Raw genomic sequence first — 115343 nt, forward strand, 5'->3', positions numbered from 1 at the left:
TCATCGTTTACGGCGTGGACTACCAGGGTATCTAATCCTGTTTGCTCCCCACGCTTTCGAGCCTCAACGTCAGTCATCGTCCAGTAAGCCGCCTTCGCCACTGGTGTTCCTCCTAATATCTACGCATTTCACCGCTACACTAGGAATTCCACTTACCTCTCCGACACTCTAGCTGCACAGTTTCCAAAGCAGTCCACAGGTTGAGCCCATGCCTTTCACTTCAGACTTGCACAGCCGTCTACGCTCCCTTTACACCCAGTAAATCCGGATAACGCTTGCCCCCTACGTATTACCGCGGCTGCTGGCACGTAGTTAGCCGGGGCTTCTTAGTCAGGTACCGTCATTTTCTTCCCTGCTGATAGAAGTTTACATACCGAAATACTTCATCCTTCACGCGGCGTCGCTGCATCAGGCTTTCGCCCATTGTGCAATATTCCCCACTGCTGCCTCCCGTAGGAGTCTGGGCCGTGTCTCAGTCCCAATGTGGCCGGTCACCCTCTCAGGTCGGCTACTGATCGTCGGCTTGGTGGGCCGTTACCTCACCAACTACCTAATCAGACGCGGGTCCATCTCATACCACCGGAGTTTTTACCACTGTACCATGCAGTACTGTGGTCTTATGCGGTATTAGCAGCCATTTCTAACTGTTATCCCCCTGTATGAGGCAGGTTACCCACGCGTTACTCACCCGTCCGCCGCTCAGTCACAAAAGTCTTCATCCGAAGAATCAAACTTAAGTGCTTCGCTCGACTTGCATGTGTTAAGCACGCCGCCAGCGTTCATCCTGAGCCAGGATCAAACTCTCGTTTAAAAATCTTAATTCCGATTTGACTCGGATTCAAAATCAAAGTTCGTTCCAGGTCAAGAAAACTACTAGCTTTCTTATCCCTTTTACTGTTTTAAGGTTGACATTGTCATTCAATGTCCGTTCTGAATTTTCTCTTAAAGAATCTTCAGGGTTGTTGTCTATTATTTAATTATCAAGGTTCTTTTTTGTTGTCATCTCAGCGACAGCTTATTTATATTATCACATTCACAATCGCTTGTCAACAACTTTTTTATTTTTCTTTTTCGCTGTCCGCTTCGATCATCTCTGTCGTTCGAAACAGCTTATCTAGAATATCATTTCTATCGACATTTGTCAACAGGAAATTTCATTTATTTTTTTTTGCGTTCCCATGAGCTCTTAAGCACTTTCCAGTCTTGTCTCACGCGACAGCTTGTATAATATATCATGCCTGTCCAGAATTGTCAATATTGTTTTTATTATTTATTTTATTTACACAATTTACACAATTTTAGTTACCACATTTCGCTTTACTTGTTCATATTTGCAGTTTGAATTACATTTCCCCCAAATTAATACCCAAAATTGCAATTAAAGTATCTTATTTTGCGAGAAGAGTTTCCATTAAACGCAGTTTGACACGTAGCATTTCACTAAAATACTACGTGTCAAAGCTTTAAAATTTCACCGCTAATTGCATAATCGGATTATAATCATATATCATTTTTATTATATCATTGTTCTGAATCAGCTCATAGGCTTCTTTTCCAATGCTTGTCATATAGAGCATTGTGATAATAATAAATGCCACCCATACAATGATAAGTGCACATCCAAGTCCAACAACTCCGCCTGCAAGCCGGTTAATGAATCCCAGCACAGGTAATTCTGCCACAATATCAAGTGCAAATACAATTGCACGCAATATAATGGTCACAATAAAAAATGTTCCCAGGAATGCAATAATATGAATAATTAGTTTTGACAGGAATTCTCCTACATACTGTGCAAATGTCTGTACTCCCAGTTGAGAATAAATTTCACTGTTATTATTGGTAGACAACTGTGTCTTAAATACTGCTGGAAGATCTGCTTTTTCTATAGCTGCTACCTGAAGATCTCTTGGAATATCCGCCCCCTCAATTGCATTTTTGACTTCTTCGCTGACTTCGTCATTATTTACACCGTCTAAAATACTGCTGGAAATTCCATACTGTGCCAATTGCTCTCCTGTAATCTTTCCATTTACAATATCATCTACCGACACACCGTAAGATTGCAATTCTTCTTCACTAATCCCTGCTGCCTTCAATGCTTTTCGTACACTTTCTGCTGAAATTCCCGTTGAACCACTGTCATCACTGCCTCCGGCCAACTGGGAAGCTGCCGCTTTTGCCATCGTGTTCGTCACCTGACTTTTAATCATGTCATCAATCGGCGTATGCTTTTCTATTGCCGATGAAACATAAGGTGATGCTGCAACTACAATGACAATTGTTAAAATCGTAGTCGCAAGTGACACAGCGATACGAATCGCTCCCCGGTAGATTCCAATCAAAAATCCCAGTAGAAATACTCCTGCTACTGCTATCGTTAACCAATTCCACTCCATACCTTCTCCTTATTTTACAAGACGGACATTCTCCATGCCGTTTGCATTTATCACAATGTATTTATTAACTCCCATAGTTGGAAAAATTTCACGAATATTCGTTTCTATCTCTCCTTCAAATTTCTGTATTCCGCTTTTCAGGAAAATACTGCAGTTATTTCCATCATACATAATCACCTGGCCGCCGCTTAATTTTACATTTCCATAATCCCCGGTAAAATCTTTTGACAATGTCTGCTTTCCCGACGTATTGTAAAGCCGGAGTTCATAACCGCCTTTTCCTTCATTTTTCAAGACCAGACCAATATATTTGTTATCATGAAATACGCTTTTTATCTCTTTGTCTATCTTAATCTGACTAGTCTCTTTCGGAACACTTTCGCCTTGATATATTGTCAGCATATTATCTCCGACTACTGCTGAAATCTTCTGGTTCATAAAAAATCCTTCTGCCATCAGTGTTCCTTTATATTCTTCCTGTGTAACCTGATGATCCGTCTCCTGTTCCCCTGCACTGCCAAAATTATAGTAAACTACCCTTGATGTCACACTGCCGTCCTGCGTATACAAATATGTGACCTGCATCACTTCTGCATCTGATGAAATAGCAACATCCATCGGGTATCCTGTTCCGGTCAGCGATGTCTTATGCTCCACTAGGATATTTCCTGCAGTATCATAACAGACGATTTTGGGTGATGAACTGTCTTTCAACACCGCACACACAATTCCCTGACTGGATACTGTCGCTTTTTCTATCGGAAGCGTTGTATGAATCTCGCCCTTTACACCGTCTTTTTGAAAAATGACAACGTCATTACCGCCTTTGTCAAAAATAATTGCACAATCATCTCCTGCTACAACAGTCGGAGTCTTAATCTGATAAGCCTGGTTCCATTTCTCTTCCCCCTGCTGACTCAAATATGCCATTCCATCTCTACTGTAACGAAGCACACCTTCTGAAAATTCCTTGTAATTGCTGTCCGTACTTCCTGCCTCCGGATAAGTGTTCGCCACCCGCACATTCGTATACGTCTGTAAATGTATAAATAAATAGATTCCTACAGAAGCTGCCATAATCAATATGACTACTGTCAGAATTCTTATTCTGATTTTCTTTTTATGCGCCTTCACCTGTTCCTCCAGTTGCGCCATCTGTGTTTCTTCATCTTCTGTATTGTCCATGATCCGCCTGACCAGTTTGTCCACATCTTCCGAGTCCCGCACCACCCGCAGATCTTTATTCTTTCGATTCAATATTCAGATTCCCTTCATATTTATTATTTCTCCCTATTGTACCACACTCCGAGCTATGGTAACAATAGCTTTTGCCCGATGAAAATCAGGTTCCCGTCTGACAGCCCGTTCATTTTACAAATTGCCTCTACATGGCCGGTATCCCCATATGTCTTCTTACTGATGCTTGCCAATGTATCTCCTTTTTTCACCGTATAATAGTCCGACTGACTGAGTTGTTCCTGTACGGTCGACACTTCCGGAACCGTTCCTTCTGATTTTGCATCGTTTGATTTTTTTGTATCACTGGAAGCTTTTACGGAACCGCTGGCTGCAACCGTCTCACTATTCTGATTTCCCTTTGTTTCCTCTTGATTTTGCCCTTCAGACTGCGCATTAATTTGATTTTCATTTTCTCCATTCACACGCTGGTCGTTCACCTGATCATTATCATCCACCTTTGCCTCTGTTCCTTTCGCACTTGCGAGCTGCTCAAGTGACTGCTGTACAGATTCCATGCGTTCAAAATTATTCATCATTGAGACACCTATTGCCAGTACCACCACCACAAGAAGCGCACTGGTCGCATATAATAATTTTGAACTCTGACTCTGCTCCTTAATCTCCATTCTCTGCCTCACCGCACTACGAAAATCCTTTGTAGCTCGATCCTCAACCATTTCACTGGGTGTCACGCCATTCTGCCTGCGTGTGTTAATCATGTAATTCTGCATTTGTGGATTTTTTTCATAATAAATGTAATGACCGCCGATCTGCATCAGCTCATTATATTTATAAGCAAAATACATCTCGTCACTTGACGAAGCATCTTTCCATATAAAAATCGTATTTTCCTGATCATACATTTTCCGGTGCAGCTCCTGCGCTCCCCGATTCATGCTCATTGGATGTCCTGTCTCCAAAAGACACCAGCCAATTAATTTCTGATCTTTGAAATACTCTTTTTGTTCCTTCTCTATTTTTTCCCAAATTTCTTCGGAAATCTTTAAATTTGTTCCTTCAACTTCTACATCTTCTGCCCGGATCGCTCCTGATATATACACAACCACCTTGTCCTCACATTTTGTGATCTCCCCGGTCAATGCCGCTGCTACAGGTTTCTCCATTGCTTTTTCCTGCAATTGCCCAAGAAATGTGTCTACATAATCCTCCACATAAATCTTTGGCTCATCACAGACATTTCCAATCTGTCTTACATTTTTCGGAAGCTGCCGTTCCATATACTCTCACCTCATTAAACATATTTGCCTCTATGGCGGTGTTAATGATAACACAGAAAATATGCATAATTTATCAATCGGTGAGACCTGTCCCGGAAACTTTACGGCATCACGCCCCTACTTTCGACGTCCTGTCTCCAGAAGACTGCAATACTTGTCAGTAAGGGTCGTAACCCAGCCTTCTCTCGTTCTCGGAAATGTCCGAAATGTCACCGGCCACATGTGTGTCCGGATAATATCTACTTCAATCTGATTTAATGGGAAATATTTCTTCGCATTTCGGTATGCTTTTTCCGGATGCTTCAGACCATGAAACCGCTCCCCCGTCTGGGCAGCATGCGTGTGCCAGTCATAAAGGAACAAATCATGGATCATACCTGCCCGCGCCGCAGATCTCGCATCCAGATGAAACATTTTACAGAGACAGTAATTGCAATAAGCCACCCTGAGACAATGTTTATAGCAGTTTGTTTTCCCATGCTGCGGATATTTTTTCATTTCCAGCACGACCGGATGCTCCGCCAGGTCCTGTATTGTCTTGTAAAATTCTCGTTTAGCGGCGTATTTATTTTTTGACATAACCGATAACTCCCCACTTTGAATTGCAAAAAGGCATGTCTCACCAAAGACATGCCCCTCATATTCATAGTTCTATATAAGCTCCACTGATCTTACTCGCCAAATACAGCTTTGTAATCAGCCTGGAATTTTGCGATTCCCTGATCTGTTAATGGATGATGTGTCATCTGCTCGATTACCTTGTAAGGTACTGTAGCAATATCTGCTCCGGCAAGCGCACACTCTGTAACGTGCATTGGGTTACGTACACTTGCTGCGATGATTTCTGTCTCAATACCTGCAACCGCGAACATCTCTGCGATCTCTGCAATAAGATCTGTTCCTCTTGTAGAGATATCATCCAGACGTCCTAAGAATGGTGATACATATGTAGCACCTGCTCTTGCAGCAAGAAGTGCCTGATTAGCAGAAAATACAAGTGTAACATTGGTCTTGATTCCCTCAGCTGTAAGAACTTTAACTGCCTTAAGTCCCTCTACTGTCATCGGAATCTTAACTACCATGTTCGGATGAATCTTTGCGATTGCTCTTCCTTCCTCGATCATTCCCTCAGCATCAACAGTTGTAGCTTTAACCTCACCGCTGATTGGTCCATCAACGATAGATGCAATCTCTGCAATAACTTCTTCAAATACTCTTCCCTCTTTTGCGATCAGGGATGGATTTGTTGTTACTCCGCAGATAACTCCCATGTCGTTTGCCTTTTTGATGTCCTCTACCTTAGCTGTGTCGATGAAAAATTTCATTTTTTCTGTTCCTCCTTTAATCTATGAACTCATTGTTCATTCTTACTGCCCACCTAAGCAAATTATAGACCAGTTGCCTGCATATATCAAGATATATTTTGTCAAGCAGTAAAACTGCACAAATCAATTGGGGACAGGTGTGAGAGGAGAAAAAAGGCGGAAATACGCGGTAGTTGAAAAAATTGGGGACGGGGTTTTTTTAGAAACAATGTCATTAAGTTAAGGATAAAATTGTAATTATTGAGGCTTTGACACTTCTTTTTTATGGATTGTCAAGGCTTCTTGTTTTTCAAGGATACTACAAGTAAGCAGCGAAAAATCCCTGCTTTCTCATGGTTCCTATTTTCATTTTTACAATCTTATGCTATCCTACTATTGAATGCTATTGCTGACTTTTTAACCGTATCTCGTGGAAAAGTCCGGTTATCCCTTATGGGGACAAGATAGTTCAGCAACATTTTTTCAACCTCTGGTGCTGCTAAAGTCTGGGAGCACCAGAATTCTCTACAAATACACATTGCCATTTTTATATTCAATTTATATTCATATTTCCAGTATTCCTGCTGTTTTACCGCAATTCCACCAACTATAGTTTTACAAAAATTGAACATAATTAGCTTTCCATACAATTCTTGTATGATTAATTCTGAGTTCTTAGAATGAACAGATGCAGCGCCAAGCGCATATTTTAACTGGTCAAATGCAGTTTCAATTCCCCAGCGCATATGATATAACCGTTTTAAATCATCTGCCGAAAATTTCTCTTTAGAAAGATTTGTAAACAGTACTTCAGTTGTGGTTTCAGAGAGTTTTATTTTTACAATTCTAAGATTTAATCGATATTCCTCACAATCGTCTGTGAAAAAATCAAATGTTGCATCACTGCGAATTCGTTTATATTTTCGTGGGTTTGTTTTTACTTTTTTGCTATGTTTTTTACAGATATAAAGTTCTTTTTCGATATCGTATTCTTCTGTATCAGGAAGATTCAGACCAGAACAGATACCTGTACCTGATTCTCTTCCCCGAACCACGTATTTATCCCCTTTTTGTTCTATATGGGCGAAAGTATTATAACTTTCGTATCCCCGATCAGCCATAAAAATAGCAGGAAACGCAGAAGACCGGCGGTCTACCATTTGAGCCAGGGCTTTATGCTCATTACATTCACAGATTGGCTGAAAAACGACATCTTCAAAAATACCACTCTGAAGATGGTACATAGCATTTAAATGTATCACATTTCTTCCCTTTGAGATATTGGGTATCTTACGCCAGCATAGTGGTTCTTTTAGATTTTCCGGGACAGAAAACTGGGAACCATCTATTGCCAGAAGTTGGTAACCCTGGAAAAGCGCACCTTTTTTACAAGTCTCTGTAAACGAATGGAACAAGGCCGGCATTGCAGAATCTGAAAGTTTTTGCCGAGCCTGAATCATAGCGGAACTATGCGGAATACCCGAATAGTCTGTTGAAAAGAAGAGTGGTTTCTTTGAAAAGTGACGGAATAATTCCTGATCCATACATTGTCCTTGCAGAGGGAGAAGGAATCGAATCACCTCTTCAAATGGAAGTTTACGATTCCTAGAAAAGTCTTTTCCCGGACGCTTTACGTGTGATGAAAAATCTCTGCATAATATTTTTATAGCAGACTCCAGTTTTTGCTTTACAATAAAAGAAATATTTGCCATTTGAACCTCCTAAAAAAGAATATATTCAAATGGCTTCGCCACACTTTTGTGAAGTTTTGTCAAGCTTTTAGGCAAAAAAAGTAGTGCAAAAAGTAAAAAACTACTTTTCACACTACTAAAATCCTTAACTTAATGACATTGTTTTTAGAAAAACCCCGTCCCAAATTTTCTTTTTTAGCACTTTTCACAATTGTGTGCGTCCTTCTAATGCACGCAATAATGTTACTTCATCAATATACTCCAGATCTCCGCCTACCGGCACGCCGCTGGCAATGCGGCTGACTTTGACTCCGGTGGGTTTTATCAGCTTGCTGATATACATCGCGGTCGTCTCGCCTTCCAGGCTTGAATTTGTCGCAATGATGACTTCTTCTACATCGCCTTCCAGGCGCCGGATCAGTTCTTTCAGCTTGATGTCTCCCGGACCGATGCCAAGCATCGGGGAGATTGCGCCGTGAAGTACATGGTAGACGCCGTTGTATTTTCCTGTCTTTTCGTAAGCTGCCAGGTCTCTTGTATTCTCTACAACCATAATTGTCTTATGATCGCGATTTAAATTACTACAGATTGGGCAGAGTTCCTGATCCGTCAGGGTGCAGCATTCTTTGCAGTAACGTACATTTTCTCTTGCCTCGACCATAGTGTCTGCCAGACGTTTCACCTCTTCTTTCGGCATATGTATCAGATGAAATGCCAGTCTGGATGCTGACTTTGCACCAATGCCCGGCAATCTGGACAGCTCGTCAATCAATTTGCTGATCTGGTTACTATAGTAATCCATTCATGCCTCCTGTGAATTTGGACATACTTGCTGCAGATGCTTCATCTACTTTGTCAAGTGCCTCGTTCACTGCTGCCACAAGAAGATCTTCTAACATTTCTACATCATCTGGATCTACAACTTCTTCATCCAGTTTTACTTTTACAAGTTTTTTGGATCCTGATACTGTGACTTCTACAGCTCCGCCACCAGCAGTTGCTGTAAATTCTTTTGTCTCCATTTCTTTTGCCTGCTCTTCCATCTGACGCTGCATCTTTTGAGCCTGCTTCATTAAGTTTGCCATGTTCCCCGGCATTCCGCCTCCTGGAAATCCACCTCTTTTTGCCATAATTAATCATCCTCCACTACAATATCCATATTGATTAGTTTTTCTATATCTACAAAACTGTCCTCAAATCTCCGTCCTTCTTCTACCTGACGGACATCGATGTCCAGTTTTTTTCCGATTTTACTCTCGATCAGATTTCTGATTTCTTCTTTATGTTCTTCTGTTCCTACTACCCCGGCTCCTACTGCATCCGGCAATACGATCAGAAGTCTGTTTCCTTCTCCTGCACTTAGTCTTGCCTGCTTCAGATAATTCCGCAGCATTGGCGATGCATCCGATGTGAGTTTACGGAAATCTTTTGCCACTTGTTTTACATCTTCATTCAGAGCTTCCGGAAGTTCCGGCTTTTTCTTCGGTTCCTGTTCTGCTCCTTCCGGTCCATTTACATAGACAATACGTTCTCTCGCCGCATTTTCCATAAAATCACCGTTTTCCAGCTTTTCCTCTATTGCCCGCAGGCGGTCAAGCAATGTATCTGGATTTGTCTCCATTGCCGGACGACACAATTTAATCAGTGCTACCTCCAGCATGACCCTCTTCTGGGTTGAATATTTTAACTGACTGGTCAAATCTGAAAATACGCGAATATACCGGATCAATGCATCATCCTCAATCATCTGAGCCTCTTCTTTCAGCCGTGCCAGATTCTCACTGGATACATCTAACACATCTTCCATATCATCAGAGCTTCTGACAAGCAGAAGGTTTCTGAGATACCACGTAAAATCTGCTGAGAGCTGCGACAGTTCTCTTCCCTGCATGACCAGCTCATCTACAATCTCAACGACACTGTGTACATCTCTGTCCAAAATCTTACGAAGCAGCCGGCTGAATACTTCCGTGTCCACCGCCCCCAGTACTTCCAGCACATGGTCGTATGTCAGCTTCTGTCCGATGTAAAATGCAGCACACTGATCCAAGAGACTTAATGCATCACGCATGGAACCGTCTCCCATACGTGCAATATATCGGACTGCCTTTTCTTCTACATCCCATCCTTCTTTATTAATCAATTCCTGCAATCTTGCTGAAATAGTCTCGATGGAAATGCGTTTAAAATCATATCTCTGACACCGGCTTAAAATCGTGACTGGAATCTTATGCGCCTCTGTAGTCGCCAGTATAAATATGACATACTCCGGCGGCTCTTCCAGCGTCTTCAAAAGTGCATTAAAGGCCCCGATAGACAGCATATGCACCTCATCAATGATATACACTTTATAACGTCCTTCTGTTGGACGGTAGGCGACCTCTTCCCGGATTTCACGAATGTTATCGACACCATTGTTGGAAGCCGCATCGATTTCAATCACATTCATGGAATTGCCCGCGGCAATCGCCTTACAAACTGCACACTCTCCACACGGGCTTCCGTCTACTGGGTGTTCACAGTTAACTGCTTTTGCAAATATCTTGGCAACCGTTGTTTTTCCGGTTCCCCTTGTTCCACAGAACAGGTATGCGTGTCCGATACGATCTGCTTCAATCTGATTCTTAAGCGTCCGCACAATTGCATCCTGTCCCTTTACATCTTCAAATTCATTTGGCCGGAATTTCCGGTATAAAGCCATATATGACATGGTTATTATTCATCTCCAAAACTAATTCCGGTGATCTTTGCCTGTCTAATGATCTCAGACTTCGGATCAACATATTTTAACTTTCCTGCTACTTCACTAAGCGGAACACGAACAATCTTATCATTCTTTACGGACATCATACAACCATAATTTTCATCTAAGATCGCGCGGGCAGCTTCTGCGCCGAGTCTTGTTGACAATACACGGTCAAATGGACACGGGGATCCACCTCTTTGTGTGTGTCCGGGAATTGCGATACGCACTTCCTGCTGAGTTCTCTTCTGAACTTTTTCTGCCATCTCATAAGCTACAGAAGGATATTTCTTCTTTGCCTGTTTGTCCTTTAATTCTTTCTTGGAAAGCTTCGCGTCTTCCTTGGAAATAGCTCCTTCTGCCACTGCGATAATGGTAAACTTTTTACCTGATTTGGCACGCTTGTCTATTGCCTCTGCAATCACATCCATGTCATAAGGAATCTCCGGAAGCAGAATAATGTCGGCACCGCCTGCAATTCCTGCGTGCAGCGTTACCCAGCCGACTTTATGTCCCATGATCTCAATAATAAATACACGGTTGTGGGAAGTTGCTGTTGTATGGATACGATCGATCGTATCTGTTGCGACTTCAACCGCACTGTGGAATCCAAATGTCATATCTGTTCCCCACAGATCGTTGTCGATCGTCTTCGGAAGCGTCACAACATTTAAGCCTTCCTCACGCAGAAGGTTTGCTGTCTTATGAGTTCCATTTCCACCAAGAATCACAAGACAATCCAGACTTAACTTGTGATAAGTGTGCTTCATAGCTTCTACTTTGTCCAGCCCATTTTCATCCGGTACACGCATTAGTTTGAACGGCTGTCTTGAAGTTCCAAGGATTGTTCCTCCGACTGTTAAAATTCCTGAGAAATCTTCAGCTTTAAGCATTCTGAAGTTCGAGTAGATCAAACCTTTATATCCCTCTTCAAATCCATAAATCTCCACGTCTTTACGTGCCTGAAACAGTCCTTTCACCACGCCGCGCATTGCTGCATTCAGTGCCTGACAGTCTCCACCACTTGTCAACATTCCAATTCTAAGCATCTGTTTTTCCTCCTGCATCTCGTGTCATTATCTTAAAGTCATCTAATAATTCCTGTCTATGGAATCATATCTGCTCACAGCAGCAGTTGCTGTAACCAGTATCAAACAGCTTTGCTATCTATTATTTCGTCAGTACTTCTACACTCTTTTCTTTTACAAGTACCATGTACTCTACCTGGGCTGACAATCCGTCATCATCTGTATATACGGTCCAGCCGTTATCCTCATCTACATAGAACTCCGGTGTTCCCTCGTTGATCATCGGCTCGATTGTGAACATCATACCAGGAACAAGCACCATTTCACTGCCTTTTGGTGTTACATAACTTACAAATGGCTCTTCGTGGAATTCAAGACCAATTCCATGTCCTCCAATTTCCTCTACAACAGAATATCCATTTTTCTTTGCATGCGTGTTGATCGCGTATGCAATATCTCCCAGATGCCCCCATGGCTTTGCTGCCTTTAGGCCACGCTCTACACACTCCTGTGTTACACGCACGATCCGTTCTGCTCTTTCGGACACATTTCCAATCTTGAACATACGAGAAGCATCTGAATAATATCCATTTAAAATGGTTGATACGTCTACATTGATAATATCCCCTTCTACAAGGATTTCATTCTCACTTGGAATTCCGTGGCATACAACATTATTGATCGATGTACACACACTCTTTGGAAATCCTTCATATCCAAGCGGTGCCGGAATTCCTCCGTGTTCTGTCGTGAAATCATATACAAGCTTATCGATCTGCGCTGTGCTCATACCAGCTTTGATATGTGCAGCCACATGATCCAGTACTGCTGTGTTGAGGTCAGCGCTCTTTCTGATTTCGGCAATCTGCTCCGGTGTCTTAAGAAGTGACCGGTCCGGAACAATCTGTCCTTTTTCTGCAAGCGCCCAAAGTTTTACGTCTAACCTATCCATAATTAACGTCCATCTCCTTCAAAACAAGTGCGGAGTACGCACCCATGTTTACAACTATCTCTCCATCTTCTACTATATACTCTTCGTACTCAGTTGTGTAGCCCTCATGATAAGAATACATCAGCCTTCTCATACGTCCACGCATCGGGATTTCTGCCTGCCATACAGGAACCGTTACTTCCTCCAGAGCATCACTGTTATTAATGATTACAACAATCCGCTGGTTCTGATCTGTTCTTGCATAAGCCAATACATTTTCCCGCCACTCAAGCATCTGAACAGAACCTTCCCTGAACACCGGGTATCGCTTGTGGATCCGGATCATTTCTCTGTGAAATGCGATCAGCTCCTGATCCTCATGCCCCCACGGATACGTACGTCGGTTGTCTGGATCCGTGAATCCGCACACGCCGGCCTCGTCGCCATAATAAACAGTTGGTGCGCCCGGCCACGTCATCTGCATAACGACCGCCTCACGCATAACTGCCACATTGACATTTTCATTGGCTGCTTCTGCCCCCAGTTCCTGCACACGGCCGACTCTGTGATTCGTTCTCGTCAGGAATCTGGAATGGTCATGATTCGACAATTCATTCATGGAAACCTGCAGGGACGGCGTCATCATATTGCTCATGTGATGACATATCGCATTTACAAATGCGTCGGCGTTGCCTCTTAAGTCTTCTCTTGCCTCGTCACTGTGCTTCTCCATCCCAGTCAAAAACCAGGTGACCGGCTCCATAAATGCGTCGTAGTTCATGATGGTATCCCACTCATCACCTTCCAGCCACTCGCTTGGATCTCCGTAATGCTCCGCCAGAATCAGTGCTTCCGGATTTGCTTCTTTTACAACTTTACGGAACTTTTTCCAGAATTCGTGATTGTACTCGTTACTTCTTCCAAGATCCGCTGCCACATCCAAGCGCCAGCCATCCGCATTGTACGGCGGTGACACCCATTTCTTCGCAATCTCAAAAATATAAGCTTCCAGTTTCGGTGAATCTTCGTAGTTCAGCTTCGGCAGTGTATCATGTCCCCACCATCCGTCATATGAACCATTGTATGGCCAGCGTTCCCGCTCTTCCTGAAAGAACCGGAAATAGCTGCGATACGGGCTGTCTGCGCTGACATATGCTCCCGGTGCATACCCTTCCTGTTTCTCGTAAATGCGTTCTCTGTCCAGCCATTTATTGAAGGATCCACAGTGATTGAACACTCCATCCAGAATCACCTTCATGCCGCGCCGATGCACCTCTTCCACAAACTGAACAAAAAATTCATTGCTGGCTTCCAGATTCTTTTTGTCCGTCACTCGTTTTTGATATTTCGTGGCATTGGCATTTTCATGATCGCCCTCTGCCAGTATATTTCCGCCGTCTTCAACAATCACTCCATAATGAGGATCAATGTAATCATAATCCTGAATGTCATATTTGTGATTGGAAGGAGATACAAAAATTGGATTAAAGTATAACACTTCTACTCCAAGATCCTGTAAATAGTCCAGTTTATCCCAGACTCCTTTTAAATCTCCACCATAGAATTCCCGCACATCCATGGTTGCCGGATAGCGGTTCCAGTCTGTAACTTTTCTACTGTAGTCTCCGATATAGTAATATTCCCGGTCTTCCACATCATTGTCAGGGGCACCGTTGCAGAAACGATCTGTAAATATCTGATACATGACTGCGCCTTTCGCCCACTTCGGTGTACGAAAGCCCGGACAGACTACATAATCATAGTCTGACACCACTCGCTCTGACACTCCGCACCGGTTATAATAGCATACTTCACTGCCGCTTCGGATCTCAAAATAATACCGGAACGGCTCCTCGCCCAGCTGTCTTTTTATCTCATAATAGTCAAATACTTCGCCCGTCTGTGCCTTCTCCATCTCATACCGGATTTTCTCGTGAACAAGGCAGACATGTTCTGCATCGTCCTTAGCGGTACGGAACCGGAACACAACTTCTTCGTTGCGCTCCGGTTCGGACGGATTCACATACTGCGAAGTACCGTCGCAAAATAATGCTTTCTTATTCATCTATGCTTCATCTCCAAACAACGCTTCAAACTCTTCTCTGGAAATCTTTTCTTTTTCCAAAAGCAGTTCTGCACATGCATGAAGTACATGATCGTACTCATGAATAATGCTCTTCGCCTTTGCATAGCACTCATCTATGATCCGTTTTACTTCCTGATCGATCACACCGGCAACATTCTCACCGTAACCCCTGGAAGCATGGGCAAGATCTCTTCCGATGAAAACTTCATCGCTGTCATCGTCGTAATTGATCAGTCCGACTTTCTCAGACATACCGAACTTCGTTACCATGGATTTCGCAATACCAGTCGCCTGTTTAATATCCTGAGAAGCTCCTGTCGTAATATCATCAAAAATGATTTCTTCCGCAACACGGCCGCCAAGTGCCACTGTGATATCCTGCAGCATCTTGCCTTTTGTATTGAACATTTCGTCCTGCTCCGGAAGCGGCATCGTATATCCGCCGGCACTTCCGGTCGGAATGATAGATACACTGTACACCGGTCCCACGTCCGGAAGGACATGGAACAAAATTGCATGACCTGCCTCGTGGAAAGCTGTGATTCTTCTTTCTTTTTCAGAAATAACACGGCTCTTTTTCTCTGCTCCGATTCCGACTTTGATAAATGCTTTCTGGATGTCTTCCTGCTTTAAGAAGAGGCGTCCTGCTTTTGCTGCCAGAATTGCCGCTTCATTTAATAAGTTTTCAAGATCTGCTCCTGCAAATCCTGCAGTTGTCTGCGCGATCTGTTTCAGATCGATCTCCTCACTGAGCGGTTTTCCCTTTGCGTGAACTTTTAAAATTTCTTCTCTTCCCTGTACATCCGGTCTTCCGACTACGACTTTACGGTCAAAACGTCCCGGACGAAGGATTGCAGGATCCAGAATGTCGACACGGTTCGTTGCTGCCATGACAATGATCCCTTCATTGACACCGAATCCGTCCATCTCAACAAGTAACTGGTTCAATGTCTGCTCACGCTCATCATGACCGCCGCCCATACCGGTTCCTCTTCGTCTTGCGACTGCATCAATCTCATCGATAAAAATGATGCACGGTGCATTTTTCTTAGCCTCTTCGAATAAGTCACGGACTCTGGAAGCTCCGACTCCGACAAACATTTCCACAAAATCAGATCCGGAAATAGTAAAGAACGGAACTCCTGCCTCTCCGGCTACTGCCTTGGCCAGCAGTGTCTTTCCGGTTCCCGGAGGTCCCACAAGGAGAACTCCTTTCGGGATACGCGCTCCAACCTGGATATATTTCTTAGGTTCTTTCAGGAAATCAACAATCTCCTCCAGCTCCTCTTTCTCTTCTTTCAGTCCTGCAACATGATCAAATGTAACCTTCTTGTCGCTGTCTGTGCTTAACTTTGCACGGCTCTTTCCAAAGCTCATGGCTTTGCTTCCGGCATTTCCTCCCTGACGGTTCATCATCATAAAAATGAACATCACACCTGCAAGTGTAAGAAGCACCGGCAGAATTGTTGTTGAAAATAATGTGTCCTGCGGAACATCTGCCATATCATAGTCCAGCTTATTCTCTTTCAGATAATCCTGCACTTCATTAATATCTGAAACATACAGATACCGCACCTGCTTACCGTCTTTATCTTCCTTCTTCAGTTTGATTTCCACATGTCCGGTCGGCACATTTTTATTCTGAATCACAGAAATGCTGTCTACATTGTCTCCTGTAACCAGTGTCTGAAACTCACTCCAGGTAAGTCTGTCACTCTGGTTCTCGAACATGTTCGTAAACCAGAGCACTGCAAACAGGAATACAACAAGAACTAAAAGACCGGCTCCGCTGATTCCTTTATTTTTTCTAGTGTCCAAGCTTTTTGCTCCCTTCTACTCCACACCTTCTACAACTCCGATGTATGGAAGATTTCTATATTTCTGGGCATAATCCAGACCGTAGCCCACAACAAATTCATCTGGAATGTTAAATCCGACATAATCAACCTTCACGTCTTTGACACGTCTTTCCGGTTTATCTAATAATGTACAAAGTCTCAGGCTCTTTGGTCCACGTTTTTTAAGAATTTCAATCAGATAAGAAAGTGTTCTTCCTGAATCAATGATATCTTCTACGATCAGAACATCTTTTCCTTCCAGTGTCTCATCAAGGTCTTTTGCAATCTTAACTACACCGCTTGAAGCTGTTCCGTCACCATAACTGCTAACACTCATAAAGTCCATGGACACCGGCACGGTAATTCTCTTTGCCAGTTCGCACATAAAGAATACGCCACCTTTTAATACACAGATGAGATGCACTTCTTTTCCTTCATAATCTTTACTGATCTGCTCTCCAAGATCACGGATCCTCTTATCAACTTCTTCTTCCTCAACTAATACTCTTACTGTCTCTGCCATAATTTTCTCCTTTGCAAAAGTGAATTTCTAAAATCTTTTTTGTAGATTCTGTAATCTGATAACGCTGGCTCTGTCTGTGACCGACCACCCACATAATATCGTGCCCATCTGCCACCAGCCAGACTTTCTCTCGCTCTTCCTGCGAAATTTTCTCATTAATAAAATACTTTTTCAGCCTTTGCGTTCCTCCATTTTTGTTAATTGCAAGGACATCTCCGGCCTGTCTGTGTCTGATTTCCACAGTGTTATTAATTATATCATAATCGAACCATTTCGTGTAGGTTTTTTCGGGAAATGCTTTCATTCCAGGCGGTCTTTCGAAAATGCGGAACTGAAACAAAGCCTCTGGATTTTCTATATTTTCATCATTTAAATGGTTTGGATCAATCATTTTTGTAGAAATGACTGGTTTCTTTTCAAACTTCACTCCTCCATAAATGCGGCTCGCCGTCACAGCATAAGGCAAATCTATTTTCCGTCCCACCTGCCGGTTCAAAAGCTCCTCTACCGCCTGTACATGTACTGCACTGATATCCTTCTCGTGCCCCGCAGCTTCACAGATGATCCGGTGGATCACATAACTTTTTAACGGTACCGGGACTTTGTCATATTCATTTTTATTCAGAATCAGACTAATAGCTCCTGTAGCAAGATTTGTTTCTTTCCGACATGATTGTGGCTCTATCTGCAACACTTTTTTCTTATACTCCTCAATCTGCATATCCACATAACTCCAAAGTTCACGCACGCTCTGAGCTGTTCTGGAAATGTGCCAGACTGCCTGTTCATTTATTTCCTCCAGTTGTGGAATAACCTGATTACGAAGCTTATTTCTTGCATAAACATTTTCTGCATTCGTCTCGTCTGTACAATAAGATATTCCCACTTTTTCTAGATATGATTCAATCTCATTTCTTCCTATATTAAGAAGTGGACGAATCCAAAATCCGGACACCGGCGCAATCCCGCCAAGTCCCCGGACATCTGTTCCCCGGCACAAATGAAATAACACAGTCTCGGCCTCATCATTTCTGTGGTGTGCCAGCGCAATTTTCCCAAAACCTTGTGCGCTCTCTTGTCTGCCATTGGCACACTCAGCATGGCGGGACTGGATATCACCATATTGAGCATTGTCACATGGAACATCACTATACTGGTTTCTTACTTCCAGAAATGCCTCTCTCCTGGCCTTTCTGCCCGCTTCCTCTTCAGACATATTCCAGCATTTTGCAAGTTCTCTTATATTCTTATGATAAACAACAAGCGGAACATTCCACGCATCACAAATTTTCCGCACATAACGCTCGTCTGCGTCAGCACTATCTCCGCGAAGGCCATGATGTACATGCACCGCCGTAATTTCCAACGTTCCATCTCCGCTTTTTTGTCGTTCATCCCGAAGCTTTGTAAGCACAAAAAGCAGGCATACGGAATCTGCACCTCCCGATACGCCTACAATTACTCTGTCCTTTTTCTCCAGCATATGCTGTTCTTCTACATAAGCTTTTACTTTCTGATACATCTGCTTTATCCTGTTAGGACGACTCTCTAATCATCTGCCCAAACATTTCCTCGCTTATTTGTTATTCAAGAATGGCTTTGATTTCTGATATCAATATATAAAATTTGCCCGCAAATTGCAAGTTTTCCATATATTTTCTCTATTTCACTATTTACATATAGACCATATTCCTTTTTTATTCTTAGAGGCAAATACTTCAACTACAATGATATTCTAAAGCTTCCAGATTCCTGTCACAAGAATTGTCATATCATCAAGAGGCGCTGCGCCTGCATATTCCATGACCCGGTTCAAAATGTGATGTGCCATTTCTCCCGGATTCTGGGACTCCACCTGACAAATGAATTCTTCCATGAGGCTGTCCTGTTTCCCCGTCGGCAAGGTGTCCAATACACCGTCTGTCACCATAACAAGAAAGTCGCCATCTTCAAGTTGTCGCCGCTCCGGTTCTATATCAAGCCTTGCCAGCGCACCAATCGGAAGGGAAATAGAATGCACTTCCTCCACCTCATCTTTTCGTTTTATATATGTAGTGGCTGCTCCTGCTTTTACTATCTCACAGCTTGCATCGTACAGATCAATAATCGCCACATCAATCGTGGAAAACATTACTTCTTCCCGACCGGTCACGAGGGCTGTATTCATAATCTGAACTGCCGTTTTTACCGGGAATCCAGCGTTTAAAAGCTCTTCTAACATTTCCACTACCATCGTACTCTCCCGAAATGCGCGCTCACCTGAACCCATACCGTCTGACAGTGCCACACCTTTTCTTCCTCCCGGCAAGTCCGAGGTCAAAAATGTATCTCCGGAAATTTTCTCGCTGCCTTTTCCTATTTTGGCCACACCCTGGATCGTGTGAAATCTTGCTCCTTCCACGCAGGCAACTGTGCAGTACTCGTCCCCGATAATTGGGCGTTCTCCCCTCCCGGGAACCATGATCCGGCCTGCCATTTTCCCAACTTCTGACGCCAGTTCTTTCATAGCGACAATATGCCCCTTGGACGCCTTTAACGTCAAATGTATCTCATATTTTCCCTGGGCGGTCATATAAAAAACCGAGGACAAAATCTTGATTCCGGACTTTTTTAACTGATTTCGGATTTTCTTTTTCAAATGCTCATCTTCAAATATCCCGGCATCCAGTTCGTGAGTCGTATAGCACAAAGTCTTCGCCAGGTCATTTAACTGCGCAGCAAAGCCCTCCCGGTTCTGTACCATTTTATTATTCCATATCAACTTCTGTCTCACATTTTCATAATTTTCCAGTGTCTCCCGCAAAAATCTCGGTGCCAAAAGGCACTGCTTCATAAGCCTGCGTTTTAATTCCACATTTAGCTCGGCACCGTAGTCCTGAACCGCACACAGAATTTCCCGCATCATATGATACGTTTGCTGCCGTCTCTCCCCCAGACATTTTTCTCGATTTTCACACTCCCGACACACCTTCTGAGTCACACGCTCAAAAATGTCGTCATTTTCCTCATTTGTAAATGTAGCGCGATAATCCTCCAGCTTTGAAAATGTATCTGACAGCTTCTTTAAAGATCCTGCAAACTTGTCTACTTGAATCACATACGGATTCGTGAAAATCTGTGCTCCCCGCTCTTTCAATTCCTGCATAAAAATCTCCCCTTACTAATTCTTCTATCTCAGCTTTCGTATTCCCGCTCCGCTTTTTTCAAGAATGCCTCGGCATTCTTGTTGCGAGGTGCGCGTCATGCAATTGTATGACATACTTCTACTGCGCACCTCTGCAAGTCTACACTCCGTTTCGGTCGGCGCAAAACCATTGTCCACCGGACAATGTGCGCCCTGCCGGTGGCTTTTTTATATAATAGGAAATGCAATTTCTATTATGATTAGGATGTCAAAAGGTCACTGACCTTTGATATATATTTGTACCTTGAAAACTTAACACGATATATGAAATGAAATCATATTGATATCTGGTAAATTCAAGAATGCCTCGGCATTCTTGCTGCGAGGTGCTCATCATGCAATTGCATGACATACTTCTACTGCGCACCTCTGCAAGTCCACACTCCGTTTCGGTCGGCGCAAAACCATTGTCCACCGGACAATGTGCGCCCTGCCGGTGGCTATATCAGCTGGGGGATTGACTCCCACCACTGATACCAGCTTGTTTCTCACCACCTATAGAGGTGGGAGTCATCTCCCAGCTAATATATACGCTGATAATCAGTTTATGAAAAACTATCTGGAACAACAGAATACTTTTGATGAAGGAGCTTTTATTGTTGCAGATGGTGCTTATAGCGGTGAAGAAAATTCGCAGATAGCAACATTGGATTTTCAAAAGCTATTGGATTATATCAATAGCTTGAATAATTGCGCTCCAAAAATAGAAACGGCATAAAACAACCAAGAAAGTCATCTACAATATCGTTAGTCCACAAGTCTAAGGCAAAACTCAAACGCAATTCGTGTTAAATTTTCAAGGTACAAATAAAATCATATATTAATTAACGTGTCTTTTGACACCCTAATCCTATTATACAAAAAAGCTTCGGGCTTTCGCCCAAAGCTTTTTCATTCGTTACTTTGCTTTTAATATGATCTCATTTTCATTCACCAGACCAAGCTTTTCCTTCGCAATCTCTTCCACATACTCGTCAGTTCCAACGTATGCTTCCATATCGTCTATCTCCTGTGATCTGGCTTTCTCTTCATCTATCTGTTTCTTAAGCTCCGTCTCCTGAGCCAAATAACTTTTCTCCTTCGCCCGAAGAGAAATTCCACCGACCACTACAAGTGCTGTCATCAAAAGAATTACACCTGTAATTACAAGCACACTCAACTTGTGTTGATTCGTCCGCCTCCTGGACCTTCTCTTACGGCTATTACGCCTCGTATCTTTCATATTAATACTCACCCTTGTCTTCGGTTCCCACACCGATTTATACCTTTTTATAATAATAACTTTTTCCCTGAAATTTATCAAGTTTTACGGGTGTAGATTTTTTTACACATTTTTTTAACTTTCTGCAAAAGCCATGACATCAAGCACGCTCCAACTACAACACCTAGTATATAATACCAGCGCACACTACCACTACTAGTGTGGTAAATTTGCACAAACAGATACATTTCCACAAAAATCCAGTAAAACAAGTCCTCTATTCCGACTGCGAGAAACGAATGTTTCACAATATCCCGGAAGCATTCCAGGCATCTGTATGTTCCTCTTAAAAATAATCCAGATGAAAATGCAGTCAGAAAAATTAATAATTCTTTTTCAATCCCAATCATTGACTTTCCTGCAACTTTCCGCACACATTAACGAAACAAACGTGCAAATAAATTCTCTCCCTGTTTTTGTTCTGCATGCACATCCGAATAAGCAATACTGTCAATATTTCCGGACAAATCCACTTCTCCTTTTTCCAGACTCAGCCGGTTTACATGAAGGTCCGTCCCCTTCACCATCAACATTCCCTGCTCCGTTTCCAGTAGAACTTCATTCAAATCAAAAGATAATACATCCTTCACACCCGTCACCAGACTTGCGGTCCGGTTATTCAAAACCAGTTTATGCCCCCGCATAGCTGGTTTTGATACATTTCTCTCATCCATGCACATCACAACCTTTCTTAGTAATCATATGAAAGGTATCCTGCATTTATTACAGATATTTGAACAAGTCTTTCGCCTCTTCCTTCTTCGTCGTCTCCTGAATATCCAGGACTTCGACTTTCACAGTTCTTGTACCAAACTGAATTTCAATAATATCTCCAACTTTAACCTTGACCGAAGCCTTCGCAACACTACCATTGACCAGCACTCGCCCAGCATCACAAGCTTCATTCGCAACCGTTCTGCGCTTGATTAAACGCGACACCTTCAAAAATTTATCTAATCTCATAATATTTCTCCATTTTCTTCCAATTGGGGACGGGGTTTTTTCAAAAAAACCCCGTCCCCAATTAAATTGTACGCTTCTTACACACAATTTCCATATACCAAAAAGAACGAGGAGCCAACAACTCCCCGCCCGTACACTTATCTAGAACTAATCCATTACTCGTTAACAGCGTCTTTTAATGCTTTACCAGCTTTGAACTTAGGTGCTTTGCAAGCTTCAATCTTCATTGTCTCCCCTGTAGACGGATTTCTTCCCTCTCTTGCAGCTCTCTCGCTTGTCTCGAATGTTCCGAATCCAACTAACTGAATCTTATGACCTTTCTTAAGTTCTTCTGTAACTACATCAACAAAAGCTTTTAAAGCTTTTTCAGAATCTTTCTTAGAAATCTCTGCTTTGTCAGCAATAGCTGCTACTAATTCTGTTTTGTTCATGGATAATTTCCTCCTCCTGTTTATCTAGGCACCCTGCCTCTAGATATTGTTATACCTGTTTTCCCTATATTTGTCAAGGATATTTACCCTTTTTACCGCGTATTTATAGGCTTTTTAGGCATTTTTAAGATTTAAATCCGGGCATCAAAAAAGTGATTTAAAAAATGTTCTTTTTCCTTCATTTGTCTAACTGCCATCTGCATTTTTTCAACATTTTTTATTGATATCCATGCTTTATTTGAATGATAATATGAATTTGCAACTTTAAAAAATTTTTCTGGATACATCAATCTATTTTTCAAATATTCCAATTCATTTTTCCCCAACGGTATAATTGCTGAATATGCATTGAGTATTCCATCGCTGATCCATTCTTTGAACCCTTGTTTTTCCATTGCCTTTCTTAAGAAATAATACAAATCCTCTACTTGAACATTCTTTTTAAAATGATCAAAATTCACCGTGTAAACATTTAACTTTCTATGCCCATAATTATCTTTTTCAGAAGTCGCATCAAACAAAATATTGTGGTAATTGTATTCACCATGTACCATATATCCTGCATCAATGCTTTGTTGATAAAGCTGTTTATATCCCGAAGCTTTCAGGCTTTTAACCGCTGCGTCTGCCCATGCTTCCATCTGATCAAAATACTCCAGGAACAAATATTCAAACTCCCCTTTCGGAGAAACATTTCTGATGTATGCCCGCACTTTACGTAATTCTCGATTATGTCTTATATACCCCTCCTCCAAATTCTCCGCTTCCGACACATTTTCCATTATTTTTTTTCTCATCAACAAATGTATCTTCGCCAAATTACCTGCTGCCTCAAAAAGTTCTGCCGCTCTTCTTACATCGCATTCCCGCCCCGGCGGCATTCGTCTAAGCATGTAAATACTTCCATCAAACCCCTTTGTCACATAATCTCCTTCCCGGTTTTTCACTGGCATATCTATAGTTTGATAACCATAATCCATAAAATACTCATACAATTCGATAAGCGCAGGAAGCCTCTTTTCAGATACCCCTACCTCTCTCATTAAAAACACACCCTTATCTGTGCTGCATAAAATAGCACCCCTGGTCTTCCGGGTGCTATTTACGGCAATTTCATATTGTTCTAATATATTATCCCGTTCATAATCTTGCATATTCAGCCCCCTGCACTCTACTACATATTCTCTCTATCCTATGAAAACAATTGCGAAAATATGCAAATGGGGACGGAGTTTTTTCAAAAAAACCCCGTCCCCATTTGAACTTCAACCTGTCCCTTTTTAAATTGTAGCTTTTTTCAGTAAAATTTCTTTCTGATTCAATTCTGGATCTTCTATAACCATTTCCAGTAATCGATTCAATATTTCACCAATTTCTTTTCCTGGCTTAATTCCAATAGCTATCAAATCGCTACCACTTACAGCCAGTTCTTTCAATGAAACACATTGCTTCGCCTCTTTAATTTTTGCATACAGTATTTCTATATCATCTAGATTTTTTAGTTTTCGTTCCCGCAAATATGTACTCTGTGCTAACACATCCGCACGTCTCACTTCCATATAATATTCGAAAATGTCTTCGCCAATCTTATTCATGGCTCTCCTTACATTTTTCGCTTCTGCCGGCATACGATAATCATGATAAAGCACCAGCCTTGCAACAGTTCGAATTGTCTCATTATCAAATTTTAATCTTTTTAAAATTTCTTTGGCAATATGCTCACTACCAATTGCATGTTTTTTAAAATGTGCCTGTCCCGTCTCATCCATAGTCTTGTACTCAGGTTTCCCCATGTCATGAAGCAACATTGTAATACGTAATATTCTATCCGGACGCACCCTCATTAATGCATGTAATGTATGCTCCCCTACATTGTACATATGGTGTGGCGTCTCCTGTTCCGTCTTCATAAGAAGATCAAATTCCGGCAAAAACTGCTTTGTAATTCCAAGTTCATAAGCTGTCCGTAACATATCCGGTCTATCAGAAACTAATGTTTTTACCAATTCCACCTGAATTCGCTCTGCACTAATTTTCCGAAGCGTTGGAGCCAGCTCTTTCATAGCCATTCTCGCCTCGTCATCAATTTCAAATCCAAGCTGTGCCGCAAACCGTATTCCTCTTAATATACGCAAAGCATCTTCCGAAAATCTTGCCGTTGCATCTCCCACACAGCGAATAACTCCTTTTTTCAAATCTTCCATTCCGCCAAAAATATCTACAAGTCCATCTGCATCATTATATGCCATCGCATTGATTGTAAAATCTCGCCGGAGAAGATCCTCTTTTAACGACCTAGTAAATGTAACCTCCTTCGGATGTCTGTTATCTTCATATTTTCCATCAATTCGATAGGTCGTCACCTCGTATCCTTCATGATCGAGCAAAACTGTAATTGTTCCATGCTCAATCCCTGTATCAAATGTCTTATCAAACAATGTTTTTGTTTCCTGAGGCATCGCAGAAGTTGTAATATCCCAATCTTGAGGAATTCGTCCCAATACGGAATCCCGTACACATCCTCCGACCGCATAAGCCTCATAACCATGTGTCTGAAGCGTCTCTATAATCTTTTTCACATTCTCAGGTAATACAATCTTCCGGTTTTCCATTCTCATATGCCTCCTTATTAATCTGTATTATTATAACACACTTTCAATTGGGGACGTGTTTTTTTCAAAAAAACTCCGTCCCCAATTGAATCTTATCCTGTCCCATTTTGAATTGTGTAAAGTTCACCTTCAATTTGTTTTCTAATCCTCTTTACATAACTTTTCGAGACTCCTAGCTTTTCTTTTACTGCATTTTCGAATTGCACTCTACTTTCTACGAACTGTAAAATCTCCAATCCTTGAAGTTGTCTTTGTTCTTGCATGTTCCAAAGTATTTCCCACGCCAATTCTACATACTGCCTATACTCTTCCTCTTCTGTATCTAAAAACACATTTTCATCCTTTTCCTGATGAAATGTTCCAATTGATGTCCCATCTTTAAATTTTTCCTCATATAACTTTAATGCTTTTTCACATAATACTTCTCTATTCTTTCTTTTCCCAGTATATTCCCTCATGCTGCTATGTTCATATTGCATTATGTTACTACATATTTTTGCTTTTACTGGATTCATATGAATATAACGCAAGCAGCTCCAAAAATACCTTTCATCTTCTATACACTGCGTATTATATCGATTTTCAAATACATAACCAGTACGATCATGCTTATAATTATAATATTTCGCATATCTTCCCAACACTTTTGCCATAAATATTGGCATAATTTCTTTCTCAGCTTTTGCTAAAAGGTGAAAATGATTTGACATAACACAATATGCATAGATCTCAATATTACAATCTTTTAAATTGTCTTTAAGCAAATTCAAAAACCTGGTTTTTTCGCGTTTTTCACCGAAAATATTTTCCCGATCCAAACCTCTGGATACAATATGATAAAAACCCGTTGCACTTTCACGCCTTGCTCTTCTCGGCATAGGCATCCTCCTCCCTATCTACTTTTCTTCCATAAATGTTGGCAATTCTCGGCGACACGCCAAATACTGATAATAATGTAGAAATATCATGAATAACAAGAATTGCGTTGTAGAATTAAATTAACACATTTGTTTCTATAATGCAAGAAATTTACGAACACAATACCATAAAATTCAATTGGGGACGGAGGTTTTTTAAAAAAACTCCGTCCCCAATTGAATTGTGTTTCTTTCTAGTAAGATTTTCCCCAATATGCCATATGTTTTGCTGGTTTTCCGCAATAAATACATTTATCAGAGATCATCGGTTCATCTTCGATCAAACATCTTGTAGCAGCTCCGCCTGTCTCATATTTCACTTCGCCTTCACATACTGGATCTCCACACCAACATGCTTTTACGAATCCGCGGTTTGCTGCGAATTTTTCTTTCATCTCGTCCATCGTTACTGCTGTATCGATGTGTGCTTTCAGGAACTCTTCTGCCTTATTGTACATATCCTGCTGGATTGTTTCAAGAATCTCACGAAGTTTTGTTGTTATTTCATCTAAGGACACAACAATCTTCTCGCGGGTATCTCGACGTACTACTACAACCTGATTATTTTCAATGTCTTTTGGTCCGATTTCAATACGTGTTGGGATTCCGAGAATCTCCTGCTCTGAGAATTTCCATCCCGGACTCTTCTCTGAATCATCAATCTTCACTCTGTATCCGGCTTTTTTCAGCTCATCAAGCAATTCATTTGCTTTTTCCAGTACTCCTTCTTTGTGCTGAGCAATTGGAATTACGCGACACTCAACTGGTGCAAGGTGCGGTGGGATAACAAGTCCGTCATCGTCACCGTGAACCATGATAAGCGCTCCGATACTTCTTGTGGACAATCCCCATGATGTCTCGTAAACATTCTTAAGCTGATTGTCTTTGTCGATATACTGAATTCCAAATGCCTCCGGAAATCCGCTTCCAAAGAAATGGCTTGTTGCGGACTGCAGTGCTTTTCCGTCGTGCATCAGTGCTTCTACTGTATAAGTATCCTGAGCTCCTGCAAATTTCTCATGCTCTGCTTTTCTACCTGCTACAAATGGTACAGCCATTGTCTCTTTGTAGAAGTCTTTGTAAATCTGCCACATCTGGATTGTTCTTTGTTCAGCCTCTTCATATGTTGCATGAATCGTGTGGCCTTCCTGCCATAAGAATTCTCTGGAACGAAGGAATGGTCTCGTTGTCTTCTCCCAGCGAAGTACGGAGCACCACTGATTCCATACTTTTGGTAAATCTCTGTAAGACTGTACTGTTCTTGCCCATAAGTCACAGAACAATGTCTCAGATGTAGGTCTTACGCAAAATCTCTCCTGGAGTCTCTCCATTCCACCGTGTGTTACCCATGCTACTTCTGGTGCAAATCCTTCGATATGATCTGCTTCTTTCTCAAGAAGTGCTTCTGGAATCAGGCATGGAAGATATACATTTTCTACACCTGTCTCTTTAAATCTTCTGTCAAGGTCAGCTTTTATAAGCTCCCAGATTGCAAATCCATTTGGAAGGTAGTTCAAGCATCCTTTTACGCTTGAATAATCACATAACTGTGCTTCTCGCACAACGTCTGTATACCACTGTGCGAAATCTTCATCACGTGATGTGATATTTTTTACTAATTTCTTATCCTTTGCCATCACAATTCTCCTTTTTCTTGTTCTTTTATTTCTGTAAAATTCTGTTCATTTCCATTTCAAAAATGTACTTTTACAGGAAATGTTTTATTTCCGAGGAGTTACTTTTTCTGCCGGGAACTTTTCATATAATTTAATAAAAATGTAATTATCTATTATATAAAAAACCGCCGACTCTTCATCTCCCCATATCAGGGACCGAAAGCTCCGGCGGTACCACCCTAAATTAACTGTAGCTATGTTGCAAATATCAGACAGCACAGTTCTCTCCATTCTCCATTAACGCTGGTCAGACGCTGCATTTTCATGCAGAGGCTCCAGGACCGGTTCCATGCAGTTCATAGCAGACACCTCACACCATATAATGTCCTCTCTGAGCCAGCTTACATGTACTAATTCCATTCATCGCCAAAAAGTATATCAATTTGCTCATAATTTTAATCTATCCCATGCACTTTGTCAAGATGTATACTACATAATCCTGCGCGTTGTAATCCTGCGCGTTAATAAATGCCATAAAAAAGAGAGAAGATTTTGAATGAACAACTTCTCTCTTTTTTCTCGGTTGAATTACCGTTTGTGATTGTGATTCAATCACCCTTTACGTTGGTGATTTATTATATCATGTTTTCGGAATTTTTTGATATTTTGCAACAAATTGTTGCTTTTTTATTCATATAAATGTTCTCTATAAACAATTTATATTCCCATTTTGGCAGCTTCAACTTGATTATTTCGACAGCTTCAACTTGCTTGTTTCGGTAGCTGCGTCTTATCTGTCTCTATAATCACATCTGTCTCTCTAATCACATCTGTCTCTATAATCACACCTGTCTCTATAATCACATCTGTCTCTCTAATCACGTCCATCTCTCACCAAGTGACACTCTGTTTATTTCCGATTTATTTCCGTTCAGCCGTGAGTTCCTTGATCTCACGATTCACCCTGTCTCTTAACTGAATCAGATACATATCGGATTTTGGATAGCGCTTGAATGTCAATGGCTCTGGCAGATTCCCTTCAATCAGCTCCATAACATGCTCTCTACTTGTCAAAGATTCCAGTAATTTCAGTGCTCGCAGATCTGTCATAGCTTCGTCATGTACCATCATACGAAGCGACTCTTCTGGCTGTCCATTTTCACCTGGATATACAAGGAATGGATCTCCTGACGGAAATGCTCCGGCCGCATCTGTCACTTCATATGGATTAATGTGTTCAATGGAATACTGGCTGTTATAAAAATTATAGCCCCAATGTAATACTCCAATAATTTCATATTTATACAGCTGCACACCGTAAATACGATTTCTCGCAGACGGCATGGACATAAAACGGTTACTTACTTCATAAAACTGTCCTGTACAATAATAAGTCCACATATCCGTCAGACCATTTGCCAAAAATTCCTCAATTTCATTATTTCCCGGAACCGGCTTGTCAATTAGACCGTGACGGTAAAATTCATAACTGGATAATGCATCAAATGTGTGAAATCCGTCCAGCATATTTCCAAGAGATTCTTTTGCAGCCTTATAAGACTCCAAATGTTCTTCTCTTGGCTCATCTGAAATGTGAAAATAAGTCACATCTGCAATTTCCCATTTTCTTAGCTTTGCTGTCAACTGTGGGAGAAAACTCTCAAGGAATTTTGTATATTCCCCGACCGCCGGTGTATGCCAGCCAAAAATCTTCTCTTTCTTTCCATTTACAGTTGCAACAACCTTCGGTGCATATTTTGCTCCCCATTGCGAGAACAAATGTGACATTTCAAAATACTCGATTCCACATTTCTTACAGAGATCGATCCAGCGCTTCAGCTTCTCAAATCCAAATACGTACTCTCCATCTTTTACTTCTACGTCAATCAACTGACAAGTCGTTCTCTCAAGTCCAATTGCAGTATCAAGCGGCGAAGTGAATAACGGGGTCAGCATCATATTACAATCACGTTTTACATATTCCTGGAAGTAATTTTCCAGAAGCTTCCAGTGTTCCTCTGAAAACACTTCTACATGATAATAATCCGCCAGGCAATCTGCATGCATCCATTCTGTGTGCATAATATCCAGTTTCGGAAGTTCCGTTCCGATAACTGTCACTTTCTGTTTTGCACTACATACAACTTCACCTTCTTTGATAAGCTGAAGCTCTATCTCATACTCTCCCGCCGGAATCTCATTTGTAATATCCACATCCACCCAAAGGCTGCGCCACTGGTGTGAATAGACAATCACTTTTCCGTCCTTTAAATCTTTAAGAAGATCCGGATACAATCCAGAAGTCGTCTTCAGATAATTATCATCTACAATTCCATTTGTCGCACGTCCGACCGGAACCATCTCCACCGTCCTCACATGAACATGCTCTGCAAGCTCAGAAACTACGCGCACATCTAATCGCTCACGCATTACAAAATCACCGGTATATGCCACCTGAAATGATACCGTCTCTCCCCACAGACCACTTAACATCTGACATTCCATACGGTATACCGGAGTCTCATCTGGGAATACCTTTTCCAGAGAACTCAGTGGTTTCATTTCATATTTAATTACTTTCTGGTCAAAAATACTCATATTTTATTTTCCCCTCTATCCTTTGATTCCACTCAACGTCATTCCTTCTTTGAATTTACTCTGCATAAATACATAGAAAATAAATGGTGGCAGGAAATTGATAACTGCACATGCCATAGTTAGACCTACATCTGTATTATACAATGTCTTCATCATACCAAGTGCCAATGGCAACGTCTTCATTTCCTGTTTTGAACAAGACACCATCGGCCATAAAAAGTTGTTCCATGCTCCGACAAATGTAAAAATAGACAGGGCTATAATAGATGATTTCACCATCGGCAATACCACTTTAAAGAAAATACGCAAACGTCCACAGCCATCTATTTTAGCCGCATTGATCAGGTCATCCGGAATATCCAGAATGGCCTGCCGCATAATAAATACGCCAAATGCTGTTGGCAATGGCAGGATCAGCGCTTTAAAAGTGTTTAACCAACCCAGATTCTTAATAATCAAAAATAACGGAATAATAATAACCTCTGACGGAACGACCATTGTCATGATTAAAAAGATGAACAACTTATCATTTCCTTTAAAATCCATCTTTGCAAATGCATACCCTGCCAGTGAACATACTGTTACCGTAAGAATTACACCGACAACTGCAACAAACACGCTGTTAAATACGTAATTTGGAAAATTAGCCAGGGAAAAAATTTTCTGATACTGCATCAGTGTCAGCTTTTCCAATGAAAAATCAAAATCATAAGCATTCGTTGTTGATTTAAAAGACATCATTACCATATAAACAAATGGAATCACACTGATAAATATAATAATCAACATAAATATATATATGAAGATCTTATTAATTACTTTTTTCATCCTATATTTCCCCCTTTCTATATCTCTGATGCTTCACGCTTCATCATTCCACGCTGCAACATTGCTATAACCAGAATTACAACAAATAATATATTGGAAACTGCCATTGCATATCCCGCGGAGCTGGAACCTGCAAAGCACAATGAATATGCATAAATCACCAATGTTGTAGATGCATTATTCGGTCCGCCACCCGTCATTGTGTAAATCAAATCAAAGCACTGTAATGATGAGGTAATTGATAAGAACACTGCTAATATAATCGTCGGTTTCAACATTGGCAATGTTATCCGAAAAAATCTTGTCACTGTTCCCGCACCGTCTACTTTTGCAGCTTCATAAAATGACTCTGAAATCCCAAGTAACCCTGAAGAATAAATAACTACATAATACCCTAACATTTTCCAAATGGCCACTGCTGCAACAACCGCCAGTGCTGTCTTAGCATTTCCAAGCAACATAGATGCCTTGATCCCAAACAAGCCAAAAAATGTTTCTACTGCCGGAATTTTTCCGTTCAGCAATTCTCTCCAGATAACACCTGTTGCCGCATTGGAACAAAGTACCGGAATGAAAATAACACTATTTGCAATCTTGCCAATTAACATATGGCGATGACTAACCAAAAATACAGAAACTATGAGGGATAAAATCATTTGTAACGGCACGATCATAACCATTAATTTTAATGTGTTAAAAAGTGCTTTCATAAACTTTGTATCTGTTACCAGCCTCTCATAGTTCTTCAATCCATAAAATGTTGGCGGTGTCATGATATTATATCTTGTAAAACTAAGTACAATTGATATGATGACTGACACAATAACAAAGCCGATCAGGATTACTGTAATCGGCGTAATATAACCATATGGTGCCAGATTTGCTATTTTCTTTTTATTCATAATCGTCCTTTCATCTTATTGCGCAATCATCAATAGTGCAAAAAGATGCCTGCAAAACTTGCAGGCATCGACTATTATGCATTTATCTTTTATTTATTTGCCCAATATTCATCTAACAGTCCGTTTGCATAATCTTCAGCCTCTTTCAGACCTTCATCAACGCTTGTCTCTCCGCTCATAATTCCCTGGAAATCAGCTGCAAGCTGGTTCAGGATCTGTGTTCCACAAGGACCAGCCTGAATTCCATGCCATTTGTCTTTATCCTCTGTATAGATTTTCTCCATCTTCTCATCACCTACATATGGCTCACTATCTGTAAGTGCAGCTCCCGGGCATTTTGCATGATATGCTGTCATGAACTCAGAACCTGTTACATATTTGATGAAGTCCATAGCAAGGTCTTTATCCTCACATGCAGACATCAGTGTCAGACAATCTGTTGCTCCAAATGTTCCAAAGTCTTTGTTCTTCAGTGAAGTTACAAAATTCCAGTTCAGATCCGGATATGTTTCTGCAAATGTTGTTCCATCTGTCTGTGAAGAACGTGTAATTCCGAATGCTGCTTTTCCGGCACCGAATACATTTGAAAATGCATCAGACCATGACAGTGACATAAAGTCCTCATTCATGTAAGATGTAAGTCCTTTTAACCATGTAACTGCTTCTTTTCCAGCCTCGTCAGCAAAGCTTACAGATTTCAGGTCGTCATTATAAACCTGTCCACCGTTCTGCCATAATGCGCTATAGTAGTATGCATTCAGAATCTGCATTGCTCCGATATCACTTGTATTCATTCCACAAGCAAAACCATACTGGTCAACTTTTCCATCTCCGTCAGTATCTTTTGTAGCTTCCTGACAGATTCTTGCAAAGTCATCCCATGTCTCAGGTGCTTTCTCTCCAAGTGCATTTAAAATATCTTCATTGTAGTATAACACGAATGGAACTCCCGTTACTAATGGCCAGCCATACTGTCCATCCATCATATTACCATTAGAAAGATATTTGTACTCTTTCTTATCTTCATCTGTAACGTAAGAAGACATATCCTCTACTGCACCTGCATCGATGTATGTTGGGAACATCTCGTTGTACATATATCCAACGTCCGGACCTTCTCCTGAATTCAGAGCTGTTGTATAAGTCTCTTCGTACTTGTCCCATGGGATAACTGTAAGATTTACTTTACAATCATTTTCTTTCTCCCAGTCTTTTAAAAGATCTCCCCAGTTCTTCTCTGTAGCATCATCAAGTGGTGGTACCCATACTTCTAATGTCTTCTCGCCAGATTTGCTGTCAGATTTTTTGCTGTCGCTCTTGCTTCCACAGCCTGTAAACATAGATACAGCCATAGCAGCAACTAACAGCACACTTACAATTTTCTTTTTCATTTTCGTGCTTCTCCTCCATTAATCGTACTTATATTTTTATAAATCATCACTTATAGATTATACATATTATTTTCACTTGCCTCAAATAGAATTTTTAAATAAATGTTTTCTATTTATTTAAAAATTAAATAAATGATTTTTTTACAGATTTTTTCGCAAATAACTTGGTTGTTTATCAAAAAACACTTGCATTTTCTATATGTTTTCTGAAATCTTTTCATTATCAATCAACAAGTCTTTATCTTTTATTTATGATTATTCCCCTGCCAATTCCAACTTTTTTACCGGCCAGAAGATATTGCTTCAATCCTCGCTGAAGACTATTTTCTTCCAGATATGCATCTTTGTTCTCTCGAATTTCCCCAAATACTCTTTCTTCTGCCTGTGGGAAATCATAATGTACCTCTACAATATGATACATTTTCTGAAAACGAATAATATTACTTGTCTCTGGTAATATCTCTCTCAGTTCCGGACTTAAAAGCCATGAATCGCAAATAAATATCACATCTTCGTTACTAAAAAATTTCTTAGCTGATTCAAAAGATTTTTGACATTCACAGTAATCCAGTTTTTCTCCAGCCGGTATATGAACATTCAACACTTTTTCTCCACTCGGCAAATGGTATTTCTGTGCCAACTTCTGATCCAAAATAAGTGGTTCAAACTGAAGTCTTCCCAGACGGAACAACTCCATTCGAATAGACTTTGCAACCCATTCCACTTCTTCCAGTCCATATACTTTGTATTTCCGATAACATTCTTTACACCAAATCGTGATATCAGAAAACGTATCATGAAATATCTCTTCGCTGATATCTTTCTCCTTATACTTTTCATGGACTTCACATGTCAGCTTCAGATAGAACCATAAAACCCATTGAAAATGTTTTTGAGTTTCTCGCCATTTATTTAAAAATATTTCAAAATCATTTTCAAATAAATGTTTCCATTCATAAAACTCCTTCTCAGACAAACTGTACTTTCCTATATTTTCCCGCACTTCCTCTGGTATTTCTATTCGCAGCATCACTTCCTGTATCGTCATAATTATCCTTTTACAGAACCTCCTACCATGCCAGAAATTAAATACTTTCTGAAAATAATTGCTGTTACTGCAGGTGGTATCAACGATACAATACCTGCTGTTGCAATTAATCCATATTCTACACTGTCTTTTGTCACAAATTCAGATACAACAATCGCCATAGGTTTTGTATCCATAGATGAAGCTAATATAAGCGGAATCTGAAACTGGCTCCATGTATTCAGGAACATAATCAGTGACACTGACAAAATAATCGGATATGACAATGGCAATATAATTTTAAAAAATGCTTTTCCTCGACTGCAGCCATCAATGTGTGCCGCCTCTTCCAGCTCTTTTGGAATTGTCGAAAAATAATTTATAATCATCCACGTTGCCATCGGCAGATACGAACTTACATAAACCATACTCAGCCAAAATGTATTATCCAGCATATGCCCTGCCGAAAACATTTTATACAGAGGAATAATAGTTGCCATTACCGGAATGACCATCGTAATAAGTAAGGCATTTTTGATAATTTTCCTTCCCGGAAACTCCATTCTGCTTAATGTATATGCACTCACCAAAGCAATTGGCATACCGATACAGATCGTCACAATCACTGCTCGAAGAGAATTTTTTAAACCTGTAAAGTATGCAACACTTCTTCGTCCGCCAGAAAACAAATTCTGAAAATTACTCCATGTAATATGACTCGGTAATAAACTAACTACATTTGAGAACATTTCTGCTTTCGGTGTAATCGCCATAACAAAAGTCCAAACAAATGGTCCTAATGTGAAAACTAAAAAAAATATCGTTGCAACAATATATCCTGCTTTCTTCACATACTTCATTAATAATCCACCTCCTTGTTCAAATTCCGGAGATAGAATATTCCTAAAAGTAATGCAAAAAATAAGACAATATACGTCATTGCGCTACCTTTTCCAAAATTCAAAAATGAAAATGTAGTCAAATAACTCTCCATTAATATATTTTTCCCCAAATCTCCATATCCTGAAAGTGCTACAATTTCATCAAAAACATTTATTGCAGTTACTGATGTTGAAGTAATTCCCAATGCCAAAAATGGTTTCATAAGTGGCATTGTAATATGCCAGAATACCTTCCTTGGCGTTCCTCCATCCATTTTCGCCGCTTCATAAATAGCATCCGGAATTGACTGGCGTCCAGCCAGGCATACCAATGCCATAAACGGCACACTACGCCATACAACTACAATCGAAACAACCAGTAATAACAGCCAGCGCGAACCAAGAAATTGAACCGGTTTACTTACCAGCCCCAGACCAATCAGTATTTTATTTAAAAATCCATATCCTGAAAAAAATACAAATTTCCATAAAATACCATTTACAAATGGTGGTAATGCCCATGGCAGAATTGCTATTGCAAGTAACATTCCGGCACATTTACATTCCAAATTCAAATATACTGAAACTAAATATCCAATTATCGTTGTAAAAACAATTACAAACACTAAAATAAATAAAGTATTTTGCATACTATATTTAAATGAATCCGACTGTAAAATATCTATATAATTTTTAAATCCGATATAATGAATATTTCCCGGCTCCGTAAGTTTCCATCTTTTCAAACTATACGCAAAAGTTGTAATAATGGGATAAAATACTAATACACCCATGATCAAAATCATGGGTGCAAGTAAAAGATATGGTAAAATCTTTTTTTTCATATGTGTATTTCCTATATTTTATTGTTCTTTAAGCAGTTGATCTAATGCTGAAGACATCTCTTCATAGGCTTTCTCCGGTGTCAATTCTCCAAGCGCCATCTTATTAATTGCGTTATACATTGCACTGCTCATTTCTGCGTAATAAGCTGGTACTCCATTCGGGAATGGAGATGAAATTAACTCAGATGCTTCTAACATGGCTCCTGCATTTGCAATTGTTCCATCATCAACCAGTTCTTTTAATACTGAACTACGTGTTGGAAGGCTTCCAAGTGTTTCATTTAATTCTTTCTGCATATCAGCAGATGTATACCATTCAACAAATTTTTGAGCAGCTTCTTTATTCTCAGATGTAGAAGTAACACCAAGTGCCTCTGGAAGAGCCATTGTTTTTTTCGCTGTTCCGTCTTTACCTGGAGCAAGAATCGGTTCAACCTGTCCTACTACCGCTGAATCATCCGGATTTTGTGTCTTAGATACAAACATTGTTGGTCCTACAAGAAAACTTGCTGTACCACTGCAAATTCTCATATAAGCCTCCATACCAGAAGCTGTCTTGTCCTCTGGGGCAACCAAATCAGCATCTAAAACTTCCTGATAATAATTTAATGCATCCATAATGGCATCTTTATTAAATGTTCCATCATCATTCCATACAACTCCGTCCATTTGGAATGCTGTCCACATTAATCCTGTTGCAGCTTTCTCTTCTGCATTCATAGACATTGCAAGCGGATAATCAACACCAGATGCTTTTAATGCTTTTGCATCTTCCAAAACTTCTGCATATGTTTTTGGTGCTTCATTTATTCCGGCTTTAGCAAACTGGTCTTTGTTATAATATGCGATACGATAATCATTGGAATATGGAAGTGCTAAAATCTCATCGTCTACTGTAAATGTATCTAATGTAAGAAAATCTTCCTTATCTGCATCTGAAATCTTCAGTGGCTCTAACCAGCCAGCTGCCTTGAATTCTCCTACCCAGGACCAGTCCACTTCTACTACATCAGCAACATTTTTATTTCCTGTTGCAGCTGTAGCCAGTTTTTCACGGATATCATCCCAGCCCACTTCAGATACTTCAACCTCAATTCCAGTCTCTTTTGTGAATTCATCCAGTTGATCATCAGATGGAATCGCCCAATCAGGCGCCATAAATGTAATGGATTCTCCTTTATCAGACTTTGTGTCACTGCTTCCGGAATCATTCTTTGATCCACAGCCAACAGCCATCGATGCAACCATAGCTGCAACCAATAACATGCTTACAATTTTCTTTTTCATTTTGTGTTTTCCTCCCGTTTTCTCTTGAAAATATTTCATAACTACATATACAGAATAGCATATCTCTCGTCTTTACATCAAATTGCTATTTTCGATATATAATCACTTTATATTCACTTTATCTATAATCATTTGTTTGAATTTTTATTAATATGAGTATATAGTGCCTATTGCAAAAACGGATAATTTTATCCCTTATATTCCCCGCATGCTCTTGCTGCATCCATGAACCAGTCTATCTTCTGTGGATCTGTTGTCTCTGGAATATCACATCCCGTTGCAAGTGTGTATCCCTTCTTTGCCTTACTTCCAATTTCTACACATCGTTTCACATCCGCAAAAATTTCTTCTTTCCTTCCTTTCATGACAATGCTCACTGGATCTACGTTTCCCGCAATCGGTACTTCACTGCCAATCTCGTCTGCCGCCTGCTTAATATCTATAATATTATCAAGGCTTAATTCATTTAACTGATATTGTCCAAGATATTTCCAAATACTCCTTGTGTCTCCACACATATGAAGAGATACTTTATGTCCTGTCTTTTCATATGCATAATCGGTCAGCTCTTTTGTATATGGAAAAACGAATTTTTCATACATTTTCGGTCCAATCAATGCTGGATTTGCGACCGGATCTGCCATGGCAATTCCAAGTCCATATTGAGCTGCCATATCAATACAGCTTTTTTGACTATCTGTTACAATTCTCATCAGCCGATGAACTTCCTCTCCATATTTCCGGCAATCTCTAAGCAATTTTTCCACCCCTCGAAGCGAAGAAGTAATTGTAAATGGTCCGCCAATGCTTGCCTCAATCGGTACAATTCCCTGCGCCTCTTCGCTCAATATTTTCGCTTCTTCTATAAATACTGCAATTCGAGGATCTCGCTTTGCCTCGACCGGCTCCATCTCATCAAGCTTTTTATAATCAGATATCATTGGGGCATCGGCATATGGAACTCCATTTTCCGGATAGATAAATTTTCCTCCCAGCGCTTCCACGATTCCTCTTGTATTCGGTCCAATCACAATTCGGTCATAGCCGTAACGATTAAATACAATTCTCTCTGCCTGTGCCATTTTTTTTACATCGAACCAAAAATCACGAACACTGATTCCACTCAGATAGCACTTAAACTCGCTGGTAAATGGCATCGCCATCACTCGGTCTGCCATCTCACCATTTTGAATTGCCTTCTTTCGTTCAATTGGTGTCATCAGATCTTTCGCATTCTTTTCAATTTTCATACCTTTTCTCCGTCCGCTTTTATATTTTCTTAATCATGGACATAGTATAGCATATTTTTACAATAAATCTACTCTTCTTTCTGTCTCCCCGCACTTTATACCACACCTTGCGCTAACACTAGTATTTAAATACTCTATATATTTTGTGTATCATTATATATTTCAATATCATTTTCATCCACTTTCCTTGTCCCTGCCTCCATTCGGTCGTATAATAAAAATATCAATAAAAAGAGAGGTAAGCCTTATGCACAAAGATGATCAAATGACCCCTAAAGAACGGGCATTTGCCCTGTTTGCAGGAAAACCAGTAGACCGTATGCCGATCAAGTTATTTTCACCATATATTGGAATGAACTTCGGGGCATCTTATCAAGATGCTTTCGTAGAGGCAAAATCACGCGCTCACTGGCTTATCGAAAGCTACAAACGTTTCGGGCAAGATGGCTTAAGTGTCAACTACCGTATTGACGGAATCCCGGTTGCTTTCGGTGCAGAATCTACATACGATCCACTCGGAATTCCTATGATTAAGGAAAATATTTTAAAAGATTTTTCTGAGATTGATCAATTAGACCTGGAAAAAATTCGCTTTGAAAATGACCCGAACGCCCAGACTGCATTTGAGGCTGTCCAAATTATTCAAGACGCATTAAACGATGAGATTTTCACAGGAGTCGGTCTAATGGGACCATTTACAACTGCTGCCAACCTTGCCGGTGTTGAAATAATCCTAAAATCTATGCGAAAAGATAAAGAAGGACTTCATAAACTTCTGGACTTCGCTGCGGACATTACGATTGAAGTTGGACGTAAATTCGTGGAGAATCAGATTGGGATCGGACTTGCTGAGCCAACAGCTTCCCTTCTGTCACCAAAACAGTTCCGTGAATTTGTCATTCCTTATTATGTAAAAGTTATGGACAAATGGAAAGAATGGGGCAGCCGCGGCTCTGGTTTCCACATTTGCGGAGATACAACAAAACTTCTGGAGACCTTCCCTGAGATGGGTATCCGTGGAGTCAGTATCGATAGTGCCGTAGATATTGCTGTTGCCAAAGATCTTGTTGGCGATAAACTTTCCATCATGGGAAATGTCTCACCAATTGAAATTCTGCGAGGCACTCCGGAATCTATCGAACAGGCTGTCATCGACTGCTTCCGCAAATGCTGGGACAACCCACGTGGATTCACGATTGCTCCTGGATGTGATATTCCGGTTCAGACATCACTGGAAAACATTGATGCTTATATGAGTGCAGCAAGAAAATGTGCAAAATACCCAGTACAGCCATCGAATTGGGAATAAAAATTACCGTGTGAACTTCTATGTTTTTCCTGTTCACACGGTATCTTTATTTTTAGCACTCATACTCGAAAACTTTTTAAATAAAACATTATTTATAGCAATTATCTACCATTTTATTTATGTTCTTGACAACCTTGCGTTTTTATTTCAATATAAGCATAGGTCAGGACTCTATCCGAATCTTGACCTATGCTTATATTTTTTGATCTAAGAACTATTTTTTATGAAATTACAAAGGAATATGACATGATAAATAACATCAACATTTTATACGAAGATACACAGATTCTGGTCTGTGTCAAACCGGCCGGAGTTGCAACCCAAAGCAAACGCATCGGCTCCCCTGACATGGTGAGCCTTTTAAAAAATCATATCAGCATGACTTCTGGTAAATCCGGTGAGCCGTACCTTGCCGTCATTCACAGACTGGATCAGCCGGTAAGTGGAATTCTCGTCTTCGCCAAGACGCCTGCTGCCGCAAAGGATCTGAACCGGCAGCTTACAACTTCCGGCTTCGGTAAGCATTACTATGCATTAGTTGCGGGAACACCAGAACCAACATCTGCTGATTTAGAAAACTTCCTTGTAAAAGATGCCAGAACAAATACTTCCAGAATCTGTCAGAAAGGTACTGCAGATGCCAAATTAGCAAAGCTTCATTATGATTTAGTTGATACTACATTTTTTGCTGATATTGCTTCCTCAATTCCTGTCGCGACCAGCCAGCTAAAAATCAAGTTAGATACTGGACGCCATCATCAAATTCGTGTGCAGCTTTCCGGTATGGGCTGCCCGATCATCGGTGACACGAAGTATAACCCCGACTCACCGAAGCTGACCGCGAGGCGCACACCACTGTGTCTTTGTGCATATCAGTTGGAGTTCAGGCACCCTGTCACAAAGAAAGCAATGACATTTTCACTTGATCATTATGTATAATATATCAGACTATATCAGATGTGAGATAGCTGCCACCTCTGATATAGTTTTATTTTTTCCAAGTATGTGGAGACTATATTAGAAATATTTTTATTTTTCTATTGCGTTTTATTACAGCACTATGTTACACTACGTCTACATCAAATTTCGGGCAAGATATTTTCATTATGTTTCAATGCCCACAGAAATCCTTAGCCAAGATTTCATTTCTGAATTTCATTTGCTTTTTCAGCAAAGATTACTCAGATTTTTGATGAAGTTACTCGTTCACCGCAGCTTTCAGTGATTCCCGGCACTAATACAGCTACACTTTCACCGGACAAATGATACGGTACTTCTGAATTTAATTACATTTTCTCATCATATAATCTTTATACATTGTTTTTTTATACTCAAAATGTTAAAATGTATTCAGATAGTTTCCATATCAGATTCGTCCAGAGAGGAGACCTATGGAAACAAACAACACACCAACTTCAAATGGGGTACAGAATTCCATCGTGTCTTTTTGAGTGATGTCTTCGGAGATTACATACCAAGTTTTCATTACCTGGTCGTTCCGCTAAACAAATATTCCAAACAGGATCTAGTTCTTCTTCATAAACTGAATATACCTGATGAAGAAGTTTATGAGGTTACAGACCAAATCACAAGGAGGAAATTCAGTATGATGTTTGATAATTTTCAGGCTTACGATGTTCAAGAGACGAGGCGAGTCAGTCGCGAAGAAGGACGGCTTGAGGGACGAATCGAAGGCGAACGTGCCGGTCGAATCGAAGGCGAACGTACCGGTCGAATCGAAGGCGAACAACTTCATTTAATCAAACTGGTTATCAAAAAGATAGAAAAACAATGCTCTGCTGCTCAGATTTCTGAAATTCTCGAAGAACCACTGGATATCATTCAGCAGATCTATGACATTGCCCTCTGTCAGGCACCTGATTACAATGCTGATAAGATTTTAAAAGAACTGAACTCGAAAACTGTTTCGTGATTTAAATCAAATCTACGCGGATTTTCGCACAAGAATATTTTTAAATAGCTGAAACAAAGAAGCGGGATATGCCTCCAATTACATATCCCGCTTCTTCGTTTCATTTTCTTTTTTCAATTTTCCTTAAGCTTCTGTTCGTATGTCCTCTATTCACACAAACTAGATAACGGCTTCCTCAGGTGCCTCTTCTAATACTTTTTCGTAATTCTCGAGGATGATGCTTTGAATCTTTTCGCGAGTTCCGGAATTGATTGGATGAGCAATATCTCTGTATTCTCCATCTACTGCCTTTTTACTTGGCATAGCAATAAAAAGTCCTTTTTCCCCTTCAATAACTTTAATATCATGTACAACGAATTCTTCATCCATCGTGATTGATACTACTGCTTTCAATTTTCCTTCCTTCGCTACTTTTCTTACTCTTACATCTGTTATCTGCATGTTATTGCCCCTTTCTATCTAGGCGCACTGATCTTACAGTGCGTACCTCTCGTTCTTTTCGACAACCACTTTTATCCCGTTTGTTCCAACGTGACGTGTGTTGGCTCTGATTGTATCACGGCTTTCCACGATGCAGTTTTCAATGTAAGTATTATCCCCAAGATACACATCATTTAAAATAATTGAATTTTTGATCACACAGTTATTTCCCACAAATACCTGCTTAAATATTACGGAATTCTCCACAGTTCCGTTGATAATGCTTCCGCTTCCTACCAGACTGTTCTTGACAGACGCGCCTGGGTTATATTTTGCAGGAGGCAGGTCGCTGACTTTTGAATAAATTTCCGGATCTTGCTTGAAGAAATAATTTCTTACTTCCGGCTTCAAGAAGTCCATATTAGTCTTATAATAAGCATCTACAGTTGCAATATTGCTCCAGTAATGATCAATCTTGTAACCATAGATCTTCTTCAGATTCTTATAACGGATCAGAACATCATTGACGAAGTCAAACCTTTCTTCTTCCGCTGCATGCTCAATCAGATCAATCAGTAATCTTCTTCTGATCACATAGATTCCTGTTGAAATCATGTTTGATTTTGTCACCATCGGTTTCTCTTCAAACTCTGTTATACGCATATCGTCATCCATTCGGATTGTTCCGAATCGGCTCACATCATCTGATGGATCCATCTCTTTGCATACTACCGTAACGTCAGCCTTTTTGTCAATATGATACTGAAGAACTTTACTGTAATCCATCTTATATACCGCATCTCCGGATGCTATAACAACATACGGTTCATGACTCTTTTTCAGGAAATCCATATTCTGGTAAATGGCATCGGCCGTTCCGCGATACCAGTATCCATTATCATTTGTAATGGTCGGTGTAAATACGTACAGTCCACCCTGCTTTCTTCCGAAATTCCACCATTTTGAAGAATTCAAATGTTCATTTAAGGAACGGGCATTATATTGCGTCAACACCGCAACTTTCTGAATATGAGAATTCGTCATATTACTAAGTGCAAAATCAATGGATCGATAGCTTCCTGCAATTGGCATTGCTGCTACTGCTCTTTTGTGAGTCAGCTCTTTCATCCTGTTATTGTTACCGCCTGCTAAAATAATTCCTACTGCTCTCATGCTATCTCACCCGCCTTTATTAATGTTTCTCCACTTCCAAGTACTCCGTCCGGATAATCTTCTTTGTTCGTAATTCCACTGATTGCGGTGTTCTTACCAATCTGTACGTGATCCGGGATTACAGAATTCTCTCCGATCGTTACAAGTCCAAATGAGTAGACTGCCGGTTTTAATTTATTTGGTTCTTCACTGCCGATTCCAAGGATCGCGCCTTCGCCAATCTTCGTATTCTCAGCTATGATAGATTTATCGATCACACAGCCTTTTCCAATCATACAATCGCTCATGATGATTGAATCTCTCACTACCGCACCTTCTTCAATTGTGACTCCGGCACTGATAACACAATTATGTACCTCTCCATAAATCTCGCAGCCATTGCCGATAATGCTTCGGTCTATCACAGCATTCTCTGCAATGTACTGAGGCGGAAGTATAGCATTGTTAGTGTAAATCTTCCAAAATTCTTCATAAAGGTTAAATTCCGGTATAATATCGATCAGCTCCATATTAGCCTGCCAGTAAGATCCCAGTGTTCCAACATCTTTCCAGTATCCATTGTATTCATAAGCAAACAGGCGCTCACCCTTCTCATGACAATACGGAATGATATGCTTTCCAAAGTCACATCCAGGCTCGTCCTTCAATGCTACAAGAGCTTCTTTTAATGCTTTCCAGCTAAATATGTAGATTCCCATTGATGCCAGATTACTCTTCGGCTGTGGCGGTTTCTCTTGAAATTCTGTAATCTTACCGCTATCATCGGTGATTACAATTCCAAAACGGCTTGCCTCTTCTATCGGAACCGGCATAGCCGCGATTGTAACATCTGCATTGTTCTCCTTATGATAATCAAGCATCACCTGGTAATCCATCTTATAAATGTGATCTCCAGATAAAATTAATACATAATCTGGATGGAACGATTCCATGTATTCCAGATTCTGATAAATGGCATTCGCTGTACCTGTATACCACTCACTGCTTGTACTCTTCTCATATGGCGGAAGAATCGAAACACCACCGATGCTTCGATCCAAATCCCATGGGATACCTATCCCGATATGTGAATTCAAACGTAATGGCTGATACTGTGTCAATACACCTACAGTATCAATTCCTGAATTAATACAGTTACTTAGCGGAAAATCAATGATTCTGTATTTTCCACCAAATGCAACAGCTGGTTTCGCAACTTTTGATGTCAGAACACCAAGTCTGCTGCCTTGTCCTCCTGCCAGGAGCATTGCTATCATTTCCTTTTTCCTCATGTCTTCACCCCTTCTCAGTAGTCTGTGATAAATATTATACCATATATGTTCCATTTCGTGAACATATTTTACAAAACATTTGAATAATTTCTCCGCTTTTTATGAAAATATTACAAAAAATTGCGGGTTGGATTTTTTCTCATATATGTATATAATAATAAGTTAGAAAGAATTATTATTTGGATTGTGAAAGTGTGCCGCACAGAGCAATCCAACGATACTACAAACGGGATTTTTCCCAACACAATTTGCCTATATTATTATATATATGAGGAAGGAATCTTAATTATGTATAAAATTAATTTTGACCAGCCAGTACACGTACATTTTATCGGAATCGGCGGTATCAGCATGAGCGGACTTGCCGAGGTACTTTTAGAAGAGAACTTTACTGTTTCCGGATCTGACAACAAAGAATCTGCTCTGACAGATCATCTTGAAAAAGCCGGCGCACAGATTTTCTATGGACAGAAAGCTTCTAATATTATAGATGGTATCGATGTAGTTGTATATACGGCTGCAATTCATAAAGACAATGAAGAATATCAGGCTGCAGTTCAAAAAGGACTCCCGATGCTGACACGTGCTGAACTTCTCGGACAGCTTATGACAAACTACGATATTCCAATCGCAGTTTCCGGAACTCACGGAAAAACAACAACAACTTCTATGATTTCACACATTCTTTTGGCCGGAGAGATGGATCCGACTATTTCTGTTGGCGGAATCTTAAAAGCAATCGGTGGAAATATCCGTGTCGGTAATTCCGAGATTTTTGTTACGGAAGCATGCGAATATACAAACAGTTTCCTTAGCTTCTTTCCTAAGATCAGTGTGATTCTGAATATTGACGAAGATCATCTGGACTTCTTCAAGGATCTGGAGGATATCCGCAACTCTTTCCACAGATTTGCAAAGCTGCTTCCAAAAGACGGAACACTTGTTATCAATGGTGACATTGATCGTCTGGATGAGATTACAGGAGATCTTGACTGCAAACTCGTAACTTACGGAACGAATCCTTCCGCAACTTATCATGCTGCAAATGTAACTCATGACGAACTCGGCGAAGCATCCTTTGACCTGGTAAAGAATGGTGAATTTGTAGATCGTATTTCCTTATCTGTAAGTGGAGACCATAATGTATCCAACGCACTTGCCGCACTTGCTGTTGCAGATCTTCTGGATGTAAATGTCTCCGTTGCCAAAAAGGGACTGAAAGAATTTCACGGTACAGACCGTCGTTTTGAATACAAAGGCGAGACTAATGGTGTGACGATCATTGATGACTATGCACATCATCCGACAGAGATTGCTGCAACACTGACTGCTGCGACCCATTATCCGCATCGTGAGATCTGGTGCATTTTCCAGCCTCATACTTATACACGTACAAAAGCTCTCTTCCCGGAATTCGTTGAGGCACTTTCACATACAGATCATGTGATCATGGCTGATATTTATGCAGCAAGAGAAACGGATACTCTCGGAGTGTCTTCTAAGCAGATTGCAGATGAATTGAAGGCAAAAGGATGCGATGCATACTACTTCCCAAGCTTTGAAGAGATAGAAAATTTCTGTCTGACACATTGTCAAAAAGGGGATGTGTTGATAACTATGGGAGCCGGAGACGTTGTAAACATTGGGGAAACGCTTCTTGGAAGATAGTTATCCACATTTTCCACAGATTTTTATCCACAAAAAACCCGATTTTTGCGTCAAAAATTTCTTTTTTAATGGTACTTCCGATGCTATAATAGCTGTGCAATGAAGCGAATGATACTTGAGGAGGACCTGAAAAGGCATGAGAAAATTAACACTTACAAACCACGTGCAGAGTGATACAACTGTACTGGAGAACGAATTTATCGATCATTATATGGCAGAGGCGAACGGGGAATACGTGAAGGTATACCTTATTCTTTTGCGCCATCTGAATGAGCCTTCAGGAACTCTGACAATTTCAAAGATTGCAGATTTATTAGATATTACAGAAAAAGATGTGATCCGTGCATTGAACTACTGGAAAAAGAAAGGGTTACTGGATTATGACATGCCTGTAGACGGAGAGACTCCGGCGATTCCGGCACAGCCGCGTATGACAGAAGAACCATCTGCACCGGAACCGGCTGCTCCTTCTATTCAGCCGGCACCGACAACTACAGATGTATCCAGTATTGAGCAGTACCGCTCTCGTAAAGAGTTCAAAGAACTTCTTTTTGTTGCAGAGCAGTACCTTGGCAAGACGCTGTCCCATTCTGACGTAGAATCTATTACATATTTTTACGAGACTTTACATATGTCTGCAGATCTTATCGAATACCTGATCGAGTACTGTGTAGAGAACGGTCATACAAGCATGCACTATATTCAGAAGGTTGCTCTTTCCTGGTGTGAACGCCACATTAAGACGGTTTCTGAAGCAAAAGCAAGCTCTATGGCATACAATAAGAACTGCTATTCTATTCTCGGAGCTTTCGGCATTAAAGGACGCGCTCCTGCACCGTCTGAGATGGAATACATCAAGCGCTGGACTTCCGAATATGGGTTCTCTCTGGATCTGATCCTGAACGCATGCGCCAGAACTATGAATGCAATTCATCAGCCAAGCTTTGACTATACTGAATCTATTCTGAAAAAATGGCTGGAGCAAAGTGTTAAGAACATTCAGGATATCGAAACCCTGGATGCCGGATTTATCCGCGAAAAAGAAGCCCGTGAAAAAGAACGCCGTGAAAAAGAACTTCAAAGAAAAAGTGCCGCTAAAATCACACCGGCACCAACAAAGTTCAACAACTTCGAGAATCGTTCTTATGATATGAGCGATCTTGAGCGCAAGCTGTTACAGCAATAAACTATATAATAAGGAGCATTTTCGTCCATGGCATTATCAAATTCCCAGTACGATCAATTGATGCGCGATTATGAGCAATTACAACTGGATAACGAGCATGAACTTCGTCTTCGTTTTGATGAAGTTTATGCGAAGATTCCAAAGCTTCGCACAATTGATGACACGATTTCTTCTCTGAGTGTTGAAAAAGCAAAGCGACTGCTGGAAGGAGACGAAGATGCTCTTTCTTCATTTCATGAAAAGCTCCTGACATTAACTGGCGAAAAGCAGAAGCTTCTTACGTCTCACGGATTTCCATCTGATTATCTTGAAAAGCATTATCACTGTCCAGACTGTCAGGATACCGGATATATTGGAACACACAAGTGCCACTGTATGAAAAAGGCAATTATCGAGCTTCTATATAACGACTCGAACTTGAAAGGAATTTTAGAGCAGGAAAATTTTCACACATTTTCTCTGGACTACTATTCCAAAAGCCATATTGATCCGCTGACCGGAAGATCGGCAAGAGACGCCATTGAAACCGCACTTCGTGTCTGTCATCATTTTATTGATACATTTTCCAGTGAATTTCATAATATTCTTTTATATGGAGATACTGGTGTTGGAAAGACATTTCTCACTCACTGTATTGCAAAGGAATTAATGGATCACTCTTATTCAGTTATTTATTTTTCTGCAGCAGGGCTTTTTGATTTTCTTGCTAAGAATACTTTTGGTAAAAGAGATGAGATCGATGAAGATGCGCTCTCCCATATTTGCAGCTGTGACTTGCTAATTATTGATGATCTTGGCACAGAGCTCGCGAATAGCTTTACGGTTTCACAATTATTTGTTATACTTAATGAGCGAATCTTACGAAAGGAAGCGACAATCATATCTACGAACCTGTCGCTCGAAGATATAAAAGCAATTTATTCTGAACGAATTTTTTCACGTATCAGCAGCAGCTATTCTATGCTCCGTCTGACCGGTGACGATATCAGAATTCAAAAAAAATTATTAAACCTAGGAGGTACAAAAGATGTTACGCCGTAACGAACGTAATCTTGACAACATCCCTGCAGGAACACTTGGAATCATCGCAATTGATGGCTGCCAGGCGATGGGAAAGGAAGTCGATCATTTCATCACTACATGGCGCCATGAAGATGGACACAAATTCATGGATGATGTAGTATTCAGTGGATATCAGAGAGATTCTTATCTCGTAAATGCTCATGTACCACGTTTTGGTTCCGGGGAAGCCAAAGGTGTGATTGATGAGTCTGTCCGTGGTATGGATCTTTACATTTTGGTCGATGTCTGCAACTACAGCCTGACATATTCTATGAGTGGAAACACAAATCATATGTCACCAGATGATCATTATCAGAACTTAAAGAGAATTATCGCTGCTGTCGGTGGTAAAGCAAAACGTATCAACGTTATCATGCCATTCCTCTATGAAAGCCGTCAACATAAGAGAAGCTCTCGTGAGTCTCTGGACTGCGCACTCGCACTTCAGGAGCTGACACACATGGGCGTTGATAATATTATTACATTTGATGCACACGACCCTCGTGTACAGAACGCAATCCCGCTTTCCGGATTCGAGACAGTGCGTCCAACTTATCAGTTTGTAAAAGGATTATTAGATCGCTACGATGACTTGATCATCGACAGTGACCACATGATGGCGATCAGCCCAGATGAGGGTGCTACAGAGCGTGCTGTATATCTGGCAAACGTTCTAAACCTGGATATGGGTATGTTCTATAAGAGACGTGATTACACACGTGTGGTAAATGGACGCAACCCAATCGTTGCTCATGAGTTCCTTGGTTCTTCTGTAGAAGGAAAAGATGTTATTATTCTGGATGACATGATTTCTTCCGGAGACAGCATCCTGGATGTTGCAAAACAGTTAAAGAGCCGCAATGCAAAACGTATTTTTGCCGCTGCTACATTTGGACTCTTTACAAATGGACTGGATAAGTTCGATGAAGCCTATGAAAGTGGTCTGATTGATGGAGTCTTAACAACGAATCTGATTTACCAGACACCGGAACTTCTTTCCAGACCTTATTATATCAACTGTGATATGAGTAAATATGTTGCTCTTATGATTGATACTCTGAACCACGACGGATCTATCAGTGATATTCTGGATCCTAGTGAGAGAATTCAGGTATGCGTTGAGGAATACAAGAAAGCTCACGGTCAGTTATAACAGCTGCGTCTGATATAAAAAGCAGATAAATGAATGTAGTTACATTCATTCATCTGCTTTTTGTCTACTGTAATTTTATATAATTACAATTTTTAACTCCCATTTCGGAAAGTATCTTCATCTCTCTTTTCTGACAGGTGAACAATAATACCTGTTTTCCACTTTTCGCAAGCCATTCCAGCACACTTTCCAGCCGTTCCTCGTCATAACTTACAAATGTATCATCCAGAATCACCGGAAGTTCTTCTTCTAACAGTACTTCTGATGCTGCCATTCGAAGTGCAAAATATACTTGCTCTGCTGTCCCCTGGCTGACTCTTGCAATATCTACCTTGCGCCCTTCACTCAGTAAGCTGATATTTAATCCTTCTTCTACATTTAATCGGGTATATTTCCCTTCTGTAATAAATTCCATAATCTCTGAAACCCGGTCATTTAATTTTCCTCGAAGCTTCTTCTGCATCTCTCCAGAAAGTTCCTGAATTTTATCAATCGCAAGCTGTCTTGCCTCCGCCTGGGCATTCAGAATTCTCTCCTCATCACTAATCCCGTCTAACTCTTCCAGGTCTTCCTTTAGATTGGAATAACGTACCCGCTTATCCCCAAGCTCCAACGCATTTCTCTCCAGTTCCCATTTCAGACGGTCTGTAGGAATCTTCTCCTCTTGAGGTGTAATCTCCTCCAAAATTTTTTCCGGCTCTGTCTTCTCAACTTTTTTACTGATCTTCATCCGGTTCCACACATAGATGCTGGAAAGCAATACTAAAATAATTGCGACCAGATAATTCCACGGACGTTTCAAAAGCCACGCACACAGAACCACTGCCAGTACCGCTACCAATATTTCCAATGGATGTACTCTCCATTTAGATGGCCGTATCTCATCTATCATGTGTTTGGGTTCTTCTTCATCCTGCTTAAGCAACAGCCTGGATTCTCGCTCCCGCACTTTTCTAAACTCAATCTCTTCTTCCAAATGTGCCTGTTCTTCTTCCAGTTTATGAATATCACGCCACACATAAGACATTTCCTGAGAAATGTGTTCTCTTTTATCCTGGCGTTTTTCCATTTGCTTTTGCATCTCATGCAAACTTTCTTTTTTCTGCTCTTTCAAATAATCTATAGCTGCCGCCAGATCAAGTTCCCCATCTCCGGTCGCATAATAATTAGATGCATAATTTTTCAATTCCTCGGAGAGCGTCATTCCAGGCTTTACCCTCATCTGTGCCATAGCCATCGTATCATCATAAATTTGTGGACTCAAATCACCCATGAGCATCTGAAGATCTCCATCTTTCACAGACAATTCTTCTGCATCTTCCAGACAGACAAGCGTCTCATTTTTCCCATACCGGTCAAAATTTCTGGACAGAAGAAATTCCTTATCTCCTGATTCAAATTTCATTTCCCCACAATAATAATTCGGATTTTCCCACGGTTCATATCTGGAAAATGCATCCTGCGCCGCAGCTCTTCCACGCCCTCGTTCCAACCCAAAAAGCATAGCTCTGATAAACGTATAAAGGGTAGACTTTCCAGACTCATTTTCTCCATATATCACATTCATTCCATCTGAGAAATGAATTTCTTTATTTGTAAACTTTCCAAAGTTCTTAAGTCTCAACTCTTTGATTTTCATATTAGCCTCTTCTTGTCTCCATCAATGCCCGCACTCCCTCACAAAGCACCTGATGTTCCAGACTATTCTCAGGATACTGTTCCAGCTCTGCCACAAATGCCCCAAGAATATTTCCCTTATTTGCTTCTTTCAACTTATCGAACTGATACGCCGGTCGTGTCTGATCTGTAATCTCGATCACATTTCCATATGGATCCAGCGTGTCCACGTTGTAGGAAATTTCCGGGTCACGCATTCCGTCCAGAATAATCTTGTAAATATTTTCCTTTCCTTTTTCATCTATAACTTTCGCAACTGTCTCTTTTAGTTCATGCTCTGTCATAGACGGATTTACTTCGATCGTCTGATGTATGTAAGATCTCATTGCAAATGGTACGAATCTTATCCTGCATCCCTTGGTCGTGATCTCTCCGTAAATGTATCCGTGCGCTCCAGTATCGTTTTTATCGATTGGCTCCAACGCTCCAGCGTAAGCAATTTTATCCGGACAGATAATCTGCGGTTTATGGATGTGCCCCATTGCAATATAATCATAACCAAGCCCCAGCAGATTTTCTTTCTTTATCGGAATATGGCTGTCATCTCCTCCGTGCGCAAGCAAAATCTCATATGGCTGTCGCCGCTGTGCAAATGCATCACAATAGCATTCCTCTGTAATCTGTTTCGTATCATAGCTCATGCCATAGATTGCCAGACTGTATGCTGGAAATTCCACGCATTGAATCTCCCTGTCCAGAATCATATGCACATTTTTTGACCACTGAAACGTCCGATAATAAGAATCTCTCTTCAGATAATCATGGTTTCCTGCAATGATAACCACCTCAGTCATGGTCAGTTTTGAAAAAAGATAATCCAGTTCTTTTAGTTCCCGTCTGAGCGGCTGCCTGTGAAACAAGTCGCCTGCAATCAGAAGCATTTCCACATGCTTACTTTCACAGACTTCGAGTACTCGTTCAAGACTGGTCCATATCTCCTTTTCCCGCTTTTCCTTTCGGGAGCTTCCAATGTACGGGTCTGCCCCCAAATGTATGTCTGCGATGTGTATGAATCTCATTTTTACTTCCCTCTTCATTTTCTTCCAGTTCATTTTCCGACGGCAGTGTCACAATAAATTGCGTATGTAAATCGTCACTTTTCGCCATGATCTGTCCATCATGTAGTTCCACAATCTCTTTTGCAATCGCAAGACCAAGTCCTGCTCCTCCGGTTCCGGTCGACCTGGAATTATCTACCCGGTAAAATTTTTCAAAAATCGTCTGCAGCATATCTCCCGGAATCCGGTCTCCGCTGTTTGTAAATGTAATCTCGATTTTATTATTTTTCATTCTGGCCTGAATCTCAATTTTGGTATTCTCATAACAATATGCAATGGCATTTCTCAAAATATTATCAAAGACACGGGCAAGCTTGTCCGGATCGCCGTAAACTTCCAGATTCTCTTCCACATCCACATCACAAGTAAGCTTTTTTTCCTGAAGTACGCCATAAAGTTCGTCTGCAATCTGCTCCAGCATCATGGTCAAGTTGATCTTCACCGACTCCAGCTCGATATTCTGCAAATTGTACCTTGTAATGTCAAAAAACTCATTAATTAATTCACCGAGACGATTGGATTTCTCCAGAGCAATATGAATATATTTCTTTCGCTCCTCCTCCGGCATCTTTGGATATCCGTCCAACATACTTAAGTAAGCCACAATAGAAGTCAATGGTGTCTTTAAATCATGCGCCAGAAACAACACCAGATCATTTTTTCGTTTCTCGCCTTCCACTGACTCCAGCTCCTGCCGTTTCAGGGTAGCTTTAATCTCATTTAATCGAATCTCAATCGGTTTCAATTCTGTGATCAGGTGAATCGGTTCCGTAGATTCCGACAGAATATTTTCAATTCCCTCTCCCACCTGGTCCAGATACTTTGTCATTTTCGAAAGTGCCACATAGAAAAAAAGAGCAAACAAAAGCAAAAAGCCTACAACCATGAAAAATGTCTTGTTATCTCCTATCAATTTCCAATACAGGCTCCGTGCAGTCGGTTCACTCACTTGCAGTTTCGTCATTATTTTTACAAAATTCCTGGCGAAACTGTCATTATAAATTCCATCGATCACATAATTCAGCAAAAATCCACCCACCAGAACTGTCAGTGCCGTAACAAGCACCGTCTGCAAGAGAATACTGAATTTTAATTTACGATAATTATTCTTCAACCTTATATCCAACTCCCCATACAGTCTTAATGAAATCAGATTTTCCGGTAGGTCCATTCATTTTTTCCCGCAGATGCCGGATATGAACCATGACCGTATTGTTGCTGTTCTTATAGCATTCTTCCTTCCAAACCTTGTGGAATAACTCCTCAGAACTAATAACCTTGCCTCGGTTCTCACAGAGCAGCCACAGAATATCAAACTCAATCGGTGTCAGTGTCAGCGGCACTTCATTGTAAGTACACTCATGAGACTGCCGGTTCAGGAACAGACCGCCAAAATCAATCACATCCCCCTCGTCCTTCGTACCCTCATTGTACTGCGTATAGCGTCGAATCTGTGCTTTCACCCTGGCAACCAGCTCCAATGGATTGAAAGGCTTTGGAATATAATCATCAGCACCAAGTGTCAGACCCGTGATCTTATCCATATACTCCGTCTTCGCTGTCAACATGATCACAGGAAATGTATATTTCTCACGAATCTGCTTCAAAATCTGGAATCCGTCCACATCCGGAAGCATGATATCCAGAATCGCAAGATCAATCTTCGTACTGGCAATACAATCAAGCGCTTCCTGACCCGTATAAAATTTCAGCACATTATACTGATCATTCTTCAAGTATAACTCGATAACATCAGCAATCTCTTTCTCATCATCCACTACTAAAATATTCATACAATTCTCCTCTTTTTCAATTGGGGACGGGGTTTTTTCAAAAAAACCCCGTCCCCAATTGAACTTTAACCTGTCCCTTTCTGATTGTGTCAAACATTTTCTACAATTTCAGGGGCTATTTTTCTGTTATAACTCGCAGTTATTTACTGTTCTTGGGAATGGTACTACGTCACGGATATTGCCCATTCCTGTCAGATACATGATGCATCTCTCGAATCCAAGTCCGAATCCGGCATGTCTTGTGGATCCGTATTTTCTAAGGTCCATGTAGAATCCGTAATCTTCTGTCTTCATTCCGAGTTCTTCCATGCGTGTTGCAAGCTTCTCGTAATCGTCTTCTCTCTGGCTTCCTCCGATGATCTCACCAATTCCTGGTACGAGGCAATCGACTGCTGCCACGGTCTTTCCATCTGGGTTCTGTTTCATGTAGAATGCTTTGATATCTTTCGGATAATCTGTTACAAATACTGGGCGTTTGTATACTTCCTCTGTCAGATAGCGCTCGTGCTCTGTCTGAAGATCGATTCCCCATGATACTTTGAACTCGAATTTATCGTTGTGCTTCTTTAGAATCTCAATTGCATCTGTGTATGTGATTCGTGCAAATTCAGATGTTGCAACGTTGGTCAGTCGATCGATCAGCCCTTTGTCTACAAATGAATTGAAGAAATTCATCTCTTCCGGTGCGTTTTCCATCACATAATTGATGACATATTTTAACATGTCTTCTGCAAGGTCCATGTCGTCCTCCAGATCTGCAAATGCCATCTCAGGCTCTAACATCCAGAACTCTGCCGCATGTCTTGTTGTGTTGGAGTTCTCTGCGCGGAATGTAGGTCCAAATGTATAAACATTTCCAAATGCCTGTGCGTATGTCTCTGCATTTAACTGTCCGCTTACGGTAAGGCTTGTCTCTTTTCCGAAGAAATCCTGTGTATAATCTACTGCACCATCTTCTGTCTTCGGTACATTTTCCATGTCCATCGTTGTTACGCGGAACATCTCTCCGGCTCCTTCACAATCACTTCCTGTAATGATCGGTGTATGTACATACACGAATCCTCTCTCCTGGAAAAATTTGTGAAGTGCGTATGCCGTCAGGGAACGAACACGGAATACTGCCTGGAATGTGTTTGTTCTCGGTCTTAAATGTGCAATAGTACGAAGGTACTCAAAGCTGTGACGCTTCTTCTGAAGCGGATAATCCGGCGCGGAAGCACCTTCTACTGTTACAGTCTTCGCCTGAATCTCAAATGGCTGTTTTGCCTGTGGTGTTGCAACCAGTGTACCTGTTACAACAACAGCTGCTCCTACATTGAGTTTTGAAATCTCCTCAAAGTTCTCCATATCATCATGATATACGACCTGAAGTGGTGTAAAAAATGTTCCATCATTGATGACAATAAAGCCAAATGCTTTGGAGTCTCGGATACTTCTTACCCATCCCCCAACGGTAATTTCTTTATCCAGGTATGCTTCCTGGTTCTTGTATAATTCGCGAATTTCAATTAAATTCATACCAAATACTCCTTCTACTGTCTTAAAAATACTGTCTTCTGACGCCATGCATAGGAAATGCACCTTCCTATTATACAAAGAAATGTGTCAGATGCCATATATCGTTTATTATAGCACAGAAGTTGTGATTACCCAACCCCTGACTCGTGCGATTATTTACAATTCACCGATTATCTCACAGATTATTTACAATATCTTATTTACAATATTTACGATACTTACGATTATTTACAATTTATGACTGATTTATGTCTCAATTAGTTATTCACTCCATGATGCGCTACGAAGCTATCACGATCCAGTGCTTTAAATGTATATCCCAGTGACTGATAATGTTCTATAATCTGTGGCAATGCCTCTACGGTCGTCTGTTTTCCATGGGAATCATGACAAAGTAAAATGATGTTGTTAGAATCAAAGCTCGTTGCCTGCGCCACCAGTTCTTCGGTCGTTCTCACAGACCCATCGCCGGAACTTCCGTTCCAGTCATAATACTGATATCCACGGTTTTGTACTTCCTGCACAAGCGTGGACATGATTCCTGCTGTATATTTCTTTGATACAGTATTTGATGATCCACCCGGGAAACGGATAAAACATGGTACATAGCCAATCTCTTCCTGTACCATCTGCCCAATCTGATCCAGATCCTGAAAATACGCATCAACCGATGCATAAACCTTAGCATAATCATGTGAATATGTATGCATTCCAATTGTATGTCCCTTGTCATACGCAGCCTTTATCATATCTTTGTATTCCGGCATCTCACCTGTCACAAAAAATGTTGCCTTTGCATTATATTTATCCAGAATATCTAGAACTGCCTGTGTATTATCTGATGGTCCGTCATCCAATGTCAGATACACGATTTTCTCATCGGACTGTTCTGTCGTTCCGACTGAAACTCCCGGTTGCACTGCAAAATTACTACGGTCAGGAACTGACGCGTCTCTATCACCAGTCTCTTCTTCCGTACCCTCCGTCTCTTCTTCTATCTCATTTTCTTTCTGCGCAGTTTGGGGTGTCTGCTCTGTCTTTTTCGCCTTCTGATTATGAATCTTCGCAGCCTCTTTTACACTTTTATCTCTCTGAATAAAAATTGCCACTGCTGACATGATCAGCAGTACAAGAATAATCATTTCTATTGCTACTATTTTATTTCTTTTACCACCCTTGTTTTTCTTTCCGTTATCATTTTTTCCGGTCTTTTCTTCTCTATCTGACATATATCCTCCTATTTTATTTCACAAATCTATTGTTTCAAACCTTTTTGACTCTAATATCATTATATGCGACATAGCCACTTCTATCAAGACTGACCATTTGTATCCCCCGAAAATTATACGTTCAAGAACGCCTTCGGAATTGACATCCTACGAAAAATGTATAAAATTGACTTCAGAACCAACTAGTTCTGTTATCTGTAAAAAATATTGGGATAAAAGCTCCCCCACTATAAAAATACGACAGGAGGCATCTTATGACATCAACCGCAACATACCCTACTATCTCCAACTGGCTTGACAACCACAGAGATGAACTTATTCAGAAATCGTGCTATATCTTCGAACATCCGGAAACAGCTTACAAAGAAAAACTCTCTTCAAAATGTCTTGCAGATTACCTGGAAACACAGGGATTTCAAATAGAATGGAATACTGCTGGAATCGAGACTGCATTTACTGCGGCCTGGACCAATTCTGACATCGATATTACTAAAATCCAGCCAGCCGGGAAAAACGTTTCATCTTCTAACGAAGTTCCAATCATTGGTTTTCTCGCTGAATATGATGCTCTTCCGGAAATCGGACACGCATGCGGACACAATCTTCTTGGAACAGCAGTCTGCGCAGCTGCCTGTGCATTGAAAGCAGATTATGAATCCTCTGGTGAACCGATTGTAATTCGTGTTTACGGCTGCCCGGCGGAAGAGATCATGTCCGGAAAAATTATTATGGACGAACAGAATGTGTTCGATGACCTGTCCATCGCAGTGACCTGGCATCCATTCGACCGCAACCGTGTCAGCAATGACATCTGGCAGGCGCAGGACATTAAAAACTATACATTTCACGGAGTCAGCGCACATGCCTCCCGCTCACCGGAAAGCGGTCGCAGCGCCTTAGATGCTGCCGAGCTTATGAATATTGGCGTGAATTATCTCCGCGAACATGTAACAGATGACGTCCGCATGCATTATGCTTACATGGATAATGGTATTCCGGCAAATGTTGTACCTGACTTTGCAAAGACGAATTATTTTATCCGCTCTACCAAAAGAAGCCGCACGGAAGATGCAAGCAAACGCGTGGATGCATGTGCAAAAGGTGCAGCTATGATGACCGGAACAACTGTCGATATCGAATTAGTTGGAAGCTGCATGGAAATGAAAGTCAACCGTCCGCTAGTGGAAGTTTACTATGAAGCTATGACTCATATACCAACACCTGAATATACAGATGCAGAACTGGATTTTGCAAAAGACATTTCAGAAAAGGCCGGACTTATGAACAATGGAAAATATTTTGCAGGACTTTATCCGCTGGAGGACACGCCAGTTCCACTTTCCATTGGAACCGATGCCTCCCAGGTCAGCCATACCGTTCCCCTCATCACCATCAGCGCTGCTACTATGTGCCACGGCACCGCACTTCACCACTGGGCAGCCAGAGAACAGGCCGGCATGAGTATTGGGCATAAAGGTATGCTTTATGCAGCCAGATGTATGGCAGAAGGTACAAAATTGTTACTTTCTAAACCAGAATATTTACAGGCTGTGTGGGATTATCATAATGTTCCTCAAGACTAAATATGCACTTTCTGATGAGTATCTGACATTATAGAAATTATACTCAGGCAAAAGTGTAAAGAAATTGCAAAAAAATTCATATTTGTGTAAAAAAATTCATTGTAACCCTCCTCGAATAGTGCTAAAATGAAAACTGTTTTTTAGCACTTATGATTGAGGAGGATTTTAATTTACAATGGAAAAGAAAAAACGCTTTAAAATGCCACATGCGTATGTCATTATTTTCATAATGACAGTCATCACTGCAATTTTGGCTAACATTATTCCAGCCGGTACATTTGACCGTGTCGAAGACGCTTCCGGTAACTCTGTTGTTGTCGCAGACAGTTTTCATCATGTCGATAAAATCGGCTGCAGCATTTTTGATATGTTCAAATCTTTCCAGATTGGATTTGAAGACAGTGCACAGATTATTTTCTTTATCATCTTTGCATATGCATTTGTATATGTACTTTTAAAAAATGGTACATTTGACGCACTGGTTGGTTCTGTACTTCGTAAAGTTGGTAACCGTATCGAACTGATCATTCCGGTATGTATGATTTTATTCGGACTTCTCGGTTCCACCATGGGAATGTTTGAAGAGACTTACGGACTGATTCCTGTGTTTATCTCCATCGCCATGGCACTCGGATACGATGCCATCGTCGGCGGCAGTGTCATTTACCTCGGTGTCGCAGTCGGATTTGCCGCTGCAACCATCAACCCATTTACTATTGGTATCGCCCAGGAAGTTGCAGGCGTGAAGATGTTCTCCGGTCTTGGTTACCGTATTCTTTGCTTTGTCGTATTCATGGGCATCAGTATCTGGTATGTATGGCGCTATGCACGTAGAATCCAAAAGGATCCGACAAAATCTTACCTTTACGGAGAAAAGATTGAGACGCTCGAATGTGCTTCCCGTGAGGAAATGATGGAGATCAAGATGACAACCACTCACAAACTGAGCTGTCTGTTATTCGTATTTACAATTGGTATGCTTCTTTACGGAACGATCAAACTTGGCTGGTACATCGACGAAATTGCAACCCTGTTCATTATTATGACAATTGTATCCGGACTTGTATCCAGATTTACACCAAGTGAGATTGCAGATATTTTTATCGAAGCAAGTAAGGAAATGATGTATGGTGCACTTCTTGTTGGTATCAGCCGAAGCATCGCTGTTATCATGGAAAATGCACAGATCATTGATACCGTTGTATACTGGCTCGCTACCATGCTCCAGCATTTCCGCGGTATGGCAAGTGCAATGGGTATGTTATTTGCTCAGAACATTATCAACTTCTTTATCCCAAGTGGTGCCGGACAGGCTCTGATCACAATGCCAATCCTTGCCCCAGTCGGAGAAATGGTTGGTGTCAGCCGTCAGGTCAGCGTCCTGGCTTACCAGTTTGGTGATGGATTCTCTAACATTTTCTGGCCAACAAGCGTATTTATGATGTGCGGAATCATGAGACTGCCAATTAACAAATGGTATAGATTCGTAACACCACTGTTCCTGATCATTTTCGCTGCTTCAATCGTATTACTCGGAGCTGCGGTAGTGATAGGATATTAGTTACCGTTAATAGCATAGAGTGAAATAATCTTTCCCAGGCACGCTCTCGCTACCTTCCGCTGGCAGCGGTACATAAGGCGCTAAAGAACACCGCCTAAGTACCGGCCGCGTCAGAGTACCCGTTTCAAGATTATTTCACTCTTTTATATTGCGGTAAACCGGAAGTATGAGTGTGAGTATGGCTGTGCAAAGCTTTCTTTTTAGGGCTTTTGTAAGTCTTGATAGAGAAATGTGAAGCTGATATAAAATATTTTTTAAGGAGACTGTATAATGAATAAAGAAGAACTTTATCTTGCAGAGGATAATCTTGCTGCTGAGATTGAAGAAATCAGTGAGTTTGTGTTTAATCATGCGGAGCTTGGCAGTGAGGAATTTAAGTCCTGCAAGTATCTTGTTGAGAAATTAAAAGAGCATGGATTTACGGTAACTTGTCCGTATCTGAATCTTGATACTGCTTTTCGTGCAGAACTTTACTGTGGTGAGGGTCCGAAAGTTGCTGTGCTTCCGGAGTATGATGCGCTTCCGGGATATGGTCCGAACAAGGACGAGGTGGCCCACGCGTGCGGACATAACTGGATAGCCGCTTCCACACTCGGTGCTGCCCTGACTCTGGCAAAATTCAAAGATCAGATCAACGGAACGATTGTTGTCATCGGTGCCCCTGCCGAAGAGACAACCGGTGGTAAATGTGATATTGCCAACCGTGGCGGTTATGATGATATCGACGCTGCACTTCAGTTCCACTTAGGCGCTGAAAACAACATGAATATTATGACTCTGGCTATGGATTCTATTGAATTCCGCTTCCAGGGTACCGCCTCCCATGCAGCCGCTTATCCTGAAAAAGGTGTCAATGCTCTGGACGCTGTAAACCTGATGTTTGCAGGAATCAATGCAATGCGCCAGCAGACAAGAAATGACGCCCGTGTAGCAGGGATCATAACTTCCGGTGGTGCTGCATGTAATATTATTCCTGATTACGCAGCATGCCAATTCTACATTCGTGCAAAAGACCGCGCTTACTTGGAGGAACTGACTCAGAAAGTCATTAATTGTGCAAAAGGCGCAGAACTTATGACTGGTGCAAAACTGGAATACTTCAACTTCGAGAATTCTTATGATGACCTTGTATATCATGATGGACTTCGCGCCCTGATGCGTAAGAACTTAAATGATCTTGGGGTTACAGATTTCGTAGACAGTGATGAAGAAGCAAGTGGATCCAGTGACATTGGAAATGTATCTCATGTATGCCCGACCGTATACTGCGAGTTAGATACCGGTGCAAGACCGAAAGTATTTGCACATCACGAGACATTTCTGAAATATGTACATGGAAAAATGGCACGCCATACACTTCATACCGCCACAAAAGCATTGGCAGCTACCGCGCTGGACGTATTCGAAAATCCGGACATTGTAAAGTAATTAAAGAATCGACTAAAAAAGGTCCACCGGACCTTTTTGTCGTATGCTTGGCAACAAAAAATCCTGTAGATATTGTATATCATATACATATCTGCAGGATTTTTATATTTCTTATATTTCTTTTTTTCTATATTCTTAAAACTCTTCCACCGGCTTCTTATGTATCTTCATATGCAGCTTTCTTACTCCGCTGACAAGCTTTGTCAGATACCGGAACAATGGCTCTGTCGCAATAGAAAATACTACGAACAGCATAATGCATTTTGTGGACATTCCGGTAATCGCGAACAGCTTCGGCAGGAAAATGGAACAGCCTAAAAGTCCAATAACTGAACCTACCCATACACAGCCACGCAGCCAGTTGAATGGCTCACAGATTTTGAACAGAATCATAAATCCTACAATGGCAAGGAGCATCGTTCCTGCTGTGGAAATGTCTGTCTCTCCCAGTCCAAATGTCTGCCCAAAGACTGCCATGGCAGCTACCGCCAGTACGTCAGTCAGGCCGGCCGGCAGAGCTTTTAACACCACATTTGTCAGGAAATGTCCTTTGATCACATCTTTATTCGGCTGGAATGCCAGGAAGAATCCCGGAATTCCAATGGTGAACATGCTGATCAGTGAAATCTGTGACGGCTGTAATGGATAGCTCATCATAAATACAACCGAGAACAGGGACAACAGGAATGAGAAAATGTTCTTTACCAGGAACAGGCTGGCTGATCGCTGGATGTTGTTGACCACTCGCCTTCCTTCTAATACAACCGACGGCATACATGCAAAGTTGGACTCCAACAACACAACCTGCGCCGCCTGGCATGCCGCATCACTTCCCGATGCCATAGCTACGCTGCAATCCGCATCCTTAAGTGCCAGCACATCGTTAACTCCGTCACCGGTCATGGCAACAGTCTTTCCCTGATCTTTCAATGCTTGAACAAACTGACGCTTCTGCCCCGGTGTCACACGTCCAAATACCGTATATTTTGCAATCGCATTTGCAATATCTTCATCTGTCTGAAGTGTTGTCGCATCAACATATTCCTCTGCATTTACAATACCGGCTTCTTTTGCAACCTCTGATACAGTCAGCGGATTGTCACCGGAAATAACTTTGACTTCCACGCCCTGCTCTGCAAAGTATGCAAATGTCTCCGGTGCTTCTTTACGGATTGGATTTGCCAGAAGGACATATGCCATCGGCAGAACCTTTCCTGTCAATTTTCCGCCATCTAATGCTGCATCATAAGAGCCAAATACAAGTACACGATACCCTTTTCTTGCATACTCGCTGATATCCGGTTTGTAAGTATCATAATCCTCGCGGAGCACGAACTCCGGAGCTCCGATTACATAAGACTTCTCCCCGAACATGACTCCACTGTATTTTGTCACAGAAGTAAATGGAACAACCTTAGAGGCAGACTGTTCCGTCTTCTTTTTAAAATAATCCTTCAACGCCTCCATGGTGCTGTTATCGCTGCTCATGGCTCCCACAAAATCAGACAGAAGACCATTTAACTCCGGCATCTTCTCTGCATCATATTCCTTTGTCGGAATCATGTCTTTGACACTCATAGAATTCTCAGTGATCGTTCCTGTCTTATCCACACAAAGCACATTAACGCGAGCCAGCGTCTCAATACTCTTCATATCGTGAAGCAGAACTTTCTTATGAGCCAGTCTCATAGAACTGACAGCCAACGCCACACTTGCCAGCAGATATAATCCTTCCGGAATCATACCAAGAACTGCTGCCACCATGGAAACAATACTGTTTTGGAAGCTCTGATCATTAAAGAAAAATCCTTGTACAAACAACGTAATACCAATCGGAATCAACGCAATACCGACAAATTTTACCAACTTATCCAGTGAGCGGATCATTTCCGACTGCTCGCCTTTCTTCATAGCCTTCGCTTCCAATGTCAGCTTGGAAATGTAAGAGTCCACTCCGACTTTATCAAGACGGGCATGGCACTCTCCCGCTACCACAAAACTTCCGGACATAAGCTCCGCTCCCGGAGCTTTCGTAATCTCATCAGATTCACCAGTCAACAGTGATTCATTGACTCGCACTTCGCCGGATACTACAATTGCATCGGCACAAATCTGATTTCCCGCTTTGAATATTACAATATCATCCAGTACCAGTTCTTCTGAATCCACTAACGACTTTTTCCCGTCACGCACAACACTGGCATGCGGTGCATTTAACATGTTCAGCTTTTCCAATACATTTTTCGCACGAATCTCCTGCACGATACCAATTAATGTATTAAAAATAATGACTGGAAGAAATGTCAGATCACGAAATGAACCGACAAGACATAACAAAATTGCCAATACAAGAAAAATTAAGTTAAAGTAAGTACAGACATTTTCCCGGATAATTTCTTTCGTGGTCTGTGCCGGTGGTGCGACTGACACATTGCGCCAACCATCATCACGGTGCTGCTCCACCTGAGCCGCCGAAAGTCCCGCTTCGGGATCCGGATTATATCTCGGTGTCTCCCGGCGCTCTATCTCATAATCCTGCGGTTCTTCCAGAACCTCATGCTTTTTACGCAATGCCATAAATATTCCTCCTGTGTATCTGAAGCTTCAAGATATCTGCCCGTCGTTTTCTGGCAAATCTTAGAATCTATCATACAATATGAAAATTTTTCCTTTATGGTATTTATTATACATCGAAACCCTTTCCCAGACTATGAATTCTTTGTTAAAAAATTCTAAGAATTCCTTAAGAAAAGGGCACCCCTGATTACAGTTAGGGACACCCTTAATCGCTGATGGGGACGTAGTATTTTGGCATTTTACTACGTCCCCAATTAAATTATTGTCTTCGTTTTATTACTTTTAACCTTGTGAATTCTTCTCTTTCTTTTTCTTCCAGCGCGTTGTTGATGTTGTAGACCAGATTCGTGTACATCGGTATGGTGATGTTCTTCAGAGCATTGGCACGTTTCTGTGTCTTTTTGATGTTCGTTGCCAGACGATATGCTGAGTTCTCGACTTCAGCCAACTTGATGGTCAGATTCTTTACCTTTCGGAATGCCTCCCTGGCGATATCCAGCGATTCTCCTGTATCTCCGAGTGAGTAGGTCAGGTCATTCTGCTTTTCATCATATTTGATATGTGGAATCTCTGTTCCCATAATACTTCTGGTCTGTATACGAATGGAATCTTCAATTGGTACAGTGAATGCGAATTCCTGTACCCTGCTAATTCCCATCTCAATATTAGCGCGCTGCAGGCACGCATATGCCTGGGTAAATGTGGAATCTATCTCTTCCTGGATGCCTTTTGCCTCATCGATAAGTCCCATCAGTTCTTTAAGAAGTATATTTCGTTTTTTGTCCATCAGTTCATAGCCCTGATTGGCAAGTGCCAGCGAGTTTTTGGCAAGCATCAGATTTCCCTTGGTCGGAAACTCTCTTGGATCCATAGACTCCCTCCTTTCCCATTTTTGCAATATAGCAATTATAATGCAAGAATTCTGGCATATTTTCCAGATTCCTGCACTTCTAAATCATTTTTACGCTTCATTCTTCTTCGGATAATAGAAATCAATGAGTTTTGTATCGATTCGATCCAGTTCTTCTCTTGGAAGCAGTGCTAACAGTTCCCAGCCAAGATCCAGCGTCTCTTGAATGGTACGGTTCTCTGTTGTTCCTTGACCAATATAACGCTGTTCGAATTCGCGTCCGAACTCCAGATATTTCTTATCCAGTGGTGACAATTCATCTTCACCGATAACGGAGGCCAGGTTTCTTGCCTCTCCTACTTTTGCGTAGGAAGCAAATAACTGGTTCGCCAGCGCCTGGTGATCGTCTCGCGTATAGCCTTCTCCGATTCCGTCTTTCATCAGACGTGACAGTGACGGCAATACATTAATTGGCGGATAAACTGACTGTCCATAAAGATTGCGGTCCAGTACGATCTGACCTTCCGTAATATATCCGGTCAGGTCAGGAATCGGGTGCGTGATGTCGTCATTCGGCATGGTCAGGATCGGAAGCTGTGTCACCGATCCATTTGCCCCTTCCACAATTCCGGCACGCTCATAAATTGTTGCCAGTTCACTGTAAAGATAACCTGGATATCCTTTTCGTGACGGAATTTCTCCTCTTGAAGAAGACACTTCTCGAAGCGCCTCTGCAAATGAAGTCATATCTGTCAGGATTACAAGAATATGCATGTTACACTCAAACGCCAGATATTCTGCCACAGTCAGTGCTACCTTTGGTGTGATCAGACGCTCTACGACAGGGTCATTTGCCAGGTTCAGGAACATACACACATGGTCGGATACTCCGTTCTCATCAAATGTCTTGCGGAAGAAATCTGCCACGTCATGCTTAACTCCCATAGCTCCAAACACAATTGCGAAATCTTCATCAGAATCACCGCCCAGAGAGGCCTGTTTTACAATCTGCGCTGCTAACTGGTCATGTGGAAGTCCGTTTCCTGAGAAAATTGGAAGCTTTTGTCCACGGATCAGTGTTGTCAGACCATCAATGGCTGAAATTCCTGTCTGGATATAGTTTCTTGGATACTCACGTCTGACCGGATTAAGCGGAAGTCCGTTGACATCACGTTTATCCTCGGAAATGAGTGGTCCCATATCATCGATCGGCTGTCCGATTCCGTTAAAGGTTCTTCCAAGCATTTCCGGTGATACAGTAACCTCCATCGGACGTCCCATCAATCTCGTATGTGTATTGTCCAGGGACATATTCTCGGTTCCTTCAAATACCTGAATGATTGCTTTATCCTCATTCAGTTCCACAATACGTCCCATTTTCTTTGTTTTATGATCGACTACAAATTCCACGATTTCATCATAGAATGCGTCCTGAACTCCTTCCAGCACAACCAGAGGGCCTTCAACGCTGCTTAGTCCCAGATATTCTATTGCCATGATCTTGACCTCCTTCTATGCATTTTTCTCAATCACTGTATCGTAGAAACGGTCGATATCTACTTTGTACATATCTAATAATTGTAACTCGCCATTTGGCACATCGTATTTGATAGCGATAACTTTCTCAAAGATACCCTCTGCCTTCAAAACAGACATCGGCATACCTCTTGCCACCAGTTCTCTGCATTTCTTATAGAGATACAGAATAATATCCATCATACCGAACTGCTTCTTTAGAGATACACACGTATCGTCTTTGTGAAATGCGTTCTGCTGCAGGAATCCAAGGCGAATCACGCGGGCAATCTCCAATGTCAGCTTCTGATCATCCGGAAGTACATCACTACCGATCAGTTTTACAATCTCCATGAGACTGTTCTCCTGGTTCAGAATATTCATCAGACGGTTCCGATAGTCCACAAACTTTGGAGATACATTATCAGCATACCATGCACTTAAATCCGGTAAGTACTCGCTGTAACTGGTCAGCCAGTGGATCGCCGGGTAATGTCTTGCATATGCCAGAGACTTATCCAGTCCCCAAAAGCAACGGATAAATCGCTTCGTATTCTGTGTGACCGGCTCGGAGAAGTCTCCTCCCTGCGGAGATACTGCTCCAATGATTGTAACAGAACCTACAGCTCCATTTAATGTCTGCATCATACCGGCACGCTCATAGAATGCAGAAAGTCTGGATGCCAGATAAGCCGGGAATCCTTCCTCTGCCGGCATCTCTTCCAGACGTCCGGACAGCTCACGAAGAGCCTCTGCCCAACGGGATGTAGAATCCGCCATAATTGCAACATCATATCCCATATCACGATAATACTCAGCCAGTGTAAGTCCTGTGTAAATAGATGCCTCACGGGCAGCTACCGGCATGTTGGATGTGTTGGCAATCAGAGTCGTTCTGTCCATCAGCGGATTCCCCGTTCTTGGATCTACCAGTTCTGAGAACTCCTCCAGAACCTGTGTCATCTCATTTCCGCGCTCTCCGCATCCGATATATACAATAATGTCCGCATCGGACCATTTTGCGATCTGATGCTGGCTCATCGTCTTTCCTGTTCCGAATCCTCCCGGAATTGCGGCTGTTCCGCCTTTCGCCAGAGGGAACATAGTATCCATGACACGCTGTCCCGTCACAAGCGGAACTCTTGCAGAATAACGGTGATGCACCGGCCTTGGCACACGAATCGGCCATTTCTGCATCATGGAGAGTTCTTTTCTCTCCCCTTCTGTTGTCTCGATCACAACAAGTGTATCATTGATATGATACTGTCCGTCAGGTACGACACTGACCACGATTCCTTCCACATCCGGCGGAACCATACATTTGTGCACGATCGCATGAGTCTCCGGAACTTCTGCAATGATTGCCCCTCCCTGGAGTGCGTCACCTTCTGCAACCGTCATGTGTGTATCCCACAACTTATCAAGATCCAGAGAATCTACACTGACACCTCTTGTAATAAATGCGCCATTACTTGCCTGCGCAATCTTTTCCAGCGGACGTTCAATTCCGTCGAAAATATTATTGATAATTCCAGGTGCGAGGATAACAGATACTGCATCTCCGGTACCCTCCACAATCTCTCCCGGCTTCAGACCGGAAGTCTCCTCATAGACCTGAATCGTTGTCCTGTCCTTGTCCAGAGAAATAACCTCTCCTACCAGACGTTCTTCTCCTACATAGACCATCTCGGACATCTTAAATCCGGTCCTGCCTTTCAGATAAATGACAGGGCCGTTAATTCCATATATTTTTCCAGTATGTTTAGCGTCCACTGCCCATACCTCCTCCAAATGCGAACTTCTGATATTCTCTCTCCAGCGCGCCCTTAAATGCATAATCTACCAGAATATTTCTCTCTGGAATGACTGCACGGATTCCACCGATAAAGTCTTCTTTGCTGATACTCAGTGTAAATCCTGTCTTCTCCTCCAGATACGCTTTCTTATCTGCGTCTGTCGGATTAACATAAATCGTCATCTCGCCGCGGTCAGAATATGCTACCGCTTTTTCAATATATTTTACCAGAAGATCCTGATATTTTTCCGTCTTCATATATGCAGACAGTTTTTCTTCGACTTCTTTAAAAAGCTGCTTTTTCAAACGCTTCTGGGCAGCTCCAAGCTCTCGCTTAAGTTCCAGCGCAGCCTTTGAATTCGCCATACCAAGCTGCTGCTTCACGCTAGTCTTTTCAGCCTTGATTCTTGTGTCTGCCTGTATCAGTGCCTCTGCTTTATGTTGCTCAAAGACATGGGTAAGCGCCTTCTTATGCTGTTCCACAATCGCATTCCCTTTGCTTCTTGCCTCCTGCATTGCAGATTCCTGCAGTCTTGTTATCTTCTCATCTACTGTCACACAATCACCTGCTTCCTATAGTTTTAATCCTATAGCCTCATTCACATACGATGTGATAAAGTCTTTTTTACGTCCGGTTCCGTGTCTGTCCGGAATCTCGATCAAAAGCGGCATGGTCCGCTGTAACTTAATCTCGTTGATAAGATCCGGGAACTCCCGTCCGAACCGCTCAGTCAGCAGAATGACACCAACTTCTTTGTCATTCATGGCATTTTCTAATTCTTCACGCAGTTCGTTTCTTTCATGTACAACGACTCCATCTACGCCCGCCAGTCTCAGTCCCGTCAGAGTATCGACATTATCACTGATCAGATACATTTTCATCTTATAATTTACCGAGGATCATGAAGGAGATGATCAGTCCATACAGACACACACCTTCTGCCAGTCCTACGAAGATCAGTGACTTACCAAGTGCGCTGGAGTCCTCGCTGATTGCTCCAAGAGCGGCACTTGCTGCACTTGCTACGGCAATACCACCACCGACACAGGAAAGACCGGTTGACAGTGCGGCTGCGATATAACCAAATCCAGTTGCATTTGAAGCGGCTGCTGTTGTCTCTGCAGCGTATACCGGATCTCCGGAAAATAACATGATCGCTGCGATGGCAAATGCTCCAAAATAAAAGACAACATTTGCTCCAAGTGCACGTTTGTAACGTTTCTTACTTCTCTCTCCCTTAAGGAAATATCCAAATGGTACGATAATTCCAAGTACCAGTGCTGCCACCAGTAATAATTTTACAGTTAATGTCATGACTTCTTCCTCCTACTCGCTCTGTTTATGAAATGGTTTGAATTCTCTTCCTGTTCCTTTATAAAAACGGCTGAACATCTCGTAATATTCCAGACGCAGGACCTGGATACCAACTACCAGTCCTTCCAGTCCACAGACTATGATATTACCGATGACAAATATGATCCAGTTCGTGCTTCCCGCACTCGCTCCGGAGAGCATCAGTACAACTTCCATCATTGCCGCATGGCTCACTGCAAATGCTCCGATACGCACATAAGAAATGGTATTGGAGAAGTAGCTTAACATGGTCTCGAACAATTCAAAAAATGCCTGTACAAAGAACATGACCTTGCCGCCTTCCATTTTCTTATGACGTTTCTCTACCAGATTTCCAAGTGGCTCTTTAAATACAAAGAGGAGCACCGGAATTCCAAGGAAAATCACAAGCATTACATTTCCCGGAGTCTTGTGTCCGGTCATATAAAGTACTACTGTCAGTACCAGGAATCCATAAAATACAAGTCCTGCCACACCATTGGTGGAGAATAACATATTTTCCTTATCGTGGGCTTTCGCCGAATTGATAATATTGAAGATCATCACCAGAATATTCAGTGCCATACCAAATGCAATGGCAACGACGAATACGGTGTTAAGCTGCCCGATAAACGGCAGATTCGTCATTGCCGATACAGGCCTTAACCAGCGGGCTTCAATAATATCTTCAAATCCAAATATGCTTCCGAACATAAATCCGAAGAACATGGAAAAAATACCTGCAATGGAAATAATTCCTGCCAGATTGATCTTCTTTGTCAGATACAGGATTCCGCCAATTGCAAAGAGGCAGAAGCCCTGGCCAAGATCTCCGAACATGGCTCCGAATATAAATGTATAGGTCAGTGCCACGAACATGGTCGGGTCCATCTCATCGTGAGCCGGAAGTCCGTACATCTTGATAAACATTTCAAATGGTTTAAATACCTTCGGGTTCTCAAGCTTTGTCGGGGGATCACCAAAATACTGGTCACGCTCATCTTCGACCATGATACTAATCTTATCGTCATCCTGGGTCTCAGCAAGAAGCGCATCTACATCCTTTTCACTCATCCAGCCACATAAGATATAGAACTCATCCCTCTCATCCTCACTGGTCACTCTCGCTGCAAGTTTACGGATATCAAAGTTGTCCGCAAGCTCCTGCAGTCTCTTTCTCGCTCCCAGAAGCTTGGCTGCATTACGTTTCATAAGTGCTGTAATCTTATCCTCATCTGCGTCAATATCTTTTTGCACTGCTTCAATATCCTGATCCAGCTTCTCACACGCTTCTTTAGGAGTTCCGATGTAAGCATCTGTCACGTCAATTCTCTCAAAGTGCAGTGCCCGGAATGTGTTATCCGCTTTCGCAATATCCGCATTTGCCGCTATGTAACAGCCATAGACAAAACCTTTGTCTTTTCCAGCCTCCAGAAATATGGCATTCAGACTGTCAGCCAGATATTTTTCAAGACGTCTGTAATAGTCAAGCGAAATGCGTCCGAACCGTACCTGCATGTACTGATACTGCAATGCTTTATGAACATCCACTTTCAACGCAGAAAATGGTTTCAGGACATTTTCCTTTCCAAGCAATTCTTCCTTCTTGAGCTTCAGCCTTTCTCTGTCTTCCACAAGTCCCAGATAATCATGATTCAGATCCCGGATCAGCGCCAGCATATCATCCTTTGATCCTGACAGATCTGCCCGAATTTCCCCGTCCTCCGGCAGAAGCTGTGCGAACTGCTCTGCCTTTGCAAGCGGATCTCTGTACGGGTTCACTTCCACGAACGGCATGATATTTTCCGTCGTCTTAAGTTCTGTCACCGCATTTTCAATCTGCATCTCATATTTTGACAGATATTTCTCGCATACCCGGTCGATGTCATCTCTCGGACCGCTGATATTTAAGAATCTCATTTTTACAATCACTTGCTCTCACCTCCCAAGTATGTCAATATCTCCTGTCTGGTCAGTCCATAACGGATACACTCTAACGCTGTCGTCAGCTTGTCGATTTCCTGCTCCTTCAAGAATAAAAATGCGTGCATCGTTGCATCGGAGTAAGGATCCTTCTGCCTGTCAGATATATAGAGATCCCGTAAAATATCTTTGATACTCTTTTCTATGGACTGCCCCTCTTTCATGTGGACATGTGTTCCATAGTAAGTATTCTCAATCTGCTTTTTCATCTCTTCCACATTCGGTGCTTCCACGATTGCCTTAAATTCTTCCGTACTTAAATGAAAATGATATGGAAGCGTCAGTGCATAGATTTCTGCCGGAAGCATACGATAATACTGCTTCGCACGGTACACCCATTGAATGTTCATGAGATCCATCTTGATTCCCACATCTCTTGAAAAACGCTCTCTGGATTTTCCGGAGAATACCTTTCTTCCCCGCCTCCAGTAATTAGTAAAATAGTAAAGCTCCAGTGCCTGATCGTAGTCAAATAATGTCGCTGCCCCGGAATCCCGGATTGGTTTTAATGCTTCATAATACTCACTGCCACGTAAGTTATCCACAAGTTCGTCGATATTTGTGGAAGTTATCAACTTATCAATAGAAAGTTTTGAATATTTATCAAAAAATTCCTTCTTATAATCCAGGTCATAAGGCTTGTCATAATGGTTAAATACGATTCTCAGACAATAGTTGATCACACTGACTTCATACTTCTTCCAGTAAATCTTCAGAAATTTCTTCTGGTCGATTCCCGCAAACCGGAAGATTCTTGTGTAATCATTATACAGAGACTGATACAACATCTTCTCAATATCACCTCGATGAAGATGCGCCAGTTCCAACTGATCCATGTAGACTGCGTAGGCCGGTTTCGTCTTCAAAAATTCCACCACCTGCACAACATCCGTAAAACCGGAAATAGTCTCATAGTCAGCCTGTGTAAGAAGCTTTGCCTGCATTGCGCGGATTTTCGTCGTAAGTCCGCTGTATGCCATCACATTGCCCATTGTTCTCTTCCTCGCTATATTTCTTTTTGAAATGTCTGAAATTCTGATACCTGTGGTTTACTCCTCGCTTCACGCTCCCACTGGCATCTTATATTACACTTCTATTATATGACGCAAAATACCTTCTGCATAAACTGCATGGGCCGTCTCATATTCCTTTTCCAATGTCTGAACTGCCTCGTGATTCTTCTCACGCTGACTCTTCAGGAGTTCATCGACCTGCCGCTTTCCATCTTCCCGGATTCTGGTAAGTTCTGCCTGCGTCTTCTCATCCAGTTCTTTATCAAACTGATCTCTCTGCGCCTGAATCTCCTGCTCAACCTGACTCTTATCTTCTTCTGCCTTCGCCACAATACTGCGCGCAGTGTTCTCAATATCATCCAGTCTTTCAATCACAGATTTCATAAGCCGCCCCCTTCTTGTTATCTGTCTGACCAAAGCCACATATCATCACAGAACTCTCTAAAAAACTCGCACTTTTTTAATGATTTCTCAAAAAATATACTGAAATTCTAACAGTTTTCTATAATATGAAATATTTTAGAAAATAGCTCTAAATCAGAACGTTTATATTTAACTATAGTCTCTAAATTGCACAATTGTCAAGTAAGTTATGCCGATTTTTGTGTAATTTTTATACATTTCCGCCAAAGTGTATGGATATTTCATTAGTAAAAATCACAAGACTATTTTTGTATATACTAAGCGGTTCATCAATGTTGTATAAAGGAATGTTTTTCATCCTTAAAAATGTTTTTGCTGATTTTGCTACATAACCAACAAACCAACTTACCTTCTTTCTACTCCTAATAATTTCTCACATTAAATAAAACGAAGGAAACTCAAATCTGATTGGTTTCCTTCCTCACACTCTTTCATCTCTTATGCTCTTTTTATTTCTTTCTGCTCTTCCTGTATACCAAAAATTATTTACACAATTTTCTCACTTCTTCCACTGTCTTCTGTGCAATTGACGCAATCTGTTCTTCTGAAATCCCTGCCTTCCACATGGAACGAATCATTTCATTCTGACCTTCTTCTCTTCCAATCCGTTCACCTTCTTCTCTTCCAATCCTGGTCGCATAATGGAGCTGCGCATATTTGTCCCGTTTATACTTCAATCTCGTCTCATACTCCAGACGCTTCTTCTCGTCCGCACTGAGTCTGTCCAGTTCTTCATACGCTTCTCCAAAATACTCGTCCTGCTTTGCCATCTCTTTTAACTCCTTCCGGCTCTTTGCATTGAGAAATCGCATCCACCTTATGATTCCTTCTTCGTTCTGATCTTCCGGTGGTAACTTCCCCAATTCCAACACATGAATCTCCATGATATCTGTATAAATCTCTCCCGTTTTTGTATCGCAAAATGTAATTTTTCGATAGTACCTGTTATCCTCCGGGAAATGTACAAAATCCAGAATACTGACATGAATGCATTTCTGAATTTTGTCATAATCATCACCTTTATGAATCTGATCTGTGACCATCTTGCTTAAATAAAACACAATCCGTTTTTTCCAAAAATCAAATTCTGCCACCTGCATCTCAAAGTCTATCTGCGTGCCATCATGCATTTCAACTCGAACATCCAAAATTCCATATTTATCGTCTTCGTACTCTTTTCTGAGTATGGTCGGCAACAGTCTAGTCTCCTTGATTTCTTCTGGTCTTACTCCCAACAATGCTGCAATAATTCCTTTTCGCACCTTTTCATTTCTCATCAGTTCTTTGAAACAAAAATCTACGGTCGGAAGCATGATAAACTCGTCATCTGTACGGTTCTTTTGTACTTTAATTCCTGTTCTTTTTGACATATACTCTCCTCTCCGACAACTGTCTATAGTCTGAGAAAAGATTATCTATAGATATTTTACCATATATTAATAGTATATTCCAGTTGGAAATGCTAATCTTCAAATAACATCCTGTACCGCACCAGGTTCCCTTCCCAGCCTATATTCACTTGTCACACGTTCATCACTTTGGAATAACACCCGATACTCTGAGCCTCCGAAATGAATGAAATTAAATAGATACCTTTTGCAGATAACAAGAATCGCCATCTGCGTGACGTTAGAATAACACATATATGATAGTTTTGCAATAAATAAATCTGCAACTTTCGCACATAATAAAATCCATCTGCTGGTTTTCCAAACACCGTCCGGCTTTCCGAAAATTTCCGATACGCAAAATCCAGCCAACTGTTACTCAGATAATTGAGGAATTTGCAACATTTTGCGAGCATCATTAATCTGTAAGTGCACTGTCTGAGCCGCCCTTTGGCGAGTTTGCACGCACAGATTTAATAGATAGCGCAGCAAAATTTGTAAAAATTCATCATATCTGATGACAGCTGGCTGGATTATTATATTATATCGAATTATCTAACACATTTTTACTGAGTTCTCAGCTCTGCTCCCATCTTCTTCTGCAGCTTCTTCATAACCTGATTTGCTACACTTTCAATCTCCTGGGAAGTCAGTGTCTTCTCATTAGATCCGATGGTCAGTCTGATTGTCACAGATTTCTTGCCCTGTGGGATTTGTTTTCCACGGTACTCATCTACGAAATCTGCTTTCTTAAGGAACTCGCTGGCTTTCTTCTTGCCAAGAATTGCCTCATGCATATCACTCCATACTGCATTGGAGTCAAAGAGCATGGAAATGTCATATTCGTTCTCCGGATATGCTGCAAGGTGAGTGAATTTATTGGTTCTGGAAATGAGTGGTTTCAGTTTCAGAACATCTAATTCAAAGAGCATTACGGACAAGTTCTTGATTCCGCAGTCCATAGATGCCTTCTTAGCCAGAAGTCCCATATCACCAATCTTCTCATCTCCACGGTAAATGTTGAGCCATACTACATTGTCAGCCCATACTGGTTTCTCTTCTTTTCTGAACTCAAATGCTGCCTGATGTGTATAACGTGGCATATACTCCAGAACACCTTTTGCTTCCTGGAAGAGTTCTTTCACATCTTTCACACTGCTTGCAAATGCTCCGGCAATGTAGCGGCGCTGCTCTGGCAGTAACTCAGACTTGTCGTATGGTGAAGTATAGTTTGCATCATGGAATACCTGAGCTTCCTCAAAGATTGAGAAATCATTGAAGTAACGCTCATTCTTTGCAACTGCCTCGCAAATGTTCGGAAGCAGAGAAGCACGCAGGTAACTGAGATCCGGTGCCGGTGGTGTTGAAAGACGAAGCATTCCTTCTGTCGTCTGCATAATTGCATTCAGATATACATCATTTACCCAAGGATATGTGTAGATTTCCTGCATTCCACAACGAATTGCAAGGAACTCTTTCATATTTCTTACAAGATCCTGATCTTTCTGATTGATTGCACTGTCAAATGTTGTTGTAAATGATGTTGGCTCGAAATTGTCGTATCCATACATTCTGGCAACTTCTTCCATTACATCATCTTTAATGGAAATGTCACCTGTAGAACGCCATGTCGGAGCGATAACGTGCATGTCCTCACCATTGATCTGTACATCAAATCCAAGTTTTTCAAGCTTGCCCTGGATCTCATCATTTGTCAGATGCTTTCCAAGTCTCTTCTCAAGCCATACAAGGTTTACATCAATCTCAGCTCTCTTGAGTTTCTTTACATATTTATCACAGTAACCTGTCACTTTCATTTCCGGATACAGCTCTTTGAAATACTGCATGGAAAGTGCAAGTGCCTGGTCGCATCTCTCAGGATCGATAGCTTTTTCATATCTTGAAGAAGCTTCTGTACGGTTATCATAACGAAGTGCAGTTCTTCTGATTCCTGCTGCTTCAAAGTTTGCGACCTCAAGAATGACACGCTCTGTCTTAGGCAGGATAGAATCCTTTGCTCCACCCATAACACCGGCCAGTGCAACAGGTCCCTCGGAATCTGTAATTACAAGGTCATCTGTACAAAGAGAAAGCTCTTTGTCGTTCAGAAGAAGTAACTTCTCATTTTCTGCTGCATGTCTTACAACGATGTGATCAGAAATGTTATCTGCGTCAAATGCATGTGTCGGGTTACCAGTTGCAAGCATGACGTAGTTTGTAATGTCAACCAATGCATTGATTGGACGCATACCAACCTTCCAGATTCTACTCTGCATCTGATATGGTGCCTCTTTTACATTTACACCAGACATTTCTACTCCGATATATCTTGGACATCTGTCTGGATCAGCAATCTCTACATTAAAATCAGACTGTACATCTGTCTCAAATGGCTTGATCTCAGCTAATGGCAGATTGTATAATGCTGCAATCTCGCGAGCGATACCATAGTGTCCCCACAGATCCGGTCTGTTTGTCATTGATTTGTTATCAATCTCAAGAAGAACGTCGTTCAGATCAAGGGCATCTGCCAGAGTTGTTCCTGCCGGTACATCAAATGCGGACAGGTCAAGAATCTCTGCTTCCTGAGATGCCGGGAAGAGATCTCCCAGTCCAATCTCGTCAGATGCACAGATCATTCCGTAGGAAGCCACGCCACGAAGTTTAGACTTCTTGATCTCAACAGGCTCTCCCTCTCCATGCCAGCGGACAATTGCTCCCGGGCAGGATACGGCAACGCGCATACCTTTTTCCAGATTGATACCACCGCAGACGATGTCTTTGATTTCACCGTCACCGATGTCTACTTTGCAGACACGAAGTTTGTCTGCATTTGGATGTGGCTCGATATCCTCGATCACACCTACTACCATATGGTCAAAACGGTCTGCCAGGTACTCGACGTCCTCAACCTCAACAGTATCCATAGTCAGATCATATGCAAGCTGTTTCATATCCATATCTTCAGGGATATTTACAAAATCTTTAATCCATGATAATGATAATTTCATCTTTATTCTCCTCCGCTTATCTGAACTGTCTCAGGAATCTTAAATCGCCACTGTGGAACAATCTTACGTCATCCACACCGTAACGCATCATAACCAGTCTGTCCAGACCGATATTTACATAGAAACCTGTGTACTCATCCGGATCCAGTCCTGCTGCACGAAGTACATTTGGATGTGGGGATCCACCCGGCATAACCTCGATCCAGCCCACATGTTTACATACGCTGCAGCCTTTTCCGCCGCACACCTGACACTCCATGTCGATCTCAAATCCTGGCTCTACAAATGGGAAGAAACCGGAACGCATTCTTACCGGAACGTCTCTTCCGAATACTTTACTTAAAATGCTCTGGATCATAACTTTTCCGTCTGTGAACTTGATATCCTTATCCACAATCAGAGCCTCATACTGGAAAAATGCTCTCTCATGATGTGAATCTGTTGTCTCGTTACGATATACACGTCCCGGATATACAAAACGATACGGCGGTTTGTGTGTCTGCATATAACGGACACTTCCTCCTGTCAAATGTGGTCTCAGGCAAAGCTTTTCATTTGTGCTTCCACTGTCATGACCCTCCAGCCAGTATGTGTCCATACTCTCTCTTGCCGGATGATTCGGAGGAAAGTTCAGTTTATCAAATGCATATAACTCACTTGTGATGTCATCCTCCTGGAAAATCTCAAATCCCATAGAACGGAATGCATCGTTCAGGTCATAGCACATCTGTGTGATTGGGTGAAGTCCTCCGTTCGGCGGCAGGATTCCCGGTACAGAACAATCAAAGTCCGGTGAAACCTCAGAAGCTTTCAGCTTCAGCTCTGTTCTCTTAGAGTTGATCAGCTCTGTCACCTGATTCTTAGCCTGGTTGAGCACCTTTCCCATCTCCGGGCGAAGCGCTGCGTCAAGCTTCGGCATCTCCTTCATTAACATACTTAACGCACCCTGTTTTCCAACATATGCATTCTTCACATTCTGCAGTTCATTTTCATTTGCTGCTTCAGAAATCTTAGTTTTCACTTCTGATAAAATACTGTTGATTTTATCTTTCATCCTAATTCCCCTTTCTACTACTCTTTAAGTTCAGCGTCTCTTTTTATTTTAAGTTACTGTTCAGAGCTAACTTTCAAAATATTCCATATTTTGAAATTATGCTTAACTTTGGACGTAAACATTTTATTGAAAATAAAAAAAGCACCGCCACTTGTGATTAACAAGGGACGATGTTACTCGCGGTACCACCCTATTTCAGAGTCCTTATAACTCTGCACTCTTTTATGTGTATTCGATCTGCTACACGAACATCCAACTTAACGCACTTACTTTTGACAAATGCTTTTCATCAGAAGACTCCCATACTGAAATTTCCAAAAGGTTCGCGTGAAATGCTCTCAGCCGGTGACACTTCATCTCTGCTTCACTACATCTTCTGTACTTACATATGTTCATAGTCCAAAATCAAAAATATTATTGCATAAATTCATACATTTGTCAACGGTCGCATTTATCCATATCAGAACGTTATGATTCCAATGCAAAATTGCTATTTTACGTCTTATTTTCACTATGCTATGATGACACTAGTTAAAAAATCAACACATTATTGAAAGAAAGAGGTATATTATGGACGACAACAAAATGTGTCTTGAGAAACAGCCGTTATCTCAGGAAATGCTTGAAAAAATGAATGCCTACTGGCGTGCTGCCAACTATCTGTCAGCCGGTCAGCTCAATCTTCTGGACAATCCATTCCCCAAGAATTATAATCAAATATAGAAAGCAATGAAAAATCTCCCGAAAGGAGCCGATGCACATGAAAAAATCCGCTGACAAATTGGCAATTGCATATGTAATTATATTATCTCTGATTCCGGTACTTGCTCTTCCGAATCTTATATTCCAGAGCCATGTACTCGATGCGATTCCATATGATGCCTCCGCTCTCACTACGGAATTAGGATTTTTTCTGTCAAACCTGCCTGCTATCATTTACATTATGGTGCTTTATATTCTTGGAATCCTAAATATCTGGAAATCTTTTTCTTCCTATGAGGAAGGTGATTCCACTGCTCTTATAAACCGCATGCTCATACATAAGTACGGGCTTGTTGCGTTTTTCCTATACGACTTTATTCTGCTGTTCACCCTATATTTTTTCGCAGGTGCAGCACTGACATTCATGACCGGAGGTCTGATTATACCACTTATGCTCCCAATCATGAGTGTTATGATATTTTTCACTGTCATCGGATTCTGGCTCACAATCCTTCCGGGCTCATTTTACGCCCTGCAGGTAATCCGCATGACTTATAAAGCCGGAAAAATCAGCCTCGGAACGGCCCTCCTGCATGGTATCCTGCAGTTCTTCTTCCTGGCAGATGTCTTAAGCGCCATGTACCTTGCAGCCGTAAAATGGAAGCGCGCAAAGAAAAGCTCTATCGTAGTCGGAATTGTATATATTGTATGTGCAATTGGAACCGTTGTACTGGCAGTAGCAACCATTAAAGAATTTCAGGGATTATAATATTTTTCCTATAAAAATGGAACCATATAAACAGGAATACAAAAAATATCCTGTTCTTTACTTAAATCTTTTGTATACACTAAATATCTTTTTAAAATATGATTTGAATATTTTTCTGTAAATACGTCTAATGATTTATGCGTTTTATATCCTGATGATTTTACTTCCAAAGGAACTATTTTATTTTTCTTTGCCAGAATAAAATCTATCTCATAATTGTGTTTAGACTGTGTATTCATAATTGTATGATAAAATAATTCATTTCCATTGGCAGCCAGACATTGTGCCACTATATTTTCATACAAATATCCGAGATTTACGCTCAATTTATCATTGAGAAGCTTTTCGTATATTTCATTTTCCGTAAAATCTTTATCTTTAAACATAAGTGTTACGAACAAACCTGTATCACTTAAAAATATTTTATATCTGGACAAATCTCTTGTATTCGCCATTCCTGCACTTGGATCATTTGTGTTATAGGATATCAAAACAGTTTTAGAATCTTTCAACTCGGCAATAAGTTCCAAAATCTTATCCGGTTTTTCTCCGTTAAGTACACCACTTGCCTGAAAGCGAGACGCATTTTTATTTAACTGAGCCGGAATTGCATCGAAAAGCATTGCAAGTCTTCCTGTCGAATCAATTTTAGCAAAGTCACTTTCATACAGATTTAAAATGTCCCTTTTTACCTCATCGACTTTTCTAAAATTATTTGTGTTTATATATGCATCTACCGCCTGTGGCATTCCTCCTACCAGCATATATAATCGGAATTGCCGCAATTGCTTACGATTAAGAGCATCTCCTATTCCCTGATTCATTTCAAAGCATTTTTTCAGTAACGGAAAAGTCGCTTCATCACCGATTGCCCACAAAAATTCTTCATAATCCATTGGATACATACTGAGTTTTCTTTCTTCACTCGGTATCAGAATATCCTTAACATTCTTCTTTATGGAAATGAGCGATCCGGTTTCAATATAATCATATCTCCGGTCTTCAACCAACGCCTTAATTGCCTGTTGTGCCATTGGACATAACTGTACTTCGTCGAATATGATCACAGAATTCCGCTCATGCAAATCTACTTTATATTGCAATTGCAACTGCAAAAACAAATAATTAAGATCGGATATATCTTCAAAAAGTTCTTTAGTTTCTCTTGACACTCTTGAAAAATCAATTAATATATAACTTTTATATTCATTTTTAGCAAACGCTTCGAACACTGTCGATTTTCCAATTCGTCTGGCTCCCTCAATTAAAAGAGCTGTTTTTCCTTCCGATTCCTGCTTCCACTTTCGCATTTTTTATACAGTCATTTTACCACATCTCCACACTTTTTATATCTTCATTCTTTATTAGTTTACTCGCTAACAGTATACTTATATTGAACTTTTTATACTATCATGTTATACTACAATTGCTGCCACCCTCCAAGCGAAAGGAGGTGAAGTCTTATGCATGAAACTCTCATCACATTTTTTGTTTCTGTTATGGCAAGTATTGTTAGCTACTTTATTTGCAAATGGCTGGACAGAAACGACAGGCAGTAACAGCCTGAAAGGTATAAGCCACCTTACATAAACGGAATAAAAACTCCCGGAAGTCTCAACCACTTCCGGGAGTTTTGTTTTGCTCATGCATGAAATTCATCACATTTCTTAGCTGTTATTATCATATGCTTTATTTTCATAAAAGTCAACCTATAAGTATATATTTCCCATTAGTTTTTCTCTATCCCCACATCACGCCTGCAGTTTTTCTCATTCTGTCATACTCGCTTTTCCTCCTAAGTCCAACATATATAAAATGCTGTCTCTGTCCGACCTTTTCATAAAATCGATGTGATGCATGTGCAACGGACGGTGTATCCAGTATGATATACTGCACATTTGCCGCTTCTGCAAATTCGAGTAACTTCTTATATAAAGCAAGCCCGACTTTCTGTGAACGATACTCTTTCTTCACGAAGAATTTCTTCATGATTGCACAGTGGTTATCTTTCTTCATCAGTCCAAGCGTTCCGATTACCCTTCCCTGATCCAGCGCAATCCAGAACTCACCGCCATTTTTCTGATAGGAGTCATGAATTGTAAGCAAATCTGGCTGTTCCTCAAGAGACAGATTAATCTTCGATTCATTATTCTGAATATCTAAAATTAACGAAATAATCTCATCATATTTTCCACTGTATGTTTCAATCTGCATTACAAATTCCTCCCGTCTGTTACTTATTATACTATTCACATTTTTCTTCCAGTAATAAAAAATCATTACATCTTTTTGACAAACTTGTAGATTTTCATTTTTAACCTATACAAACAATTAATTCACTCTTGATTCCATTCAGTTCAATCACGTTGTCCGCCTCCGGCGCATCAAACCGTTCCACCTGCTGCCCGGCTTTTTCATAAGAAATGCTTGTTCCAATGCCCTTTGCAACTGCCTGGAAAATCGCCTCTTCTGGAACATGTATTTTTGATGTCGCAGACACCTGATTAATTGCGATCTCGCCGTTCAATGAATCGCACATAATCTCCATGTCAAGATTACAATCAACCTCCACCGAACCGACAACATTTTCCAAAATCAAATTTGTTGTCTTCACACCAAATTCCATATTTTCACATTCTATGGAACGGATTTCTACCGTTTCCGCATGAGCTTCACACTCAATCTTATCTATATACTGCACCGGAATCTGCACGAAAATATCAATTTCACTCTTCGCCATTGCTTCCGTGGCACCATTCTTTCGTTTTACATCTATATCAATTCGTTTCCGGATATCATCAATCTTAACCTTGAAATCATTCTGAAGAGTTGAAAATGTATTGGATCCCAGTCGGACCCGGATTTTCTCGCCCTCATATCCAGCCAGTATAAGCCACTTCGCCCCTTCCAGCTTCATATCATAATGCTTCGATTCATCAATATCATACTCCGTAATACTTTCATACAAGTACTCCGTCTCCACTACCTTTTTTGAATCTCTTTCATTTGAAAGTAGATCGTCTATGGAAATGTCAAACAGCATTGAAATCGCCATTATATTTTCAATATCTGGGATTCCCGCACCCGTCTCCCATTTTGTAACCGCCTGTCTCGATACACCAAGCTTCTCCGCCAACTGCTCCTGCGACATACCAGCCTGCTTGCGAAGCATCTTCACATTTTCTGCAAAAGTCATATCCATAATCTCCTTGTCTTTTCTTACCCGTTCGAGAGTCTTATCACAGAACTTAAGGTTGCTTCACAGACATATTTCTTATCCGAAACTATTTGTCTGGACAGCCTGCACTCTCTAAACATCTCCTAACAACTTACAGTATAGAAAACTGCACTTTACATCACAAGCACACAAAGATGTCATCAAAACATTTTCCTGCTACTTTGCGTAGCATCTCCCTTATTTCCCTATTTTATCATACCCACCTCGCGGTCGCCAAGGTCTTGAGCAAGCTCTGACTTTGACTCGTCAATAGCGCAGCAAAATCTTCCCCTTTCATTCACACTTTCCCCTTCACACAAACTTTAAACTTCCACTTACATAAAAATACAGCTACCGTTGGCAAATTATAGATTTCATTTTGCAAACGATAGCTGTATTTTATTATATATACGGAAGTTAAATTCTCGTATTCTTCTCCCTTGACACCTTCAACCGGTTCATGGCTCTTGCCAGGGATGCTTTCGTGTGATAGTATTCCTGGATACTCTGCTTCTGCCGAAGTTTTTCTTCCATGACTTCACGCCGTTCTTCTGCTCTTCTGGCGTCAATTTCTTCCGGTTTTTCAGCGGTCTGTACCAGCATGGTAACACGGTTGTTAACAACCTCAAGGAATCCGGTTCCAACGGCAAGTGTCTCCCACGTTCCGTCTTCCAGCTGCATCTTCGCTTCACCGACTTCGATTGCTATGATCATGTTCTCATGATCTGCCAGAATTCCCATCTGACCGCCGTCGGCTGCAGGTACAATCACCTTCTGGCATCGTCCGTTATACGCCACGCGGTCACTGGCTATGACTTTCAACCAAAATGTTTTCATAGTTTACGCACCTCTTACTCTCCGTCTTTCAGTGTCTTTGCTTTCTCGATAACTTCGTCGATCGTTCCGACATTGAAGAAGGCTGCCTCCGGATATTCATCCATTTCTCCGTCGATGATCATTTTGAATCCACGGATTGTCTCTTTCAGTGGTACATATTTTCCAGGAATTCCTGTAAATGTCTCAGCTACGAAGAATGGCTGTGACAGGAATTTCTGAATCTTTCTTGCTCTCATAACCGTTGCTTTATCTTCATCGGACAGCTCTTCCATACCAAGAATGGCAATAATGTCCTGAAGTTCTTTGTACTTCTGAAGAATCTCTGTTACCTGGTTGGCTACTTTATAATGCTCTTCACCTACGATGTCTGCCTCCAGGATACGTGAGTTAGACTCCAACGGATCTACAGCCGGGTAAATTCCCTGCTCAACAACCTTACGTGAAAGTACGGTTGTTGCATCCAGATGTGCAAATGTTGTTGCCGGTGCAGGGTCTGTTAAGTCGTCGGCCGGTACATAGACTGCCTGAACGGACGTGACAGAACCATTCTTTGTAGAAGCAATACGCTCCTGTAATTCACCCATTTCTGTTGCCAGTGTCGGCTGATAACCTACGGCTGATGGCATACGTCCAAGCAGGGCGGAAACTTCAGATCCAGCCTGTGTGAATCGGAAAATGTTATCAATAAAGAGCAACACGTTCTGATGTTCTTTATCACGGAAATACTCAGCCATTGTAAGTCCTGTCTCAGCGACACGCATACGAGCTCCAGGCGGCTCGTTCATCTGACCAAATACCAAAGCGGTCTTCTCAAGTACGCCAGACGCTTTCATCTCTGTCCAGAGGTCATTTCCTTCACGGGAACGCTCTCCGACACCTGTAAAGATAGAATATCCACCATGCTCTGTTGCTACATTTCGGATCAACTCCTGAATCAGTACAGTCTTACCAACTCCGGCTCCTCCGAACAGACCAATCTTACCACCTTTTGCATATGGTGCAAGAAGGTCGATGACCTTGATACCTGTCTCAAGGATCTCGACAGCAGGACTCTGCTCTTCAAATGTAGGCGCCTGTCTGTGGATTTCCCAGCGCTCTGCATCTTTCTCTATTTCTTTTCCATCATCGATGGTCTGACCAAGCACATTGAACAGACGTCCAAGTGTCTGATCTCCAACTGGAACTTTGATACCGCTTCCAGTTGCACGGACTTCCATATCTTTGTGAAGTCCTTCACTTGCAGCCAGCATCAGACAACGTACTTCGCTGTTTCCCAGATGCTGTGCAACTTCCATAATACAAGTCTTGTCTCCGTTATCTACCTCAAGGGCATCTTTGATATTCGGAAGCTCTCCGTCTTCAAATAAAACATCGACAACAGGACCCATGACCTGTACAATTCGTCCTTTATTCATATCTGTTCTCACTTCCTTTTCCGTTTCTGTGCCTTCGCACCTGCGCATACCTCTGTGATTTCCTGCGTAATGGCTGCCTGTCTTGCCCGGTTATAAGCAATAGACAAATCTTTGATAATTGCCTCAGCACTGTCTGTCGCTGACTTCATAGCCGTCATTCTGGCATTATGCTCACTTGCATACGCCTCGACCAAACAACCGTAAATCATTCCGGTTACATAATTCGGTACGATATTGTCCATGACGCTCTCGACAGACGGATATAGCTGAATCGCCTCACGCCTTAAGTTTGCCGGAATGCTGTCCTCTCCGAATGCACTTCTCTCAAGCGGAAGCAGCTTTACAGTCTCCACCTCAGATACCATAGAATTCTCCATTCGCGTATAGACAGCATACACTTCGTCCAGCTCGCCATTATTAAACTGTTCCATCAATGTCTCAGAAATAATTCTGGCTCTGCTCAGGTTCGGTTTCTGCACAGTATATTGGAAATTTTGTTCAATCTCATGTCCCTGACTTACAAAATAATGTCTTCCAAGCTCACCTACGACAAACAATTTGTGGTGTCCCGGCATTTTCATGATTTCCTCTTCTGCTTTTTCTACATTGTGATTGTAAGCTCCTGCCAGTCCTTTATCACCGGTAATAACTACAGATCCGATTTTCCGTTCTTCTTTCGGAATTTCTTCCCTACTGTCAAAATACTGGTTGCTCACTTCCGGCATATGACGCAGGATTCTGGCAATCTCAGCCTGTAATTTATAAAAATACGGCTCTGCATCTGCCAGTTTTTTTCTGGCCTGACGCATTTTTGTAGAAGAGATCAGGTACATGGCATTGGTGATTTTCATCGTATCTTTTACACTGTTAATTCGTGTCTGTATTTCTCTGATATTTGCCATACATTAACACCTGCTCTTTTTGAATTCCTCTGCAATCTCCACGATCTTCTGGGACAACTCTTTAGACAGATCCTTTGTCTCCTCGATTTCTCTTGCGATTTCCGGATGTACACTTGCAAAGTAACTTAACATATCCATCTGGAATCCTTTTACTTTTGCAGTTGGAATTCCAAGCATGACTTTATGTCTTGCAGCACAAAGTGTAATAACTTTATCTGCCAGTGACATTGGTTTTCCAAGCGGCTGCTTCAGAAGCTCCATCAGTCCGCTGCCATATTCCAGCTGTTCTTTCGTTGCATCATCAAGGTCTGAACTGAACTGTGTGAAGACTTCCATCTCACGATACTGGGCCAGATCGATACGAAGACTTCCTGCTGCCTTCTTCATAGCCTTTGTCTGTGCATCTCCACCTACACGAGATACAGACAATCCTACGTTGACCGCCGGACGCATTCCTGAGAAGAACAAACTGCTTTCCAGGAAAATCTGTCCATCTGTGATGGAAATAACGTTTGTCGGAATATATGCAGATACATCTCCGGCCTGTGTCTCGATGATTGGAAGAGCCGTGATAGATCCGCCACCTTTTTCCTCACTCAGACGGCTGGAACGCTCCAGAAGTCTTGAATGCAGATAGAATACGTCTCCAGGATAAGCCTCACGTCCAGGGGATCTACCAAGTAACAGTGACAATGCACGGTACGCAACTGCGTGTTTGGAAAGATCATCATAAACGATCAGTACATCTTTTCCTTTGTACATAAAATACTCTGCCAGTGCAGTTCCCGCATAAGGAGCAATGTACTGAAGCGGCGCACAGTCGCTTGCTGTTGATGCTAATACGATGGTGTGATCCATAGCTCCTGATGTCTTAAATGTATTTACAACTTTTGAAATCGTTGATGCCTTCTGACCGATGGCAACATAGATACAGATCACTCCGTTTCCATTTTGGTTCAAGATCGTATCTGTTGCGATAGATGTCTTACCAGTCTGTCTGTCACCGATGATCAGCTCTCTCTGTCCACGTCCGATCGGGAACATGGAATCAATAGAAAGGATTCCTGTCTCCATAGGAACGCTGACGGATTTTCTGTCAATGATTCCAGGTGCTTCATTTTCAATCGGGCGATAATCATCTGCCTCAATCTCTCCGGCACCGTCGATTGGTGCACCAAGGGCATTGATAACTCTTCCGATAAATTTATCTCCTACCGGGATTCCGGCTTTTTTCTTTGTACGTGCAACCTTTGTTCCTTCTTTGATTCCTGTATCTGATCCAAATAAGATACATCCGATCTCGTCTTTCTGGATATCCTGTACCATACCCTTCAGACCATTTTCGAAGGTAACGATCTCGCCGTACATTGCATGATCGATTCCGTAAATGGTAGCGATTCCGTCTCCGACTGTCACAACAGTTCCGACTTCGCTGTCTTTACTGATCTCATCAAAATTCTCTATTTCACTTTTCAGAATTGAAATAATTTCATCTGAATTGATTGAACTCACTTACGTTCACCTCCAGGTCAATTTTTGTTCTAACCGGTTCATTCTTCCACGAATGCTCCAGTCATATTCATCACTGCCCGCTCTCAGGATAAATCCTCCAAGCAGTGACGGGTCTTTTTCGACCTCCAGATTTACCTTCGATTTATGATATTTATCCATAATAAATGTTTTCATCTTCTCAGCCTGCTCTTCGTCTGGCTCGTCTACACATATTAAAGTCGCAGTCATAACTTGCTGCTGCTCCTCACAATATTTATCATAGCTTTCGAAAATGTCCCAAAGCATGCCCATTCTCTGGTTCTCGCATGTTACCTTCAGGAAATTACAAATAGGCTTTGGAAATATCTGTTCGATAACACTGTATTTGTTCTTTGCCGTAATTACCGGATTTAACAGTACTTCATATACTTCCGGTACCTGACAGAAGATTTCTTTTGTTTTCTCAATATCTGCTTTCGGAATTTCCAGTTCGTACAGAACTCTTGCATAGCGCTTTGCTGCCGGCTGAACGAACTTTACTGTATTACTCGTCTTTGCCGTCATGAGCGTCACCTACGCTTTCCAAAAACTGATCATAAATCGCCTGATTTCCTTGTTTTCTTGTCTCTTCATCTACAATCTTTCTGGCTGCCTGCATTGCAAGTCCTGCAATCTGTGTCTCAACGCCATCCAATGCCTGCTTTCGCTCAGTCTCGATGGTCTTTCTGGCACGTTCGATCGTGGCATCTGCTCTTCTGTCCGCATCTGCAAGAATCTCATCTGACTGTCTCTTAGCCTCTACACGGGCATTTTCAACGATTTTAACCGACTCCTCTTTTGCACCGGAAAGAGCTGACTCATACTCTTTTTTCAGAGACTCTGCCTCTTCCTGTCTGTCACTTGCATTTTTCAGTCCGTCGGCAATCATCTGCTCACGCTTTTCCATGATCCCCATAACTGGTTTGAACAGGAATTTCTTCAGTAATAGATAAAAGACTACAAGGTTTATTATGGTCCAGAGAAGGCTCAAATCTACTTTTATCACCTTTTCCCACCTGCCTTTCTTCTTTTCTCCTGCTTCTTTACGAACTGCTAATTATTTCAGCATCAGGATAATCAGAAGACCGATGATAAATCCATAAATAGCTGTTGCCTCTGCAAGGGCACAACCAAGAATCAGGTTCTTGCTGATCTTTGACTCAGCCTCTGGCTGTCTTGCGATAGCGTCTACTGCCTTGCTTGTTGCAAGACCAATACCAATACCTGCTCCTAAACCTGTTAAAACTGCGATACCTGCTCCAATTGCTACTAACATAATCTTAATCTCCTTTTCTTCTTGTCTAAAAATGTTTTCTTAAATCCCTTTTAAGTCTGTTCGTCTTATCTTCCGGCTTTACTCCTGTTCCTCATTCATGAACAGCGCCGTCAGAAATACAAATACATAAGCCTGTAAGAATCCATCAAATATATCAAAATAAAAACTAAACGGGATTGGTATAATCGCCGGAGCTACTATTTTTAAAAGCTCCATGATTACAAATGCTCCCAGTACATTACCGAACAGTCGCATGCACAAGGACAATGGACGGATTACAATCTCCAGTACCATGATCGGTGCGACGAACGGAACCGGCTTTGCAAAATGTTTGACCCAGTGTTTTAATCCGTTTTTATGTATTCCGGAATACTCGATCAGACACATACTCATAACAGCCAGCGCTATTGTGACATTCAGATCCTTTGTCGGCGGTTTAAACCCAAACAATCCAATGATATTGGCAATTCCGATATAGATCAGCACCGTGATCAGATATGGGATATATCTTCGGTTTTCTTTGCCCATAACATCTTCAAAGAAGTCCACTCCTTTTCCGATTGCGGATTCCAATAAAAGCTGAGCTTTCCCCGGATTCTCTACACTGAGATTCCTTACGAATATGACACACAGCAATACAACTACAGCCATAATGATCCATGTGACCGCCACGGACTCACTAATCTTAATTCCCCCGAATAACGGAATGGTAAATGCTGTATCACAATTCAGCTCTTCCAACAGACTCTCTGTTAATTTCTCCGTATGACTCCCTCCCTTTCTTCTTCAAATTTCGTGATTACTTTACTCTCCTGTTTTTTAAATGTCAATCATTTCTTTTTTTCTTAACAATTACTTTATTTGACAATTTTTTAAGCATATTCTCTTATTTGAGTTTTTTCATTTGTCCAAAATTTAGTCACTTTCCTCCCGTTTTATATACCTTCTCCTTAACATGTTGAAAATTTGCACAAATTATTTGTGTTTTTCAGAAAAATTTTAGTCGTTACGCATATTGCTTTCGGCAATATGATATAGATATGACCGCTATACACCATTGAGTTTGACTTTTTTTGCCAAAGCCTGTAAACTAAGGCAAGGCAAGAATCTCCCGGATTTGGGAAGTTTGCAAATAAAGAAATACAACAAATAAGGAGAGCATATATGCGACTTAGAAATATACCCCGCGCCGAAGGCGTGTTAAAAGAGTGCAGTCAGGTTATCGAGACTCCGGAAGAATTCCGTGGTCACTGGGCATCTGATGTATTCCAGAATGACTACCCGGTCCACATTGAAATCGGCATGGGAAAAGGCCGTTTTCTCATGGCACTGGCTCAGAAAAATCCACAGATCAACTACATCGGAATCGAGCGCTACACAAGCGTCCTTCTCCGTGCTGTGGAAAAGTTAAACATATATATAGAAGAAAACGAAAGCACTCTGCCAAACATTCGCTTCATTTGTATGGACGCACAGGACATAGCAAATGTGTTCGCTGAAAATGAAGTTGACCGGATCTATCTGAACTTCTCCGACCCATGGCCGAAAGCCCGCCATGCAAGAAGGCGCCTCACGTCACCGGATTTTTTTGCACGTTACGACAAGGTGCTTGTCCAGGACGGACAGGTAGAATTCAAGACAGATAACCGTGATCTTTTTGATTTTTCCGTTGAGTCTTTAGGGGAATCCGAAACATGGGGCATTTCCGAATGTACTTATGACCTGCACCATGATGAAATTATGAACGTTGGAAATATTATGACAGAATATGAAGAGAAATTTTCATCCATGGATCACCCGATTTGCAAGCTCATTGCTAAAAGAAGATGTCTGCTGTGACTTTCTTAGCGCTACAGCGCATATATTATTAATGAGAAAGCCTTCGGAGTCTGTTCGCCATGAGCCGAAATTGTCATAACAAAAAAAACTTCCGACAAAAGTTTTTTGAATACACTTATCGAAATCGGTGTCTGCACAGGTGGATCGGTTGTTTCAGAAAATCCCTGAAAGAAGTATATGATATTCTGAACCACGGTTCTGACTGCCGAAGGCACTGATCAGAAAGGTTGATTTGATGTTACATTTAACTGCAAAAAATTTTCAAATAGAAGTAAAAGATACCTCTCTCCCGGTCGTCGTTATGTTCTACGCTATCTGGTGCGGGAAATGTGCCATGATGAAGCCGGTCGTGGAGGATATCGAAAAGAAATACGCCGGAAAGATCAAGTTCTGCGAAGTCGAAATTGAAGAATCTGCAGTACTCGCCGCAGAATACGCCCCGGAAATCGTCCCGACATTTGTTCTCTTCAAAGATAAAAAGTCAGTCGGTGCCATGGGGGGAATGGTGGATGAACACACATTTGAATCCAGAATACTGGAAATCTTGTCTTAGTCCACAGATGTACACAAGCCGTAACAAAATCTTTCGAAATAGTTAAGAATTTTTTACTTTTTACTTTTACACAAGTATGCTATTATTGGGGGTACAGAAAGGAGATGTGGCGTCTGACACCACAGGATAATTATGAGTATGAAAAAATTAAAAAGGGTTCTGCCGTTTAGCCTGGCAATCATTCTGGCATCTGTAAGCCTGCCGGTAACTGCCCTGGCTGACAGCGCAAAAGTAGTCACTCTCGGAGCGAACTTATCCGACGAGCAGAAAGCTTCTATGTACAAATACTTCGGTACTTCCGCCGATCAGGTAGACACGATCGAAGTCACGAACACAGACGAAAGAAAATATATGGAAGGGATCGCAACCGAATCCCAGATTGGTACAAGAACATATAGCTGTTCTTATGTTGAGCCGACAGACAGCGGCGGAATTCAGGTAAAAGTCGCAAACCTAACATTTGTAACAAGTTCTATGATCGCCAGTACACTTTTGACTTCCGGCGTTGAGAACTGTAACGTTGTTGCCGGATCTCCAATTGAAGTATCCGGAACCGGTGCACTGACAGGTATTATGATGGCTTACGAAAAAGCCAGTGGGAAAGAACTTTCCGAAGACCAGAAAGCAACTGCAACAGAAGAGCTGGTAACAACCGGTGACCTCGCCAAGGATCTCGGTCAGGATACAGCATCTGATCTGATCAACGATGTCAAAGAATCCGTTATTGAAGATAAACTGACTGATCCGTCCGATATTCAGGACGCGATTTCTGACGCAGCCGATAAGCAGGGAATTACACTGACCGATGACCAGCTTGCAAAAATCACAAGTCTGATGGAATCTATTTCCCAGTACGACTACGATGTCAAAGCACTGAAAAAGACTCTCGACAACCTGGACGGGAAATCCGGAGGATTCTTCAGCAACTTGTGGTCCTCCATCAAAGGCTTCTTTGGCGGAGATGACTCCAACGGCGGAATTATTAACAATACAGATGATGCAGCACTCGGAAATGATGCAATCATCGACAGCACATTAGATGCCGTAAAAGCCAAAGCAAACGATGCCGTAAATCAGGCAAAAGAGGAAGGACTTTGGGATAAAATCGTAGGATTTTTCAAAGATCTGTTCGGAGGCGATGATACCGAAAACTCCGATAATACAGATAGCACTGACGCAGTCGAAGAAAATACGGACAACAACACCGATACAGGCAGCACCGACAACAATGCTGATAACGACACTTCTACAAACGCAGAATAAAATTAATTCATAACTTTAGCAGGGAGATGGAATACTCAAATTCCATCTCCCTGTTTCTCTTCCACACCTCTCTTATTATACATTTTAAAATTCAAAAACTGCTACCCCATACGGCGGCAATTTGTATCCAAATGAATATGGTCTTCCATCACATTCTTTCTTCACGGCATGATAAATGTTCTGTCTCTTCTCGCCATTTCCGCCATATTTCACATCGTCACTGTTCAGAATCAGCTTATACTGCTTCTTTCTAGGAACGCCTACACGGTAATCTTCTCTTGCCATCGGTGTGAAGTTGATCACGAACAAAAGGTTATGCTTTCCATCTTTAGAATGGCGGATAAAACTGTAAATGCTTCTGTATGCATCATCTGCATTGACCCACTCGAATCCTTCCCATGACTGATCCAGTTCATAAAGCGCCTGTTTCTTTTTATACATGTGGAGTAGATCACGCATCCATGACTGAATTGCCTGATGCTCCGGCTCCTCCAACAGATACCAGTCCAGTTCACGTTCCTCTGACCACTCGCGAAGCTGTGCAAAATCCTGTCCCATGAACAACAATTTCTTTCCGGCGTGTCCCATCATAAATGCATATCCTGCTTTCAGGTTCGCATATTTATCAAATCCAAGTCCTGGCATCTTATTGATCATGGAACATTTCAAATGGACAACCTCATCATGCGACAGTACGAGAATGTAATCTTCGCTGTACGCATAACTCATGGCAAATGTCATCATATGATGATTGTCTTTTCTGAAATACGGATCCAGCTTCATATATTCCGTAAAGTCGTGCATCCACCCCATATTCCACTTAAGGCTAAATCCAAGACCTCCGTCTTCTACATCTCCAGTTACCTTCGGCCATGCCGTAGACTCTTCCGCTATCATAAGTGCACCCGGATTTCTTCCAAGTACAACTGTGTTCAGATGCTTGAAGAAATCTACTGCCTCCAGGTTCTCATTACCTCCATACTGGTTCGGAACCCATTCTCCGTCTTTCTTTCCATAATCCAGATACAGCATAGAAGCAACTGCATCAACACGAAGTCCATCAATATGGAAGTGCTCCACCCAGAAAAGTGCATTGGCAATCAGGAAGTTCCTTACCTCATTCTTGCCAAGATCAAATATCTTCGTCCCCCAGTCCGGATGCTCCCCTTTTCTTGGATCTGCATACTCGTAAGTTGCTGTTCCGTCAAACTCGGCAAGTCCATGCTCATCCTTTGGAAAATGTGCCGGAACCCAGTCCATAATGACACCGATTCCATTTCTATGCAGATAATTGATCATCCACGCAAAATCTTCCGGTGTTCCATAACGGCTTGTCGGCGCATAATATCCTGTCACCTGATATCCCCATGATCCATCAAATGGGTGTTCTGCGATTCCCATGATCTCCACATGCGTATATCCCATATCTTTCATATACTTTGTGATTTCTTTTGCAAACTCACGATAAGTATAGAATCCCTCGTCCTCTGTGCCTGGGTGCCTCTTCCAAGAACCCATATGAACCTCATATACAGACATTGGTTCTTTTTTGTGGTTCCATTTTTCCCGTGCAGTCATCCAGGAACTATCGGTCCATTTCAAATTCTCAATATTCGTTATTCTTGATGCTGTACCCGGACGAAGTTCTGCATAATTGGCATACGGATCTGCCTTCATATGATACTCCCCTGTAATCGTCTCAATGCAGAACTTATACATCATGCCTTCTTTTACTCCCGGTACAAAGCATGTGTAAATTCCGATATATTCCGCCCTTGTCATAGGGTTTCTTGTGCGATCCCAGTCATTGAATTCCCCCACTACAGACACGGATTTCGCATTCGGTGCCCAGACAGCAAAATAAACTCCTTCCTGCCCTTCGTCGTCCACCATATGTGCACCCAGCTTCTTATAAATTTCGTAGTGATTTCCCTGTCCGAAAAGGTACTGATCTAATTCTCCGATTTCATAAGCTTTCCATTCTTTCTCCATAAACTTCCCTCACATTTCATCCGGATTTCAATATCTTAAGTATACCTTAGCGGAACACAAAATTCAATCTATGTCACTCGATTCCAGACAAAAAACAGGGATACAATTTTCTACAATTGTATCCCTGCTTCATCACTTACATTCACTATATCATTAAATTTTAAAATCTTCTTCCTTCAGAATAATGCGATCTGACGAATCCGTAGATTTTCCAAATACACGTCTTGCAAGATGCTTTACATTTGCTTTCTGTGAATGTTTAATTGCTTCATCCATGATTTCTTTTACTTCCGCAACTGTAACCGCATGATCTTCACGCTGCATTACATCAATTCGGCTGTAAAGTGCCAGAATTCCCATTTCATCAAGCTTATATCCATTTTCCTTCGCATAAGTCTGACCAAATGTTACTAACTCATCATTGATGAATACCGGAAGTTCAAGCTTAGAAGTGAATTTCTTTTTGAAATCCGGATTAGCTGTCATAATTCTCTCCAGAGGTTTTCTCTGATCTTCAAGAACAAAGAGAAGCTCTCCGGTCTTTCTTGACATCAATGCATTCAGTTCCTTGATTGTTCTGGAATTCAACTTACCAGCCTTTTCGATGATGATCGCTCCACCGCGAAGCTTCTGGATAATATTGCCAAGTTCCTTCTTATTCAGCGATTCACCTGTAACAATAGCAACTTTACCCTGTTTCAGATTTCTTTGTTTCTGGATTGCTTTTACAATATCTACTGCAAGTACTGTTTTTCCAGATCCTTTACGGCCAATGATCATTAAGTTACCGGTTCTTGAAGTTCCCTCTCTCTGGGCACGTCTGTCATTATCAAGTACTGCAACAATCTGTTCACTCATTCCTCTGACCGGTACGAAGTAAGAGAATAATTTCTTCTGCTCCTCTGTCAGTCCGGCTTTCAGTCCAATCTCACTGGTTGCACTTAAGTCATATCTTCCTGTTACAACAAATCCGGTATCAAATGGAACTCCACTTCCTTTTGACTTCTTAATTCTGCGCTGAATCTCTTCCTCAGATGGTTCTTCAATTTCCAAGTCTCCTTCAAGTTCTTCCGGATCCGGAATCTCAGGAAGCTCATCTTCAAAGTCATCTTCCTCGAAATCATCTTCCTCAAAATCATCCTCTTCCTCGAAGTCGTCCTCTTCCTCGAAGTCATCCTCTTCCTCGAAATCGTCCTCTTCCTCAAAGTCATCCTCTTCGTAATCGTCGTCTTCTACATAATCATCTTCATAGAAGTCATCGTCTTCCTCAAAGTCGTCTTCTTCCTCAAAGTCATCCTCTTCCTCAAAGTCGTCCTCTTCCTCGAAATCATCCTCTTCCTCGAAGTCATCCTCTTCCTCGAAGTCGTCCTCTTCCTCGAAGTCATCCTCTTCCTCGAAATCGTCTTCCTCGAAGTCGTCCTCTTCCTCGGAGTCGTCCTCTTCCTCGAAATCATCCTCGTCCTCGAAATCGTCTTCGTCCTCGGATTCATCTTCCGGGAATTCATTCCACTCTGCATCGAATTCCTCTACTTCTTCCTCATCTTCCTCCGGGAATTCATCTGCAAAACCATCTTCGTCAAAATCGTCTTCGTCGAATCCATCTTCCTCTTCAAAATCATCGTCTTCGGATTCCTCGTCTTCGAAATCATCCTCGTCTTCGGAATTGTCTTCCGAATCATCCTGGTTTTCTGTTTCCGGAATTTCTTCATCTTCTTGTACTTCTTCGATTTCTTCTACAGCGTCAACTTCATCTTCTGCTTCAAACTCTTCGTCCTCACCCTCAAAGTCTTCGTCTTCAAACTCTTCCTCTTCGAAATCATCTTCATCCTCAGAATCCTCGTCCTCCGTCTCCTCTTCTTCCGAAACTGCTTCAACAATCTCTTCTTCAGGTTCTTCTTCAGACTCTTCAGGTTCTTCCACAATATCGTCCAGCTCTTCTTCTGAAATAAACTGATCTACAATTTCTTCTTCAACAGATTCCCCTTCTGCTTTTGCAAGCTCCAGTTCCTCTTCTATATCAAAATTTTCCTCTTCTTTCTCCTGTGCTGTCACACGATCTTCCAGCTCTTCCACAAGCTGTCTGATATCATCAGAAAGCAATGCCTTTCTTCTTGCTTCCTCTGCCTCAAGACGAGCCTTCTCTTCCGCTTCACGACGAGCCTTCTCCTCCGCTTCAAGACGAGCCTTCTCCTCTGCTTCAAGACGAGCTTTCTCTTCCGCTTCACGGCGGGCTTTCTCTTCTGCTTCCTGACGGGCTTTTTCTTCTGCTTTCCGTCTTGCTATTTCTTCTACCTCGCGTCTCTCTGCCTCAAGTCTTTCCGCCTCTCGGCGGGCTTCCAGTGCTTCTCTCTCTTTTCTAAGTCGTTCTTCATCGGATGCTTTTTGCTTTGCGATCGCCTCAGCATTTACCTTCTGCTTAGCTTCCCATTCCATCAAGATGTCTTCAATCTTCATCTGACCTTCAATGCGGAGTTCTTCTTCTCGTTCCTCCATCTTCTTCTGGTCTTCCGGATTAATTCCACTCGCCATAGCCACGCCATTAGCCAGTGCTTCTTGAAGTGTCGCACCCTTCACAACTGTCGTAATAGACTTTTTTGGTCCTTCTGCCGCATGCTGAAGAATTCCTTCTAACTCTCTGACATTCCGAGCTTCTTCCGGAGTTTCCTTTCCGATTGGTTCAATGACTGGTGCTTCTGTTTCTACAACTTCTGGTTCTTCTGAAACAGCTTCTTCCGGTTCCAGGACTGGTTCCTCAGCTAGTGCTTCCGGCTCTTCTGAAACTGGTTCTTCTGAAACTGGTTCTTCTAAAACCGGTTCTTCTATCGGAACTTCTTTGTCTGCCTTGGCATTTTCTTCCATTGCCTTCAATGCTTCTCCAAGCTCTGCTGTCGGAATTCTTCTCGTTGCATCCAGACCATCCACAGTTTCTGTTGTATTGGCTCCTGATTCCTGCTGTTCTGCCTCCGCAGCTTCTGCTGCTTCCTGCGCTGCTTTAATCTGTTCTTTTGGAAGTGATACAGTATCCTGTGGAATACTCTTTACATCCTTAAGCGCAGCTCGCTCAGGTTTTTTATCCGCTGCTTTCTTAGGCTCTTTTTTCGGTACACCTTTATACTCATCGTACTTTTCCTGTTGGAGTGGTGTCAGTGGTTTGTACTTCATCTTCAATTCCATTGCCTGATATACATATTTTCCTTCGCTGAACCACAAGATCAAATCGTCACATTCTTCCAGGCACTTTGAGGTCATGCCTGCTTCATGATATAGCTTTGCGAGCTCATACGCCCATTTTTCAATATATTCTGCCTTTTTAAATTCTTCCAGTGCCGAAATCTGTTCTGACAGATCGGACCCTTGTGCCTTCAAAATCCGATATTTCAAAATGAATTGATTCGGATCTCTCGGTGCCAGTTTTACAAATTCCTCATAACAGTCCGAAGCCTCATTAATATCATTCAGTTTCAGGGCAAGTACTGCCAGACGATACACAACCTTTCTGCTGGACGGTGCTCTGTCAAATGCGATCATAAGCGTATCACGGCTCTTCTGAAACTCCCCGTTATTCTCGTAGATTTCGCTTACTGTATTTAACATTGCCGGGCTCTTCACCCTTCTCCAGTCTATTGTATCGGCAATTTCCATTGCTTTTCTAAATTGTTTCTTTTCGTAATGTTCGAGCATCTGCTCGGTTTTTACCCGATATTCATATTTATCCAATATTCTCACCTCAAATTTTTTGACAATTCTACAGATACAAGTTTATCATACACCAGTCTTATTGTCAAAAACATACGAGATTTTGTTACAAAAATGTTACAAAATGATATCGTCCACTTTTTTGAAATCTTTCAGGCTATACGCTTCTATAATATTTCCCTGGATAACATAAAGCGTATCTTCTATATAAATACCTCTTGTGATCCTCATACTATTTCCATTGATTTCCTCATGCATCGTACATGTAAATCCTTGTTTTTCGTCGTAAGAAAATGTATAGTACTCCCGGCCGCCTTCGCTGTCTGCAGCAAAACCAATCAGATTTTTCTCTGCATCTACTAAAGCTGCCTTATAATCATAAGAAACATCTGTATAGTACACATTTTCAATGACATAAGTCTGCTCCTCTTTCACATTTTCCGGATCGGAAATATCGAACATCGTCAATTTCACGCCATCTGTTGACATAGTCTTTTCATCAACATTCATCCCAATACCCAGAAGCTTATTTTTCCCATACGGATGCAGATAATCTGAAAATCCAGGTATCTTCAACGCTCCTATGATCTTTGGATTTTTCGGATCCGACAGATCAACGGAAAATAACGGATCCGTCTCTTTAAATGTTACAAAGTATCCTACTTTTCCCATAAATCTTGCGGAGTACACCCTCTCTTCTTCTGCCAGACCTTTGATGGAGCCGGTTTCTTTCAGTTCTTGATTCAAAACATAAACACTGTTCGTGTCGCCATCGGTCACTACAACTCTCAGATATCCATCATATTCATCAATAGAAAATGAATCATTAATATAGCCGTCTATTTTGCACTGTGCCCCAGCCGTCAATTTCCCACTTTCATAAGAAACTTTTCGGATTGTCGTCACATCTTTTCCGGAATATTGCCACACATTTTCATAAAAATAAATATTATCGTTGCTCACATATAAATTGCCACCGTCTGCCAAAAGTGCCTTACTGTGCGCTGTCTCATTTGGATTTTCCAGAGAAACTGATGTGATGATCGAATACATATCTGCCTTTGAAATGGACGGAAGACAAATATCTGTTTCTTTGATCAGATTATCGTTTACAAGTGGTATATAGGACTTCGGATTCTTCGCCGTTATACCATCAAGTGTTACATAATAATCACTGAATAAGTATAAGTATCCATCTGCAATTCTTGAAGAATTGTAATATCCACTCTGACTGACCCTGCCAACTTCTTTTGGATTTTCCCGGTCTGAAATGTCATAAGTTACTGCGGTCGTATTAGCCCTCTGACCATATCCATAATCATCATCATTCCATTTGCCGCCCACATAACCGTCACACACTGCAATTAATTGATTTCTTTCAATATCCAGATACATTTCCTGGATTTCAGAAACATCTTCCACTGTTATAGTAGCCGTTTGCTTCATCCGATTATCGCGGGTATCTATAATGGCAATCTGATCGCTCTTATCTTTTAACACGTAAAGGTATGTTCCATCTGTTTTAGCTGTATCCCCCTCGTCTACACCTTCCTGACGTACATTTGTCTCAGAATAAGAACCGCTTGCCATTCCGGTGTCCGCTGCTGCAGTACTGCTTTCTTCAATATTCTGTGCTGCATCTCCACTTGCCTTACTGTCAGCTGATTCATCGACTCTTATATCATTCAATGATCTTGCCCAGCTTGAAGTGTATGCACTGTCTCTTTCCTGATCTTTCTTATATTTTTCCAAATATGCATAGACATCCTTATATTCCGCCGCACTTTCTACTTTCGTACTGTCACTGATTGTCACATCACTGCATGCTATCTTATCATCTCGAGTCGCGTCTTCCATTTTAAAATAATTCTGGTATACCATCACTCCTACGATCAGCACCAGGCATGCTGCTGCCAGCCCACCGATTCTCGCCGGAGTCCACACTTTTTTCTTCTTTCCTGCAAGCTTTGCTTCAATCTGCCTCGGTTCAAGCGCTTTCGGCACCGGAACCTGTTCTGACTTTTCCTTTATTTTCCGAATCATGTCCTGCTCATTCTTATTCATAAAATGTCCTCCCATCCAACACACACTGCATCTTCTCCAGCGCCCGGCTTCGTTTTACCCGGACAGTTCCCGGCTTCAGGCTTAGGGTCTTCCCGATTTCTGTGCTGTTATAACCGCCAAACACTGACAGCCCGACTATCATTTGCTCTTCTTCTGAAAGAATAAAAAATGCATTTCTCACATCCATCGCAAGTCCCACATCTTCTTCATGAATTCCTTCCACCTGTCCTTCCGGGAAAAAATCTTCTGTCTGCTGTATTCCTTCTTTCGCCACCTGTTTCAATCTTTTCTTACATATATTTGACAAAATTGTAAAAATCCAGCTCTTGAAAGCTTCTTCTTTTCGAAGTTTATGTATATGTTCATAAGCAGATAACACTGCCGCACTCACCGCGTCTTCTGCCTCATGCGGATCACGCATCAGACAAAGCGCGTAGCGATAGAGGTCTTGATAGACCTGCTCATATAGCTTTGAAAATGCTTTTGCATCACATTTCATTCTTTTTCCTCCTCAATTTGTTTTTCTCAAGAAGTTCTCCACACTCCTCCATTGACTTATCCAACTGCCGTTCCCAATACCCAGTGTAAAAAGTATTATTACTTCTTCTACATATAAGAGTCCCAAAATATCCCAAGTGTTACAAAAAGGCGTCACTTTTTTTCATAAGTGCCGCCTTTTATTTACATTCGTTTATTCAATTATATTACCGCCGAAAATACTGCGCAAGATAAAATTCAGCGTAATTCCCAGTGCAACGGAACATAGAACGTGAATTTTACCTATCGGATTATTTAGCCCTTATAATAATTAATCAGACAACCTTTGAGAATAATCTCTCTTTCTGCGTCTGTCATATCTCCAAGTGTAAATGTGACTTCTTTCAATGTATCTCCGACTACATAAGCTTTGATCTCTGCATCTTTGTTTTCCACTGCTTTTCTGATTTCCGGTACAAAGATATAATCGCCATTTTTGAAGCTTAATTTCTTGTCGTCTTCTTTTGTGATAAATGGAAGCATTCCCCAGTTGATCAGATTGGAGCGATATCTTTTTGTCGCATATTCATTTGCAATATTCGCCCAGCCACCGAGCACCTTCTGACAGGAAGCTGCCTGCTCTCTTGCTGAACCGTCACCTGGTTTTACTGCAAAGATCGTACTTCCGACTCCGATATTTCCTTTTCCTGCTTCCGGATATTTCTCCTGGATCTTTGCCATAACCGGTTTTAATTCTTCCAATACCTCTAACGGACATTCGCCTGCTTCGATTGCTTTCTGTGCTTTCTGTACTTCCTTTGCACGTCCTACATATGCAGGATCTTTTCTGGAAAGTGCAAACTCTGCCAGTCCAAGTGGATTGGATCTGTAAGAAGATGTTTCTCCAGATGGGATCAGCTCATCTGTTGTTGTAACCGGATCGTGAATCTCTGATACAACTTTCAATACCAGATTCTCCGGAAGTGCTGACATTGCCGGCCAGTCTTTGATATTCGGTCCGAACTTGATCTTTGTATCCGGATCAGCCACACCATGACTGTCAAATACACGATTTGCATAAATCTTCTGGTCAAAGTGGTATTTCTGTCCCTTGTATTCTACGTCCATATCTGTTGCAGGTGTCAGGAAACCTTTATTTGCTGCTGTTGCTGCAATTGAACGGGCATCCATAAGTGCAACGGATGCAATCTGTCCACTCTGAAGCTTGGAACCTTCACGGTTCGGGAAGTTTCTTGTAGAGTGGCGAATAGAAAATGCGTTATTTGCCGGTGTATCTCCAGCTCCAAAGCATGGTCCGCAGAATGCTGTTTTTACAATTGTTCCTGCTTCCATAAGATCCGCAACTGCACCGTTTTTCACAAGTTCCATATAGATTGGTGTACTTGCCGGATATACACTAAATGTAAATTCATCTGAGCCAATGTAATGACCTTTTATGATGTCTGCTGCTGCGCAGATATTTTCAAATCCACCACCGGCACATCCTGCGATGATTCCCTGATCCACATAAAGTTTTCCATCAATCACTTTATCCTGAAGTGAATAATCCACCGCACCATCCAGGCTCACCAGTGCTTTCTGCTCTACATCGTGAAGCACGTCTTTCAGATTCTTACGCACTTCGTCGATTGTATATACATTTGACGGATGGAACGGCATTGCGATCATCGGACGTATCTCGCTTAAGTTCACATAGACCATACCATCATAATATGTAACTGCACCAGGATTCAGTTCTTTGTAATCTTCACTTCTGCCGTGGATCTCATAGAACTCCTTAATCTTATCATCTGTTTTCCAGATAGAAGACAGACATGTTGTCTCCGTTGTCATAACATCGATTCCGATACGGAAATCAGCACTTAACTTCTCCACACCTGGTCCGACAAATTCCATAACTTTATTGTTTACATAACCATTTGCAAATGTTGCACCTATAATTGCCAGTGCCACGTCCTGTGGTCCGACGCCTTTGACCGGCTCTCCGTCCAGATAAATTCCAATCACACCTGGCATCTTAATATCATATGTCTTATTCAGGAGCTGCTTTACAAGTTCCGGTCCGCCTTCACCCATAGCCATCGTTCCAAGTGCTCCATAGCGGGTATGGCTGTCGGATCCAAGGATCATCTTGCCGCCGCCTGCCAGCATCTCACGGGCAAACTGGTGAATAACTGCCTGATGCGGCGGTACATAGACACCGCCATATTTCTTCGCACAAGTCAGTCCAAACATGTGGTCATCTTCATTAATCGTTCCGCCGACCGCGCAGAGTGAGTTGTGACAGTTCGTCAATACATATGGAATTGGAAACTTCTCCAGTCCTGAAGCTCTCGCTGTCTGAATAATTCCGACAAATGTAATGTCATGAGATGTCAGCTTATCAAATTTGATCTGCAGTCTCTCCATATTGCCTGATGTATTATGAGCGTCCAGAATTCCATAAGCCATTGTCTGCGTTCTGGCTTCCTCCTTGGATACCTCACGGCCTGTCTTTGCCTTTACTTCTGCTTCGTCCGTAATGATCTCGGTGCCATTTACCAGATACGCACCGCCGTCATATAATTTCAACATGTCTAGTCCTCCTGATTACCTGTAATTATATTCTTCTTAATAATTACCTTTATTTCCAGATTGTATACATGTATATATTAGCACATCACATGACATATGTCCAACCATTTATTCACCCTTTTTCAAGAATAACTCTGTTGCTTTTTCAATCTCTTCTCCTGTCGCTTTCAGCAGCCTTTTTGCATCATTCATCGTTCCATTTCGCAGGCATTCCGCAATTGTTTCTAATCGTCCCGTCTCTATTCCCTTTTTCATTCCCTTTTTCATTCCCTTTTCTTCAATACCTTCTGATAAATTACACATATCATTCAACTCCTCCCTGATTTTTTCATCGACTGGAATATCTAACTCTTCATCTAAAAGCCGCACCTTTTCCTCTCCACTTAGTTTACTAGAGAATAATATATTTAAGAATTGATGTAATTCACTCTCAGTTTTGCTTTGAGACAGCTTTTGACTTGACTCGCAATCCAGTCCAATCATAATGAAATTAAATAAATCCTTCTTTCCAGGCCACTTATAATTTCCAACTAATGCATTGTCTGTTATATGAAAATGATTCAAACAATTTTTATTTACGCCCGGGCAAATCCATATGGAATATACCTTTACCATATCATCATAATTAGAATTTGTAAAATCTCTTTCTTTTTGTGAAGAAATCATTCTGCAAGTGTAAAATATAGCCCGATTCATCAAAGCATACCCCGGCGAACTATTCTTTTGAGCTTCTATATTCACAATAATCTGAGAAATTCCATCTTTCATTCGAACATAAAAAATAATATCAAAGCGAACAGCCCCTTCTTTTGTTTCCGTATTTTCCGTATTACTACCTTTAATTTTACTTTTCGGATTTTCCAACACTTGATTAGTCATTCCCGGTTCTACCGAAACCGTAGATACATATGGTTCTCCTTCAATCAAAGAAATGATATCTCTTGGATTCGCATCTTTAAATTCCGTTACTGTTCCTTTTAAAATATGTGCCAGAAAAATTTTGTTACTTAAAAGCTTTTTGGCATTCTCGTCATACTGCGCTTTCATGCCAATGGTTCCAATAATTTCTTTTGTATGTTTGTTCAATAATTATACTCCTTCCTGTACTCATAGTACAAACAACTTAATATAGTAACATTTTTTCTTCATGTCGGATTACTGTCTCGAAATCTGAAACACCGAAATGAGATACCTTACGGCTTAGAACTTTTTTAAATATAGAATCTTTTCTAAAAGTATTCATAGGATAACACAAAAGGAAAGATTTCGCAAGTGTTTCTCACGTAATCTTTCCTCTATTCTCTAAATTCTTCTCGTCTATTTTACACCATCACTTTTCGTTTTCCCAATAGTGCCATTTCTTCCACATTTTTTGTAGCATACAGTATCGTAACTCCGGTTCTCTCCTGCAATTCCACCAGCTCCTGAGTCAACTGATTATGAAATTTGGGACTTACATTGCGAAGCGGCTCATCCATAAGAATTACATCTGGTTCCAAAATCATGGCACGCGCCAGCGCGGTCCGATGTTTCCACAGATCTGACAAGTTTTTTACTTTTGCAAATCGGACTTCTACAAGATCCAGAAGTTCCATCACTTCCAGTGTCCGTTTTCCTATTTCTTTTTCATCTATGCCGCGAAGTCTTAAGCCCAGTTCTACATTTTCCAGAACTGTCATTCGCGGATACACAGTATAATTCTGAAAAATCATAGCAATTCCACGCTCCTCCGGTGGAAGACTGTTGACCAGCTTGTCTCCAATCCATATCTCTCCGTTTTTCACTTCATCAAGACCTGCGATCATGCGCATAACAGCACTTTTTCCACTCCCGGATGGGCCAGTCAATATTACAAATTCTCCGTCTTCAATCTGGAAATTTAAATCCTTTACTGCCTCATATCCATTCGGAAATGCGCGATCTACATGTTTTAATGTCAGACTTGCCATCTGATCAGCCCCTTTCTTTGTCTTCCCCTGACTACTGTAATTCAGGCTTTTTATCCATCATTACTTTTTTACAACAACGCCTGGTAAATGTCTCTCTTTCCGACTCCCCGGTCTTTCGCGACCATTTTCATTGCTTCTTTTTTCTGAATCCCCTGATCCATATAATAATCCATATGTTCCTGAATGGACATTTCTTCCCATTTCTGGCGTTCTTCTTCTATCTGTTCCTGACGGCTCTTACCCTCAATGACAAGCACGCATTCCCCTTTTGGTTCCTGCTCTTTATAATATTCCACTGCCGCACTGATCGTTGTTGCAAAGACGGTCTCATGCTTTTTCGTAAGCTCCCGGCAAATGCGGATTCTTCTGTCACCCAAGGTCGCAAGCAGAAGCTCTAATGTCCGGACCAGTCTGTGCGGTGCTTCGTAGATAATCATAGTTCTTGTCTCTTCCATCAGTTCGTTCAGCACTGCCTGTCGTTCTTTTTTATCTGTCGGAAGAAATGCTTCAAACGCGAATCTTCTTGTGGACAATCCGGAAATGGTCAGCGCTGTGATGCAAGCTGCTGCCCCCGGAACTGCTGTCACAGTGATTCCTGCTTCCTGACACATTGCCACCAGCTCCTCACCCGGATCGGAGATTCCCGGTGTTCCCGCATCCGTGATCAGTGCAATATCTTCACCATTTTCCAAGTGCTCAATCAACGTATGCGCTTTTGCAATCTTGTTATATTCATGATAACTGGTCATCGGTGTGTGAATATCAAAATGATTCAAAAGCTTAATGCTATTGCGGGTATCCTCTGCTGCGATCAGATCAACTTCTTTTAAAATACGGACACAGCGAAATGTCATGTCCTCCAGGTTACCGATCGGAGTTGCACACAGATATAATGTTCCTGACATATAATTCTCCTTTTATTTCATCCCGTACAATTTCAGTACTTCTTCCGTATACTCCCCGTCTTTCGTGTAGACTATAAGCGGCGGGTCTACGGCGAGGCGTGGTTTTCCGCCTTTGAGGCCTTCGATAAGAACCATGTTTGGCTCTTTGTCTGCATATGGGTGGACGAGACGCATGCGTTTCGGCTCGATTCCGTAATTGCACATTTTTGTAAAGATTTCCGGCAGGCGGAAAGGACGGTGCACCATGTAGAAACGTCCTTTCATTTTCAGTACTTTTGCACTTTCTCGCAGAAGATCATCTAATGTGCATAACGCTTCATGTCTTGCGATATACAAAGCCTCGTTATCATTTTTCAGACCGTGTTCTCCAATCATATACGGTGGATTGGATACAATGACTTCATACGAATCATTTCCAAATATGTGACTTGCCTCTTTGATATCACCGGTAACGATATCTATCTTGTTCTCCAGCCCGTTGTGTGCCACGCTTCTTCTTGCCATATCAGCACTTTCTTCCTGAACTTCCAGACCTGTATAATGAAGTCCCGGATTCTTTGCTTCCAGTAAAATCGGAAGAATTCCGGTTCCGGTCCCAAGATCCAGTGCTTGTTCCCCACGTTTTACTTTTGCATAGGAAGACAGAAGCACGGCGTCCATGCCAAAGCAGAACCGACCGGGCTTCTGTATAATCTCATAGCCCTTCACCTGGAGATCATCCAGGCGTTCATCGGGCTTCTTATTAGTCATCATTTAACTTGGAGGCGCCATTTTTCTCCTCCAGAGCTTTTAACTGTGCAAACTCCTCTTTCGAAAGCTTTGCATCTTTTTTCTTCTTTCTTGATTTGAATCTCAGCTCACCTGCCGGATATTCACGGATTTCTTTTTCATCGTTATCCAGCGTCACAATAACCTTTACAATCTGACGCAGTACGTGAACGGCCTGAACTTCACCATGAAGTCCTTCCGGCGTCGTCACATGATCTCCAACTCCCGGAAGCTGACGGTTCAGCTCTTCATAGGTCTCTTCTTCGTTAGTCAGACAGCACATCAGTCTGCCACAAACTCCGGATATCTTTGTCGGATTCAGAGACAGGTTCTGCTCTTTCGCCATCTTGATCGATACCGGTGCGAACTCAGACAGATACGTGTGACAGCAAAGTGGTCTTCCACAGATACCAATGCCTCCACGAATCTTCGTCTCATCACGGACACCAATCTGACGAAGCTCAATACGTGTACGGAACACGCTTGCCAGATCTTTTACCAGCTCACGGAAATCAATTCTTCCATCTGCGGTAAAGTAAAATAACACTTTATTATTATCAAATGTATACTCCGCATCTATAAGCTTCATTTCCAGACCGTGTTTACGAATCTTCTCTAAGCAGATGTTAAATGCTTCTTTTTCTTTTTCTCTGTTTTTCTCTTCTTTTTTGTAATCCTCTTCGTTTGCAATTCGAATCACAGATTTTAAAGGCTGTGTGATCTTGTCGTCTTCTACTTCTTTCGGACCTGTCACAACCTTTCCGAACTCAACACCGCGAGCCGTCTCTACGATGACACGGTCTTGGGGTTTAATCTCTAATTTCCCCGGTGAGAAAAAGTAGATCTTTCCCGCCTGACGGAATCTTACTCCGATTACTTTTGTCATAAATCTAGTTCTCCTTTATCGTCAGGAACAAAAGCTCCATGACCAGATCAAAGTTAACATTTGCTTTTAATCTGGCTTTTGCTTTGTCAAGGCTGTCCAGAATCGTCTCAATTCCTTCATAAGAACTGCGTCTTGCCTGCTCACGCATGCAGTCGATCTGATCTTTGAATACAACCTTATCTATTTCCCTTGTCGCTTTATATAACAAGACATCTCTGTACCATACCATGATCAGGTCAAGATAGTCGTTGATTTCAACTTTATAAAGAGTGCAGCGTTTCACTGCCTCCACAAGCTCACTGATATCCATCTCATTTATATGGCGCATCAGGTTCAGGACTTCGTCCTTGAGCTCATTAAAATGCTCGGAACCTGCCAGTTTGATAGCTTTCCCAAGGTTTCCCTGTGCAAATGCAGCGCAGACTTCAGCCTTGTAATCTGGTACTTCCATTCTCTCCATGAGATATTTTTTAATCAGTGCATCTTTGATGTAGCGAAGTTTTAACATGACACATCTGGAATTAATTGTCGGAAGCAATACGTCTGCATTTTCCGTCAGCAGAATAAATACTGCATACTGTGGCGGTTCTTCAATCGTCTTTAATAACGCATTCTGTGCCTGTACCGTCATAATATCAGCTTCCGGAATAATATAAACTTTATACGGACCCTGATATGGCTTGATCGCAACTGTATTATTGATCTGTGTGCGCACATCATCGACTCCGATGGATCCCGGCTTCTCATGTGTCACCCAGATAATATCCGGATGGTTATTCGATTCTGCTTGTACACAGGAATGACATTTATTACATGGTTCCGGTCCATGTTCTTCACATAAAAGTGCCATGGCAAATAACTTTGCCAGCATCTTCTTTCCGGTTCCGCGCTCGCCATTCACAATGTACGCCTGTGATACCCGATTCTCGGCAACTGCATTCTGCAAATATTGAATTACATCTCTGTGTCCTACTACATCTTTAAAACTTCCCATATCGTATGTCCTCTATAATTTCATCTAAGCATCTTTTTTGGTCATCATTGTAATAACGCTTCTTTATTCCCGCAGCTCTCAGATGCTCCTCGGAAAAATCTTCCGTATCTGCGAGAAATCTTCTGCACATCTCCGCGTAACGTGGCACTTCCTGCTGCCGCTCTCTCGTAAGTGCACGGTTCAGCCGCTCGCCGTCCTCTACTTCGATGTACACCGGAACAAGATACGCCGCTCCGTAATATTTCTTTAACTTTCCATAGGACTCCAGCGTTCCGATCATCAGATAGTCGGATTCTGCCAGATTGACCTGTCCATCTTCTATTGTAGCATATTTCCATGCTCCGTGAACAGTATTATAAGTACGAAGTTCAACAACCTTTCCCTGTCTCTCGAAAATATGCATCTGTTCATCTGTCACAAAATGGTATTCGACGCCTTCTCTTTCACCTTCCCGCTTCGGTCTGGTCGTGTAAAGCGTCACTGTCTGAAGCATCGGCAGCTCTTGCTTGATCTTCCGGAATAATGTATCTTTTCCAGATGAACTCTTGCCCATTATATAATATATCTTACCCATGCGTCCATACCTCTATGTATCCTTCTTTTTCTACTCCCTGTATCTCATATGTTCTTTCCATATACCATTGAAAATGTTCCCGGATCTGCGCTGTGATCCGTTCCCCCGGCACCAGCATCGGGATCCCCGGTGGATAGAGATACGCGTACTCCGCGGAAATGTAGCCTTCGCTCTGTGTCAATGGCACAACCTGAAACCCATCTGCCCCTGCGTCTTTCATGCTGATGACCTGCGCCGGTGAATAGATTACTTCCGCCTGTGGCAGATGTCCCGGTTCTATATCATAATTTTTTTCTTTCTTTTGCGACTTTTTGATTTCTTCCGGCACTATGTCTGAATCTACAGTGTTATAAGCCCCCTGTAAAGGTTTATATTTCTTATCCAACTCATAAATTGCTTTTATAAGCCGTTTCATTCCTTCATCGGTATCTCCGACCGAAGTCATGGCAATTACATAAGTCCCCGCGGCCATCTCCATTTGCAGGTGGTACTGATTTAATAAATCTTCCTGCAATTGAATACCTGTTGCTTCTGCACCATATGTATCCGCAAGTCCTTTCGTAAGTCCTGCTACTGATAATACAAGCTTTGACTTATCATAATGTTTGGTCTCTGCCAGCCGGATATGTTCACATTTTCCAAGTTCTTCTCTACATCTCTTCAAACGCTCCACATACGGGTCAAAAACTTCCTCGCAGTGATGATCCAGCATCTCCATGCACTGATCGATTCCCGCCATCAGAATATAAGACGGACTGCTGCTCTGTAACATATGCAGATATCGTCTCACCTTTTCCCGGTTCACCAGATTTCCATTCATGTGGAGAAGCGCTGTCTGGGTAAATGCCGGAAGTGTCTTGTGAACACTGTGGATCACAATGTCTGCGCCTTTTTGATTTGCATTTTCCGGAAAATAGGGATGAAAACCAAAATGAGCCCCGTGTGCTTCATCCACGATCAGCGGCAGTCCTTTTTCATGTGCGGCCTTTGCTATCTCGGCCACATCCGACACAATTCCATCGTAAGTCGGAGATACAATCATGACTGCTCGGATCTGTGGATACCGATTAAGGGCCCTCCTCACATCCTCTGCGGATATCTCAATATTCAACTGTAACTCTGAATCAAACCTAGGATAGAGATACACCGGATTCAACTCATTCATGTAGATTGCATGATAGACCGATTTGTGACAATTGCGCGCCACAAGAATCTGATCTCCTTTATTCGTCACACCCGCGATAGCACTCAGAATTCCAACTGTACTTCCATTTACCAGAAAATGTGTCTCATCTGCATGATAGATTCTGGCTGCCCGTTCCTGAGCCTCTTTCAGGATTCCTTCTGCGTGATGAAGATCATCAAATCCTTCAATCTCTGTAATATCTACAGTATAAGGATCCGCATCCCAGGACATATGCATCTTACGCTTATGTCCCGGCATGTGAAATCCATAATAGTCAGAATCGCTATACGCTTTTAATTTTTCGTATATCGTTGCCATTCTTATAATCTCTTAAGAAGTTCTTCTCTTTCTTTTTCGTATCCTGGTTTTCCAAGAAGTGCGAACATGTTCTTCTTGTAGCTCTCAACACCCGGCTGATTAAATGGATTTACTCCAAGAATATATCCGCTGACACCGCATGCGAACTCGTACATATAGAATAACTGTCCAAGTGACTTCTCGTCCTGCGCCGGAATTGTCACTTTCAGATTCGGAACCTGTCCGTCTGTATGTGCAAGAATCGTACCATTCATAGCACTCTTATTTACAAAATCCATTGTCTTGCCTGCAAGGTAGTTCAGTCCGTCCAGATCCACCGGCTCCTCACCGATTGTGATCTGCTCTGTCGGCTCCTCCACTTCCATAACAGTCTCGAACATAATTCTGCTTCCATCCTGAATGAACTGTCCCATAGAGTGAAGATCTGTTGTAAGGTCTACAGATGCAGGGAAGATTCCTTTCTTATCCTTGCCTTCACTCTCTCCGAAGAGCTGTTTCCACCACTCAGATACATAATGCAGGCTTGGCTCATAATTTGCCATGATCTCAACCGCTTTTCCCTTACGGAGCAGAATGTTACGTGTTGCTGCATAGAGCATTGCGTCATTTTCCTCAAATGGATTCTCAAGTGCGAATTTTCTTCCTTCTGCTGCACCTTCCATCAGCTTGTCAATATCAGCTCCGCTGACTGCGATCGGAAGAAGTCCAACAGCTGTCAGTACAGAGAAACGTCCTCCAACATCATCCGGTACTACGAACTCTTCGTATCCTTCCTCATCAGCAAGTCCTTTCAGAGCTCCACGAGCTTTGTCTGTTGTTGCATAGATTCTCTTAGCAGCCTCAGCTTTGCCATACTTCTTCTCCAGCATCTCCTTGAAAATACGGAATGCAATTGCAGGCTCTGTTGTTGTTCCGGATTTGGAAATGATATTAACTGAGAAATCTCTGTCTCCAATCACTTCAATCAGGTGTTTCAGATATGTACTGCTGATGCTGTTACCGGCAAAATAAATCTCCGGAGCTTTGCGGATCTCTTTTGATACTACATTATAAAAGCTGTGTCCAAGAAATTCGATTGCTGCTCTTGCGCCAAGATAAGATCCTCCGATACCGATTACTACCAGCACCTCTGAATCTGACTGGATCTTTGCAGCGGCTTTCTTGATTCTCTCGAACTCCTCTTTATCATAATCAACCGGAAGATCGATCCAGCCAAGGAAATCATTTCCTGCTCCCTCCCTTCCCAGGAGTTCAGCTTTCGCAGCCTCGGTAATCTTCTTCATAGATTCCATCTCATGTGCGCTGATAAACGCATCTGCCTTTGAATAATCAAATGTTACTTTACTTCCCATTGGACTCGTCCTCCTTATGCTACCTGTTACGTTCTAGTTCTTGTCTCGAAGAAATCTGTATAATTTTCTTCTTATAAATGTGACAGCTCACAGACAGTCCTTGTTTCACAAAACTAACTTTGAGCCGTTATCTATATTTTAACAAATCAGTCTCTTATTATCAAGCCATAAACTCCTCCAGGATTTCTCGGATACGCTGATTTCTGCTTGCCTCGTCCTGCGCCTTTGTCTCTTCCGATTCTATTGTTTTTTCTATTTTTTCTGTTTTACCTGGTTTTTGCGATATAGCTGTCTTTTTGACTTTCCGGTCATCTTCCACCTGCAGCGGTTCTGTCTTATACATCGCCCAAAGCAGACTGTCCATAGATCCAGGAAATTCCTGCTTTGGTTCCTGCTTCTTCTGATTCACAGATTCGTCTGGCAAGTTATCACCCTCTGCCCTTCCTGCATTTTCTGGCATTCTGGTATTCTTCACAATTCCTGTATTTTCTGGCATTCTGGTATTCTTCACAATTCCTGTATCTTTGGGCATTCTGGTATTCTCACCCATTTTCGCTTCTTCTGGCATTCTGGTATCCTTCGTCATTCCTGCATTTTCTTGTGTTCTGGCACTCTCCGCTATTCTCGCTTCTTCTGATCTTGCCTCTTCTGCCAAAACTTCTTTCTTGTATGTTTTTTCATAGCGATGCTGATAAATATTTTCCAAGTAATCTACCATATAATTTCGTACTGCCTCCAGCCGGTACTCCTCATCCGTCAGCATATGTACCAAGAATACGATTAACGCCAGCGCCACGCCAGTTCCGCCGATCATAGCTGTCTGCTCTGTCGCCCCTTTAATCCGATAACTTATGATTGCACCGACTCCGCCAAGAATCAGACAAAGTCCGGCACCCGCCATCTGTAACCGCCGCCATGCATGGAGCCTGACTCCACCAACCCGGTATTCATAGAGATACTTGTCCACAAATACGCCTACGTTTTCCACCTTTTCACTGATCATACAGGTGTGCTCGAATTTCGCCCGCACAAGCCGCATCAACGGATGATTACTCTTCCCCATACTTTCCGCTGCTGCCACCAGCTTCCTAAGTGTTCTTCCAACGACCACCTTTGACACAACTCCGGCAAATGCACTCATCCCCATCAGTACATAGATCACATGTCTGTCTAACATTAATTCTAACATGATAAAAGCCCTCCTTTTGGCACCAATTATAATGGATTTTCCAAAAGAAGGGCGAAAAACCGTTCCCCATAAAGCGACATCTGCACACCGCAGATTATGGTATTTTTTCTTATATTTTATCGAATCATTTATTCTCTGGTTTTAAATCATCGGGAGCAATTCCTTTACAAGTGCCACGCTGTGGGCAATTGCCTGTTTTTCAAACTCTGGATAGTCCATCGTTGCACTGTTGTCAGCTTTATCAGAAATTGCTCGAATGATGACATACGAAACTTTGTTAAGGTAAGCCGCGTGCGCAATTCCGGCTCCCTCCATCTCTGTGCAAAGAGCCTGAAAATTCTCCACGATACGTGCTTTCACTTCTCCGGAAGAAATGAACTGATCTCCACTTGCGACCCTTCCTGTAAATGTATGGATCTGCGGATTTGCTTTTTCATTTGCCTTCACTGCAAGCTCTACCAGATGCGGATCTGCCGGGAATGTGCGTGTATCCATTCTTGGCACCTGCCCGATTGCATCTCCAAATATGGTTGCGTCCATATCATGATGTACCGCATCTGTAGAAATCACCATATCACCAATGTCAATTCTTGCATCCAGGGATCCTGCAATACCTGTATTGATCAGCGTATCTACGCCAAATTTATCCACCAGGATCTGCGCGCAGATTGCCGCATTAACTTTACCGATTCCACTTCTTACGACAACCGCGTCCTTCCCACAAAGAGTTCCTTTATAAAATGTCATGGAAGCAAACTCTGTCACTTTAGCATCTGCCATCTCACTTTTCAGAGCTACAACTTCCTCTTCCATTGCTCCAATAATACCTATCATCCGATTTTCCTCCTGCTATGCATTTTTACTGTGCGATTCCCGCACATTTCCTTTATCCGACTGCCTTTTTCGCTATCATTACAAACATTTCCTGTTATCCTGTACATTATCCCCTACCCCATGCACAAATGTCAAGCATTGATGCTCTTTACTGTACCTGTGCATTCCTCTATGTACTCTTTTTCATATTATTGGAAATCTTAATTTTTCTTTACAAGTAGATTCTTCTCTGTTAGAATGGCTTCTGATATTCATATATCTGGTATAACACATAGGAGGGTATT

100 protein-coding genes, 1 rRNA gene and 1 other annotated feature (1 of these 102 cut by a window edge) are annotated in these 115343 nt (G+C 41.7%); of the genes, 16 read left to right on the forward strand and 85 right to left on the reverse strand.

The features are described 5' to 3' along the window. From NQ560_RS14180 to NQ560_RS14260, 17 genes are all read right to left on the reverse strand, one after another. Positions 1-811 (reverse strand): 16S ribosomal RNA (locus NQ560_RS14180) (it extends 720 nt beyond the left edge of the window). 652 nt (positions 812-1463) lie between these two features. Beyond that, on the reverse strand, positions 1464-2399 hold the full coding sequence (locus NQ560_RS14185; protein ID WP_005335294.1) for a CvpA family protein: 936 nt from the start codon (positions 2397-2399) through the stop codon (positions 1464-1466). A gap of 9 nt (positions 2400-2408) precedes the next feature. Beyond that, the gene (locus NQ560_RS14190) at positions 2409-3656 is read right to left on the reverse strand and encodes a DUF5711 family protein (protein WP_005335293.1); all 1248 of its coding nucleotides are present in this window, start codon (positions 3654-3656) and stop codon (positions 2409-2411) included. 53 nt (positions 3657-3709) lie between these two features. Then, complete coding sequence (locus NQ560_RS14195; RefSeq protein WP_005335292.1) at positions 3710-4876, reverse strand: LysM peptidoglycan-binding domain-containing protein; 1167 nt, start codon at positions 4874-4876, stop codon at positions 3710-3712. Positions 4877-4993: 117 nt separating this feature from the next. Continuing rightward, on the reverse strand, positions 4994-5455 hold the full coding sequence (locus NQ560_RS14200; RefSeq protein ID WP_005335291.1) for an HD domain-containing protein: 462 nt from the start codon (positions 5453-5455) through the stop codon (positions 4994-4996). Positions 5456-5547: 92 nt separating this feature from the next. Continuing rightward, entirely contained in the window at positions 5548-6201 is a 654-nt protein-coding gene (gene fsa, locus NQ560_RS14205; protein ID WP_005335290.1) for a fructose-6-phosphate aldolase, read from the reverse strand. 359 nt (positions 6202-6560) lie between these two features. Continuing rightward, positions 6561-7892: an IS4 family transposase gene (locus NQ560_RS14210; RefSeq protein WP_005331271.1), complete on the reverse strand. Its 1332-nt coding sequence runs from the start codon at positions 7890-7892 to the stop codon at positions 6561-6563. A 184-nt stretch (positions 7893-8076) separates the two neighbouring features. Continuing rightward, the gene (recR, locus tag NQ560_RS14215) at positions 8077-8673 is read right to left on the reverse strand and encodes a recombination mediator RecR (protein ID WP_005335277.1); all 597 of its coding nucleotides are present in this window, start codon (positions 8671-8673) and stop codon (positions 8077-8079) included. Beyond that, entirely contained in the window at positions 8660-9001 is a 342-nt protein-coding gene (locus tag NQ560_RS14220) for a YbaB/EbfC family nucleoid-associated protein (RefSeq protein WP_005335276.1), read from the reverse strand. The genes recR and NQ560_RS14220 overlap by 14 nt, the downstream gene beginning before the upstream one ends. Positions 9002-9003: 2 nt before the next feature. Further along, positions 9004-10581 carry a DNA polymerase III subunit gamma/tau gene (dnaX, locus tag NQ560_RS14225; RefSeq protein ID WP_040015638.1) on the reverse strand — a complete coding sequence of 526 codons (1578 nt, stop codon included), beginning with the start codon at positions 10579-10581 and terminating at the stop codon, positions 9004-9006. Between the two features lie 5 nt (positions 10582-10586). Further along, positions 10587-11663 (reverse strand): 6-phosphofructokinase, encoded by a 1077-nt coding sequence (locus NQ560_RS14230; protein ID WP_040015637.1) that lies wholly within the window; start codon positions 11661-11663, stop codon positions 10587-10589. A 121-nt stretch (positions 11664-11784) separates the two neighbouring features. Further along, positions 11785-12594 carry a type I methionyl aminopeptidase gene (gene map, locus NQ560_RS14235; protein ID WP_005335270.1) on the reverse strand — a complete coding sequence of 270 codons (810 nt, stop codon included), beginning with the start codon at positions 12592-12594 and terminating at the stop codon, positions 11785-11787. Further along, positions 12587-14638: a glycoside hydrolase family 13 protein gene (locus NQ560_RS14240; protein WP_005335268.1), complete on the reverse strand. Its 2052-nt coding sequence runs from the start codon at positions 14636-14638 to the stop codon at positions 12587-12589. Before NQ560_RS14240 ends, map begins: the two co-directional genes overlap by 8 nt. Continuing rightward, complete coding sequence (gene ftsH / locus NQ560_RS14245) at positions 14639-16477, reverse strand: ATP-dependent zinc metalloprotease FtsH (protein WP_005335266.1); 1839 nt, start codon at positions 16475-16477, stop codon at positions 14639-14641. It abuts the gene before it with no gap. A gap of 15 nt (positions 16478-16492) precedes the next feature. Then, the gene (gene hpt, locus NQ560_RS14250; protein WP_005337320.1) at positions 16493-17020 is read right to left on the reverse strand and encodes a hypoxanthine phosphoribosyltransferase; all 528 of its coding nucleotides are present in this window, start codon (positions 17018-17020) and stop codon (positions 16493-16495) included. Further along, complete coding sequence (gene tilS, locus NQ560_RS14255) at positions 16992-18542, reverse strand: tRNA lysidine(34) synthetase TilS (protein WP_005335259.1); 1551 nt, start codon at positions 18540-18542, stop codon at positions 16992-16994. Before tilS ends, hpt begins: the two co-directional genes overlap by 29 nt. Positions 18543-18755: 213 nt before the next feature. Further along, positions 18756-20165, reverse strand: coding sequence for a SpoIIE family protein phosphatase (locus tag NQ560_RS14260; protein ID WP_005335233.1), 1410 nt, complete (start codon positions 20163-20165; stop codon positions 18756-18758). A gap of 475 nt (positions 20166-20640) precedes the next feature. Between NQ560_RS14260 and NQ560_RS14265 the strand changes: the two genes are divergently transcribed. After that, the gene (locus NQ560_RS14265; RefSeq protein ID WP_040015636.1) at positions 20641-20922 is read left to right on the forward strand and encodes a hypothetical protein; all 282 of its coding nucleotides are present in this window, start codon (positions 20641-20643) and stop codon (positions 20920-20922) included. Positions 20923-21102: 180 nt separating this feature from the next. Here NQ560_RS14265 and NQ560_RS14270 read toward each other — a convergent pair whose 3' ends face one another. From NQ560_RS14270 to NQ560_RS14355, 18 genes are all read right to left on the reverse strand, one after another. After that, a complete protein-coding gene (locus NQ560_RS14270) occupies positions 21103-21426 on the reverse strand; it encodes an FtsB family cell division protein (protein WP_040015635.1) in 324 nt (107 codons plus the stop codon). Positions 21427-21503: 77 nt separating this feature from the next. Beyond that, positions 21504-21815 (reverse strand): spore cortex biosynthesis protein YabQ, encoded by a 312-nt coding sequence (gene yabQ, locus NQ560_RS15815; protein ID WP_005335224.1) that lies wholly within the window; start codon positions 21813-21815, stop codon positions 21504-21506. A 27-nt stretch (positions 21816-21842) separates the two neighbouring features. Continuing rightward, positions 21843-22139 (reverse strand): sporulation protein YabP, encoded by a 297-nt coding sequence (gene yabP / locus NQ560_RS14280; protein ID WP_005335222.1) that lies wholly within the window; start codon positions 22137-22139, stop codon positions 21843-21845. Positions 22140-22188: 49 nt separating this feature from the next. Next, complete coding sequence (locus tag NQ560_RS14285; protein WP_005335220.1) at positions 22189-22428, reverse strand: RNA-binding S4 domain-containing protein; 240 nt, start codon at positions 22426-22428, stop codon at positions 22189-22191. 155 nt (positions 22429-22583) lie between these two features. Further along, positions 22584-22859 (reverse strand): HU family DNA-binding protein, encoded by a 276-nt coding sequence (locus NQ560_RS14290; RefSeq protein ID WP_005335218.1) that lies wholly within the window; start codon positions 22857-22859, stop codon positions 22584-22586. A 131-nt stretch (positions 22860-22990) separates the two neighbouring features. Next, positions 22991-24013, reverse strand: coding sequence for a protein kinase family protein (locus NQ560_RS14295; RefSeq protein WP_005335216.1), 1023 nt, complete (start codon positions 24011-24013; stop codon positions 22991-22993). A 126-nt stretch (positions 24014-24139) separates the two neighbouring features. Further along, complete coding sequence (locus tag NQ560_RS14300) at positions 24140-25471, reverse strand: CCA tRNA nucleotidyltransferase (protein WP_005335214.1); 1332 nt, start codon at positions 25469-25471, stop codon at positions 24140-24142. Positions 25472-25563: 92 nt separating this feature from the next. Further along, positions 25564-26349 carry a transposase gene (locus tag NQ560_RS14305; protein WP_040015634.1) on the reverse strand — a complete coding sequence of 262 codons (786 nt, stop codon included), beginning with the start codon at positions 26347-26349 and terminating at the stop codon, positions 25564-25566. A gap of 233 nt (positions 26350-26582) precedes the next feature. Then, positions 26583-28025 (reverse strand): proline--tRNA ligase, encoded by a 1443-nt coding sequence (gene proS, locus NQ560_RS14310; protein WP_005335210.1) that lies wholly within the window; start codon positions 28023-28025, stop codon positions 26583-26585. A gap of 187 nt (positions 28026-28212) precedes the next feature. Further along, positions 28213-28437: a binding site (T-box leader), on the reverse strand. Positions 28438-28925: 488 nt separating this feature from the next. Then, a complete protein-coding gene (locus NQ560_RS14315) occupies positions 28926-30602 on the reverse strand; it encodes a DUF4091 domain-containing protein (RefSeq protein WP_005335200.1) in 1677 nt (558 codons plus the stop codon). 15 nt (positions 30603-30617) lie between these two features. Beyond that, on the reverse strand, positions 30618-31430 hold the full coding sequence (locus NQ560_RS14320; RefSeq protein ID WP_005335196.1) for a carbohydrate ABC transporter permease: 813 nt from the start codon (positions 31428-31430) through the stop codon (positions 30618-30620). 17 nt (positions 31431-31447) lie between these two features. Then, positions 31448-32332 carry a carbohydrate ABC transporter permease gene (locus NQ560_RS14325; protein WP_005335189.1) on the reverse strand — a complete coding sequence of 295 codons (885 nt, stop codon included), beginning with the start codon at positions 32330-32332 and terminating at the stop codon, positions 31448-31450. A gap of 89 nt (positions 32333-32421) precedes the next feature. Continuing rightward, complete coding sequence (locus tag NQ560_RS14330) at positions 32422-33723, reverse strand: ABC transporter substrate-binding protein (protein ID WP_005335188.1); 1302 nt, start codon at positions 33721-33723, stop codon at positions 32422-32424. A gap of 238 nt (positions 33724-33961) precedes the next feature. Next, the gene (locus tag NQ560_RS14335; protein ID WP_005335187.1) at positions 33962-34771 is read right to left on the reverse strand and encodes an acyltransferase domain-containing protein; all 810 of its coding nucleotides are present in this window, start codon (positions 34769-34771) and stop codon (positions 33962-33964) included. Positions 34772-34773: 2 nt separating this feature from the next. Further along, entirely contained in the window at positions 34774-35610 is an 837-nt protein-coding gene (locus NQ560_RS14340; protein WP_005335186.1) for a carbohydrate ABC transporter permease, read from the reverse strand. Continuing rightward, positions 35610-36476 (reverse strand): carbohydrate ABC transporter permease, encoded by an 867-nt coding sequence (locus NQ560_RS14345; protein ID WP_005335185.1) that lies wholly within the window; start codon positions 36474-36476, stop codon positions 35610-35612. Before NQ560_RS14345 ends, NQ560_RS14340 begins: the two co-directional genes overlap by 1 nt. A gap of 18 nt (positions 36477-36494) precedes the next feature. Further along, the gene (locus tag NQ560_RS14350) at positions 36495-37763 is read right to left on the reverse strand and encodes a sugar ABC transporter substrate-binding protein (RefSeq protein WP_040015633.1); all 1269 of its coding nucleotides are present in this window, start codon (positions 37761-37763) and stop codon (positions 36495-36497) included. A 188-nt stretch (positions 37764-37951) separates the two neighbouring features. Next, positions 37952-39013, reverse strand: coding sequence for a uroporphyrinogen decarboxylase family protein (locus NQ560_RS14355; protein WP_005335183.1), 1062 nt, complete (start codon positions 39011-39013; stop codon positions 37952-37954). A 247-nt stretch (positions 39014-39260) separates the two neighbouring features. Between NQ560_RS14355 and NQ560_RS14360 the strand changes: the two genes are divergently transcribed. The 3 genes from NQ560_RS14360 (at position 39261) to NQ560_RS14370 (ending at position 42255) form a co-directional block, all read left to right on the forward strand. Then, on the forward strand, positions 39261-40322 hold the full coding sequence (locus NQ560_RS14360) for a uroporphyrinogen decarboxylase family protein (protein WP_005335182.1): 1062 nt from the start codon (positions 39261-39263) through the stop codon (positions 40320-40322). A 246-nt stretch (positions 40323-40568) separates the two neighbouring features. Beyond that, entirely contained in the window at positions 40569-41261 is a 693-nt protein-coding gene (locus NQ560_RS14365; RefSeq protein WP_154104241.1) for an RluA family pseudouridine synthase, read from the forward strand. Positions 41262-41928: 667 nt separating this feature from the next. Next, the gene (locus NQ560_RS14370; protein WP_040015632.1) at positions 41929-42255 is read left to right on the forward strand and encodes a hypothetical protein; all 327 of its coding nucleotides are present in this window, start codon (positions 41929-41931) and stop codon (positions 42253-42255) included. Between the two features lie 159 nt (positions 42256-42414). On the opposite strand, the gene spoVG is transcribed toward NQ560_RS14370, so the two are convergent. From spoVG to NQ560_RS14385, 3 genes are read right to left on the reverse strand one after another with little or no spacing between them, the layout of a single operon-like run. Continuing rightward, positions 42415-42696 carry a septation regulator SpoVG gene (gene spoVG / locus NQ560_RS14375; RefSeq protein ID WP_005335177.1) on the reverse strand — a complete coding sequence of 94 codons (282 nt, stop codon included), beginning with the start codon at positions 42694-42696 and terminating at the stop codon, positions 42415-42417. Between the two features lie 33 nt (positions 42697-42729). Next, the gene (gene glgD / locus NQ560_RS14380) at positions 42730-43848 is read right to left on the reverse strand and encodes a glucose-1-phosphate adenylyltransferase subunit GlgD (RefSeq protein WP_005335175.1); all 1119 of its coding nucleotides are present in this window, start codon (positions 43846-43848) and stop codon (positions 42730-42732) included. Then, complete coding sequence (locus NQ560_RS14385; RefSeq protein WP_040015631.1) at positions 43845-45119, reverse strand: glucose-1-phosphate adenylyltransferase; 1275 nt, start codon at positions 45117-45119, stop codon at positions 43845-43847. The genes glgD and NQ560_RS14385 overlap by 4 nt, the downstream gene beginning before the upstream one ends. Before the next feature lie 288 nt (positions 45120-45407). Between NQ560_RS14385 and murC the strand changes: the two genes are divergently transcribed. The 4 genes from murC to NQ560_RS14405 all read left to right on the forward strand — a co-directional run bounded on the left by murC (position 45408) and on the right by NQ560_RS14405 (position 50188). Next, entirely contained in the window at positions 45408-46787 is a 1380-nt protein-coding gene (gene murC, locus NQ560_RS14390; protein WP_040015630.1) for a UDP-N-acetylmuramate--L-alanine ligase, read from the forward strand. A gap of 136 nt (positions 46788-46923) precedes the next feature. Then, on the forward strand, positions 46924-47973 hold the full coding sequence (locus NQ560_RS14395) for a DnaD domain protein (protein ID WP_005335169.1): 1050 nt from the start codon (positions 46924-46926) through the stop codon (positions 47971-47973). Between the two features lie 27 nt (positions 47974-48000). Then, positions 48001-49014, forward strand: coding sequence for an ATP-binding protein (locus tag NQ560_RS14400; RefSeq protein ID WP_005335164.1), 1014 nt, complete (start codon positions 48001-48003; stop codon positions 49012-49014). Next, complete coding sequence (locus NQ560_RS14405) at positions 49001-50188, forward strand: ribose-phosphate pyrophosphokinase (RefSeq protein ID WP_005335161.1); 1188 nt, start codon at positions 49001-49003, stop codon at positions 50186-50188. Before NQ560_RS14400 ends, NQ560_RS14405 begins: the two co-directional genes overlap by 14 nt. A gap of 64 nt (positions 50189-50252) precedes the next feature. Here the strand turns inward: NQ560_RS14405 and NQ560_RS14410 are convergent, their stop codons facing one another. The 6 genes from NQ560_RS14410 to NQ560_RS14435 all read right to left on the reverse strand — a co-directional run bounded on the left by NQ560_RS14410 (position 50253) and on the right by NQ560_RS14435 (position 57463). Continuing rightward, positions 50253-51827, reverse strand: a complete 1575-nt coding sequence (locus NQ560_RS14410; protein WP_005335159.1) for an ATP-binding protein — start codon at positions 51825-51827, stop codon at positions 50253-50255. Between the two features lies 1 nt (position 51828). Beyond that, the gene (locus tag NQ560_RS14415; RefSeq protein WP_081445681.1) at positions 51829-52884 is read right to left on the reverse strand and encodes a metallophosphoesterase family protein; all 1056 of its coding nucleotides are present in this window, start codon (positions 52882-52884) and stop codon (positions 51829-51831) included. Next, a complete protein-coding gene (locus NQ560_RS14420; protein ID WP_005335156.1) occupies positions 52784-54037 on the reverse strand; it encodes a sensor histidine kinase in 1254 nt (417 codons plus the stop codon). Before NQ560_RS14420 ends, NQ560_RS14415 begins: the two co-directional genes overlap by 101 nt. After that, positions 54027-54716: a VanR-ABDEGLN family response regulator transcription factor gene (vanR, locus tag NQ560_RS14425; RefSeq protein ID WP_005337379.1), complete on the reverse strand. Its 690-nt coding sequence runs from the start codon at positions 54714-54716 to the stop codon at positions 54027-54029. Before vanR ends, NQ560_RS14420 begins: the two co-directional genes overlap by 11 nt. A gap of 126 nt (positions 54717-54842) precedes the next feature. Beyond that, entirely contained in the window at positions 54843-56234 is a 1392-nt protein-coding gene (gene asnS, locus NQ560_RS14430; protein WP_040015708.1) for an asparagine--tRNA ligase, read from the reverse strand. Positions 56235-56491: 257 nt separating this feature from the next. Next, entirely contained in the window at positions 56492-57463 is a 972-nt protein-coding gene (locus tag NQ560_RS14435; RefSeq protein WP_005335144.1) for a polysaccharide deacetylase family protein, read from the reverse strand. A 254-nt stretch (positions 57464-57717) separates the two neighbouring features. Here NQ560_RS14435 and NQ560_RS14440 point away from each other — a divergent pair, with 254 nt between their 5' ends. From NQ560_RS14440 to NQ560_RS14450, 3 genes are all read left to right on the forward strand, one after another. Continuing rightward, a complete protein-coding gene (locus NQ560_RS14440) occupies positions 57718-59046 on the forward strand; it encodes an amidohydrolase (protein WP_005335142.1) in 1329 nt (442 codons plus the stop codon). Positions 59047-59221: 175 nt separating this feature from the next. After that, entirely contained in the window at positions 59222-60607 is a 1386-nt protein-coding gene (locus tag NQ560_RS14445) for a YfcC family protein (protein ID WP_005335140.1), read from the forward strand. Between the two features lie 270 nt (positions 60608-60877). Beyond that, complete coding sequence (locus tag NQ560_RS14450; RefSeq protein ID WP_005335138.1) at positions 60878-62035, forward strand: M20 family metallopeptidase; 1158 nt, start codon at positions 60878-60880, stop codon at positions 62033-62035. A 135-nt stretch (positions 62036-62170) separates the two neighbouring features. Here NQ560_RS14450 and NQ560_RS14455 read toward each other — a convergent pair whose 3' ends face one another. The 14 genes from NQ560_RS14455 to NQ560_RS14520 all read right to left on the reverse strand — a co-directional run bounded on the left by NQ560_RS14455 (position 62171) and on the right by NQ560_RS14520 (position 78977). Further along, complete coding sequence (locus NQ560_RS14455; RefSeq protein ID WP_005335136.1) at positions 62171-64612, reverse strand: cation-translocating P-type ATPase; 2442 nt, start codon at positions 64610-64612, stop codon at positions 62171-62173. A 259-nt stretch (positions 64613-64871) separates the two neighbouring features. Next, on the reverse strand, positions 64872-65483 hold the full coding sequence (locus NQ560_RS14460) for a V-type ATP synthase subunit D (RefSeq protein ID WP_005335133.1): 612 nt from the start codon (positions 65481-65483) through the stop codon (positions 64872-64874). A 90-nt stretch (positions 65484-65573) separates the two neighbouring features. Next, entirely contained in the window at positions 65574-66959 is a 1386-nt protein-coding gene (locus tag NQ560_RS14465) for a V-type ATP synthase subunit B (RefSeq protein WP_005335131.1), read from the reverse strand. 15 nt (positions 66960-66974) lie between these two features. Next, positions 66975-68750, reverse strand: a complete 1776-nt coding sequence (locus NQ560_RS14470) for a V-type ATP synthase subunit A (RefSeq protein WP_005335129.1) — start codon at positions 68748-68750, stop codon at positions 66975-66977. Further along, positions 68740-69330: a V-type ATP synthase subunit E gene (locus NQ560_RS14475; protein WP_005335127.1), complete on the reverse strand. Its 591-nt coding sequence runs from the start codon at positions 69328-69330 to the stop codon at positions 68740-68742. Before NQ560_RS14475 ends, NQ560_RS14470 begins: the two co-directional genes overlap by 11 nt. A gap of 15 nt (positions 69331-69345) precedes the next feature. Beyond that, positions 69346-69654: a V-type ATP synthase subunit F gene (locus NQ560_RS14480; protein WP_005335121.1), complete on the reverse strand. Its 309-nt coding sequence runs from the start codon at positions 69652-69654 to the stop codon at positions 69346-69348. A gap of 1 nt (position 69655) precedes the next feature. Further along, a complete protein-coding gene (locus NQ560_RS14485; RefSeq protein ID WP_005335119.1) occupies positions 69656-70087 on the reverse strand; it encodes an ATP synthase subunit C in 432 nt (143 codons plus the stop codon). Positions 70088-70099: 12 nt separating this feature from the next. Continuing rightward, complete coding sequence (locus NQ560_RS14490) at positions 70100-72037, reverse strand: V-type ATP synthase subunit I (RefSeq protein ID WP_005335118.1); 1938 nt, start codon at positions 72035-72037, stop codon at positions 70100-70102. Further along, positions 72034-73080 (reverse strand): V0D/AC39 family V-type ATPase subunit, encoded by a 1047-nt coding sequence (locus tag NQ560_RS14495; protein ID WP_005335117.1) that lies wholly within the window; start codon positions 73078-73080, stop codon positions 72034-72036. Before NQ560_RS14495 ends, NQ560_RS14490 begins: the two co-directional genes overlap by 4 nt. Before the next feature lie 93 nt (positions 73081-73173). Then, positions 73174-73485 carry a hypothetical protein gene (locus tag NQ560_RS14500; protein ID WP_005335116.1) on the reverse strand — a complete coding sequence of 104 codons (312 nt, stop codon included), beginning with the start codon at positions 73483-73485 and terminating at the stop codon, positions 73174-73176. 521 nt (positions 73486-74006) lie between these two features. Next, positions 74007-74894, reverse strand: a complete 888-nt coding sequence (locus NQ560_RS14505) for an Rpn family recombination-promoting nuclease/putative transposase (RefSeq protein ID WP_005335115.1) — start codon at positions 74892-74894, stop codon at positions 74007-74009. A gap of 99 nt (positions 74895-74993) precedes the next feature. Continuing rightward, a complete protein-coding gene (locus NQ560_RS14510; RefSeq protein WP_005335114.1) occupies positions 74994-75284 on the reverse strand; it encodes a hypothetical protein in 291 nt (96 codons plus the stop codon). A gap of 194 nt (positions 75285-75478) precedes the next feature. Then, positions 75479-77923, reverse strand: a complete 2445-nt coding sequence (gene pheT / locus NQ560_RS14515) for a phenylalanine--tRNA ligase subunit beta (protein WP_005335113.1) — start codon at positions 77921-77923, stop codon at positions 75479-75481. A gap of 16 nt (positions 77924-77939) precedes the next feature. Beyond that, a complete protein-coding gene (locus NQ560_RS14520) occupies positions 77940-78977 on the reverse strand; it encodes a phenylalanine--tRNA ligase subunit alpha (RefSeq protein ID WP_005335111.1) in 1038 nt (345 codons plus the stop codon). A 570-nt stretch (positions 78978-79547) separates the two neighbouring features. Here NQ560_RS14520 and NQ560_RS14525 point away from each other — a divergent pair. Together NQ560_RS14525 and NQ560_RS14530 are read left to right on the forward strand one after the other, a co-directional pair. Next, positions 79548-79700: a phosphoketolase family protein gene (locus NQ560_RS14525; protein WP_005335109.1), complete on the forward strand. Its 153-nt coding sequence runs from the start codon at positions 79548-79550 to the stop codon at positions 79698-79700. Positions 79701-79737: 37 nt separating this feature from the next. Next, positions 79738-80448, forward strand: coding sequence for a DUF6652 family protein (locus NQ560_RS14530; RefSeq protein WP_147567784.1), 711 nt, complete (start codon positions 79738-79740; stop codon positions 80446-80448). Between the two features lie 8 nt (positions 80449-80456). Here NQ560_RS14530 and NQ560_RS14535 read toward each other — a convergent pair whose 3' ends face one another. The 11 genes from NQ560_RS14535 to NQ560_RS14585 form a co-directional block, all read right to left on the reverse strand. Next, a complete protein-coding gene (locus NQ560_RS14535) occupies positions 80457-81758 on the reverse strand; it encodes an ATP-binding protein (protein WP_005335106.1) in 1302 nt (433 codons plus the stop codon). Positions 81759-82188: 430 nt separating this feature from the next. Then, entirely contained in the window at positions 82189-82662 is a 474-nt protein-coding gene (locus tag NQ560_RS14540; RefSeq protein ID WP_040015629.1) for a GNAT family N-acetyltransferase, read from the reverse strand. A gap of 100 nt (positions 82663-82762) precedes the next feature. Continuing rightward, entirely contained in the window at positions 82763-83644 is an 882-nt protein-coding gene (locus NQ560_RS14545) for a helix-turn-helix transcriptional regulator (RefSeq protein WP_040015628.1), read from the reverse strand. A gap of 438 nt (positions 83645-84082) precedes the next feature. Next, a complete protein-coding gene (atpC, locus tag NQ560_RS14550) occupies positions 84083-84502 on the reverse strand; it encodes an ATP synthase F1 subunit epsilon (RefSeq protein WP_005335094.1) in 420 nt (139 codons plus the stop codon). A 14-nt stretch (positions 84503-84516) separates the two neighbouring features. Next, a complete protein-coding gene (gene atpD, locus NQ560_RS14555; protein ID WP_029730530.1) occupies positions 84517-85917 on the reverse strand; it encodes a F0F1 ATP synthase subunit beta in 1401 nt (466 codons plus the stop codon). Between the two features lie 8 nt (positions 85918-85925). Beyond that, a complete protein-coding gene (gene atpG, locus NQ560_RS14560; RefSeq protein ID WP_005335090.1) occupies positions 85926-86819 on the reverse strand; it encodes an ATP synthase F1 subunit gamma in 894 nt (297 codons plus the stop codon). Between the two features lie 3 nt (positions 86820-86822). Beyond that, on the reverse strand, positions 86823-88331 hold the full coding sequence (gene atpA / locus NQ560_RS14565; RefSeq protein ID WP_005335089.1) for a F0F1 ATP synthase subunit alpha: 1509 nt from the start codon (positions 88329-88331) through the stop codon (positions 86823-86825). A gap of 6 nt (positions 88332-88337) precedes the next feature. Next, positions 88338-88874: an ATP synthase F1 subunit delta gene (gene atpH, locus NQ560_RS14570; protein WP_005335087.1), complete on the reverse strand. Its 537-nt coding sequence runs from the start codon at positions 88872-88874 to the stop codon at positions 88338-88340. Continuing rightward, entirely contained in the window at positions 88855-89355 is a 501-nt protein-coding gene (gene atpF, locus NQ560_RS14575) for a F0F1 ATP synthase subunit B (protein ID WP_005335085.1), read from the reverse strand. The genes atpH and atpF overlap by 20 nt, the downstream gene beginning before the upstream one ends. Before the next feature lie 51 nt (positions 89356-89406). After that, positions 89407-89625: an ATP synthase F0 subunit C gene (gene atpE, locus NQ560_RS14580; RefSeq protein WP_005335083.1), complete on the reverse strand. Its 219-nt coding sequence runs from the start codon at positions 89623-89625 to the stop codon at positions 89407-89409. A 78-nt stretch (positions 89626-89703) separates the two neighbouring features. Beyond that, positions 89704-90366 carry a F0F1 ATP synthase subunit A gene (locus NQ560_RS14585; protein ID WP_005335082.1) on the reverse strand — a complete coding sequence of 221 codons (663 nt, stop codon included), beginning with the start codon at positions 90364-90366 and terminating at the stop codon, positions 89704-89706. Positions 90367-90789: 423 nt separating this feature from the next. On the opposite strand from NQ560_RS14585, the gene trmB reads away from it, so the two are divergent. The 3 genes from trmB (at position 90790) to NQ560_RS14600 (ending at position 93280) form a co-directional block, all read left to right on the forward strand. Then, a complete protein-coding gene (gene trmB / locus NQ560_RS14590; RefSeq protein ID WP_005335080.1) occupies positions 90790-91464 on the forward strand; it encodes a tRNA (guanosine(46)-N7)-methyltransferase TrmB in 675 nt (224 codons plus the stop codon). 235 nt (positions 91465-91699) lie between these two features. Beyond that, complete coding sequence (locus NQ560_RS14595) at positions 91700-92017, forward strand: thioredoxin family protein (protein WP_005335076.1); 318 nt, start codon at positions 91700-91702, stop codon at positions 92015-92017. A gap of 138 nt (positions 92018-92155) precedes the next feature. Further along, positions 92156-93280, forward strand: a complete 1125-nt coding sequence (locus NQ560_RS14600; protein ID WP_227087035.1) for a DUF1002 domain-containing protein — start codon at positions 92156-92158, stop codon at positions 93278-93280. Positions 93281-93364: 84 nt separating this feature from the next. Here NQ560_RS14600 and glgB read toward each other — a convergent pair whose 3' ends face one another. The 16 genes from glgB to NQ560_RS14680 form a co-directional block, all read right to left on the reverse strand. Beyond that, entirely contained in the window at positions 93365-95272 is a 1908-nt protein-coding gene (glgB, locus tag NQ560_RS14605) for a 1,4-alpha-glucan branching protein GlgB (protein ID WP_005335073.1), read from the reverse strand. Between the two features lie 153 nt (positions 95273-95425). After that, the gene (locus tag NQ560_RS14610; RefSeq protein ID WP_052302934.1) at positions 95426-98953 is read right to left on the reverse strand and encodes a hypothetical protein; all 3528 of its coding nucleotides are present in this window, start codon (positions 98951-98953) and stop codon (positions 95426-95428) included. Positions 98954-99085: 132 nt separating this feature from the next. Then, on the reverse strand, positions 99086-101032 hold the full coding sequence (locus tag NQ560_RS14615) for a beta-propeller domain-containing protein (protein ID WP_005335067.1): 1947 nt from the start codon (positions 101030-101032) through the stop codon (positions 99086-99088). After that, positions 101025-101531 (reverse strand): RNA polymerase sigma factor, encoded by a 507-nt coding sequence (locus NQ560_RS14620; RefSeq protein WP_005335066.1) that lies wholly within the window; start codon positions 101529-101531, stop codon positions 101025-101027. Before NQ560_RS14620 ends, NQ560_RS14615 begins: the two co-directional genes overlap by 8 nt. A gap of 293 nt (positions 101532-101824) precedes the next feature. Then, entirely contained in the window at positions 101825-104104 is a 2280-nt protein-coding gene (locus NQ560_RS14625) for a hydratase (protein WP_005335062.1), read from the reverse strand. Between the two features lie 108 nt (positions 104105-104212). Then, on the reverse strand, positions 104213-105031 hold the full coding sequence (locus NQ560_RS14630; protein ID WP_227087083.1) for an Rpn family recombination-promoting nuclease/putative transposase: 819 nt from the start codon (positions 105029-105031) through the stop codon (positions 104213-104215). A 395-nt stretch (positions 105032-105426) separates the two neighbouring features. Beyond that, a complete protein-coding gene (locus NQ560_RS14635; RefSeq protein WP_005335055.1) occupies positions 105427-106053 on the reverse strand; it encodes an ABC transporter ATP-binding protein in 627 nt (208 codons plus the stop codon). A gap of 68 nt (positions 106054-106121) precedes the next feature. Further along, complete coding sequence (rsmI, locus tag NQ560_RS14640) at positions 106122-106958, reverse strand: 16S rRNA (cytidine(1402)-2'-O)-methyltransferase (protein ID WP_005335054.1); 837 nt, start codon at positions 106956-106958, stop codon at positions 106122-106124. Positions 106959-106970: 12 nt separating this feature from the next. After that, positions 106971-107711: a tRNA1(Val) (adenine(37)-N6)-methyltransferase gene (locus tag NQ560_RS14645; protein ID WP_005335053.1), complete on the reverse strand. Its 741-nt coding sequence runs from the start codon at positions 107709-107711 to the stop codon at positions 106971-106973. Next, positions 107701-108612, reverse strand: a complete 912-nt coding sequence (locus tag NQ560_RS14650) for a PSP1 domain-containing protein (RefSeq protein WP_005335051.1) — start codon at positions 108610-108612, stop codon at positions 107701-107703. Before NQ560_RS14650 ends, NQ560_RS14645 begins: the two co-directional genes overlap by 11 nt. A gap of 4 nt (positions 108613-108616) precedes the next feature. Next, a complete protein-coding gene (holB, locus tag NQ560_RS14655; RefSeq protein ID WP_005335050.1) occupies positions 108617-109606 on the reverse strand; it encodes a DNA polymerase III subunit delta' in 990 nt (329 codons plus the stop codon). Further along, entirely contained in the window at positions 109593-110180 is a 588-nt protein-coding gene (locus tag NQ560_RS14660; RefSeq protein WP_005335048.1) for a nucleoside/nucleotide kinase family protein, read from the reverse strand. The genes holB and NQ560_RS14660 overlap by 14 nt, the downstream gene beginning before the upstream one ends. After that, positions 110173-111684, reverse strand: coding sequence for an aminotransferase class I/II-fold pyridoxal phosphate-dependent enzyme (locus NQ560_RS14665; protein WP_005335047.1), 1512 nt, complete (start codon positions 111682-111684; stop codon positions 110173-110175). The genes NQ560_RS14660 and NQ560_RS14665 overlap by 8 nt, the downstream gene beginning before the upstream one ends. Positions 111685-111686: 2 nt before the next feature. Beyond that, entirely contained in the window at positions 111687-113036 is a 1350-nt protein-coding gene (locus NQ560_RS14670; protein WP_005335044.1) for a glucose-6-phosphate isomerase, read from the reverse strand. A gap of 160 nt (positions 113037-113196) precedes the next feature. Continuing rightward, positions 113197-114225, reverse strand: coding sequence for a hypothetical protein (locus NQ560_RS14675; protein WP_005335040.1), 1029 nt, complete (start codon positions 114223-114225; stop codon positions 113197-113199). A gap of 141 nt (positions 114226-114366) precedes the next feature. Beyond that, positions 114367-115059 carry a 5'-methylthioadenosine/adenosylhomocysteine nucleosidase gene (locus NQ560_RS14680; protein ID WP_005335039.1) on the reverse strand — a complete coding sequence of 231 codons (693 nt, stop codon included), beginning with the start codon at positions 115057-115059 and terminating at the stop codon, positions 114367-114369. Positions 115060-115343: the final 284 nt, after the last annotated feature.

Source organism: Dorea formicigenerans, from assembly GCF_025150245.1.
In the GTDB taxonomy this organism is placed as follows: Bacteria; Bacillota; Clostridia; order Lachnospirales; family Lachnospiraceae; genus Dorea; species Dorea formicigenerans.

Coding starts and splice junctions, on each gene's coding strand:
- NQ560_RS14185 (WP_005335294.1), bottom strand. CDS start 2,399: ATGGAGTGGAATTGGTTAACGATAGCAGTAGCAGGAGTATTTCTACTG.
- NQ560_RS14195 (WP_005335292.1), bottom strand. CDS start 4,876: ATGGAACGGCAGCTTCCGAAAAATGTAAGACAGATTGGAAATGTCTGT.
- NQ560_RS14200 (WP_005335291.1), bottom strand. CDS start 5,455: ATGTCAAAAAATAAATACGCCGCTAAACGAGAATTTTACAAGACAATA.
- fsa (WP_005335290.1), bottom strand. CDS start 6,201: ATGAAATTTTTCATCGACACAGCTAAGGTAGAGGACATCAAAAAGGCA.
- NQ560_RS14210 (WP_005331271.1), bottom strand. CDS start 7,892: ATGGCAAATATTTCTTTTATTGTAAAGCAAAAACTGGAGTCTGCTATA.
- recR (WP_005335277.1), bottom strand. CDS start 8,673: ATGGATTACTATAGTAACCAGATCAGCAAATTGATTGACGAGCTGTCC.
- NQ560_RS14220 (WP_005335276.1), bottom strand. CDS start 9,001: ATGGCAAAAAGAGGTGGATTTCCAGGAGGCGGAATGCCGGGGAACATG.
- dnaX (WP_040015638.1), bottom strand. CDS start 10,581: ATGTCATATATGGCTTTATACCGGAAATTCCGGCCAAATGAATTTGAA.
- NQ560_RS14230 (WP_040015637.1), bottom strand. CDS start 11,663: ATGCTTAGAATTGGAATGTTGACAAGTGGTGGAGACTGTCAGGCACTG.
- map (WP_005335270.1), bottom strand. CDS start 12,594: ATGGATAGGTTAGACGTAAAACTTTGGGCGCTTGCAGAAAAAGGACAG.
- NQ560_RS14240 (WP_005335268.1), bottom strand. CDS start 14,638: ATGAATAAGAAAGCATTATTTTGCGACGGTACTTCGCAGTATGTGAAT.
- hpt (WP_005337320.1), bottom strand. CDS start 17,020: ATGGCAGAGACAGTAAGAGTATTAGTTGAGGAAGAAGAAGTTGATAAG.
- tilS (WP_005335259.1), bottom strand. CDS start 18,542: ATGTATCAGAAAGTAAAAGCTTATGTAGAAGAACAGCATATGCTGGAG.
- NQ560_RS14260 (WP_005335233.1), bottom strand. CDS start 20,165: ATGCAGGAATTGAAAGAGCGGGGAGCACAGATTTTCACGAATCCGTAT.
- NQ560_RS14270 (WP_040015635.1), bottom strand. CDS start 21,426: ATGAAAGATACGAGGCGTAATAGCCGTAAGAGAAGGTCCAGGAGGCGG.
- yabQ (WP_005335224.1), bottom strand. CDS start 21,815: ATGATTGGGATTGAAAAAGAATTATTAATTTTTCTGACTGCATTTTCA.
- yabP (WP_005335222.1), bottom strand. CDS start 22,139: ATGGATGAGAGAAATGTATCAAAACCAGCTATGCGGGGGCATAAACTG.
- NQ560_RS14285 (WP_005335220.1), bottom strand. CDS start 22,428: ATGAGATTAGATAAATTTTTGAAGGTGTCGCGTTTAATCAAGCGCAGA.
- NQ560_RS14290 (WP_005335218.1), bottom strand. CDS start 22,859: ATGAACAAAACAGAATTAGTAGCAGCTATTGCTGACAAAGCAGAGATT.
- NQ560_RS14295 (WP_005335216.1), bottom strand. CDS start 24,013: ATGCAAGATTATGAACGGGATAATATATTAGAACAATATGAAATTGCC.
- NQ560_RS14300 (WP_005335214.1), bottom strand. CDS start 25,471: ATGGAAAACCGGAAGATTGTATTACCTGAGAATGTGAAAAAGATTATA.
- NQ560_RS14305 (WP_040015634.1), bottom strand. CDS start 26,349: ATGCCGAGAAGAGCAAGGCGTGAAAGTGCAACGGGTTTTTATCATATT.
- proS (WP_005335210.1), bottom strand. CDS start 28,025: ATGGCAAAGGATAAGAAATTAGTAAAAAATATCACATCACGTGATGAA.
- NQ560_RS14315 (WP_005335200.1), bottom strand. CDS start 30,602: ATGAGTATTTTTGACCAGAAAGTAATTAAATATGAAATGAAACCACTG.
- NQ560_RS14320 (WP_005335196.1), bottom strand. CDS start 31,430: ATGAAAAAAGTAATTAATAAGATCTTCATATATATATTTATGTTGATT.
- NQ560_RS14325 (WP_005335189.1), bottom strand. CDS start 32,332: ATGAATAAAAAGAAAATAGCAAATCTGGCACCATATGGTTATATTACG.
- NQ560_RS14330 (WP_005335188.1), bottom strand. CDS start 33,723: ATGAAAAAGAAAATTGTAAGTGTGCTGTTAGTTGCTGCTATGGCTGTA.
- NQ560_RS14335 (WP_005335187.1), bottom strand. CDS start 34,771: ATGACGATACAGGAAGTGATGCTGCGAATAGAAATACCAGAGGAAGTG.
- NQ560_RS14340 (WP_005335186.1), bottom strand. CDS start 35,610: ATGAAGTATGTGAAGAAAGCAGGATATATTGTTGCAACGATATTTTTT.
- NQ560_RS14345 (WP_005335185.1), bottom strand. CDS start 36,476: ATGAAAAAAAAGATTTTACCATATCTTTTACTTGCACCCATGATTTTG.
- NQ560_RS14350 (WP_040015633.1), bottom strand. CDS start 37,763: ATGAAAAAGAAAATTGTAAGCATGTTATTGGTTGCAGCTATGGTTGCA.
- NQ560_RS14355 (WP_005335183.1), bottom strand. CDS start 39,013: ATGAAAATTGAAAAGAATGCGAAAGATCTGATGACACCAATTGAACGA.
- NQ560_RS14360 (WP_005335182.1), top strand. CDS start 39,261: ATGCACAAAGATGATCAAATGACCCCTAAAGAACGGGCATTTGCCCTG.
- NQ560_RS14365 (WP_154104241.1), top strand. CDS start 40,569: ATGATAAATAACATCAACATTTTATACGAAGATACACAGATTCTGGTC.
- NQ560_RS14370 (WP_040015632.1), top strand. CDS start 41,929: ATGATGTTTGATAATTTTCAGGCTTACGATGTTCAAGAGACGAGGCGA.
- spoVG (WP_005335177.1), bottom strand. CDS start 42,696: ATGCAGATAACAGATGTAAGAGTAAGAAAAGTAGCGAAGGAAGGAAAA.
- glgD (WP_005335175.1), bottom strand. CDS start 43,848: ATGAGAGCAGTAGGAATTATTTTAGCAGGCGGTAACAATAACAGGATG.
- NQ560_RS14385 (WP_040015631.1), bottom strand. CDS start 45,119: ATGAGGAAAAAGGAAATGATAGCAATGCTCCTGGCAGGAGGACAAGGC.
- murC (WP_040015630.1), top strand. CDS start 45,408: ATGTATAAAATTAATTTTGACCAGCCAGTACACGTACATTTTATCGGA.
- NQ560_RS14395 (WP_005335169.1), top strand. CDS start 46,924: ATGAGAAAATTAACACTTACAAACCACGTGCAGAGTGATACAACTGTA.
- NQ560_RS14400 (WP_005335164.1), top strand. CDS start 48,001: ATGGCATTATCAAATTCCCAGTACGATCAATTGATGCGCGATTATGAG.
- NQ560_RS14405 (WP_005335161.1), top strand. CDS start 49,001: ATGTTACGCCGTAACGAACGTAATCTTGACAACATCCCTGCAGGAACA.
- NQ560_RS14410 (WP_005335159.1), bottom strand. CDS start 51,827: ATGAAAATCAAAGAGTTGAGACTTAAGAACTTTGGAAAGTTTACAAAT.
- NQ560_RS14415 (WP_081445681.1), bottom strand. CDS start 52,884: ATGAGATTCATACACATCGCAGACATACATTTGGGGGCAGACCCGTAC.
- vanR (WP_005337379.1), bottom strand. CDS start 54,716: ATGAATATTTTAGTAGTGGATGATGAGAAAGAGATTGCTGATGTTATC.
- asnS (WP_040015708.1), bottom strand. CDS start 56,234: ATGAATTTAATTGAAATTCGCGAATTATACAAGAACCAGGAAGCATAC.
- NQ560_RS14435 (WP_005335144.1), bottom strand. CDS start 57,463: ATGTCAGATAGAGAAGAAAAGACCGGAAAAAATGATAACGGAAAGAAA.
- NQ560_RS14440 (WP_005335142.1), top strand. CDS start 57,718: ATGACATCAACCGCAACATACCCTACTATCTCCAACTGGCTTGACAAC.
- NQ560_RS14445 (WP_005335140.1), top strand. CDS start 59,222: ATGGAAAAGAAAAAACGCTTTAAAATGCCACATGCGTATGTCATTATT.
- NQ560_RS14450 (WP_005335138.1), top strand. CDS start 60,878: ATGAATAAAGAAGAACTTTATCTTGCAGAGGATAATCTTGCTGCTGAG.
- NQ560_RS14455 (WP_005335136.1), bottom strand. CDS start 64,612: ATGGCATTGCGTAAAAAGCATGAGGTTCTGGAAGAACCGCAGGATTAT.
- NQ560_RS14460 (WP_005335133.1), bottom strand. CDS start 65,483: ATGGATCCAAGAGAGTTTCCGACCAAGGGAAATCTGATGCTTGCCAAA.
- NQ560_RS14465 (WP_005335131.1), bottom strand. CDS start 66,959: ATGGCAATAGAATATCTGGGACTAAGCAGCGTTGAAGGCCCTCTGGTT.
- NQ560_RS14480 (WP_005335121.1), bottom strand. CDS start 69,654: ATGAAAATGTATCTGATCAGTGATAATGTCGATACTCTGACGGGACTG.
- NQ560_RS14485 (WP_005335119.1), bottom strand. CDS start 70,087: ATGACATTAACTGTAAAATTATTACTGGTGGCAGCACTGGTACTTGGA.
- NQ560_RS14495 (WP_005335117.1), bottom strand. CDS start 73,080: ATGGGCAATGTGATGGCATACAGCGGACTTACGACGAAAATCCGCGCA.
- NQ560_RS14500 (WP_005335116.1), bottom strand. CDS start 73,485: ATGAAATCTGTGATTGAAAGACTGGATGATATTGAGAACACTGCGCGC.
- NQ560_RS14505 (WP_005335115.1), bottom strand. CDS start 74,894: ATGTCAAAAAGAACAGGAATTAAAGTACAAAAGAACCGTACAGATGAC.
- pheT (WP_005335113.1), bottom strand. CDS start 77,923: ATGAAATTATCATTATCATGGATTAAAGATTTTGTAAATATCCCTGAA.
- NQ560_RS14520 (WP_005335111.1), bottom strand. CDS start 78,977: ATGAAAGATAAAATCAACAGTATTTTATCAGAAGTGAAAACTAAGATT.
- NQ560_RS14525 (WP_005335109.1), top strand. CDS start 79,548: ATGGACGACAACAAAATGTGTCTTGAGAAACAGCCGTTATCTCAGGAA.
- NQ560_RS14530 (WP_147567784.1), top strand. CDS start 79,738: ATGAAAAAATCCGCTGACAAATTGGCAATTGCATATGTAATTATATTA.
- NQ560_RS14535 (WP_005335106.1), bottom strand. CDS start 81,758: ATGCGAAAGTGGAAGCAGGAATCGGAAGGAAAAACAGCTCTTTTAATT.
- NQ560_RS14540 (WP_040015629.1), bottom strand. CDS start 82,662: ATGCAGATTGAAACATACAGTGGAAAATATGATGAGATTATTTCGTTA.
- NQ560_RS14545 (WP_040015628.1), bottom strand. CDS start 83,644: ATGACTTTTGCAGAAAATGTGAAGATGCTTCGCAAGCAGGCTGGTATG.
- atpC (WP_005335094.1), bottom strand. CDS start 84,502: ATGAAAACATTTTGGTTGAAAGTCATAGCCAGTGACCGCGTGGCGTAT.
- atpD (WP_029730530.1), bottom strand. CDS start 85,917: ATGAATAAAGGACGAATTGTACAGGTCATGGGTCCTGTTGTCGATGTT.
- atpG (WP_005335090.1), bottom strand. CDS start 86,819: ATGGCAAATATCAGAGAAATACAGACACGAATTAACAGTGTAAAAGAT.
- atpH (WP_005335087.1), bottom strand. CDS start 88,874: ATGACGGCAAAGACGAGTAATACAGTAAAGTTCGTTCAGCCGGCAGCA.
- atpE (WP_005335083.1), bottom strand. CDS start 89,625: ATGTTAGTAGCAATTGGAGCAGGTATCGCAGTTTTAACAGGTTTAGGA.
- trmB (WP_005335080.1), top strand. CDS start 90,790: ATGCGACTTAGAAATATACCCCGCGCCGAAGGCGTGTTAAAAGAGTGC.
- NQ560_RS14595 (WP_005335076.1), top strand. CDS start 91,700: ATGTTACATTTAACTGCAAAAAATTTTCAAATAGAAGTAAAAGATACC.
- NQ560_RS14600 (WP_227087035.1), top strand. CDS start 92,156: ATGAAAAAATTAAAAAGGGTTCTGCCGTTTAGCCTGGCAATCATTCTG.
- glgB (WP_005335073.1), bottom strand. CDS start 95,272: ATGGAGAAAGAATGGAAAGCTTATGAAATCGGAGAATTAGATCAGTAC.
- NQ560_RS14610 (WP_052302934.1), bottom strand. CDS start 98,953: ATGCTCGAACATTACGAAAAGAAACAATTTAGAAAAGCAATGGAAATT.
- NQ560_RS14615 (WP_005335067.1), bottom strand. CDS start 101,032: ATGAATAAGAATGAGCAGGACATGATTCGGAAAATAAAGGAAAAGTCA.
- NQ560_RS14620 (WP_005335066.1), bottom strand. CDS start 101,531: ATGAAATGTGATGCAAAAGCATTTTCAAAGCTATATGAGCAGGTCTAT.
- NQ560_RS14625 (WP_005335062.1), bottom strand. CDS start 104,104: ATGTTGAAATTATATGACGGCGGTGCGTATCTGGTAAATGGCACCGAG.
- NQ560_RS14635 (WP_005335055.1), bottom strand. CDS start 106,053: ATGGCAAGTCTGACATTAAAACATGTAGATCGCGCATTTCCGAATGGA.
- rsmI (WP_005335054.1), bottom strand. CDS start 106,958: ATGTCAGGAACATTATATCTGTGTGCAACTCCGATCGGTAACCTGGAG.
- NQ560_RS14645 (WP_005335053.1), bottom strand. CDS start 107,711: ATGATGACTAATAAGAAGCCCGATGAACGCCTGGATGATCTCCAGGTG.
- NQ560_RS14650 (WP_005335051.1), bottom strand. CDS start 108,612: ATGACAAAAGTAATCGGAGTAAGATTCCGTCAGGCGGGAAAGATCTAC.
- holB (WP_005335050.1), bottom strand. CDS start 109,606: ATGGGAAGTTTTAAAGATGTAGTAGGACACAGAGATGTAATTCAATAT.
- NQ560_RS14660 (WP_005335048.1), bottom strand. CDS start 110,180: ATGGGTAAGATATATTATATAATGGGCAAGAGTTCATCTGGAAAAGAT.
- NQ560_RS14665 (WP_005335047.1), bottom strand. CDS start 111,684: ATGGCAACGATATACGAAAAATTAAAAGCGTATAGCGATTCTGACTAT.
- NQ560_RS14670 (WP_005335044.1), bottom strand. CDS start 113,036: ATGGGAAGTAAAGTAACATTTGATTATTCAAAGGCAGATGCGTTTATC.
- NQ560_RS14675 (WP_005335040.1), bottom strand. CDS start 114,225: ATGTTAGAATTAATGTTAGACAGACATGTGATCTATGTACTGATGGGG.
- NQ560_RS14680 (WP_005335039.1), bottom strand. CDS start 115,059: ATGATAGGTATTATTGGAGCAATGGAAGAGGAAGTTGTAGCTCTGAAA.